The organism is Anatilimnocola floriformis (assembly GCF_024256385.1).
Classification (GTDB): Bacteria; Planctomycetota; Planctomycetia; order Pirellulales; family Pirellulaceae; genus Anatilimnocola; species Anatilimnocola floriformis.
In genome coordinates this window covers 115,343-230,685 of the sequence record NZ_JAMLFW010000003.1, presented here as the reverse complement: position 1 = coordinate 230,685, position 115,343 = coordinate 115,343, and the positions used below count along the sequence as shown (strand labels likewise).

At 59.3% G+C, this 115,343-nt stretch carries 85 protein-coding genes and 1 tRNA gene (2 of these 86 running past the window's edge); 48 read left to right on the top strand and 38 right to left on the bottom strand.

The window, feature by feature from the left end:
- Nucleotides 1-1,485 carry the 3' portion of a RecQ family ATP-dependent DNA helicase gene (locus M9Q49_RS34095; protein WP_254513810.1) on the top strand. Its footprint begins 1,146 nt before the window's first position, so the window shows 1,485 of its 2,631 coding nt (coding positions 1,147-2,631); the start codon falls outside the window, past its left edge; it ends in the stop codon at nucleotides 1,483-1,485.
- An 18-nt stretch (nucleotides 1,486-1,503) separates the two neighbouring features.
- Here M9Q49_RS34095 and M9Q49_RS34090 read toward each other — a convergent pair whose 3' ends face one another.
- The 3 genes from M9Q49_RS34090 to M9Q49_RS34080 form a co-directional block, all read right to left on the bottom strand.
- Nucleotides 1,504-9,810, bottom strand: a complete 8,307-nt coding sequence (locus tag M9Q49_RS34090) for a hypothetical protein (RefSeq protein ID WP_254513809.1) — start codon at nucleotides 9,808-9,810, stop codon at nucleotides 1,504-1,506.
- The gene (locus M9Q49_RS34085) at nucleotides 9,803-13,390 is read right to left on the bottom strand and encodes a hypothetical protein (RefSeq protein WP_254513808.1); all 3,588 of its coding nucleotides are present in this window, start codon (nucleotides 13,388-13,390) and stop codon (nucleotides 9,803-9,805) included. Before M9Q49_RS34085 ends, M9Q49_RS34090 begins: the two co-directional genes overlap by 8 nt.
- A 336-nt stretch (nucleotides 13,391-13,726) precedes the next feature.
- Nucleotides 13,727-14,422: a hypothetical protein gene (locus M9Q49_RS34080; RefSeq protein ID WP_254513807.1), complete on the bottom strand. Its 696-nt coding sequence runs from the start codon at nucleotides 14,420-14,422 to the stop codon at nucleotides 13,727-13,729.
- Between the two features lie 56 nt (nucleotides 14,423-14,478).
- On the opposite strand from M9Q49_RS34080, the gene M9Q49_RS34075 reads away from it, so the two are divergent.
- Both M9Q49_RS34075 and M9Q49_RS34070 read left to right on the top strand, forming a co-directional pair.
- Nucleotides 14,479-15,444 carry a sugar phosphate isomerase/epimerase family protein gene (locus M9Q49_RS34075; protein WP_254513806.1) on the top strand — a complete coding sequence of 322 codons (966 nt, stop codon included), beginning with the start codon at nucleotides 14,479-14,481 and terminating at the stop codon, nucleotides 15,442-15,444.
- An 8-nt stretch (nucleotides 15,445-15,452) separates the two neighbouring features.
- The gene (locus M9Q49_RS34070; protein ID WP_254513805.1) at nucleotides 15,453-16,238 is read left to right on the top strand and encodes a sirohydrochlorin chelatase; all 786 of its coding nucleotides are present in this window, start codon (nucleotides 15,453-15,455) and stop codon (nucleotides 16,236-16,238) included.
- On the opposite strand, the gene M9Q49_RS34065 is transcribed toward M9Q49_RS34070, so the two are convergent.
- The gene (locus M9Q49_RS34065) at nucleotides 16,235-16,765 is read right to left on the bottom strand and encodes a hypothetical protein (protein WP_254513804.1); all 531 of its coding nucleotides are present in this window, start codon (nucleotides 16,763-16,765) and stop codon (nucleotides 16,235-16,237) included. The two genes, M9Q49_RS34070 and M9Q49_RS34065, sit on opposite strands and share 4 nt — an antisense overlap.
- Nucleotides 16,766-16,896: 131 nt before the next feature.
- Between M9Q49_RS34065 and M9Q49_RS34060 the strand changes: the two genes are divergently transcribed.
- Together M9Q49_RS34060 and purL are read left to right on the top strand one after the other, a co-directional pair.
- Nucleotides 16,897-17,754: a prephenate dehydrogenase gene (locus tag M9Q49_RS34060; protein WP_254513803.1), complete on the top strand. Its 858-nt coding sequence runs from the start codon at nucleotides 16,897-16,899 to the stop codon at nucleotides 17,752-17,754.
- On the top strand, nucleotides 17,735-20,701 hold the full coding sequence (gene purL, locus M9Q49_RS34055) for a phosphoribosylformylglycinamidine synthase subunit PurL (RefSeq protein WP_254513802.1): 2,967 nt from the start codon (nucleotides 17,735-17,737) through the stop codon (nucleotides 20,699-20,701). The genes M9Q49_RS34060 and purL overlap by 20 nt, the downstream gene beginning before the upstream one ends.
- Nucleotides 20,702-20,788: 87 nt before the next feature.
- On the opposite strand, the gene M9Q49_RS34050 is transcribed toward purL, so the two are convergent.
- Nucleotides 20,789-21,952 carry an N-acetyltransferase gene (locus M9Q49_RS34050; RefSeq protein ID WP_254513801.1) on the bottom strand — a complete coding sequence of 388 codons (1,164 nt, stop codon included), beginning with the start codon at nucleotides 21,950-21,952 and terminating at the stop codon, nucleotides 20,789-20,791.
- A gap of 188 nt (nucleotides 21,953-22,140) precedes the next feature.
- Between M9Q49_RS34050 and M9Q49_RS34045 the strand changes: the two genes are divergently transcribed.
- The 7 genes from M9Q49_RS34045 (at nucleotide 22,141) to M9Q49_RS34015 (ending at nucleotide 29,818) form a co-directional block, all read left to right on the top strand.
- Nucleotides 22,141-23,157, top strand: coding sequence for an NAD-dependent epimerase/dehydratase family protein (locus M9Q49_RS34045; protein ID WP_254513800.1), 1,017 nt, complete (start codon nucleotides 22,141-22,143; stop codon nucleotides 23,155-23,157).
- Between the two features lie 46 nt (nucleotides 23,158-23,203).
- Complete coding sequence (locus M9Q49_RS34040; RefSeq protein WP_254513799.1) at nucleotides 23,204-24,235, top strand: NAD-dependent epimerase/dehydratase family protein; 1,032 nt, start codon at nucleotides 23,204-23,206, stop codon at nucleotides 24,233-24,235.
- 151 nt (nucleotides 24,236-24,386) lie between these two features.
- Complete coding sequence (locus M9Q49_RS34035; RefSeq protein WP_254513798.1) at nucleotides 24,387-25,808, top strand: undecaprenyl-phosphate glucose phosphotransferase; 1,422 nt, start codon at nucleotides 24,387-24,389, stop codon at nucleotides 25,806-25,808.
- Between the two features lie 68 nt (nucleotides 25,809-25,876).
- The gene (locus M9Q49_RS34030) at nucleotides 25,877-27,328 is read left to right on the top strand and encodes an oxidoreductase (protein ID WP_254513797.1); all 1,452 of its coding nucleotides are present in this window, start codon (nucleotides 25,877-25,879) and stop codon (nucleotides 27,326-27,328) included.
- Nucleotides 27,329-27,405: 77 nt separating this feature from the next.
- Nucleotides 27,406-27,735: a hypothetical protein gene (locus tag M9Q49_RS34025; RefSeq protein ID WP_254513796.1), complete on the top strand. Its 330-nt coding sequence runs from the start codon at nucleotides 27,406-27,408 to the stop codon at nucleotides 27,733-27,735.
- 384 nt (nucleotides 27,736-28,119) lie between these two features.
- Complete coding sequence (locus M9Q49_RS34020) at nucleotides 28,120-29,346, top strand: DUF1559 family PulG-like putative transporter (RefSeq protein WP_254513795.1); 1,227 nt, start codon at nucleotides 28,120-28,122, stop codon at nucleotides 29,344-29,346.
- Between the two features lie 97 nt (nucleotides 29,347-29,443).
- Complete coding sequence (locus M9Q49_RS34015; RefSeq protein ID WP_254513794.1) at nucleotides 29,444-29,818, top strand: HEAT repeat domain-containing protein; 375 nt, start codon at nucleotides 29,444-29,446, stop codon at nucleotides 29,816-29,818.
- 14 nt (nucleotides 29,819-29,832) lie between these two features.
- Here the strand turns inward: M9Q49_RS34015 and M9Q49_RS34010 are convergent, their stop codons facing one another.
- The 11 genes from M9Q49_RS34010 to M9Q49_RS33960 all read right to left on the bottom strand — a co-directional run bounded on the left by M9Q49_RS34010 (nucleotide 29,833) and on the right by M9Q49_RS33960 (nucleotide 43,015).
- Nucleotides 29,833-30,735: a PfkB family carbohydrate kinase gene (locus M9Q49_RS34010; protein ID WP_254513793.1), complete on the bottom strand. Its 903-nt coding sequence runs from the start codon at nucleotides 30,733-30,735 to the stop codon at nucleotides 29,833-29,835.
- Between the two features lie 563 nt (nucleotides 30,736-31,298).
- Nucleotides 31,299-33,110 carry a KGGVGR-motif variant AAA ATPase gene (locus tag M9Q49_RS34005; protein ID WP_254513792.1) on the bottom strand — a complete coding sequence of 604 codons (1,812 nt, stop codon included), beginning with the start codon at nucleotides 33,108-33,110 and terminating at the stop codon, nucleotides 31,299-31,301.
- Nucleotide 33,111: 1 nt separating this feature from the next.
- Nucleotides 33,112-33,651, bottom strand: coding sequence for a type II TA system antitoxin MqsA family protein (locus M9Q49_RS34000; protein WP_254513791.1), 540 nt, complete (start codon nucleotides 33,649-33,651; stop codon nucleotides 33,112-33,114).
- Nucleotides 33,652-34,201: 550 nt separating this feature from the next.
- Complete coding sequence (locus M9Q49_RS33995; protein WP_254513790.1) at nucleotides 34,202-35,173, bottom strand: ABC transporter permease subunit; 972 nt, start codon at nucleotides 35,171-35,173, stop codon at nucleotides 34,202-34,204.
- A complete protein-coding gene (locus M9Q49_RS33990) occupies nucleotides 35,170-36,096 on the bottom strand; it encodes an ABC transporter ATP-binding protein (RefSeq protein WP_254513789.1) in 927 nt (308 codons plus the stop codon). Before M9Q49_RS33990 ends, M9Q49_RS33995 begins: the two co-directional genes overlap by 4 nt.
- A gap of 249 nt (nucleotides 36,097-36,345) precedes the next feature.
- Nucleotides 36,346-37,974 (bottom strand): cyanophycinase, encoded by a 1,629-nt coding sequence (locus tag M9Q49_RS33985; RefSeq protein ID WP_254513788.1) that lies wholly within the window; start codon nucleotides 37,972-37,974, stop codon nucleotides 36,346-36,348.
- Nucleotides 37,975-38,175: 201 nt separating this feature from the next.
- Nucleotides 38,176-39,207, bottom strand: coding sequence for a site-2 protease family protein (locus M9Q49_RS33980; protein WP_254513787.1), 1,032 nt, complete (start codon nucleotides 39,205-39,207; stop codon nucleotides 38,176-38,178).
- A gap of 54 nt (nucleotides 39,208-39,261) precedes the next feature.
- Nucleotides 39,262-40,761, bottom strand: coding sequence for a hypothetical protein (locus M9Q49_RS33975; protein WP_254513786.1), 1,500 nt, complete (start codon nucleotides 40,759-40,761; stop codon nucleotides 39,262-39,264).
- Nucleotides 40,762-40,883: 122 nt separating this feature from the next.
- Entirely contained in the window at nucleotides 40,884-41,408 is a 525-nt protein-coding gene (locus M9Q49_RS33970; RefSeq protein ID WP_254513785.1) for a phosphatidylglycerophosphatase A family protein, read from the bottom strand.
- A gap of 23 nt (nucleotides 41,409-41,431) precedes the next feature.
- Nucleotides 41,432-42,463, bottom strand: coding sequence for a ComEC/Rec2 family competence protein (locus M9Q49_RS33965; protein WP_254513784.1), 1,032 nt, complete (start codon nucleotides 42,461-42,463; stop codon nucleotides 41,432-41,434).
- A gap of 33 nt (nucleotides 42,464-42,496) precedes the next feature.
- Nucleotides 42,497-43,015, bottom strand: coding sequence for a hypothetical protein (locus tag M9Q49_RS33960; protein ID WP_254513783.1), 519 nt, complete (start codon nucleotides 43,013-43,015; stop codon nucleotides 42,497-42,499).
- Between the two features lie 249 nt (nucleotides 43,016-43,264).
- On the opposite strand from M9Q49_RS33960, the gene M9Q49_RS33955 reads away from it, so the two are divergent.
- The 7 genes from M9Q49_RS33955 to M9Q49_RS33925 all read left to right on the top strand — a co-directional run bounded on the left by M9Q49_RS33955 (nucleotide 43,265) and on the right by M9Q49_RS33925 (nucleotide 54,763).
- Entirely contained in the window at nucleotides 43,265-43,747 is a 483-nt protein-coding gene (locus tag M9Q49_RS33955; protein ID WP_254513782.1) for a hypothetical protein, read from the top strand.
- Between the two features lie 133 nt (nucleotides 43,748-43,880).
- On the top strand, nucleotides 43,881-44,831 hold the full coding sequence (locus M9Q49_RS33950) for a DUF1559 domain-containing protein (protein ID WP_254513781.1): 951 nt from the start codon (nucleotides 43,881-43,883) through the stop codon (nucleotides 44,829-44,831).
- Between the two features lie 123 nt (nucleotides 44,832-44,954).
- On the top strand, nucleotides 44,955-45,353 hold the full coding sequence (locus M9Q49_RS33945; RefSeq protein ID WP_254513780.1) for a carboxypeptidase-like regulatory domain-containing protein: 399 nt from the start codon (nucleotides 44,955-44,957) through the stop codon (nucleotides 45,351-45,353).
- A 323-nt stretch (nucleotides 45,354-45,676) separates the two neighbouring features.
- Nucleotides 45,677-46,981 carry a DUF1501 domain-containing protein gene (locus M9Q49_RS33940; RefSeq protein ID WP_254513779.1) on the top strand — a complete coding sequence of 435 codons (1,305 nt, stop codon included), beginning with the start codon at nucleotides 45,677-45,679 and terminating at the stop codon, nucleotides 46,979-46,981.
- Between the two features lie 175 nt (nucleotides 46,982-47,156).
- On the top strand, nucleotides 47,157-49,598 hold the full coding sequence (locus M9Q49_RS33935) for a PPC domain-containing protein (protein WP_254513778.1): 2,442 nt from the start codon (nucleotides 47,157-47,159) through the stop codon (nucleotides 49,596-49,598).
- A 120-nt stretch (nucleotides 49,599-49,718) separates the two neighbouring features.
- On the top strand, nucleotides 49,719-52,139 hold the full coding sequence (locus M9Q49_RS33930; protein WP_254513777.1) for a DUF1549 and DUF1553 domain-containing protein: 2,421 nt from the start codon (nucleotides 49,719-49,721) through the stop codon (nucleotides 52,137-52,139).
- Nucleotides 52,140-52,225: 86 nt separating this feature from the next.
- Nucleotides 52,226-54,763: a c-type cytochrome domain-containing protein gene (locus M9Q49_RS33925; protein WP_254513776.1), complete on the top strand. Its 2,538-nt coding sequence runs from the start codon at nucleotides 52,226-52,228 to the stop codon at nucleotides 54,761-54,763.
- Between the two features lie 3 nt (nucleotides 54,764-54,766).
- On the opposite strand, the gene M9Q49_RS33920 is transcribed toward M9Q49_RS33925, so the two are convergent.
- Entirely contained in the window at nucleotides 54,767-56,644 is a 1,878-nt protein-coding gene (locus tag M9Q49_RS33920) for a UbiD family decarboxylase (RefSeq protein ID WP_254513775.1), read from the bottom strand.
- 289 nt (nucleotides 56,645-56,933) lie between these two features.
- Here M9Q49_RS33920 and M9Q49_RS33915 point away from each other — a divergent pair, with 289 nt between their 5' ends.
- A complete protein-coding gene (locus M9Q49_RS33915; protein ID WP_254513774.1) occupies nucleotides 56,934-59,024 on the top strand; it encodes a prolyl oligopeptidase family serine peptidase in 2,091 nt (696 codons plus the stop codon).
- Between the two features lie 84 nt (nucleotides 59,025-59,108).
- Here M9Q49_RS33915 and M9Q49_RS33910 read toward each other — a convergent pair whose 3' ends face one another.
- The 6 genes from M9Q49_RS33910 to M9Q49_RS33885 all read right to left on the bottom strand — a co-directional run bounded on the left by M9Q49_RS33910 (nucleotide 59,109) and on the right by M9Q49_RS33885 (nucleotide 66,300).
- Nucleotides 59,109-59,690, bottom strand: a complete 582-nt coding sequence (locus M9Q49_RS33910; protein ID WP_254513773.1) for an HYExAFE family protein — start codon at nucleotides 59,688-59,690, stop codon at nucleotides 59,109-59,111.
- Nucleotides 59,691-59,795: 105 nt separating this feature from the next.
- Complete coding sequence (locus tag M9Q49_RS33905) at nucleotides 59,796-60,875, bottom strand: hypothetical protein (RefSeq protein WP_254513772.1); 1,080 nt, start codon at nucleotides 60,873-60,875, stop codon at nucleotides 59,796-59,798.
- An 18-nt stretch (nucleotides 60,876-60,893) separates the two neighbouring features.
- Nucleotides 60,894-62,699, bottom strand: a complete 1,806-nt coding sequence (locus tag M9Q49_RS33900; RefSeq protein WP_254513771.1) for a hypothetical protein — start codon at nucleotides 62,697-62,699, stop codon at nucleotides 60,894-60,896.
- Nucleotides 62,696-63,640: an ABC transporter ATP-binding protein gene (locus tag M9Q49_RS33895; RefSeq protein ID WP_254513770.1), complete on the bottom strand. Its 945-nt coding sequence runs from the start codon at nucleotides 63,638-63,640 to the stop codon at nucleotides 62,696-62,698. Before M9Q49_RS33895 ends, M9Q49_RS33900 begins: the two co-directional genes overlap by 4 nt.
- Before the next feature lie 42 nt (nucleotides 63,641-63,682).
- Nucleotides 63,683-65,950 carry a tripartite tricarboxylate transporter TctB family protein gene (locus M9Q49_RS33890; protein ID WP_254513769.1) on the bottom strand — a complete coding sequence of 756 codons (2,268 nt, stop codon included), beginning with the start codon at nucleotides 65,948-65,950 and terminating at the stop codon, nucleotides 63,683-63,685.
- A 50-nt stretch (nucleotides 65,951-66,000) separates the two neighbouring features.
- Nucleotides 66,001-66,300: a hypothetical protein gene (locus M9Q49_RS33885; RefSeq protein WP_254513768.1), complete on the bottom strand. Its 300-nt coding sequence runs from the start codon at nucleotides 66,298-66,300 to the stop codon at nucleotides 66,001-66,003.
- Nucleotides 66,301-66,506: 206 nt separating this feature from the next.
- Between M9Q49_RS33885 and M9Q49_RS33880 the strand changes: the two genes are divergently transcribed.
- From M9Q49_RS33880 to nadA, 4 genes are all read left to right on the top strand, one after another.
- Nucleotides 66,507-68,165 (top strand): hypothetical protein, encoded by a 1,659-nt coding sequence (locus M9Q49_RS33880; protein WP_254513767.1) that lies wholly within the window; start codon nucleotides 66,507-66,509, stop codon nucleotides 68,163-68,165.
- A gap of 131 nt (nucleotides 68,166-68,296) precedes the next feature.
- Nucleotides 68,297-70,540 (top strand): DUF1549 and DUF1553 domain-containing protein, encoded by a 2,244-nt coding sequence (locus M9Q49_RS33875; protein WP_254513766.1) that lies wholly within the window; start codon nucleotides 68,297-68,299, stop codon nucleotides 70,538-70,540.
- A gap of 455 nt (nucleotides 70,541-70,995) precedes the next feature.
- Nucleotides 70,996-71,373, top strand: coding sequence for a glyoxalase superfamily protein (locus M9Q49_RS33870; RefSeq protein ID WP_254513765.1), 378 nt, complete (start codon nucleotides 70,996-70,998; stop codon nucleotides 71,371-71,373).
- A 95-nt stretch (nucleotides 71,374-71,468) separates the two neighbouring features.
- On the top strand, nucleotides 71,469-72,620 hold the full coding sequence (nadA, locus tag M9Q49_RS33865) for a quinolinate synthase NadA (RefSeq protein ID WP_254513764.1): 1,152 nt from the start codon (nucleotides 71,469-71,471) through the stop codon (nucleotides 72,618-72,620).
- Between the two features lie 15 nt (nucleotides 72,621-72,635).
- Here the strand turns inward: nadA and M9Q49_RS33860 are convergent, their stop codons facing one another.
- The gene (locus M9Q49_RS33860; protein ID WP_254513763.1) at nucleotides 72,636-73,352 is read right to left on the bottom strand and encodes a (Fe-S)-binding protein; all 717 of its coding nucleotides are present in this window, start codon (nucleotides 73,350-73,352) and stop codon (nucleotides 72,636-72,638) included.
- A 306-nt stretch (nucleotides 73,353-73,658) separates the two neighbouring features.
- Here M9Q49_RS33860 and M9Q49_RS33855 point away from each other — a divergent pair, with 306 nt between their 5' ends.
- Together M9Q49_RS33855 and M9Q49_RS33850 are read left to right on the top strand one after the other, a co-directional pair.
- Nucleotides 73,659-75,599 (top strand): hypothetical protein, encoded by a 1,941-nt coding sequence (locus M9Q49_RS33855; protein ID WP_254513762.1) that lies wholly within the window; start codon nucleotides 73,659-73,661, stop codon nucleotides 75,597-75,599.
- 136 nt (nucleotides 75,600-75,735) lie between these two features.
- On the top strand, nucleotides 75,736-75,957 hold the full coding sequence (locus M9Q49_RS33850; RefSeq protein ID WP_254513761.1) for a hypothetical protein: 222 nt from the start codon (nucleotides 75,736-75,738) through the stop codon (nucleotides 75,955-75,957).
- 88 nt (nucleotides 75,958-76,045) lie between these two features.
- Here M9Q49_RS33850 and M9Q49_RS33845 read toward each other — a convergent pair whose 3' ends face one another.
- The 3 genes from M9Q49_RS33845 to ubiE all read right to left on the bottom strand — a co-directional run bounded on the left by M9Q49_RS33845 (nucleotide 76,046) and on the right by ubiE (nucleotide 77,854).
- The gene (locus M9Q49_RS33845; protein WP_254513760.1) at nucleotides 76,046-76,432 is read right to left on the bottom strand and encodes a hypothetical protein; all 387 of its coding nucleotides are present in this window, start codon (nucleotides 76,430-76,432) and stop codon (nucleotides 76,046-76,048) included.
- A gap of 88 nt (nucleotides 76,433-76,520) precedes the next feature.
- The gene (locus M9Q49_RS33840; protein ID WP_254513759.1) at nucleotides 76,521-77,138 is read right to left on the bottom strand and encodes a UbiX family flavin prenyltransferase; all 618 of its coding nucleotides are present in this window, start codon (nucleotides 77,136-77,138) and stop codon (nucleotides 76,521-76,523) included.
- Nucleotides 77,135-77,854: a bifunctional demethylmenaquinone methyltransferase/2-methoxy-6-polyprenyl-1,4-benzoquinol methylase UbiE gene (ubiE, locus tag M9Q49_RS33835; protein ID WP_254513758.1), complete on the bottom strand. Its 720-nt coding sequence runs from the start codon at nucleotides 77,852-77,854 to the stop codon at nucleotides 77,135-77,137. The genes M9Q49_RS33840 and ubiE overlap by 4 nt, the downstream gene beginning before the upstream one ends.
- Nucleotides 77,855-78,239: 385 nt before the next feature.
- On the opposite strand from ubiE, the gene M9Q49_RS33830 reads away from it, so the two are divergent.
- Nucleotides 78,240-79,778: an MFS transporter gene (locus tag M9Q49_RS33830; protein ID WP_254513757.1), complete on the top strand. Its 1,539-nt coding sequence runs from the start codon at nucleotides 78,240-78,242 to the stop codon at nucleotides 79,776-79,778.
- Here the strand turns inward: M9Q49_RS33830 and M9Q49_RS33825 are convergent.
- Both M9Q49_RS33825 and M9Q49_RS33820 read right to left on the bottom strand, forming a co-directional pair.
- Complete coding sequence (locus tag M9Q49_RS33825; protein ID WP_254513756.1) at nucleotides 79,768-80,058, bottom strand: hypothetical protein; 291 nt, start codon at nucleotides 80,056-80,058, stop codon at nucleotides 79,768-79,770. The two genes, M9Q49_RS33830 and M9Q49_RS33825, sit on opposite strands and share 11 nt — an antisense overlap.
- A 33-nt stretch (nucleotides 80,059-80,091) precedes the next feature.
- Nucleotides 80,092-80,841: a sulfite exporter TauE/SafE family protein gene (locus M9Q49_RS33820; RefSeq protein ID WP_254513755.1), complete on the bottom strand. Its 750-nt coding sequence runs from the start codon at nucleotides 80,839-80,841 to the stop codon at nucleotides 80,092-80,094.
- Nucleotides 80,842-80,899: 58 nt separating this feature from the next.
- On the opposite strand from M9Q49_RS33820, the gene M9Q49_RS33815 reads away from it, so the two are divergent.
- From M9Q49_RS33815 to M9Q49_RS33780, 8 genes are all read left to right on the top strand, one after another.
- Nucleotides 80,900-81,040 (top strand): hypothetical protein, encoded by a 141-nt coding sequence (locus M9Q49_RS33815; protein ID WP_254513754.1) that lies wholly within the window; start codon nucleotides 80,900-80,902, stop codon nucleotides 81,038-81,040.
- 26 nt (nucleotides 81,041-81,066) lie between these two features.
- Nucleotides 81,067-81,819, top strand: a complete 753-nt coding sequence (locus tag M9Q49_RS33810) for an ABC transporter ATP-binding protein (protein ID WP_254513753.1) — start codon at nucleotides 81,067-81,069, stop codon at nucleotides 81,817-81,819.
- Nucleotides 81,819-84,065: an ABC transporter permease subunit/CPBP intramembrane protease gene (locus tag M9Q49_RS33805; protein ID WP_254513752.1), complete on the top strand. Its 2,247-nt coding sequence runs from the start codon at nucleotides 81,819-81,821 to the stop codon at nucleotides 84,063-84,065. The genes M9Q49_RS33810 and M9Q49_RS33805 overlap by 1 nt, the downstream gene beginning before the upstream one ends.
- A 168-nt stretch (nucleotides 84,066-84,233) precedes the next feature.
- Complete coding sequence (locus M9Q49_RS33800) at nucleotides 84,234-84,719, top strand: hypothetical protein (RefSeq protein ID WP_254513751.1); 486 nt, start codon at nucleotides 84,234-84,236, stop codon at nucleotides 84,717-84,719.
- Nucleotides 84,720-84,742: 23 nt separating this feature from the next.
- The gene (locus M9Q49_RS33795) at nucleotides 84,743-85,471 is read left to right on the top strand and encodes a HisA/HisF-related TIM barrel protein (RefSeq protein ID WP_254513750.1); all 729 of its coding nucleotides are present in this window, start codon (nucleotides 84,743-84,745) and stop codon (nucleotides 85,469-85,471) included.
- Nucleotides 85,472-85,481: 10 nt separating this feature from the next.
- Nucleotides 85,482-86,852 (top strand): signal peptidase I, encoded by a 1,371-nt coding sequence (gene lepB, locus M9Q49_RS33790; RefSeq protein ID WP_254513749.1) that lies wholly within the window; start codon nucleotides 85,482-85,484, stop codon nucleotides 86,850-86,852.
- A 109-nt stretch (nucleotides 86,853-86,961) separates the two neighbouring features.
- Nucleotides 86,962-89,196, top strand: coding sequence for a spermidine synthase (locus tag M9Q49_RS33785; protein WP_254513748.1), 2,235 nt, complete (start codon nucleotides 86,962-86,964; stop codon nucleotides 89,194-89,196).
- Between the two features lie 93 nt (nucleotides 89,197-89,289).
- Nucleotides 89,290-90,084, top strand: coding sequence for a class I SAM-dependent methyltransferase (locus tag M9Q49_RS33780; protein WP_254513747.1), 795 nt, complete (start codon nucleotides 89,290-89,292; stop codon nucleotides 90,082-90,084).
- Nucleotides 90,085-90,166: 82 nt separating this feature from the next.
- On the opposite strand, the gene M9Q49_RS33775 is transcribed toward M9Q49_RS33780, so the two are convergent.
- Nucleotides 90,167-90,463: a hypothetical protein gene (locus M9Q49_RS33775; protein WP_254513746.1), complete on the bottom strand. Its 297-nt coding sequence runs from the start codon at nucleotides 90,461-90,463 to the stop codon at nucleotides 90,167-90,169.
- A gap of 1,086 nt (nucleotides 90,464-91,549) precedes the next feature.
- Here M9Q49_RS33775 and M9Q49_RS33770 point away from each other — a divergent pair.
- The gene (locus tag M9Q49_RS33770) at nucleotides 91,550-92,581 is read left to right on the top strand and encodes a hypothetical protein (RefSeq protein WP_254513745.1); all 1,032 of its coding nucleotides are present in this window, start codon (nucleotides 91,550-91,552) and stop codon (nucleotides 92,579-92,581) included.
- A 45-nt stretch (nucleotides 92,582-92,626) separates the two neighbouring features.
- On the opposite strand, the gene M9Q49_RS33765 is transcribed toward M9Q49_RS33770, so the two are convergent.
- Nucleotides 92,627-93,019 (bottom strand): hypothetical protein, encoded by a 393-nt coding sequence (locus tag M9Q49_RS33765; protein WP_254513744.1) that lies wholly within the window; start codon nucleotides 93,017-93,019, stop codon nucleotides 92,627-92,629.
- A gap of 195 nt (nucleotides 93,020-93,214) precedes the next feature.
- On the opposite strand from M9Q49_RS33765, the gene M9Q49_RS33760 reads away from it, so the two are divergent.
- From M9Q49_RS33760 to M9Q49_RS33750, 3 genes are all read left to right on the top strand, one after another.
- Nucleotides 93,215-93,364, top strand: a complete 150-nt coding sequence (locus M9Q49_RS33760; RefSeq protein ID WP_254513743.1) for a hypothetical protein — start codon at nucleotides 93,215-93,217, stop codon at nucleotides 93,362-93,364.
- A gap of 300 nt (nucleotides 93,365-93,664) precedes the next feature.
- On the top strand, nucleotides 93,665-94,237 hold the full coding sequence (locus M9Q49_RS33755) for a hypothetical protein (RefSeq protein WP_254513742.1): 573 nt from the start codon (nucleotides 93,665-93,667) through the stop codon (nucleotides 94,235-94,237).
- Nucleotides 94,234-94,986, top strand: a complete 753-nt coding sequence (locus tag M9Q49_RS33750) for a hypothetical protein (RefSeq protein ID WP_254513741.1) — start codon at nucleotides 94,234-94,236, stop codon at nucleotides 94,984-94,986. Before M9Q49_RS33755 ends, M9Q49_RS33750 begins: the two co-directional genes overlap by 4 nt.
- 116 nt (nucleotides 94,987-95,102) lie before the next feature.
- On the opposite strand, the gene M9Q49_RS33745 is transcribed toward M9Q49_RS33750, so the two are convergent.
- Both M9Q49_RS33745 and thiC read right to left on the bottom strand, forming a co-directional pair.
- The gene (locus M9Q49_RS33745) at nucleotides 95,103-96,065 is read right to left on the bottom strand and encodes a restriction endonuclease (protein WP_254513740.1); all 963 of its coding nucleotides are present in this window, start codon (nucleotides 96,063-96,065) and stop codon (nucleotides 95,103-95,105) included.
- 40 nt (nucleotides 96,066-96,105) lie between these two features.
- Nucleotides 96,106-97,470: a phosphomethylpyrimidine synthase ThiC gene (gene thiC, locus M9Q49_RS33740; protein ID WP_315861227.1), complete on the bottom strand. Its 1,365-nt coding sequence runs from the start codon at nucleotides 97,468-97,470 to the stop codon at nucleotides 96,106-96,108.
- 144 nt (nucleotides 97,471-97,614) lie between these two features.
- Here thiC and M9Q49_RS33735 point away from each other — a divergent pair, with 144 nt between their 5' ends.
- Together M9Q49_RS33735 and M9Q49_RS33730 are read left to right on the top strand one after the other, a co-directional pair.
- A complete protein-coding gene (locus M9Q49_RS33735) occupies nucleotides 97,615-99,762 on the top strand; it encodes a hypothetical protein (protein ID WP_254513739.1) in 2,148 nt (715 codons plus the stop codon).
- A 284-nt stretch (nucleotides 99,763-100,046) separates the two neighbouring features.
- The gene (locus M9Q49_RS33730; protein ID WP_254513738.1) at nucleotides 100,047-100,502 is read left to right on the top strand and encodes a DUF5684 domain-containing protein; all 456 of its coding nucleotides are present in this window, start codon (nucleotides 100,047-100,049) and stop codon (nucleotides 100,500-100,502) included.
- A gap of 85 nt (nucleotides 100,503-100,587) precedes the next feature.
- Here M9Q49_RS33730 and M9Q49_RS33725 read toward each other — a convergent pair whose 3' ends face one another.
- Nucleotides 100,588-101,316: a class I SAM-dependent methyltransferase gene (locus M9Q49_RS33725; protein ID WP_254513737.1), complete on the bottom strand. Its 729-nt coding sequence runs from the start codon at nucleotides 101,314-101,316 to the stop codon at nucleotides 100,588-100,590.
- Between the two features lie 252 nt (nucleotides 101,317-101,568).
- On the opposite strand from M9Q49_RS33725, the gene M9Q49_RS33720 reads away from it, so the two are divergent.
- Nucleotides 101,569-103,104, top strand: coding sequence for an amino acid permease (locus M9Q49_RS33720; protein ID WP_254513736.1), 1,536 nt, complete (start codon nucleotides 101,569-101,571; stop codon nucleotides 103,102-103,104).
- Between the two features lie 7 nt (nucleotides 103,105-103,111).
- Here the strand turns inward: M9Q49_RS33720 and M9Q49_RS33715 are convergent, their stop codons facing one another.
- The gene (locus M9Q49_RS33715) at nucleotides 103,112-104,104 is read right to left on the bottom strand and encodes a hypothetical protein (protein WP_254513735.1); all 993 of its coding nucleotides are present in this window, start codon (nucleotides 104,102-104,104) and stop codon (nucleotides 103,112-103,114) included.
- A 212-nt stretch (nucleotides 104,105-104,316) separates the two neighbouring features.
- Between M9Q49_RS33715 and M9Q49_RS33710 the strand changes: the two genes are divergently transcribed.
- The 5 genes from M9Q49_RS33710 (at nucleotide 104,317) to M9Q49_RS33690 (ending at nucleotide 111,157) form a co-directional block, all read left to right on the top strand.
- Entirely contained in the window at nucleotides 104,317-106,944 is a 2,628-nt protein-coding gene (locus M9Q49_RS33710) for a DUF1549 domain-containing protein (RefSeq protein ID WP_254513734.1), read from the top strand.
- Nucleotides 106,945-106,989: 45 nt separating this feature from the next.
- Complete coding sequence (locus M9Q49_RS33705) at nucleotides 106,990-108,318, top strand: DUF1501 domain-containing protein (protein ID WP_254513733.1); 1,329 nt, start codon at nucleotides 106,990-106,992, stop codon at nucleotides 108,316-108,318.
- Nucleotides 108,311-109,078: a PPC domain-containing protein gene (locus M9Q49_RS33700; protein ID WP_254513732.1), complete on the top strand. Its 768-nt coding sequence runs from the start codon at nucleotides 108,311-108,313 to the stop codon at nucleotides 109,076-109,078. The genes M9Q49_RS33705 and M9Q49_RS33700 overlap by 8 nt, the downstream gene beginning before the upstream one ends.
- Before the next feature lie 111 nt (nucleotides 109,079-109,189).
- Nucleotides 109,190-109,897, top strand: coding sequence for a 3-keto-disaccharide hydrolase (locus M9Q49_RS33695; RefSeq protein WP_254513731.1), 708 nt, complete (start codon nucleotides 109,190-109,192; stop codon nucleotides 109,895-109,897).
- A gap of 246 nt (nucleotides 109,898-110,143) precedes the next feature.
- Nucleotides 110,144-111,157: a glycoside hydrolase family 5 protein gene (locus tag M9Q49_RS33690; protein WP_254513730.1), complete on the top strand. Its 1,014-nt coding sequence runs from the start codon at nucleotides 110,144-110,146 to the stop codon at nucleotides 111,155-111,157.
- Between the two features lie 97 nt (nucleotides 111,158-111,254).
- Here the strand turns inward: M9Q49_RS33690 and M9Q49_RS33685 are convergent.
- Nucleotides 111,255-111,328, bottom strand: a tRNA-His gene (locus M9Q49_RS33685).
- Between the two features lie 184 nt (nucleotides 111,329-111,512).
- Between M9Q49_RS33685 and M9Q49_RS33680 the strand changes: the two genes are divergently transcribed.
- Complete coding sequence (locus M9Q49_RS33680) at nucleotides 111,513-113,711, top strand: alpha/beta hydrolase family protein (RefSeq protein ID WP_254513729.1); 2,199 nt, start codon at nucleotides 111,513-111,515, stop codon at nucleotides 113,709-113,711.
- Between the two features lie 24 nt (nucleotides 113,712-113,735).
- Here the strand turns inward: M9Q49_RS33680 and M9Q49_RS33675 are convergent, their stop codons facing one another.
- A complete protein-coding gene (locus M9Q49_RS33675) occupies nucleotides 113,736-114,110 on the bottom strand; it encodes a hypothetical protein (RefSeq protein WP_254513728.1) in 375 nt (124 codons plus the stop codon).
- Between the two features lie 71 nt (nucleotides 114,111-114,181).
- Nucleotides 114,182-115,343: the 3' portion of a S8 family peptidase gene (locus M9Q49_RS33670; protein ID WP_254513727.1), read on the bottom strand. The gene runs 578 nt beyond the window's last position; 1,162 of the gene's 1,740 nt are visible here — the last part of the coding sequence; its start codon lies beyond the right edge, outside the window; its stop codon occupies nucleotides 114,182-114,184.

Below are 115,343 nucleotides of genomic sequence, written 5' to 3'. Positions count from 1 at the left end.
AAGGAAACGCTCAACCTGCCGATCTCCAACGAGGGAGTGAGCGCTTGCGAAAAACTGCTGGAGCAATGCGGCGCGCTCGAACGACTCGACTCGCGGCAGAATATGGGGGCGGTCCGTATCGATAGCGATCTGCCAACGCTTGTCGACCTGCTGCCGCGCGACGCGAAGAACGCCCGCAAGGTGCTGCAAGTCATCGAGCGCCTGATGGGAGAGGTTCGCAACGAGCGAGTCTTCATGCGGGCCGATTACGTGGCCAAGCAAGCCGACATGGAAGTGACGGCTGTCAATCGCGCGCTCAAGGAGCTCAACAAACTGCAAGCCTTCAGCTATGTGCCGCCGTTTCGGGGGCGGGCCATTCACATGCTGGAGCGCGATAAGGATTTCGACGAGCTGGGGATCGATTTTGTCGAAGCCAACCGCCGCAAAGAAGCGGAGTACGCCAAGCTCGACAAGATGATCGACTATGCCGAGACGGGCCGCTGTCGACAGCGGGCCGTGCTCGATTACTTCGGCGATGCGAGCCCCGGCGACTGCGGCCTGTGCGACAACTGCGGCGGCGTGCGCGATGTTTCGCTCGCGGCTGGCAGCAGCGTCGGCAACAACGCCAGCGCCGCGAGCAAGCCAGCGGCGTTGCATCAGCACGTGGTCGAAGCGGTGCGAATCGTGCTCAGCGGCGCAGCCCGCATCAACGGCCGCTTTGGCAAAGGGCTGCTGGTGCGAATGCTCTGCGGTTCGACTTCGAAAGACGTCACCCGTTTCGGCCTGGCAAGGTTGCCCACGTTTGGCATGCTGCAAACGCTTAAGCAACCCGAAGTGACCGCCATTGTCGACGCACTATTGCGCTTGCGACTGCTCAAGCAAGAGGAATACGAGCGCGGCAGGCCGATGATCGAAATCACCGAGCAGGGCGAAGCGGTGATGCGCGGCACGATTCCGCTCACGCAAAGTTTGCCCGTCGAGCGCGAGCTGCTCGATCGTTTGCGAACCGTCGGGCCGTTTGTCAAAACATCGACAGCGCTGGTTGCGAAAGAGTCTGTTCACGAACCGCCGCGCAAAGAGCCACCCCGGCGCGAGCCGCCGCCAATCGATGACGAAGAAGAGTACGCACCGACCTTTGCCGAGCTCGATGCCCTGCGCGAAACAGCGCCGCAGCCAAAATTCGAGATTCCCGTGAAGTTTGGCGGGACGAAGTTCGAGCCGGCGAAAATTCCACCGCCGCCGCAGCCTGAACCAAAGGTCGCTGAACCGAAGCCGTCCGCGCCGAAACTGCCAACTCCGCCAGCCGCGAAACCAGCGGGAACTCTGTTCGCCAAGAACGGCGACGATTCGCTGCCGGAATACTACTGGACCTGGCGGACACTCACGGCGGGCTTCAGCCTAGCCGAAGCCGCTCGCATTCGCGGCTTGAGTCAGTCGCAACTGCAGCAGCACGTGCGCGAAGCGGCCCAGTTTGGTTACCAGGTCGAACCGACCTGGCTGGGCTAACTCTCTGCCCAACAACTCTTAAGCAGTCGCCACCGCCCGCCGCATATCGAGGATGCGGCGGACCAGCAGCACGATGCCGAGCCCGATCAGGATGAAGCCGTAAATCGGCAGGATCGAGAACAACACGCTGAGCATGCCGAGCAGAATCAGCAGGTTGGCGAAGGCAATCGTGCCCGTTGCCTGGCGAACAGGAAGCTGGCGGGCGATGCGATAGATCACCACGCCAACCACGATAATCGCCACAACAATCGCCAGGTTGATAAGCCGAGCTGTCAGATCGCGCGCGATCGGTTGGGCGGTGATCTTGGTTTCGCCGCGCGGAATGGTGAAGAGATAGACTCGGCCGCGCGCCGGCACATCGATGTCGAGACTGGCGAGGCCGGTCGCCGGCTGCGAACCAGGTGCTGCCGCCGATTGTCCGGGGCCCATCCCTCCGCCGCCACCGACAGCCATACCGCCACCACCCACACCGCCTATTTGATTGCCGAGTAAGGAGTGACCTTGCGGCGCACCGTCGCGCGACAAACCAAAGTAGAACCCGAATGTTTGATCATCATTGGGCCGGCCGGGCATTTGTCCTTGGCCCATTTGCCCGTTGCTTTGCTGACCGCCGTTTTGCGGCGCGACGGGCTGATTCGGCAGTTGCAGAGCCTGCTGCTGTTGCGCTTGATCTTCGTTCAATCGTTGCTGATAGCGGAAGGCATTGTCGCGCGCCTTCGATTGCTCGTTGTTATTAAAGGCCTGGCCTTGTCCTTGGCCAGGGTTTTGGTTTTGAACGGCATCGGGCTTGGCGTTCGCTGCGGCGGGGCCGCGCGGCGACAATCCGCGACCGCCGTAGAAGTTGGCCGCTGGGCCTCCCGCATTGTTCTGCGTTCGTTCCTTATCAGCGATCGCTGCCGCACGATCAGTTTCAAATTTCTGATCGAGATCATTGAGCTGCTGATTAAGTCCCGCGCGATCTCCGTTTAGATCCTTGGCTTGTTGTTGCACCTTGCCGCCGCGCGAAACGCGACTCTGGGGAGCCTCGCCCTGTTGCGGTTGTTTGGCGGCAGGCTCGCGCGACTTGGGAAGCAGCTGGTCTTTTGTTGATAACTGCTCGGCAGTCTTCTTCAGCTCTTCCTGAATCACTCGCTTGTTCGACTCTTCCGTGTCGAGCTTGTTTCCCTTGAGGAATTGCGGGTTATAAGCGAGCTCACCTTTTCCCTTCGACTCCTTCGCATCGTCCGGCTTCGCGCCAGCCGCTTCGAAGTTGTTGCCGAGTTGCGTGACGACGTTCTTGCTGCGGGCCACTTTCTGTTCCATCAGCGCGCCATTGAGGCGATAACGGTTGTCGTTCGACTGCAATTCGTCGATCTGCATTTGCACCTGCTCGGCTGCTTCTTGCTGGGCCGATTGCAGCTCGGAGTAGTTGCGCTGAGCGAGCCCCGACTGCTCGAGATTATTGGCCGAACGGCTGGCCGAATTGAATTGCCAGGTCTGCAGCAAGCCCGAGAGATTGGCCTGGGCTCGCAACTTCGTATTCAGGTCTTCGCTCTGCAGCGACTGTTTTGCTTCTTCCACTTTCTTGTTGAAATAGCGTTGAAAGCCTTCCTCTAGTTCGTTCTCGCTCTTCACTTGCGACATCGTGCCGCCGAAGTGCGGCCACTCGAAATCATCAGGCAAGTAGAGTTGCACCTGGCTTTGCTCGACGTTGATGTTTTGCGTGCGGAGCAGCGGGAAGTCGATCGAGCGCAGCGAGCGGAGTCGGCCGACGCTGCCGGCGTAACGGATCGAAACCGAGTAATCGCCGCTGCCGGCTGGTGTCTTGATGAGCGGAATCCGCATCTCGCCGACTACCGCCGGCGTCTTTTCGACGGGCTTCACCGGTTGGCCGCGCACGATGGCGGTCCACAGCTTGGCGCCAGCTGGAATCGCGATGTCGAGATATTGCTCGGTGCTGTTGCTCACCTGGAAGACGACCAGCGCGCGATAGCCGCCGGCTTCGTCGACGATGAGCGTGGTCCGGGCAAACTCGATGCGGGCCTGCGCGGTTTGTACTTGTTGATTCTGCTGCGTCTTGAACGTGAGGCTCGGCGCCTTGTCGCTGTTCACGACGTAGGCCTGCGTCACGATGCTGTCGTCCGCATTCCCCAGCAGGCGAGTCATTTCCTGCCAGGCCTGCTGCTGACGCGAAATCGGTTCGAGGCCGACGCGATTAACTTCCACCACTTCATCGCGGCCGACGTTTTCGATCACGACGAGTCGCTGGGCTGTGGTCCCCGTCAGCGAGCGCGGAATGGCAACGTCCTGCGGCTTGTCGGTGAGGAGTCGATCTTGCTCGACAATCACACCGAGGCGGTCGGTCACATCGTCTTGCAGCGACAACGTTACCAGAATCCAACCGGGCAACGGCTGGCCGTTTTCGGTGGCCGGCGTGATCTTTTTGCGCTGCAGCAACGATTCTTCCTGCGGAATGCGAATGCGCGCGGTGCGGAAACTTTCCGGCAACATGAATTGCAACTCGTGAATGCCGGCATCGGTGATTTGATACTCGAGCAGCATGGTCTCTTCGATCGAACGGCGCGTCACTTTCACGTTGCTCACACTACGAACCGTCACGCGCGGCGTCTTGCGCGTCAGCTTGAATGTCGCCGAGTAGTCGGCAGCGCGATACTTGAGCGCGACGCGGGCCAGCGGTTGTTGTTCCGCCTTCAGCCAGCCGAAGGTTTGCTGCAACAGGCCCGTTTCGGCGTTCTTCAGATTGGTAGCCTGCACATCGGTGTCGGGATCAGAAAGGACGGCGATCTCGCCCTGCTGCCGTTCGACGCCGAGCACGCTGATGACCGGTGCGGCGAGTTCTTCCCACTTCTCCCGCTTGGCAAAGTGGCCGAGCAGCGTGAGGGTGAATTCGCTCTCGCGGCCATCGAGCAGATGGACGCTCAGTTTCTTCCGATTGCTGGCGGCATCGTTCACCACCGACCAGTTAACCTCGGTCGGCTGGAGTTCGTCGATCTCGAAACCGGCTGGTAGCAACACTTCGACGTGATACAGCGGCTGGCCTTGGGGGCGAAAGGTGATCTTTGATTCGAGTGTCGTTTCGCGCTCGGCAACTCGCAGCACTGAACGAACATCGGCTGCCGTGGCCGCGGCCGTTTCGGCGGCGTTCAAGCGGAGCGTGAATTTATTGCCGGCGCCGGAAGTGACGAAGCGATAAACCTGATACGGCCGCAGATTCAGAATCGACGGATCCTCGGCATCGGCAGCGTGCACGACATTATTCAGCTGACCATCGCTATCGGCCCGCGACAGGCCGGTCGCGGCTTCGGTGCGCAGTTCGATGCGCGGGCTGCGGCGAATCATGATCTCGCCTTGTTGCAAGGCAGCGCCGCTGACGAACACGGCTGGGGCGTCGAACGTGGCGAACTCGCCCGTGCCGATGCGGCCCCGTTTGGAGAGGACGAGCGTGATCTTTTCCGAGCCGGTGGCCGGCTTGAGGAGCGTGACGTTGACAATCTGCTGGGCAGCATCGGGCTTGGTTTGCCAGCCGCGGATGTTGTCGCTCACGACTTGTTCGATCGAGTAACCCAGCGGCAGGCTGAATTCGAATTGATCGCGCGTGCCGCGACCGAAGTTCAATTCGCCGATCCAGGTCAAGCGCAGAGCGTCTTCGCGCACGTCGAGCACGCTGGTGCTCTTGGCGGTCAGGCTCTGATCGATTTGCCCGACCGCGACCTTTGGCCGCCATTGCAGGTCCAAGCGGCCGCCGCCGGCGCCGACGAGGGTCGTTTCGATCTTTTCGTTGGCGGCCTTTGTTTCAAAGTTGTCCTTGTCCGGCGTGCCGGCAATGCGGACTTCGGTGGCAGTTTCGGGAATAGTGAGCGCGAGTTGATTGGCGCCGCCGAGCGGCAGCGAAGCCGCTACTTGTCGCCAGCCGCCGCGCCGCGTGAGACCGAGGCGGAACGAAACTTCGGCGGTCTTTCGGCCAGCGCCTTGCGTGTGCAGGATGATCACGCCGCCATTTTCGACGTTCGGCGGGATGGATTTTGAATCTTGTTGTTGCTGCGGTTGTTGCGCGGCGGGGGCTGGTTGCGGCGCGACGACTTGCAGCCGCGCGGGCTGGCCATCGAGCGTTGCTTTCACCAGCACACCGCCCGAGAACGGCAGCGGAATGGCTACGGGCTTGTCGCCCAGGACCTCGATGGTGAGCTTGCCGGTGACGAGCAGATCGTCGGTCGCCGCGAGCGTAGCTTCGTAGTTGGCCGCGAGGATCGCGAAGTCGATCGGCGCCGGCTTGGCTTCCTTCGGCTTGTCGGGATGCGCCCGATTCCAGAGCTCGATGAACTTCGCATACGGAATGAGGACCTTCTTCGCTTGGGCGACGCCATCGGGGTCGTTCGCATCAAAGGGAATGATCACCGCATCGGCAGGGACCGTGACCGGACCGCCCGGTTCGAGCAGCGGCAGCAGATCCTTGAGCTCGACTGCTTTGGCCCCTTCAGGCAACGGATACGCAGGAGCTTGGGCGACTGCGTTCGTCGAGTTACCGAGCAACAGCAGGCAGAGGAGCAGCGGCGCGATGATGGTGCCGGTGTTCGTCGCGAGTGGAATGTTCGTCGCTTCGGTCTGGAACCAATCGGCTGGCAACCGCCGCAGAATGGCTCGCCGGAGCGAGAACAGGACCGACGCGATGAGATAATAGGGCACGAGCGCGCAGGCCGCGTAGAACGCAGCGTCGAAGACCGGCGCGAGATCGTCGAGTTCGCTGGTGAGGAGCAGCGGCAAGGAACTCAACAGCAAAAAGATCACAACGAAACCGGCCTGGTTTTTAGCCGGCCGATAAGTGAGCGCAGTCCCCATCAGAAACACGAGCAAGCCGACGCCCCAGGCAGCCCAGCGAATGCGGGTGCTATCGACGAGGGTCACTTCGAGTCGGGGATCGACACCAAGGCTGCGAAAGGTTTCGATCGTTTCAGCGCGAGCGGGGCGGAAGTCGATCGGCAAGCTGCTGACCCCTTCGAGAGCGGAGAAAATGTCGGCGCGACCAGACACGACCGACATTAGTTCGCGTGGCTCTTCTTGAACAATGATCGGCGGCTTCGCCGGCATCGAGGGCTCGGCCGGTTTGGCCGCGGGAGGTGGCTGCGGTCCGGCCTGCGGGGGCAACGGCGGCGGAGCATTATCCGCAGGTTGGCTGGCCGGTTTCGGGTCGCTCTTGGGCAGGGCTGGCTCAACGGGAAATGCTGCATTCGGCGCGGGTGCACCGAAGGGGTCCATGGCTTGCGGTGCTTCGGCACCAGGAGGTGGCAAGGCTTCGGCGGTAGGAGGCATCGAGCTTGTATCGTCAAGCGGCGTTGCCTTGCTGAGATAGTGACTTAGGTCAGCATCTTCATGCATGTAATGACTAGCGGATGCATAAGGGCCCATGCCACCACCATAGAACTTCAGCAGTTGCCAAACTTTCAGCGCCGCAATTTCGCGCGGCGGTTTGGCAACTGGCGCCACCGAACCGCTGCTGGTCTTCAGCACATAGCCACTCGGCAGAATCAACCGCCATTCGAGATCGGCCTGCGGCACTTCGCGATCGGTTTCGTCGCCGCTGCCGCGCAGCAGCAAGTGGGGCGCTGCGGCAGAGATCGTTGGAGCGAGACTCAGTTCGCGGCCGGTGGTTTCGAAAACAATTTGCACGCGGCGAACCGGCAGGTCTTCGCGCGGCGGTAAGCTGACGAGCAGCGTGTGCTTTTCTTTCTGCGGTTTCGTCGGCTGACCATCGACCAGCATCGTCCACAAGACTGCATCACCGGGGAGCGCGACTTCCAGGATGGTCGCTTTCGTCACGAGGTCATAACGCGCGATCGATTGCGTCAAGCCATTGGCCGAAATGCGGGTGAGCAACTCGGCCCGCTGGGCGATGGCGCTGGGCAGCACGTGTTGCGTACGACGAACGACATCGATCTTCAGCACGCCATCGCGGCCGGTGTAACCATAAGCGCCGATCAGGCGACGGTCGCCGGTTTGGGCAGGATTATCGAGCAAGTAACGAGCCTGATAGAGCTCGGCTTCGTCAACCGTGCGAAGAGTGGTCTTCGGTTGCACCTCGAGCTCGGGCGAACCTTCGAGCGAAATGAACGCCGATTGAAATTCCACGTCCTCGGCTTGCGCGAGCGGCAGCGGATAGTCCTTCAACTGACGTTCGGCCAGCGGTTGCTGAAAATCGACGGTCAGCCGGATTTCGCCGGCCTGCCGATCGGCAAGTTGCACGATCCAGCGGCGGCGGTCACCTTCGTCGGCGCTGCGCTGTTCTTTTACCTGCACGCCGTCGAGACCGATGATGGTGATTTCCTTCGGCGTCGATAGCGGCAACGAAAACGCAAGCTGGCGGGTACGAGCTTCGCGCACTTGATAGATGAGTTCGTAGTGAGCCTTCAGCGCGTCGGGCAACACTTGCACGAAGGAGAAGACCTCTGCGGCCAGCGACGGCTGCTTCCGCTCGACCGTAAACTTGGCCGCGAAAGGACGCGATTCAAAACGATAAGCGGCCGCGGTGGTGACACCGGCCAGGCCTTGTGCTGGCTTTTCATTTTCCAGCAGTGGCACGAGGCCGTTCAGATCCGTTGGTTGAACCGCAAGGTCATCGCCAGTTTGCACGGCAACGGCGCCGGCCTCGCGCGTGGCTCCTTCGATTTCGAGTTGCGGGAAAGTGACGGGCTGTTCTTTCCAATCGGCGAGCCAACCGGCGGGATTGCTCGACGCGCGCACAATAATCTTGCCGCGCTGTCCAGCAGGAATTCTTTTGCGCAGCGTCACCAGCAGCCGAGTGCTGCCGTCGGCCAGTTCGTAGCGTTCGATCGGCAACGGCTGATTGTCGTCGCCGAGAACTTCTTGCACGCGCCAACCGAGGGGCGCTTTCAGGCGAATTTGAAACAAATCTTCGGCGAGCGGCGAGACGATAAATCCACCGCGCAAGTCGTGCCCTTGATCGCTGAGCGACAGGAGGAGACTGGTCGACACCACCAGGCCTGATTCGGGCCGAACGAAGTTGGCTGAGAGATCGTACTGCGTGGCGTCGATATAGGCGGGAACGTAATAGGTCGCGACATGCCGCACGATTGGCGCACCTGGTTCAGCGCGGAAGATGCTTTCGGGCATCGCTTGCGTGAGAATCGGCGAATCGATGGGCAGGAGCTGTTTAGTCGTGAGTTCCTGCGGTTCGAGGCGATCTTCGACCAGCAAACCGACCACGGCGACTTCTCCAGCGACATCGAGCGGCTGCAATCGAGGCAGCTTCCACTTTTGCAAACTGGCGAGCCAATCCTGACCGAGTTCCGGCGAACGATTGGCCGAAATAGCGATCAGCGTGGCGTCGGTCGTCGCTTCACTGAGAACGGCTTCGAGAATTTGCCGGCCTTTGTCGTCCGGCTTGACTTCCCAGCGCGACAGCCGCTGCGAACTGACATTCGTCACTTCAAAACCGGCAGGCACCACGAAGCGAAAACGATCGACTGGGTCATGCAAAATGCGCAGGGCGACATTTACATGCAACCGTTCGTAGCCGAGCGTGATTTCGTCGACTTGAATGGTGCGGGCCACGACCAGCCGTTGCTCGCGCGCTTGCTTGTTGTTGAGCGACATGACAATCGACATCGGGCCGCGTTCGAGGAGCAGCGCGAGATCGGTGCGATTGGCCCCTTCGTTGTACTTGCGGCTAACGACCGAGGCGCCCCCTTTCACTTCGACATTGCCGGCCACCGATAGATCGAACGTCGCCGTCGTCGCCACCGGCAGCGCGATGTGCAGCGTTTGCAACGCAGCAGCGGCGGGAACGGCGGCCGTGAGTTGCAGCTCGAGCTGATGCTTGCCGCGGCCATTGACGAACAGCTTGACCAAGCCACGAGCATCGCGGGCCAGCGAGGCCGACTTGCCGTCGAGCGTGGCGCTCTTGATGCCCACGTGACCGAGCTGCAGCGACACCACTTGCCAGCCGTCCTGCAACACCTCGAGCTCGAGCTTGCCGGTGACTTGCGCCCGGCCGTCGTCGATCTTGCCGGAGTACGCGGCTTGCAGCATGACGACGTTGACGGGCCCTTGCTTCGCGGCTTGGGCCTCGACCACTTTCAGCAGCTCTTCGTATTCCTCGCGGGTGAGGAAGACGCGGTTTTTGTCACTTTCTAGAATGACTTGCAGGTCATCGAAGGGGACGAAGATTTCGCGAATTGTTTTTTTGCCCGCGGGCTTGGCGGGAGCGTTGGCGGCGGGCGCGTTCGCCGGCATGTTAGGTTCTGCGGCGATCGCGTGAAACGCGAGCGACAGGAGCAGGATGATCGCAGACAAAGGATTGAACTTATTCATGACGTTCACCTCCTTCTTTGCTCGGCGGATTGTCCGTCGGCGGCGGAACGGGTGGCGTGGCCGTACCTTCGGGCGTCGAGACCATCGTTCCTGTTCCAGGCCCGCCGGGTCTGAAGGGCGTTTCTCCGGCGTTCGCGACTGGCGAGGTAGCAGCCGCCGCGGCGACGGCAGAAGCGGCTGCTGCGGTGCGTACCGGCCGAGTTGAGATCCAATGCACCACGCCCGGCAAGGCCCAAGCCAGGAACCGCACCAACCAGACGAGCAGCACCAGGCCGATCGCCGCAGTAAGCGAGCCGGTGATCACCGCCTTCGCCAGCGTTGGCAGCAGCACCGCAATCAGGACAACGGCTACTACCACGGCAGCGAGGAACCACAGGCGTTCACCAATGGGCCGCGCTGTAAGTGCGACGCCGATGACAGCGATGATGAGGAACACCAGCACTTGTAGGCCCGTGCGGTTCATCGAGACGAGTCGCAGCGAGTCGGCCGTCGTCGGCCGGAGCGCGGAGAACAAATAGAGCGTGCCATCGGTGCGGAAGTCGTTGCCGAGCGTGTTGCAGCCAGCAACGTTTTCCTTGATCTGATTGAGCAGGTGTTGATCGCTGCTGCTGCCTTGCAGCGTCGGCGGCCAGGCGGCTCGATTCTCAGCCGTCCACGGGCCGGTCATGCCGAGCAGTTGCTGCTCTTCGGGCAAATAGGCCGCGAGATAAACTTGCTGCACGGCAGTTTCAGAATCGAGGAAGGTCGGCACGCGGAGATCGCCTGCATTGCCCTTGTAGAAATAGCGCAACTCCACCACGACCGCAGCATCGGGCGAATGGCCGGCCAGCGGAATGAAGAGGTTGTCCTTATCGTCGCGCTCGAGGCTGACCGTCTGGCCGTTGATGCGGAGGGGTTGCGTATCGAAGGCGGCCCCTTCGGGCAGCATGACTTGAATCCGCTGCTTCGCGCTCAGCAGGCGATACATGGCTTGCACGTTCAACTCACCGCTGCGAATGGCGACGATGCGAACCAAGCCGACCTCGACGCTGGTCTTCTTCACCGATTCGAGTTCATAGCGAGTCGCGAGGAGCGACAGCGACCAATCATCGTGAAATTCAAACGCACGGGCGGCATCGGGCACTCGAATCTTCATATCGACGCGCGGATCGATCGGCCGCAAGCCGGTGGCTTCGCCATCGACGCCGATGTCGATCGTCTCCGCCCGCGTGGCAGCAATTTGTCCCCAGAAGCGATCGACGCCGACAGCTTTCAAGATCGGCAGCGAAATCTGCACGCCCTTGCCAGCCGTCAGCCCTTCGAGCTTTTGTTGCCAGGTAAATTTCACTTGCAATGGGCCGAGTAACTCGGCTTCGCCGGCAAGCTCGAGCGCGGTGTAATCGGGCGAAACTTTCTCTGGCTGCGGTTCCATCGGCCGCTCGCGAATCGTCGGCGTTTGATTGCGGAGTTCGCCGACGAGCGTCTTCGGCACGTCGATTCGCAGCGATTTCACGCCGCTGTATTTCACATCGAAATCAAAAATCGATTCGTACTTCACCACGCCTTGCTCGACGCGTGCGATCAAGGTCTGCTGAACTTCGATATACGGTTTGCGACGTTCGGCTTCCACTTTCAGCCGGGCTGGTTCCTGCGTAAAAGCGAAAGCAAACAGTTCGCGGAGGAGCGGGAAGCGGCCGACGCGAAGCGACTCCATTCCTTGCACCGCTTCGGCAGGCGAGATGGGCCGCAGACCAACTTGTTCGGTCGGATGGACGGCGAGGCTCTCCGGTGTGTAGACCAACAGTCGTCCTTGCGAACGGGCGACACTCGTCGGATTGACGCGCATCACCGGAATATCGAGGGCCGACGACTTGCCGGTCGGCGAGAGGAGATTGGGATCTTCGCTCCGCTTTTGCAGTTCGACCAGCAAGGCGACCCGGCCGAGCGCTTTGCGGCTGAGGTTCACGTTGAGGCGCGATTTCGATTTGCGCGACTCTTCCACGCCGTTGACCGTGACTTTGATATCGCGATCGGCCAGGTGATGCGAATCGACTTGCACACCGGCAGCACCAGCGATGTTGCGACCGGCGACCGAACGAACGTCGTAGCCTTCGGGCACGTCGACTTCGAGTTGAAACACACCAGCCCGCGTGATGTTGTAGATCGCGAGCAGCGTGAGCGTGGTTTGCTGCGGCTCGATAAAAACTTCGGCCAGCTGATCGACTTCGACCTGCGGCTTGACCGATTCGACGGTCAGCGTCAAATCATACGCAGCCCGCGAATAACGAAAGGCATAAGCCCAGGCCTGGCCGGCGAGCGGCTGAGGAAGTTCGGCGGCATCGATCTGCAGCAGATCGAGTCGACTGTCGACTTCGCTGCGGAGCGACTCGGCGAGACGGACGACGAGAATCCCTTGCTGACGCCCGACGTCGATGGCGCGGATGACGGGCGTTTTCACTTGTTGCCGAGCCATTTCGGCGGGCATTTCTTTGTCGCCGATGAATTTTTCGAGTTCGATCACCAGGTTCTGCGTGCCGCGCGCCGGCTGAAAGAGATCGACCGTAATCACCTTGCCAAGGGCATCGGCTTTTTGCGTCCAGCCTTTCACGTTGTCGTCGAACACGTTGACCACGTCGTGATCGCTGGGAACAGCGACTTGCAGTTTGCTGAGATCGGCGCGGCTGATTTCATAGATGAGCGCCGCCCGCGTGCGAACCACGCGTTCGTCGATCGTCACTTCCTGTCGAACCTGCACTGTGGCAAGTGCGGCGAGACCCGCGGCCCCTTCGGCCTTCGGCGTCCAATCGATGCGGACTTGATCGGCAGCGCCGACGAAGGCTTCGACGACGGTTTCCTTTTTGTCTTCGGGCTTTCCTTCGTTCGCCATTTCGGCCGAGGCTTCGGTGGCGGAGAGCTTAGGATGGACATTCACTTTCACGCCCGGCTGCGAGACGCGGATCTCCCAACGATTGACCGGCGCTTGCGGCGCATCGAACTGCACGCTGTTGGCGCCGGGCGATTTGTTGTACGCGCGGGCATAAACGACCTTGAGGGTCAGTTGCTCGGGCTCTTTCCCCTTTTTCTCGAAGAGGAGCTTGTAACCAACGGCAGGATCGTGCAGCAGTCGCGCGGCGTTATCGCCGAGCTTGGCCGAGCGAATCGCAGCGTCCTTCAAACGGAGCGGCACTTCATTCCAACCTTCGCGGAGCACTTCCAGCTTGATCGTCGCGGTCACTTCCACGACGTCGGCTTTGTCGTTGATGACAGCGACGCTATCGATTTCGGAAATGACCGCGCCGACCGGCGGCTTGATTTCTTCGATCCGCTTGCCGGCTGCTTGGGCAGCGTTCCACAGTTGCTGAAACTTGTCGTAAGGCAGGAAGACGCCACGGCCTTCTTTTTCGAACAACGCACGAAGCTTGGCGTAAGGGATATAAATCGTCTGCTCACGCAACGGCGTTTCGGCTTTGCCCTCGGCCTTGGCCACGTCTTCAGGCGTGGGCATGGGAGGCTTCGGATTGTCGCCGGGTTGAGCGAATGCGCTCGGCAGAAAGAGAAGGGCCAGCAAGCAGGCGGTCGCCAATCGGAGAGAGAATCGCATCGTTCAATTCCTGAAAAAGGAGGCGTCAGCTCGCGGCGAGTTCCTGCGCCGGCCGGGCCTGCATTTATTCAATTACTGTTCCGCGGGATGAGATCTGAAAATTCGCTACAGCGCACGGCGGGAGTTCCGTTCCTCGCCCGAATTCTATGCTATGACCTGACAAGTTTACGCCAGCCTGCAGCACTTGTTACACGTTTGCTACAGCGGCCGCGTACCGAGCGCACGGCTGGCTTATCTTAGACGATCTACCTTTACGATTTGTTCTAAGAGGCTGGAATTGGTTGTAACGAATTTGTAAATTGAGCGGATTGTCTCGCTTGAAAGTCGCCTGCCAATTCAGACTTCCACCGGCGCTGCTTGTTGCTCGGTTGGCAGTGCGGGCAGAATGATGAAGCGAGAAACGATCGCGCGCGGAGAGATATGAACAAGAGCCTGAACCGCGGCAAACAAGTACCCCGCGCCTGCGAACGGATACCGCAAAGCAAACGCGCCGATGCTGATCAACAGAGAGATGAATGCCCACGCGTAAACCAAGAGGTAAATCCGCGGCCCCCACCGTAGCTGTGGATTTGGTTTGGGCAGCCAGTTCGGATAGTTCCTCTTGATGAACGCAAATATTCCCAGCAAGCACGCAAGTTCGGTGAGAAGAATCAGCGCCATGTTCAAATCGGCATGTCCAGTTAGCCAGGCACCCTGTCGTTCGTCGGTGGGACGGACATGAAAACTGCGACGGCTCAACGAGAAATCAACCTGTAGAAGCCCGTCCTTGCGCCGCAAGTCAATATCGTCCATCTCCTTAAACTCAGGTTTTAGCCCCGTCTTCTCCTCATAGACCTCGCCTAGGCTGCGGGCCGCCTTCTCCCACCACTCGGCCTTTCCTTGAAATGGTTTCAATGCGCGCACGTCTCGATGCTCGAGCACAATTCCAATCGCAAGGCCGATAACAACCGTTGCCCACAGAAAATCGCGGAGAGTTAGTTGCATCGGCAAAATTCCAAAGCGATGGTTGACAGTAGGCATGCCGCTTGACATCACCCACCGTCAGCCTAATCTGACAAGCTCGCTAACTGAAACCTTGGAGATCTCCCATGCAACTACCCTCGTCGCAAACTTCGCCAACTCAACGACGCGCGTTTCTCGCTGCCGCAGGCGCAACCACCCTTGGCCTGGCAACTTCATCGCCTGCCCAAGCCGAAGAAAAACCTGCCGCGTTCGTCGCGCCGCCGACCGGCAAAAAGATCCTGTTGTCGTGCAAGCTGACGATGATTGCCAAGAAGGTGGATGGCAAGGATCTGACGATTGTCGAGCGACTGAAGCTCGCCCAGGAAGCCGGTTTTGACGGCGTCGATTTCGACGATGCGGCGCCTTACACGCCCGAGCAAGTCCGGGCTGCCGTGCAAGAGTCGGGGGTGTTCGTCCACAATGCGATCAATCACGCTCACTGGGGCAAGCGACTCACCAGCAAGGACGAAGCCGAGCGCGCGCAAGGGGTGAAGAATATCGAGCATTGCTTGCGAGTTGCGCAGGCGGCTGGCGGCAGCGGCGTGCTGATTGTGGTCGGCAGTGGCAACGACGGCACGGAGGAAGAGTGCAATGAACGCGCGCGAACGGAAATCAACAAGCTGATTCCGCTCGCCGCGTCGCTGGGTCAGCCGATCTTGTTCGAGAACGTGTGGAACAAGCTGCACTACGATCACGACAAGCCGCCGGAGCAATCGCCGCAGCGGTTCATCGATTTCGTCGACAGTTTTAATAGCCCGTGGGTGGGCATGTACTACGACATCGGCAACCACTGGAAGTATGGCCAGCCGCGCGAATGGCTGAAGGCTTTTGGCCGCCGCGCCGTGAAGCTCGATGTGAAGGGCTTCAGCCGGGCTAAGAACAAGTTCGTCGACATCACTTCGCCCGAAGACGACCTTCCCTGGGATGAAGTCCGCAAGGGCTTGGAAGAAATCAACTTCACGGGCTGGACCACGGCGGAAGTCGGCGGCGGCGATGCGAAGCGACTGACGATCGTCCGCGAGCAAATGCAAAAGGCGTTCGGCCTGACGTAATTCGCATCATGCAACACGCCATCCTCCTGGTCGGCCACGGCACCCGCAATTCCGTCGGCCAGGAGCAATTTCTGCACCTTGCCGAACAACTGCGGGCCGCAGTTGCGCCCACGCCGGTGGAAGTGGCATATATCGAGTTGCAAGCTCCGTTGATCGCCGATGCGCTGCTGGATCTGCATCGCCAAGGCTGCGCGAAAATCATCCTCGCGCCGGCGCTGCTCTTTGCTGCCGGGCATGCGAAGCAAGATATTCCTGCGGCGGTGGCGGCTGCCCAGAAACTCGCGCCGCAGCTGATCGTGGAAATTGCCGAGCCGCTCGGCTGTCATCCAGCTTTGCTACAACTTGCTGCGTATCGCTACAGCGATGCACGCGATGGGCAAGATGTGGAGACTCCGTTGCCAGGCTCTCCTTCTTCGATAGCCCTCGTCCTCATTGGCCGCGGCAGCAGCGACCCCACCGCCATCGTTCATTGCCAGGAGTTCGCTGGCCTGCTGGCAGAACAAGTGAACTGCCAGAACTTCTTCACCGGCTTCATCGCGATTGCCAAACCATCGCTGGCCGAAGCGCTCGAACAAGCAGCAGCCAGCGGCGCGCAACAGATCATCGTGCAACCGCATCTTCTCTTCAGCGGCGAAATGCTCGACTCCACGGCCGTCGCCGTCGCGCAAGCGCGCCGCAAGCATCCGCAACTCGCTTGGCAACAGAGTGATTCGCTCGGCGCTGATTTGGGCGATCCGCAGGGCATCGCCGCCGACTATCTGGTGCGAGCAATGCTCGATCGAATCAAGACCTAACGCGGTGCGTCTTCAAAAATAACTTTGCGCATGTGATTGAGGCGGCCAATTTCGCCGCGACGAGCCACGACCCACAAGCCGCAGAGAAAGAGGAGCACAAACTGCACGACGAGCAGCTCTTTCAGTGAAAACGTGCGGCTCGGTTTGCCGGGCGGCGTTTGAGTGGTTCGCCACATCATGCGCAGAGCAACGGCGACGCAGAAGATGTATCCCACCAAAAACGGCATCACGATTAGGTCCACCACTGAAGCGGACTGCTCCGTCCCAATCCAGTGCTGCGACTCCGCAAAACCATAGAACTGATAGAGGGCTGCGCAGAGCACGATCGATGAAACAGCCAGGTGCACGCTCCCCACAACCCAGATCAGCATAAACCGCTGGGAAAAGGGCTTCAGATATTTCGAGTGATACTCCGTGCATGCCATCGGAAGTGCGACCAGGGCCACGAGCACCATCGCTACGAAGGTAATTCCCACGCAGACTTGCAGGTCGCGCAGCAGCAGGTATCGGATCGGGTTTTCGTACATGCCGCTGTTGTGCCAGAAGCTCCAGCCAGTTGCAACGGAATCGCCGGCAATGGCCCGTCCGCAACGGCGGTCGGTTTGTTACAATCGCACCTTTCCAGGACGTTATTCGGGATATTGATTCGGGCACCGCTATGACCCGGTGGGAGCAAGCAGCGATTGTCGGCGTGGGGCTGATTGGAGGCTCCATCGGCCTGGCGCTGCGCCGGTCGGGACTCGCCCGCCGCATCATCGGTGTCGGCCGCTCGGCTGCGAACCTGCAAAAAGCCATTGCCCGCGGCGCCATCGATCAACTCGTGCTCGAATCGGCCGGCGAATTGCCCGAGGTCGATCTGGTCATCGTCTGCACCCCGGTCGATCATGTGGCCAAGCATGTGGCCTGGTGGGCCAGTTCTTCGGCCCAGGGGGCGCTGCTGACTGACGCGGGAAGCACCAAGGCCCGCATCGTGAGCGATGTCGACCAGCAACTGCACACCCAAAACCCTCGCCAGACCCGTTTCATCGGCAGCCATCCCCTCGCCGGTAGCGAGAAGACCGGCGTCGAGTTCGCCCGCGAAAATCTGTTCGACGGCCGAGTCGTCGTCATCACTCCTTCCGATCACACCGCTCCCTCGGCCATCGAAGAAGTCGAAGTGCTGTGGAAGTCGCTCGGCGCTGGCGTGATTTCGATGACGCCCACTGCCCACGACGAAGCCGTCGCGGCGACCAGTCACCTGCCGCACGTCATCTCTTCGGCGTTGGCTGCCGTCACGCCGTCCGACTTGTTGAAGTTGGCTGCCGGCGGTTGGCTCGATACCACGCGAATCGCCGCTGGCGATATCGCGCTGTGGCAACAAATTCTGCTCGAGAATCGCGAGCCGGTGCTGGCCGCACTGACGAAGTACGAAACTGAACTCAACTCATGGCGTCGCGCGCTGGAGCAGCGCGATGCCGCCGCTATCGAGACTTTGCTCCAGCAAGGAAAGACGATCCGTGACGCTGTGGGAAATTGACCTGCATCCTGCCGCCGGCGAGCGCGACCTGCTCGCGGGGGCCGCCATTTCGCAAGCTGCTGACCTGGGACTCGGTTCGTTCACCGCCAGCGCGGCCCGTGGCTTTTTGCTCGAAGCCGATTTCAGCCAGGCCGAAGTCGAACGCCTCGCCCGCGAACTGCTGGCCGATCTCGTCGTCGAAAAGCCAATCGTCGCCCGCGTCGGCGATGCGGCCCTCCTCGCGCCTCCCGCCCATGGCGCGGCTGCGAAGCATGGTCAACTCGTTCACGTCTTCCCCAAGCCGGGCGTCACCGATCCGGTGGCTGCGAGCACTCTCACCGCGATCGCAGATTTTGGCTTGAAAGCCGACGCGGTCGTCACGCTGCGGAAGTATTGGCTGAATGATCTGAACGACGGCCAAGTGCAACTGCTCATCAAGAAACTGCTCGCCAACGATTCCATCGAACAAGCCGTGGTCGGGCCGTTGCAGCTGAAGCAACTGCACGTCGGTTCGCCGGCGAAATTCGAGCTGCAAACCGTTGCGCTCCGCGAACTGTCGAACGATCAGCTGGTGGCCCTCAGCAAGGCTCGCACGCTGAGCCTGACGCTGATCGAAATGCAAACCGTGCAGCAGCACTTCCGCGAACTCGGTCGCGAACCGACCGATATTGAGCTTGAGTCGGTCGCGCAAACTTGGAGCGAACACTGCAGCCACAAAACACTCGCCGGCCGCGTGAACTATCGCGACGAAAAAGGCGATCGCAAGTTCAACAACATGCTGAAGGAAACGATCTTTGCCGCGACGCAGCAGATTCGCGCGCAGCTCGGCAGTGACGATTGGTGCGTCAGCGTGTTCAAAGACAACGCTGGCGTGATTCGCTTCAACAATGAGTATCACGTTTGCTTCAAGGTCGAAACGCACAACCGCCCGAGCGCCATCGAGCCTTATGGCGGCGCCAACACCGGCGTTGGCGGCGTGATTCGCGATACGCTCGGCACGGGCCTCGGCGCCAAGCCGATTTGCAATACCGATGTCTTCTGCTTTGCTCCGCCAGACATGCCCGCCGAAGAGCTGCCGCCCGGCGTGCTTCATCCGCGGCGGATCATGCGCGGCGTGGTTAGCGGCGTGCGCGACTACGGCAACCGCATGGGCATTCCAACCGTCAACGGCGCGATTTATTTCGACGAACGCTACGTCGGCAACCCGCTGGTCTTCTGCGGCAACGTTGGTTTGATTCCTGCCGACAAAGCCGAGAAGAAAACCGAGCCCGGCGATTACATCGTGGCCATCGGTGGACGAACCGGTCGCGACGGCATTCACGGCGCGACGTTCAGCTCGGTGGAACTCACCAGCCAGAGTGAAAAAGTTTCTGGCGGCGCAGTGCAGGTTGGCAACGCGATCACCGAGAAGATGGTGCTCGATGTTTTGATCCAAGCTCGCGACGAAGCGTTGTTCACGGCCGTGACCGACTGCGGCGCTGGTGGCTTTTCATCGGCGGTCGGCGAGATGGGTGGCGATCTGGGCGCGGAAGTTTGGCTCGATCGCGCGCCGCTGAAGTACGACGGCCTGACTTACACCGAGATCTGGATCAGTGAAGCGCAAGAGCGGATGGTCTTCAGCGTGCCGGAGAAAAACTGGGCCCGCTTCGAAGCACTCTGCGCTGCCGAGAACGTGGAAGCGGTGATCCTGGGCAAGTTCCTGCCGACGGGAAATCTGACGCTCAAGTATCAAGATCAGGTCGTCGGCGAACTCTCGATGCACTTCCTGCACGAAGGGCGGCCGAAGGTCGAACGCCAGGCCGTTTATTCGCCTCGGCCTCGCAACGCGGGATCGGGCTACGTCGGCGCGAAGCTCGATCACAACGACACTCTGCTGAAGCTCCTCGGCTCGCTCAATATCGCCAGTAAGGAATGGGTGATTCGGCAGTACGATCACGAGGTGCAAGGGGGCAGCGTGATCAAGCCCCTCACCGGTGTGGCCAACGACGGCCCGAGCGATGCCGCCGTGCTGCGGCCAGTGCTGAACTCGCGGCAAGGGATTGTCGTGGCCTGCGGCATGAACCCTCGGCTCGGCGAACTCGATCCGTATCACATGGCCGCGTCGGCAATCGACGAAGCGATGCGGAACTGCGTCGCCGTTGGCGCCGACCCGTCGCGGATCGCGATTCTCGACAACTTCTGTTGGGGTTACACCGATCGGCCTGAGACGCTGGGCGAACTCGTTCGCGCCGCCCTCGCTTGCCACGACGTGGCTCTCGCCCTCGGCACGCCGTTCATCAGCGGCAAGGACAGCTTGAACAACGAGTACAGCTACGACGCGAGCGGCACGCGGAAGACGATCTCGATTCCGCCGACGCTGCTGATCAGCGCGCTCGGTCAGGTCGCCGACGTGCGGCAGTGCGTGACGATGGACCTGAAGCAGCCCGGCAACTTGCTGTATCTCGTCGGCAACACGCGCGACGAACTGGCCGGCTCGCACCTGGAAGCGATTCGCGGCAACGGCTGCCTCACCGACGGTGCTTGTGGCAGCGAAGTTCCCCGCGTCAACACTGCTGTGGCGAAGAAGACCTTCGCGGCCATGCATCAAGCCATCAAGAGCGGCACGGTTCGCGCCTGCCACGATCTGAGCGAAGGGGGCCTCGCCGTCGCCGCTGCAGAGATGGCGTTTGCGGGCGGTTTTGGCGCCCGGATTCGCCTCGCCGAAGTGCCGACCGACATTACCTCTGGCGATCGCAGCGATGCTTTCGAGAGCGTGCTCCTTTATAGCGAATCGAACACGCGGTTCCTCGTTGAAGTTGCGCCATCGCAGCAAGCGGCGTTCACCGCCGCGCTCGCTGGTGTGCCGCATGCTCACGTTGGCGAAGTGACCGAAACCGGTTGCCTGCAAATCGCCGGTGCGAAGGGACTGCTGATCGATGCGGAACTGGCGAAGCTGAAGGAAGCCTGGCAGAAGCCGCTGCGGTGGTAGTTTGTTGATGGCCGAGTCGATCTGCTGATCGGCCCCTCACCCCAACCCTCTCCCCGGAGTACCGGGGCGAGGTAGTAAATGCAGCAGCTACGCTCCTGGGCTTGCTGCTTCCGGAAGCGCTGTCCCCGGTATTGGATAATCAAACAGCCGATACATCTTTACGATCTTCGCCCCGCCACGTTTCAGCGATTTGTAGCTGAGGTGATTGCTTTCCAGCACCCAGCTGAATTCGGCTTCCTTGCCGCCCCAGGCGAGAACGCTGGGGAGGAGGTTGGCGATGACGACCAAGCCGAGGCCCCACTTCTGATACTCCGGGAGCACGTTGGTGCTGATGACGCGGATTCGCTGGATCTGTTTTTTGTTCGTCAGCAGCCGAATGAAGCCGAAGGGGAAGAGCTTGCCGTCGATCTGTTTCACGCGCGGGTTGTAATCGAGCATGGCGAACGACGCGCCGACGACCTGGTCGTCGACTTCGACGATCGAGGTCATCTCGGGAACAATCAGATACTTCAGCGAAGCAGCCATGTGGTCGACTTCCTTGTCCGACATGGGGACGAAGCCCCAAGTGCCGACGAGCGACCGGTTGTAGATATCGAGAAAGATGCGGACGTCGGCGTTGAAGCGCTTGCGGTCAAGCCGGCGCAGTTTGACTTTGAACCGCCGTTCGCATTCCTCACGGATGAGCTTGAGCTTCGGATCGACCTGCGAGAGCATGTCGGTGTGGCCCCAGAAGGCGGCCATGTCTTCGACCTTGGCGAAGCCGTAGCTTTCGATCAGCCGCTGATAATAGGGCGGGTTGTGCGTCATCATGAACGTCGGCGGCGTATCGAAGCCTTCGATCAGCAGACCGCATTCGTGGTTCATCGAAGGATTCATCGGGCCGCGAATCGTGTTCAGGCCGCGGGCTTTCAGCCAATCGCGGGCGGCGTCGAACAAGGCGTGCGCGGCCGGGGTATCATCAATGCATTCAAAGAAGCCGAAGAAACCGACCTTGTCTTTGTGAACGTCGTTGTGGGCCCGATTGTGGATGGCGGCGATGCGGCCGATGGGCTGGTTGCTCTGCCAAGCGATGAAGGTCTGGATCTCGGCGGTATCGTAGAAGGGATTGTGCGAGTAGTTGACCATTTCCTTCTGGTTCATCCGCAACGGCGGAATCCAGTTGGGATAGGCCGCGTTGATGGTCCAGGGAAGATGCAAAAAGATCGAGCGCTCGCTGCTGGTTTCTACGGGTTTGATAACGACGGGAGCCATATTCTTCCAAGCCGAACGGCGAAAAGTATCGATCGCGTAATCTGGGGAGACCGTAACGGGGGGCGGTAGCAATCGCCGTATAAATTCGCGGCAAAACTGCTCTGGCCAAAACCGGGCAGGCTGCAATGATACCGCATAACCGCGGGTCGCAGGGACAGCGATTTTTCGGCAGGATTGCAGGAGAGGGTATGAAGTATCTCGTCACGGGGGCCACGGGCCTGATCGGCAACAACCTGGTGCGGCATCTGCTCGCCGCCGGCGAAGCCGTGCGCGTGCTCACTCGCACCGCGCCGAATGAAGCCCTGATCGGCTTGGATGTCGAACTAGTGCAAGGCGACGTCCGCGATGTGGACAGTGTCGAAGCTGCCGTCCGCGGCACGGATTGCGTCGTCCATGCGGCAGCCCACGTGCAAGTTGGCTGGACCCAATCGGAACTGCATCGCCAGATCAATGTTGAGGGAACCCGCCTGATCGCCGAAGCGGCCCTCCGCCACAATGCGCGACTCGTCCACATTTCCACGATCAATACCTTGGGCCTCGGCCGTTTGGACAATCCCGCCGATGAAGAAACCGGGCTGTCGGGCCTGGTGGCCTGTCATTATGTGACCTCGAAAAAGAACGCCGAACAGGTGGTGACGCTAGCAGCCGCTCGCGGGCTGGACACGGTGATTGTTCATCCTGGTTTTTGCCTGGGGCCCTGGGATTGGAAGCCTTCTTCGGGCCGGATGTTGCTGGCCGTGAACCGTGGTACGCTGGTCGCGCCGTCCGGAGCTTTAAACGTAGGTGACGTTCGTGACGTTTGTGCGGGTGTTGCCGCTGCGGCAAAACTTGCCCCTGCTGGGAGACGATATATCCTCGGCGGACACAACATGACTTACCTCGATGCCTGGCAAATCTTTGCTCGCGTCGGCGGTCACGTGGGGCCGCGGTTTCGGCTGGGGCCCATTGCCCGCTGGCTGGGAAGCGTTGGTTCCGATGTGTGGACCCGCTGCACCGGCGAAGAAGCCGAAATCAACTCCGCCTCGATCGGCATCGGCTCGCAGCAAACCTGCTTTACGAGCGACCGCGCGGCGCGCGAGCTCGGTTACAAGATCCGCCCGCTGGAAGATACCGTTGCTGACGCCTGGGATTGGTTCTGCGAACATGGTTATCTTCGCCGGTCGGGGTCGGCTGCACGTCCCACCGCTTTGAGTTTTCATTCCTAACCGCTGCTCGCAGGAGCGGCCCTGAGTCGCTCCCGAGTCGCTCCACATGGCAACCGTATTGGTCACCGGCGGCAGCGGCTTTATTGGGCGCAATCTCATCGAAGCGCTGCTGATGCGCGGCGATCAAGTCCGCTGCCTGGTTCGCAAACCGGCAGCAAACGTCATTCTCGCCGACCTCGGCGCTGAGCTGATCGCCGGCGATCTGCATGACCACGCCAACCTGCAAACCGCGGTGAAGGGCTGCGACGTGGTCTATCATCTGGCCGGCGCTACGGCGGCCATCAAGGTCGATGAGTTGATGCGGGTCAACCGCGACGGGACGGCCAATCTGGTAAATGCGATGGCCACGCAGCCGAATCCGCCGCTGCTGCTGCTGATCTCGTCGTTAGCCGCCGCCGGTCCTGCCGCCCGCGGGCAGATTCGCATCGAAGCCGATCCGCCGGCGCCGATCTCGAACTACGGCCGCAGCAAACGCGCCGGCGAAGAAGAAGCCATTCAACGCGCGGACCAGGTGCCTCTCACCATCATCCGTCCGGGTTGCGTCTTCGGCCCGCACGACAAAGCCATGCTCACGCTGTTTCAGACGATTCAGCGTTTCCGGTTTCATCCGGTTCCCGGTTGGCGACACCCGCCGTTGTCGTGGATCCACGTGCAAGACCTGATCGACCTGATGGTGCTCGCCGTGGAAAAAGGGGAACGAGTTCCCGCCGCGGCGGCGAGTCATCCGGACGAACATGTAGGCGAAGGCATTTACTTCGCGACAGCTGCCGAACATCTTTCTTATGCCGAGTTCGGCGCATCGACCCGCTCGATCTTGCGCCGCCCCTTCATGCCGGTCCTCGCCATTCCGGCGCCGGTCTCGATGTTCATGGCCAGCGTGAATGAGACGTTCTCCTGGCTCCGCGGCCGGCCCGATGTTTTCAACCGCGACAAGATTCGCGAAGCCCTCATGGAAAGCTGGGCCTGCTCGGAAGAGAAGAGCCATCGCCAACTGGGCTTTGAACCGGCGGCTAACCTCGACCAGCGAATCCGCGATGTGATTGCCTGGTATCAACAGCAAGGCTGGCTCTGGAGCTAATTGGAGCGTCACTTCGCTTTGTGGCCGTACAACCGGCATCTTCGGCACGGTCCGCATCTGTAGTGCGCAACCGCACCACGGTTGCCCGTGACCTAAACTTGCCAGGCGAATCTTCCCTTCGTTTGGCCAGCATTAGTCACGAGTAGCAGTCATGGGTCTTCCTGCCCGTTCGATCCGGCAACCGATTTCCTTTATGGGGTCGCTGTTCCGCCTTGCCGATGCAGCCGCGATCGGCATTGGCCTGACCATTGCCACGACGGTGTTTGGCCGTGTGCCGGAGCACGACATCATGGCCGGCGCGATTGCGATCGCGGGTCATTTGCTGATCGCCGAATTCACCGGCCTGTATCGGAGTTGGCGCGGTGTTTCCAGCGAGCGCGAAGTCTTTTGCACGCTGTTCACCTGGGCTCTGGCGCTGGGTTTTGTTGGCTGCATTGCGCTCACCACGCTCGGCGTCTCGTATGCGGCCTGGCATGGCAAGGCGCGACTCGTCGTGCTGACGTGGGCTTGCTCGTCGGCTGCGATCATGGTGCTTACGCACTCGTTATTGCGCAGCTTCAAGCGAGCGTTTTGGACACGCGGTATGAATCACCGGCCGGTGGCCATCGTCGGCGTGACCGAGCTTGGATTTCAATTGGCTCGCAATCTCGATGCTCAACCAGAACTTGGTTTGAAACTGGTCGGCTATTACGACGATCGTCCGAAGGAACGGAGCCCCGAACCGCCAGCCGGCCTGAAGCGGCAGATCGGCGGCATTGAGGATTTGATCGCCGATGCCAAGGCTGGCTTCATCGAAACGATTTACATCACGTTCCCGATGCGGGCCGAGGATCGAATCCGCGGCGTGCTACGGCAACTGAGCGATACGACGGCTTCGGTTTATATCGTGCCGGATTTTTTCGTCTTTCAGATGCTCCACTCGCGCTGGACCGACATCGGCGGCTTGCCAGCCGTGAGCGTGTTCGAGAACCCGCTCTACGGCGTCGATGGCGTCGTGAAACGGCTGTTCGATTTGGTCGCTGGCTCGATCATTTTGACGCTGCTGGCGATTCCGATGTTGATCACTGCCATCGCCGTGAAGCTGACTTCGCGTGGGCCGATTTTCTTTCGGCAACGGCGGTATGGCCTCGACGGGAATGAGATTCTCGTTTGGAAGTTCCGCAGCATGCGGGTTTGCGAAGACGGCCACAAAGTAACGCAAGCGACGAAGGGGGATTCGCGGCTCACGCCGATCGGCGGGTTCCTGCGGAAGAGTTCGCTCGATGAACTGCCGCAGCTGTTCAACGTCATCGGCGGCAGCATGAGCCTCGTTGGTCCGCGGCCGCATGCGACCGCGCACAACGAGCAATATCGGCAGATGATCGAAGGCTACATGCTGCGGCACAAGATCAAGCCGGGTATCACCGGCCTGGCGCAAGTCCGCGGCTGGCGGGGCGAAACCGACACGCTCGAAAAAATGCAAAAGCGAGTCGAGTGCGACCACGAATACATCCGCGAATGGACGCTGATGCTCGATGTCTCGATTCTGCTCCGCACCGTGCTCGTAGTGCTGAAGCGGCAGAACGCGTACTAGGAAGCCCGCAGCGGATATGATGACGGACGGCGATCTCGCGCAGTCCGAAATCATTCCACCGGCATCCTATGAACTCCTACACAAAAGTCGCTCAGCTCAAGTCCACAGCCGCCCTGCGCGAGCGGCTGACCGAACTGGGTTTGGAGTTGCCGGTCGAGGAGCAAATTGAAACGGCAGCCGCAGGTTCGCCGCTGGCCAAGCCCTTGACGATGGGGCCGCTCGTGGCGGGAAATCGCTGGTGCATTCATCCGATGGAAGGTTGGGACGCCAACCGCGATGGCAGTCCTAGCGAACACACCTTGCGACGGTGGCGACACTTCGGCTTGAGTGGCGCCGGGCTTATCTGGGGCGGCGAAGCAGCCGCCGTGCAGCCCGACGGCAGGGCAAATCCCAATCAGACAATGGCGATCGAATCGAATCGCGCCGGCCTGCGGGCACTGTGGGATGAATTGCAAAAAGGCCACGCTGCGCTCGGCGACGATGCGCCGCAAATGGTCGCCGGTTTGCAGCTGACACACTCAGGCCGTTTCTGCCGGCCAAACGACAAACGGCTCGAGCCGCGAATTGCCTACCATCATCCGCTGCTCGATGCCAAATTCGGCATTGATCCCGCCAACCAAGCCGTCGTCTGGACCGACGATGATCTGGAGCGGCTCATCGATCGCTACGTCGTCGCCGCGCATCTCGCGCGCGATGCCGGCTTTCAATTCGTCGACGTGAAGGCCTGCCACGGTTATCTGTTGCACGAGTTCCTCAGCGCTCGCACTCGGCCGGGCCGTTTTGGTGGCGATCTCGCCGGCCGCGCGCGCGTGCTGCTGACGATCATCGGCCGAATTCGCGCAGAGCTGCCCGATCTACCCGTCGTGGTGCGGTTGAGCGCGTTCGATAGCTTGCCGTATCAAACGAGTCGCGAAATCGGCCAGCCGATGAATTATCAACAGCTGCTGCCTTACGGCTTTGGCTTTGGCGTGAGTGAACATGATCCACTGCAATACGATTTGCGTGAGCCGATCGAACTGCTGCAGATGTTGCACGCAGCTGGTGTGTGCGCGGTGAACCTGAGTTGCGGCAGTCCTTATTACAACCCACACATTCAGCGGCCCGCGATCTTTCCGCCAAGCGATGGTTACTTGCCACCCGAAGATCCACTCGTCGGCTGCGTGCGACAAATCCAAGCCCACCGCCAATTGAAAGCCGCCGTGCAGGCGCTGCCGATGGTTGGTACGGCGTATTCGTATTTGCAGGACTACTTACCTCACGTCGCGCAAGCCGTGGTGCGGGCCGGCTGGATCGACGCCGTCGGCCTGGGGCGCGTGGTCCTCTCCTATCCACAGTTGCCGCACGATGTGCTGACCAAAGGCAAGCTCGAGCGCAAAAAGATCTGCCGCACGTTCAGCGATTGCACCACCGCCCCTCGCCATGGCCTGGTGAGCGGCTGCTATCCGCTCGATCCCTATTACAAGGCGCTGCCCGAATTCGCTCAGGTGCAGGAGTTAAAGAAGGCGATTGCCGGCGGATGAGTCGCCCTGGCGGAATAGTCTGCGCATAGCGCTGCGAATAAAGTGCAATGGCTGAGACGCTGCTAATATTGATGGTGTTGCTGATCATCGCCTTGGGGCCAGCTTTGCTTGGTCTGCTGGCGACCGCAGCTTGGTCACGTCACGCACGCAAAATCCTGCCACAACTGCTGCGGTTCGATCTCACGGCAGTGATGCTGCTGTTTACGGGGTTCAGCTGTCTCCTCGCTATTTCACGTGAGTTGCGCTCGGCCGATTTTGCGGAGTCGATCCTGCTTCTCTTCGGTGACATGCTGATCGTCCCTGGTCTGCTTTCGATTCGAATGTGGCTCGACGGCCGGCGCGACCAACGAATTCTGCTCGGCGCACGTCAGCGTTATCGAGATGCACAGCAACTCAAAGAGCTGTAGTTACTGCCCGCTCCGCAATCCTCTTTTATTCGACCACGTACTACTGCGGTACGGCGTTTTGCCGCCTGAGAGCTAGATTCGGGCCCGATTCGATCAAGCGAGATTTATGCGGGCGAACGGTTCTGGAGCAGCAAACATCTAACTGGCTTTTCTGCCTAGGTTTAGGAGAAATATCCGTTTATCGGAATTTTCAGGAATTTATTGACATGCGGGTAACCGAAGTGGTATTTTAAGCGCCGCTTTCTCTGAATGGGTGATTCAAGCCCCTCTCCATGGACTTGAGTTTCTCGAATATCGCGTTCGCGGTGTGTTCAATTATCTTGTTTTGCTGATTGCGTTCGTCGGTTCCACACGCACCAATCAGCGGTTGCGAAGGGGACGAAAATGGTTGCCGTCTCGCGACGATTCCGCCAGGCATTCACGCTCGTAGAACTCCTGGTAGTGATCGCCATTATCGGTGTCTTGGTGGCCTTGATGCTGCCGGCGGTCCAAACCGCCCGAGAGTCTGCCCGGCGAACCCAGTGCTTCAATAACCTGCGCCAGTACGGGATTGCCATCCACAATTTCCACCAGGAATACAACCGGCTCCCGCCGTACTGGTCGGAAAACAAGCTCGACAAGTTCCCCGACGGCGGTTGGATGCTGCACCTTTTGCCATACCTGGAACAGAAGAACGCCTACGATCTGGCCGTCTCGCAAAAACGCGGTCAGATGACTCGCAATCCTACGCTGACTGTGCCGGCTTCGACCGACCCGCCTTACTCGCCACCCGGCTCGACCAGCAACGGTGGCTATTGGCAGAACACGGGCACCATGGACCAACCGCCAACCGATCACATGGGGCACACCTTCCCGCACGCTCCCACCTCCACCGGGGTTTGGGTCGGCCCGCCAAATACACCCACGCCAGGCCAAGGAACGCCGGCCGAATATCAGTACTCGTACACCGGTATCTATGCCATTTCCGATGTCACGTTCCCGGCCTTGTTCTGCTTGTCCGATCCCAGCGGCATGAATAAGAATTTCCGCGTCACTTACAACTACGTTCAATGGACCACGACCAACTACCAAGCCAATTTCCTGGGCTGGGTAAAGAATGCTGATCAGCGCCGCGTGGGCGTGCAATATGATGTCGGCGGACCCGTGCTGGCCGCTGCAGATTTGCCTCAGTTAGATGCGGTGATGAACTTCCGCGATCTGACCGATGGCACATCAAACGTCATCGCTATTGCGGAAGGAATGCGGCTGTGCGACCACGACTACCGCCTCGCTCTTTGGAACAAGTACAGCGAGACCTCCAATTCGCACAACTTCGGTGTGGACTGGAACGGCAAGGGGAACACCTTCATGTTCCAGTCGCTCCCCAACCGCAACAAGTGCAATAACTGGCGCGTCCAAGGTCTCCACTTCGGCACTCTGGGCGTCACCATGTTCGACGGCAGCGTCAAATCGTTGCACAAAGAACTGACTCGCCGCGAAACCAGCAATCCTGACTTCCCCGCCTTGGGTGTCGATGCGACGTTCGCCAGCAACAATCCCAGCGCTGATTTTGATGGAGTGTGGGATCGTCTGATGATTCCCACCGATGGTGCTGTGTTGGGTAATTACTAAACCGGATCGGCAGCTTCATCCAGCAAAAACTTGTGCAGAGGGCCGCTGTTAGAGCGGTCCTCTGTTTTGCTGAATAGCCAGATTTTTTGGACAGCTCATGTCATTTGGCCGCTTCCTTCTTTTGCTGCTCACGCTGGGCGTCGTCCCTCTCAGTGGCTGCGGCAAGCAGATCGATCCTGAGCAAGAACTAATTGCCGATTTGAAGAGCACAGATGTCGCGCCACGCCGTTCTGCTGTTCGCAATATGTGCGACATGCGCCCCGTACCGGCGAAGTTCATCCCGCCGCTGATCGCTGCCCTGAATGACAACGATCCGCAGGTGCGGCAGCGAGCCGCCGAAGCGCTGGGAGAGACCGGCATCGCAGGCCGGCCGTTTGCAGAACAACTCAACAAGACCTCGACGGATCACTTCGACCCGCAGGTCCGCTTCGCCCTCGAACGGGCAGTGAGAAAAATCACCGCCCCCCAATAACAGCCGCCGTTCCTTTAGAACGACAGCATCTTCCGATACTTCTCCATCCGCAGATCCAAATCGCTCCGGTCGATCTGCTTGAGTCGATCGAGGCTGAAGTCTTCCACGTTGAAGCTCGCCACCAAAATGCCATACGCCATGGCTTCCTTCAGCACCTTCGGCTCGAAGCTGTTCTTCGCGGCCAGGTAGCCCATCATGCCGCCGGCAAAGCTGTCGCCAGCGCCGGTCGGATCGACAACGCGGTCGGTCGGGAACGCCGGCAGCACGTACGTCTCATGCTTCGAGAAGAACATCGCGCCGTGCTCGCCCTTTTTGATCACGACAAACTTTGGCCCCAGCTCCAGCACCTTGTGCCCCGCGGCCACCAGGTTTTCTTCGCCGGTCAGCAGCTTGGCTTCGCTGTCGTTCATCACCAGGCCATCCACTCGCCGCATCAGCTCCATCAGGCCGGCGTGCTGCTCGCGAATCCACAGGTCCATCGTATCGGCGACCACCAGCTTCGGCTGTTGCACCTGCTCCAGCGTCTTCAGCTGCGTCACCGGCGAGCCGTTGGCCAGAAACACGAAATCGGACCGGCGAAAATGCTCCGGCAGCGTCGGCTTGAAGTCGCCGAAAACATTCAGCTGCACCTCGAGCGTCTCGCGGTCGTTCATATTCGGCAGGTACTTCCCCTTCCAGAAGAAGGTCTTGCCGCCCTGCACCACGTGCAGCCCCGCCGTGTCGATATTCCGCTTCTGCAGCAGTTCGCTGTGCTCGCTGGGCCAATCTTCGCCGACCACGCCCACCAGCCGAACCGGGGCAAAGTAGCTCGCCGAGTACGAAAAGAAAACCGCCGAGCCCCCCAGCACGCGCTCGCGCGTCGCCGCGGGAGTTTGAATGCTATCGAACGCGACGGAACCAACAACCAGCAGCGGCATCGGAAGACCTGCTTGGAGAGAAATGTACGGTGAAAACGCCACACTTTATCATCCAACCCAAAACCGAACAACGACCGCCAGGCCCTCGACCGCTGCTCCTCATTCAGCACCGGCCGACTTGCCGATCCCCAGCCTCCAGGGAGGGTCTCGTACAACAGTTGTTTCACTTTTCACGCCAGACACAGGCCCACGCCCGCACGAAAATGCCCAGCGAAGCTACGAGGCTTTGTTCGAAAGGCTTATTCATCCCAGGCTCGCTCGCCATTGCCGCCATCGAAGAATTCTGCCACACCGGCTAACTCACCACCGCTATCGAGTGGATCACCCCTGACCAGTTTCCCCTCGCAGCCGATGGTCAGCGAATCACTGAACCGCGGGTGACAGGCGCGTACTCACCCGAGCAGCCTGCCCCGGCCTATGAGGTAAGACTCTTCTATTAAGCCCGGCGAACTCAATTCGATTTCACCACCCACTGCGGCACGAAGTTAGCTCAGGGTAGGGCCGCCAACCGACCGCACCGTCGCCCTAGAACGGCCAACAAACACTAGGACAGTCTCGCTTTCTTACGCAAAAGGTGGCAGCGCATCACCCAACTTAAACATCTTGGAGATCGCTGCGCAGTCGGCTAGAAACTCCTCTTTGTTTACAGGCTTGTATCGCCAGCAACTAAACTCCCTCGTTGCGATCTCGTTACTCTTGCGAATGGCATCCTCAAGACGTTTTTTCGCTTCCTCCTGCCTCCCAACTGCCCAGTTCGCAATCGCCATGCACTGCTGAAAGTTCGCAGCTCGAGTTCGACCAGACACAGTTTCGAGATCCACTACCCTTCCAAACATATCGACCGGGAGCACTTTCGTGAGCCCCCACTCTGCCATTGCGTAATTGAATGCGTCTTCAATTGCCAATTGGGCTGGATCCGGGCGAATGTCACCAAATGCAGCCATTGCCAAGTCAAGGTGCCCATTGCCTATCGCCGCCAGAACGAGTTCATTACGATCTGCCCGGAACGATGGACTGCGAAAATCCTTCTCATTCACGAGCTTCCTGAAATCTCCAGTTACTAGTACTTCCGCCCCTCTGCCTAGCAAGCTTCTGGCAACAAACATCCTATTTCCAAGGTCAAGCGATTTGTATGCTGGACTGGCCAGAACGAGGGACACGACATCAGGATCGCCTCTCCGAAGCAATTGAACAGCCCTATACAGCTCCATCGTATCTAGATCACGATATTGAAACAGCTTCTGCAGGTCATTTTGGGATTCTGCTAAGTTGCGTTGCATTGCATAAACTGTCGCACGCTCGAGCAGGGCTTGCTTTGGCTCAAATCCCAATTCAATTGATCTGCTAAGCATTATTACAGCTTCGGCAAGATTGCCCTCACGCTTCCGAATCAATCCAAGAAGGAACATCGCTTCGCGATTGTTCGCTTGCATGGTTTCAATCGATTGCAGACGCACGTCGATTTTACTAGCATTCAGCGAATGACGCTTCGCAACACCAGCCTCGACCCGCCGAAGAAACCGCAAGACGCCCTCTACATCCTCGTCGTTTTGATCAGCAATATTATCTTTAAGATTGCGGTACTCCTTTGCCAAACGACTATTGGTCCGATCCTTGGTAAAGATCATTTGATCCATCAACGCAAGGCTTGGATAGTAGTGAATCCGAATCAGTTCCTCAAATCCCAGCGCTGCATGTGCTTTCTCCACGCGTGACTGAAGTATTCCGTCCTCGTCATCGAGATCGGGAACATTTGACATTACGAAATGAAGGCAGATTTTCCTTTCGGTGTCGTTGGCAATATCAGATTCAGCACGTATATCGCGTGCCACCTGTTGCAGCCCATTGAGATTCTGTTCGTTTGGATAAAAGTGCAAAACTACTGCATCTGGCAGTTGTCGAGTACAGATGCCCTCAATATCTGAGTGCCCTGTTCTCGAATCGATTAATACATAATCGGGCTTGAAATGGCACTTCCACTGAGCCTTGATATCTTCGAAAAGCAAAAAGCCTTCATTGTCTGCGTAGAGCTTTGGCCAATTAATCTCAGAAAGCTGACGGCGATAGTCCGGCCCTCCCTTTCCGGCGGGCATGACCCAAAGCTTTCCCTTGTCGTCGAGCCCTGTAGCTTCATAGGTAAAATCTTCGATGTCAGGAGAAACACCAGATTGCGTATATTCCGTTACAAGCTCGACAATTCCTTTGCAGGGCAGCGGAGGGCGAAGCGCCTCGAATGTGTGAACACCAGGGGCCTCAAGGTCAAAATCGACTATTAAGACACTATGACCGGATCTTACAAGATCAAACGCAACATTTACGAGCGACATCGTCCGGCCGACACCGCCTTTAAACGAATAAAACGTCACTACATACATGCTATGCCGCCGCCTCGGCTTTAACCAGCCTAAAGCTATTTGCCCGCGCTGAAATTGCAACACTAGGTGCTATCGACCGGAATTTATTAACAGGAGCAATTGCGCCCCTATCACCGGCTGTCGCTTGACTATGACGCTGCCGAAGTCGTCGAAAATTCTCGGACACCGTCAATAGGCGAAGGAACTCATCGTAAGCTGCATTTTGTATCAACTGCCCACGTTCCCACCGGCCAATTGTTGCTTCACCAAGCTGCGTAATCGCAGCAAAATCAGCCCTGCTGAGCTTGTATTGTTCGCGCAGTGCGGTGATCTCACGAGGCGTGAGTACGTTCAAATGCCTGCAGACCGAATCGTGAATCCCTTCTTCAGCTTCGTGGCCAAGAAACTCAGTCCCGCAACTTAGGCACGTCGTGATAGGGACCATCGCCGTAAGTCTTACGGCAGATTCCTCGGCTCCATATTTAAACACATAAGGACCAACTGCGGTTTTAAGCCGATCGCTTTCACATGCAGGGCACAGCATATTTTGAAATCCTGTCATCGGCGAGAGCTAGATGCCCCCTCAGAGTTGCAGGGAAGGGACTCCCGGTAGCTATAATGGAAGCTGCGACCGAAAATTGTACCGCTACCAATCTGGATCTTTAAATAGATCGTTTTTTCTCCACTTAAAATCGTCATGCATATTGCGCGCTTGCCTGCTGGATGAGTCAGCTCTACCCAAGTTGCTTGTATAGCAATCGTATCTAGGCAACTGGCGATAAATTCCCAAGCGGCGTCGGACGTGAACGGTTCATTGTTCTCGGGGTTTAGGACTGAGTGCGGGGACCAGTCGATCGGCGCGCTGCGACTAAACACGGCGGATCGCGCGCTTCGCCTGCGTGCTAGCATCGCAGCTTGTCGGCGAATGTCGGCAGATACTTCATCCATGCGTGTGGGAATCCGGCACGTGCCCAGCTACAGTCGATCATATGACATGAAGCCGTCGATGTCAATCGCCATGACCGCAGAAAAAGATCAAATGATCCCTTGGGGCGACATGTTTGAATCGTACCACGAGTAAATAAATCGTCCAGTATGGCGGCTGAGATAGCTCACATCGGTGCCGGCAAATCCCGCCGTTGAAAGATCACGCCCGCGGCTGCATAGCTGCCGCAGCCAATGCTGAGGAGGAGGACGTAGTAGAGGAGCGGGCCGGCCATCGAGGGGTGGCGGTCGCCGGCGGGGACCCACCAGGACCAGTTGAGGGTGGGGACGTCGTGGGCGATGTAGATCAGACGCTGCGGTTCGTAGGCCGAGAGGATGGTCAGGTATTGCAGCCAGCCGGTGCTGTCGAAGGCGCGGCTGAGGACCTTGAAGATCATTTGCAGGACGAAGAACGTCGAGAGGATGCCGATCGTCCGCCAGCGGTAGCGGTCGCAGGCCGAGGCCAGCGTGGCCAGACCGGCCATGCACACGCCGAAGCAGAAGAGATTCAGGGCGCCCGGCAGAAAGTGCTTCGGCTCGACGCGGTCGCGCATCGGTACGCGGATCTTTTCATTCGTGCCGAACGAGAGCGGGATTTGCCATTCGAGCACGGGCACGCGCAGCGAGCGGGCGGGTTTCACCTCGGTGGCGCGGGCTGTTTGAATGCCGCTGTACGTGCCGCACCAGGTGAGGCAGCAGAGAAGCGCGAGGCAAACGACCGTGACGGCGGCTTGCGAATAGAGCGCCTGCATGCGACTGATCGGTTGGGCGAGCAACATTTCCATCGTGCCGCGACTCAGTTCGCCGCTGACGGCAGCCGAGCCGCGAGCGATGGCAAAGATCGCGATGCAAAACACCACCATTGGTTCGTCGTAGCCGATGGCAATGCGGCCGGTGTAGGTAAGGAGCTGGCCGAACGGCACGGGGGACAGCCGGCCGTAGTTATCCCACAGCTTGTCGACGATGGTGGCGAACGAGCCGGTGTCGATGCTGGCCACGATGAAGATGCGAACCCAGCAGAACGAAAACAGGAGCAAGCCGCTCGCGAGGAACAGCAGCAGCACTTCGTTGACGCACTTTTTGAGTAACACGCGATTCATCGCAACACCTCGGCTGCGACGCGCGCTGAGCCAGTAGCAGTTCCAGATTCGGCCCGATGATAACGATCGTAAATCGAGCGCAAGCCGACCGGCTCGATACGAATATCACGCAGCGGCAAACTCGCCAGCCAGCCGAGCAGCGGCGCGAGATCGCCGGGGGAATCGATCGTGGCGAGATCGCCTTCTTGCACCACACGCCCTTCCTCGCCCAATAGCTCGCGCGGCAGATCGGGCAACGGACCTTTGAGCCAGGCCAGAATGCGATGCTGTGATCGGAGCTCGGCCATCACTTGGGTGTGCACCAGTCGACCTGCACGGAGAATGACGACGCGCTGACAAACTTCTTCGACCTCGGCGAGCACGTGCGACGAGAACATGACTGTAGCGCCGCGAGCGCGGGCCTCGGCGACGAGCTCGAGCACGGTGCTGCGGACCGAAGGATCGAGATTGGCCGTCGGCTCGTCGAGGATATAGAGGGGCACATCGGCCCCCATCGTCGCGGCGAGGGCCAGCTTTTGTTTCATGCCGGTCGACATAAAGCCGACGCTGCGCGTGAGATCGAGCTCGAGGCGTTCGGCGATGGCGAGCGACCGCTCGGGGGTGTTATTGCGAATCTCGGCAAAAAAGCGGAGGACTTCACGGCCGCGCATCTGCGGAAAGAGAGCGGCTTCTGCCGGGAGGTAAGCCACGTTTCGCCGCACTTCGACTGACTGCCGGTGGCAATCGAGATCGGCGATCGAGGCGTGGCCGGAGCTGGGCTGGAGGAAGCCGAGCAGCAGGCGGATGAGCGTGGTTTTTCCCGCGCCGTTGGGGCCGAGCAGGCCGAAGACCTCGCCGGCCGCGACCTGCACCGTGCAATCGTCGAGCGCTCGCAACGGACCATAGATCTTGGTCAGCGATTGCGTAGCGACAATAGACTTCACTGCAAGCATCCCAGGGCAAACGGACGAACGGCCAGCCCCTCATTGTTGGCGTGGGCTGGAGTTCTGGCAATTGGGTGAAGTAGCTAGCGACGTAGGCCGGAACTGCTACATGTCTCCAATCAGCCGCCGGGCGCTAGCCCCCGGCTTGGTCACTTGCGATCGTCGATAAGCCGGGGGCTAGCGCCCGGCGGCTGATTTTGACAATCCGCAAAACTAGGTGCAGCAGTAACCGCAACGGCGCGGGATTGTTCACTCTAGAATCTTACGGCCGACCAGATCGAACTTTTGGCCGGCCTTGAGCGATTGATAATCTTTTTCGCCGGTCGGTTTGCCGCTGCGGTAGTCGTAGAAATGGGCCTGGCTCGCGCCGAGGACCTCGGCGGTGCTGCCGCGGACGACGATGGCCGTGGCTTCGTCGAGGCCGATGCCGAGCAGTTGCGGGCGAAACTTCATCAGCTGAGTCATGTCGGCGAACCGCTTGCGCTGCGCGAAGTGCTGATCGATGGCGACACCGGGGAGCAGGCCAAGGCCGCGCTCGTAACCCTCGGCCATCATTTCGAGATTGCCGAGGGGGCTGCCGCGACAGAGATACTCGCCCTGGATCGTCGCGCCGGCGCTGCTGCCGCCGATGACGCCGCCGTGAGCCACGACATCGCGAATCAGCGGTTCGGCTTTGGTGCCGATATACGCGTCGACAAACCGCCACTGCCGGCCGCCGCCAAACCACACGCCCTTGGCTTTCGACAGGGCTTCGAGGACGGCGGGAGACTCGACGTCGTCGCGTTTGGTCTGCGGCAGGACGATGACGTTTTTGGCCCCGAGCCGTTTGAGGAACAGGCCTTCTTTTTCGAGATCGGGCGTTTCGATCGCCGTCGGCAACACCACAATCGGCGCATCGGGACCGCCAGCGAGCTCGAGAAACTTTTTCTGAATGTCGACAGGGAGTCCGCCGCCGCCGACGATGACGAGCGAACCTTCTTTCACTTCGGGCGTGGCCCATTTCGTGGGCGGGTAGGCTTCGACGGTGCGGGCTTTCGCAGCCCGCTGGAGCGAGACGAGATCGTAGCTGTCGCCGGGCTTGAGCGTGATCGTGCGCAGTTCGCGGCCGTTGCCTGGCGGCAGCAGGATAGTCGCGGCCGATTCGCCGATGGTTTCGAGCTTGCGACCGCGGACGATGAGGGCGGTTCGCTCGTCGACGCCGAGGCCCCACAGACCAGGGCGTTGTTCGAGTGCTTTTAGCAAGCGACCTTGGCGGCCGCGGGCGAGGAAATGTTGATCGACGATCGCGCCGGGCAACAGATCGAGGCCGGTGGTGAGAACCGGTTCGTCTTTGCCGCCGCCGATCATCACGCGACTTTGAATGGCAGCGCCGGCGCTCGTGCCGCCGACCACGCCGCCGCGCTTCAGCACGTTGTAGATTTCAGTTTCGACTTTGGTATTGAGATAAGCGGCGGCGTGCAGATTTTGATTCGCACCCATCAACCACACGGCCGTTGCTTCGCGGAGCGGTTTTACAAACTCATCGCTGTTGGCTTCTTCGGGATCGCGCGTGTGGAGCACCGTGATGCTCACCGGTTCGTAATCGCGATAAGGGGCGAGATAGCGCGTGTCGAATTCCTCTGTGTCGTGCTCGGCTTCGTAGCGCGAACGCGAACTGGGAATGATCACCAGTTTGGCCTTTTTGCCGCCGCCGAGGGCCATGAACTTCGCGCGGATCGAATCATCGGTCGGCAGTCCGCCGCCGCTGATCACTAGCGAACCAGCGATGCCGGCGGGATCGATGTACGGCTGCGCTGTTGTCGGCAGGCTGTCGGCAGCGTGGCTTTGTGCTGCGAGCAGGACGAGGCACAAGCCAAGAGCGAAACGGCGAAAGAGCATGAACCAGCGCTCCGGTTCAGGATCGGGCGGGGGAAGTTGGTGGGTGAAATGAGTTTCCAATGCGGGGGAGGGAAAATCAAGAGTTAGCGCGCACTCGCCGAAAGCCGGAATATCGCTGGCGCTTATTCCTGGGTGCGTGGCGGGGTTGAACTCCATTTACCTTTCGCGGAGCGAAAGGCGACTATGGGAGCCGACGCTGCCTTATGGAAGAACCAGCGCTTCGGGGCGCAGGCAGAGGATCGGCAGGATGAGCGATAGCCAGCCGAGCACCGTGCGGAAGGGGCCGAGCGGCACGCTGTCGTCGGCGGTGGGTGGGTGGTCGGTGCCCATGAGCGTGACGAGCACGGCCATGAGGAGTAGCAGCGTGTTGCCGGTGTAGGTCATGTAGGCGAAGGCAAGGACCATCAAGCCGCGCGAGAGCCAATGAGCGCCGCGGCCGAGTAGCGTGTAGGTTATGTGGCCACCGTCGAGTTGGCCGACGGGGAACATATTGAGGCCGGTGAAAAACAGGCCCATCCAACCGCTGAAGAGAAAGGCGTTGCACTGGCTCATCCAGATCTCACCGTTGGCGGCGGGCCAGGTGGTGGGATGTTGCCACTGCAACCACCAGTCGAGCAGCAGCGGCGGCTTGATGGCGAGCTGACCAGATGGCGGCGGCGAGAGATCGAGCTGCATGACGCCGACCCACAGCACTGGAATGGCTACGGCTAGTCCCGCGAGCGGCCCCGCGATGCCAATGTCAAAAATCTGCTTGCGATTGGCTTTGCCACCCTCCATGGCGATGACCGCGCCGAGCGTGCCGAGGGGCGAAAGCGGAAACGGAATCACCAGCGGCAACGTCGCGCGCACGCGATAGATGACAGTCATGAAAAAATGGCCGAACTCATGCGCGAGCAAAATCGCCAACAGGCTGAACATGAACGCCAGCCCGGTTTGCCATTCGGCGAGGATCGCGCGGCGGAGCGGCGTGAAATCGAGCCCCCCCAAACATTCCATCAGGACCGACGACGGCATCCAGCGACAACAACCGGTAATGAAAATGCTCACGCAACTGAGCGTCAGCAGAATCAACGGCAGGCGCACGTTGTAGGTCAGGGGCTGCTGAGGATCGCCCATCACCGGCTCGGCCGCCACCGCTACGTTTTCTTCGTATTGAACGGCCTGCTCTTCGAGCGCAGCAAGATCCGCGGCCGGCGAAGTGGGAATTGGGTCGAGAGGCGGAACGGCATCCATGGCTTCAGAATAGCATGTCGGCGGTTGCAGCGCGAGGGAGGGAGGCCCGCGTCGTTATCGGCCTAACTTTTCCAGATCGAGCTTGTACATCACGTTGTTGTAGTCATAGCGTGGGGTTGGGCGCGGGTTGCCGGCGAAGGTCGCGGTGTAAGTCCCCTCGAAGAAAATGATCTTGCCGTTTTCCTTTTGGAAAATCGGATGTTGCCGCGGATTATAGAAGTCGTATTTCTCGTGCGTGACAATTTTCGTCGCGTGCTGCCACGGCCCCAGCAGATTGTCTGCCTCTGCGTACCAGATTTCGCCGATCAGGCTGCTGCTGCCGTTCAGCTGGCCGAAGAGGAAGGTCCATTTGCCGCGATACTCGTTCCAGGCCACATTGCCGCGATGTGGCGTGATCGATTTGCCATCGGCGGTTGCGATTTGCAGCCGAACTTCATCGGCTTTCAGCACGCCGTTCTTCAACCAACGAGCTTCGCTGTTCGGATCAAGCTGCGGAGCGTTCTTCTTCCAGGACCACACGACCTTGCCATCGGCATCGCGCTCGATGTCTTCTCGCTGCGGAGATTTTTTGAACGGCCCGGGCTTGAGGCAGGTGAACGCTTCGTACTGCTGCACATCGGCGACGCTCTCTGCCGTGGCTGGCACGCGCACGGTCGGCAGCGGATCGCAGTAATAGATCCACTCACGGTCGGCTTCTTTCACGGTCAGCGCATGGCCTGTCGGATAGAGCGGTGACTCTTCAGGCACAGTGCCCAGATCGTCGAAGACATTCTTTTCATCATTCCAACGACACAAGCCGCGGCGATAGATTTCGAGGCCGCCCCGAATTTTGTTGTAGCCCGCAATCATTTGCTCTTGGCCGTTTTTGTCGCGGACAACAGTCAGTCCAAAAAACCACGTCGGGCCGTCGCCGGGCATGGTGGCGGTATTGCGGGCCTTGCCTTTCTCGTCTTGAAAGTACGTGTAGTTGATCCCCTGCTCGATATCGAGTTGGCTCTCTTTCGGCAGCGGCGACGTCGCGCCCGACATGCCGAACAGGCCCAGCGGATAACCGGGCAAATTCGTATCGCCCCAGAACCAACGGAGCTGGCCGCGATACTCGGCGAACTGCACGCTGTCGCTCCCTTGCACGAGCGCGTTCGCCAGCGGCTCTTTGATCGGCGTCGGTTGGCTGAGGAGCAGGCTGTCGCGATAAATGCCGCTGCCCGTGGTGCGATAAAGTCGCTCGGCGAGGTTCTTTCGCGGCAACTTCACCTCCGCCGTTTTGCCGGCAGTGATCTCGAACGCTTTGCCGCGAAAGCCGAAGCCATCCTTCGGATATTCGTAGCCATGGCTGCTGATGTGGAAGTAAATCGAACGGCCGAGCATGTCGGGTTCGTTGATCGCGACCCAGCCAGCGCTATCGGTGAAGAACGACACACCGCTGACGGTTTTCAATTCCACCAGCGGCACACCGCGCGCGGTCTCGGCATCGACGACGCGAACGCCGAAGTAGTCAGCAGCCTGCGCGACGTGGGTGATGAGGAGAGCGAGGAGGGCTAGAAGGCGTGTCATTTGTTTATTTCGTTCCTGAGTCGGAGTGATTGGGTGATAGGGAGTTGGGGTGATGGGGAGAAAAGACAAATCGAAACTTCTCCTCCGCTCCCCATCACCCCATCACCCGACCACCCCACACCTCACCTCGGCCCAAACCACCCCAGCTGCAGCCACCAAATCAACCACAGCAGCGCCACGCCATACAGCGCAGACCACAGATCATCGACGAGCACGCCCCAACCGCGCGGCAGTTTCTCGAGCTTTCGCACCGGCGGCAGTTTCACGATGTCGAAGAAGCGTGTGATGGGAAAGACCCAGGCGAGCGTGAGCCAAGGCATGCCGGGAATGCGAAACAGCAGCAGCGTGAGGAGCATGCCGGCGACTTCGTCGGTGCAGATGGCGCTGCTGTCCTTCTTGCCGAAGAAACCTTCGGCCCAGCGGCCTGCGGCGACGGTCAACACGCACGTGGCCATGATGCAGATGGCAAGGAGCCACGATTGCATCGGCTCATCGGGGAACATCCGATCAACGGCCAAGTAATACAAGACGGCAGGAAGCGAACCGCACGTGCCCGGCAGGATCGGCGAATAGCCGAGGCCGAAGCTCGTGAGCAGCGTCTCGAGCAGGCGGTCGGTCCAAGTAATTTCCGCGGCGGGTTTTCTCATGAATCGGCAGGTCTGCAAGCACGTTAGTCGCGCGTGGCGTAGGTCTTCTCATGCTTGTTGGCCGGAATCGCCACGGTGTAGCTCTTCGTATCCGCAGCTACCGACAGCTGAATGTGATTGCCGCTGCAGTTCTTCTCTTGATTGGCGATGAACTCGGCGGCGACGTTGTTCTTCTCACCGTCCGGCCGCAGATTTTTGTGAATCTGATAAAAGCCCTGCAGCGATTTCGTTTCCTGCAGATTGGCAAAGACCTCGGGAGCACAACCCTTTGTCGTGCCGTTGTTCATGATGGCGACGCGGGGCTCGATGGTTTGCAGCACGAGCGGATTATTACTCGCATCCAAGCCGTGATGTGTCACTTGATAGACATCGACCTTGCCGACCAGGTTTTGCGGGCAGACGAGTTTCTTTTCCATGTTCCAGGTCAGATCGCCCGCGTCGTAGAACTTGAAACCGCCGAAGGTGATCAACAGCACGACGCTGTTGGCGTTGTCGCTCCCATCGCGATCCTTATCGCGGGCCGTCGCACACACGCTGCTGTTTTCGGCCGTGCCTTCCTTGGCCATGACGAACTGCTGCCGAGCGCCGAGGCAGCGAATGCTCAGTTCGGGCGAACCGGTCGGGAGTTGCTTGAGCGGAATCTTGTCGCCGGGCTGCACGACATGCTTTTGCTCGGCCTTCATCGCGAAGTAGGCTTTGCCGGGATGATCCTTGAGTCCTTCGAACTCGCCGTTGTCCCAGAGATTCTTGACGGGAATCGCTTGCGACAACTCAAGCATGCCGCCGAAGTGATCGCTGTGATAGTGCGTCGTCACCAAGTGATCGATCTGCTTGCGGCCGGCGATTTCGGTGATGGTCTTCACGATGCGGTCGAGATCACGGCGGCCCGGATTGCCGGCGTCGATCAGCACGGTCTCGCCCATCGGCGTGACGAGCAGCGTGGCCGCGCCGCCCTCGGTGTCGATCCAATAAATGTCGAGCCGCTTGTCGGCTTCGCCAGCAAGGGCGGGGACAATGGCAACGAGGAGAGCGACCAGCGTGAGGAGAGTTTTCATGAACAGAATCATAAAAAGAAAATTGGTCCGCCGTTAGTTGGCAGCGGGCCATTTTCCTGCCGGGCACTTTTCGTGCGGCACCCAAGTCTTCGCGGCGATGAAGCAGCCGCATTGAATGCACCGAGTGCCATCGTATTGTGGGCACATCTTGCATAGAGCCAGGCGCTCTTCGCGAACCTCGCGACTGACGGTCTTGCCGCCACTGGCGACAAACTGCGCGGCCGAGGCAGTGAAGGTCTGCGCCATCGTCCACACGCCCGGATACTGCGTGGCTCCTTGCTGCGGAGACGCCTGTTGAGCCGGCGCCTTTTGAACTGGCGTTTGTTGCACCGCAACTGCGGCGGCCTTCGGCTGTGGAACTACTTGTTGTTGTGGCACGACAGCCGCTGGGCGGGCTACGACTTTAGCCGGAGCCACGGGAGCCACCGGAGTTGCGGTCGGCGTCGCTGGCTGCACGGGGAGTTGCGGCGAAGAAATGATTCGGCCCGTCCCGCGAATGCCATTCGCAGAGACATCGATGGTCCCAAACAAAGCTCGCCAATCTTGGGACATCGGAGCACCCGCGGTGAGGAGAAGATACACCTCACTATAGTAGCCAAGCCGACCACCGGTCAAATTCCCGCCTCGTAGAGTCACTCCGTGACTCGAAACTGTAGTTCGGCGAGGTCAAGTCGATTCGACAAAAGAGTGTTGCGAGTCACGGAGTGACTCGCCTACGTTTCATGTGGGAGGACGAATTTCTGGCCTGAGCTTCGGCCGCCAACTAGCATGAAAGTGAAATGACCTCGGCGGAGAACACCTATGATTCGTTTGTTGGCTGTCCTCTTATTTGTGGCAATCCCCTTTTCTGCCGTATTGGCTCAACCAGGAATCCGCCCGTTCGGAACGCCCGCTCCTGCTCCGTCTGCCGCTGCGCCGTCTGCCACTGTGCCGGCCGTAGTCCAAAATCAACCTGCCGATCCAGTTGTCGTCGGCCAACTCGAGCATCTAGGCTGGAGCCTGACGGGGCCGAGCGCGAAGCACTATATCTTTGGCGGCCTGGCCGTCGCCGATTATGTGTGGCAGGGGAAGCGGCGGATCGTCACGCTGCAGGAACACACCGACCTACCGAAGCCCGATGAGAATTATCTGTATTACCACGAGCTGCGCGACGGCAACTGGTGGGCGTTTCGAAAACACCCTTGGCCCGATCGAACCTATTCGGTTTGGTTTCGTCCGGGCGACGTGCCGGGCGCCAAATGGCAACGGCTACAAATGGCGCGAATACAGGTCTCTGGCCCGTAGGCGGGTTGCGGCGTGACTCACTTCGCAAGCTAACTACCACGGCTGCGAAGAAAATTTGCAAGTTTGGAGAATTTTCGACTAGAATCGCCCCCGGTGGATTCTGGAGCCCCTCTCACTCTTGTTGCAATCTCCCATGCCTCGCTCATCTCGTTTGCGTGTCGGCTTTACGCTGGTGGAATTGCTCGTGGTGATCGCCATCATTGGCGTGCTGGTGGCGCTCTTGTTGCCGGCGGTGCAGTCGGCTCGCGAAGCGGCACGGCGCATCCAGTGCAGCAACAATCTCAAGCAGCTCGGCTTGGGCATTCATAATTTTCACGATACGACGCTCAAATTTCCGCCGTCGCATTTGGGAGGCGAAGCGGGCACCAGCTACAGCTCGGGAACGTTCTTCTGCATCATCCTTCCCTTCATCGAGCAAACGGCGCTCGGAGAAAAGTTTGATAACACTACGTCTTATAATTTGAGTACCAATCCAACGGCAGGCGCTCTGCCGGGAGCCAGCCTGAAGACTTTTCAATGTCCGACGCGCGGCCGTAGTGGCGGAAAGATGTCGGACGCGAATCCGCAGGTGGGAGCGACCGGCGATTATGCGATCTGCAGCATTGGCATATCCGACTTTCAGTGGCAGCATCAATCGGCAGAAGACAAGCTGTATGGCATGATCATTGGAGCGGCGAGCAAGACCAATGGCATGAACTATCAGCCGCGGCTTGCCATGCGAGATGTGACCGACGGATTGAGCAACACGGCCTGCATCGGCGAAAAGCATGTCTATAAGCTAGATATGTATAAAGGCGGTGACGCGGGCGGGAGCGCCGACGGCAGCATCTACCTCACTCAGCAGGTGGCCTGGTATGAATGCCACACCGTGCGAAACATGGCTCATCCAGCCGGGCTGTCGCGCGGCTCGCAGGACAATTTTTCCAGCGAACGCCACAAGATGTTTGGCTCTTGGCATCCGGCGACGGTGCTGTTCTTAATGGGTGATGGCGCGGTGCGAAACATTCGGCAAACGATCAGCCTGACCACGCTGCGGCAATTGGGCGATCGACGTGACGGCGAAGTCATTACCGAAGACTATTAATCGCTTCGTCAATGCTTGGCTTAGCAGTAGCCGCCGTCGCCAGACGGTGGGCCATAGAATCCGCTATCTCGAGTCCCCCGCGCTCTGGCGAGCGTGGCTGCTCTCTTTGGCTGTGGAGGTTGGATGTTTGTTCGCAGGGTTCTTGGATTGGCGTTGCTGTTGTGTGCGTTCGCAGTCACGGGCTGCGGCTCGGGCTTGGGTGATGTGACTGGTACCGTCACACTCGAGGGGCAACCGCTGCCGAACGTCAATGTGATGTTCGAAAACACGCAAAAGAACACCCGCGCGACAGGTACCACCGACGCGGCTGGCAAGTATCGCTTGTCAACCAATGCCAAGGACGATGGGGCCACGCTGGGTGACTGCAAGATCGCCGTCAATCAGCCTGGGCCTGCCGACAGCAGCAAGGGAGAAGGGCCGCGGATCTTTCCTGTTCGGTACGAACGGGCCGATTCGTCAGGTTTTACCTACACGGTCAAAGCGGGCAAAAACACATACGACATGGATCTGAAGAAGCAATGACCGCATTACCTCGGCTGCCGAGTCGGCGAGCAGCCTGAACAATCTGGCCAAAACAAGTTTGACAACGCTTTCGCCGGCGGGTATTTTCACCCATTGGATAAGGTCGATGGGTTAGCTCCCGCGACTGCATCCCCCGCCCAACCGTTAGCTCTTGCCACCTGGGCACGAGCAACCTGCCTGATTTTTCCCTCCACCTGAAACGATCCCGGGCCGCTGGCCATAATCAACTAGCACCCGCTTGATGTTTGCTTGGCCGCAATTTTGCTCCGCTGTTTTTGCTCCCACCTTACCTCCGCTAGCAATTCCTTCCTTGGAGAACCGTTATGAAGTGTGAAGGCAATCGAATGAGCCGCCGCGCGATGTTGACCGTCGGCGCGATCGGCGGTTTGGGCCTGACCCTGACCGATTTCTTCCGGATGAAATCTGCTCAGGCCGATCAAAAGCACTACGACTTTCTCCAAGCCAAGGCCCAGAGCGTCATTCATATCTACCTGCCGGGCGGCATGGCCCATCAGGAATCTTTCGACCCCAAGCCTTACTCGCCGCTCGAATATCGCGGTGAACTGAACCCGATCAAGACGAACACCGGCGAACAGTTCTGCGAAACCCTGCCGCAGCTGGCCACCATCGCCGACAAGTTCGCCGTCATCCGCTCGATGACCCACGGCGAAGCGGCCCACGAACGTGGCACGCACAACATGTTCACCGGCTATCGCCCCAGCCCGGCACTGAACTATCCGAGCATGGGCAGCGTCGTCAGCCATGAATATGGCCCGCGCAACAACCTGCCTCCTTATGTCTGCATTCCCAGCGTGCCGAACGAGTTTGCCAGCAATGGCTACCTCAGCTCGTCGTATGCTCCGTTCAGCCTCGGCGCCGATCCAGCCAACGGCGGCTTCAAGGTGCAAGACCTGAACATGCCGAATGGTGTGACCGAAGAGCGGTTCACTCGTCGTCGCACCGCGCTCGAAGCCGTGAACGATCACTTCTCGAAGTACGACAAGAGCGACAACGTCGGCGCGATGAACACGTTCTATGAACGCGCTTACAGCTTGATCAGCAGCAAGCAAGCTCGCGACGCGTTCAATATCGATGCCGAAGACGCCAAGCTCCGTGATGAATACGGTCGCAACACGGCTGGTCAACGCTTGCTGATGGCTCGTCGCTTGGTGGGCGCTGGTGCCCGCTTTGTGACGCTGACCTACGGTGGCTGGGACATGCACGCCGGCATCACCAAGGGAATGAAGAGCTCGCTGCCGGCTCTCGATCAGGGTTTGACTGCCCTCATCAAGGATCTGGATCGCAGCGGCCAACTGGCCACGACGCTGATCATGGTCAGCAGCGAATTCGGCCGCACGCCGAAGATCAACAAGGACGCCGGCCGCGATCACTGGCCGAAGGTGTTCAGCGTGATGCTCGCTGGCGGCGGCATCAAGGGCGGCACGATCTATGGCACGAGCAACGCCACGGCATCGGAACCCGAAAGCGACGCCGTCGGTCCGGAAGATCTGGCCACGACCATTTATCATCAGCTCGGCATTGTTGCTGACAAAGAACTGATGAGCCCCGGCGATCGCCCGATTGAAATTGTCGACGGCGGCAAGGTGATTAAGGGCTTGCTCGCTTAGTTTTTCGATTACAACGATCGGGGCGGCAAAATCGTTAGGTTTTGCTGCCCCGCGTTTGTTTTGTCCCTTCAGTCCTGCCTTGGTCTTTGTCGTCAGGCAAATCCTTCCTGCGACCCCCGCCTGACCACTGCTTCGGTCTCCCAAGCTAGCTTTCCCTCCGCAAGCGAGAACCGGTATGAACTTCTTCCGTTTTGGGCTGCGTGCATTCCTGTTCTGCTGCTTGGTCTCCACAGTCGCTTTCGCCGTGGAACCGAACCTCGGCCAGATCTCGCCCATCGGTGTGCAACGCGGCACGGAAGTGGAAATGACTTTCCCCGGCCAACGCCTCGCCGATGCCAAGCAGTTGCTGTTCTATTCACCCGGTTTCGAGGTGAAGGAACTGACCGCCGCCGACAACGGTGTGAAGGCCAAGGTCGCCGTCGCTGCCGATTGCCGGCTCGGCATTCATGCGGTCCGCCTGGCCGCGGCTTCCGGCATCAGCAATCTGCGGACGTTCACGGTCGGCCCGCTGCCGGAAGTGAAGGAAGTCGAGCCGAACAACTTGTTCACCGAGCCGCAACAAGTGGCCATGAACGTGACGATCAGCGGCACTTGCGCGAACGAAGATCTCGACCACTATGTGGTTGAACTCAAGAAGGGCCAACGCCTGAATGCGGAAGTCGAAGGTCTGCGCCTTGGCAACGTGATGTTCGACCCCTACGTGGCGATCTTGAATTCGGACCGGTTCGAACTTGCTCGCAGCGACGATGCTTCGCTCCTTTATCAAGACTCGATCTGCTCGATCGTCGCGCCCGAAGATGGCAAGTACATCGTGCAGGTGCGCGAAAGCTCGTTCGCTGGCGGCGGCGCTGCGTATCGCTTGCACATCGGTTCGTTCCCGCGGCCGTTGGCGGTTTATCCTGCCGGCGGAAAGCCGGGCGAAACCCTCCAAGCCCGTTGGCTCGGCGATGCTGCCGGTGAGTTCACCACTAGCGTGACGATGCCCACGAGCACCGACGACAAGCCGGGCGTTTACGCTCAAGACCCGAACGGCATTTCGCCGTCGCCCAATCCGGTGCGCGTGGTCGATCTCAACAACGCCCTCGAAGTCGAACCAAATAACGACGTCGCCTCGGCTTCGCCGGGTGGCGAAGCGCCAATCGCCCTCAACGGCATCATCGAAACCGCAGGCGACATCGACTTTCATAAGTTCACGGCGAAGAAGGGGCAGCAGTTTGACGTGCGCGTCTACGCTCGCAAGCCACTCCGTTCGCCGCTCGATTCCGTCCTTGTGATTTACAACGAGAAGGGAAATCAGATCACGAACAACGACGACAGTGGCGGCCCCGATAGCTACGCCCGTTTCAATTGCCCCGCCGATGGCACGTATCTGGTTTCGGTCCGCGATCACTTGAATAGCGGCGGCCCGACCTATGTCTATCGCGTCGAGATCAGCGAAGTCAAACCATCGATCGTCATCGGCCTGCCGGAAAAAGTGCAATACATTCCGACGACGCTGACTGTTCACCGCGGCAACCGCATGGCCCTGATGGTGAATACCCAGCGAGTGAACTTCGGCGGCGATGTGATTCTCGAAGCTGCCAACCTGCCACCGGGTATGACGATGGAAGCCCTGCCGTTCTCGGGCGGGAAAACCGAAGTGCCGGTCCTCTTCACGGTGGCCGCCGACGCAAATCCGAGCGGCGCGCTGACGAACATGAGCGGCAAGCCGACCGATCCGATGCAAGCGGTTCCTGGCAGCTTCTTTCAGCGGACGATGTTGATTCGCGGCAATCAGAACAATGACGTGTGGGGCCACGACGCCGATCGGATGGCTGTCTCGCTGGCTGACGACGCGCCTTTCAAGCTCGAAGTCATTCAGCCGAAAGTGCCGCTCGTCCGCAACGGCAGCATGGACCTGAAAGTGGTCGCCACCCGGGCCATGGGTTACACCGCGGCGATCAGCGTCAAGTTGCTCTACAACCCGAACGGCGTGGGTTCGTCGGTCAGCGCGGTCATTCCAGAAAATCAAAACGAAACGCTGATTCCCCTCACCGCCAACGGCAATGCCGCCCTCGGCGTCTCGAAGATCATCGTCCTCGGCACGGGCCCGCACGCCGGCGGCAAGGTCGAGACGGCGACCGGCTTCATCGATCTGAATGTCGCCGAGCAGTTCTTCCGCCTCACGCTCGACAAGGGCGTGTGCGAGCAAGGAAAGGATGCCGACTACGTCGTGAAGATCGAAAAGCTGGCCGATTTCCCTGGCGAAGCAACTTGCGAACTGGTCGGTCTGCCGAACGGCGCTACTTCGATGCCGGTGAAGTTCACCAAGGACGCCGAAGACGTCGAGTTCAAAGTGACGGTCGCCAAGGATGCTCGCCCCGGCAAGTTCACCACGCTGATGACTATCACCAAGTTTCAGCAGGACGGCGAGACCGTCACGCACACGCTGGGACCTGGCGAACTCCGCATCGACGCGCCGCTGCCACCAAAGGTCGACGCGCCAAAGCCCGCCACTCCTTCGCCGATGGCGCAACCGATGCCGATGGCCACCAAGCCGCCGGAAAAGAAACGCCTCTCTCGGCTCGAGCAATTGCGACTCGAAAAAGAAGAAGCGGAAAAAGCAGAAAAGAAGTAAGCGAATCGCCAGGCGTCGCTTTAGCGACAGTCACCTCCCTCGCCCCGCTTCGGGGAGAGGGCCGAGCAGCAAACGAATCCAACCACGCATAACCAAGTTAGATATTTCGCGGAGCGAACCATGTCCAAAAACCTAGCTCTCTCGCTGCTGGCTTTGTCATTACTGGCAACCTCCGCCTCCGCGCAGCAGAAGTTCACAGCTCTGCAGGTCTATCCGCCCGACGTGCATCTGAGCACCAAGCAAGACCTGCAACGCTTCGTGGTCGTCGCCACGCGCGAAGACGGCGTGACGCTCGAAGTGACGAACCAATCGTCGATCAAGCTGGCCGACGACAAGCTCTGCCGGATGGATAAGAACACGCTTTATCCGGTCGCTGACGGCAACACGATGCTCAATGTCGAGTATCAAGGGCTGAGTACTTCGGCCACGGTCGAAGTGAAGAACGCCACTGCCGATCGGGGCATCAGCTTTCAACTCGACGTGATGCCGGTCTTCATGCGTGGCGGTTGCAACACCGGCAGTTGCCACGGCGCGGCCCGCGGCAAGGACGGTTTTCGGCTGTCGCTGTTCGGCTTCGACCCGCAAGGCGATTACTACCGCATCACGCGCGAAATGACTACGCGCCGCATCAACCTGGCTTCGCCTGCTGATAGCTTGCTCGTGGAAAAGTCGATCGGCAGCGTCCCCCACACCGGCGGCAAGCGGTTCGCCGGCGACTCAGAACACAACCTTACGCTCCTCCGCTGGCTCGAAGCCGGTGCTCCAAACGACGCTGCTCCCACCCCCGCAGTCCTCGGCGTTGATCTCTATCCACCGAGCGCTGTGCTCGAAGGCGAAGGCGCCACGCAGCAGTTCATCGCTCGCGCTCGCTACGCCGACGGAACCGATCGCGATATCACTTCGCTCGCGACGTTCATGACGAACAACGACAACAGTGCCCCGATCACGCCGGACGGCTTGGTGACTGCTTCCAACCGCGGCGAAGCGTTCATCATGGTCCGCTTCGAAACGCACACCGTCGGCAATCAGGTGCTCGTCCTGCCGAAGGATTTGAAGTACACCGCGCCTGCCGTCGAAGGAAACTACGTCGATCAACTCGTCGGCGAAAAGCTGAAGAAGGTCCGCATTCTCCCTAGCGGCGTGTGCACCGATGAACAGTTCATTCGCCGCGTGTCGCTCGACATCACCGGATCGTTGCCGAAGGAAGAAGACTTCCTGGCCTTCATGGCCGACGGCGATCCGGGCAAGCGGGCCAAGCTGATCGACAAGCTGCTCGACCGCAAAGAGTTTTCAGAAATCTGGGCCATGAAGTGGTCCGAGTTGCTCATGATCAAGAGCAGCAACCAGGTCAGCTACAAGTCGATGTTCCTCTATTCGAACTGGCTCACCGACCAGGTGGCCAATGACGTTCCGCTCGACAAGATGGTGCAGGACCTCCTCAGCGCCTCGGGCGGAACTTTCAAAAGCCCGGGAACCAACTTCTATCAAATCGAACGCGACACGCTGAAGACGGCTGAAAATGTCGCGCAAGTTTTCTTCGGCATTCGCACCCAATGTGCCCAGTGCCACAACCATCCGTTCGATCGCTGGACGATGGATGATTACTACAGCTTTGCGGCGTTCTTTGCTCAGATCGGCCGCAAGCAGAGCGAGGATTATCGCGAGATCATCGTCTTCAACAGTGGCGGCGGCGAAGTGAAGCATCCGGTCAACGGCAAGAACATGGCCCCGAAGTTCCTCGGCGGCATCGAAGCCGATGTGAAGGGCAAGGACCGCCGGGCCGTGCTCGCCCAGTGGATGACCTCGCCCGAGAATCCCTTCTTCGCCACCAGCGTGGCCAACCGCGTGTGGTCGCACTTCTTCGGCAAGGGCATTGTCGAACCCGTCGATGACATCCGCGTCAGCAACCCGGCCAGCAACCCCGAACTGTTTCAGCAGCTCGGCAAGAAGCTGATCGAGTACAAGTACGACTTCAAGCAACTCGTCCGCGACATTTGCAACTCGCAAGCTTATCAGCGGTCGGTGGAGCGGAACGAATCGAACATGGCCGACCTGCGGAACTTTGCCCACGGCAACGTCCGCCGCATCCCTGCCGAAATGCTGCTCGACTGCATCAGCCAGGTGACCGACGCTAAGGACAAGTTCCAAGGCCTGCCGCTGGGTGCTCGCGCCACGCAGATCGCCGACGGTAAGACGAGCAATTACTTCCTCACCACGTTCGGCCGCTCGCCGCGCGAAACGGTGTGTGCTGGCGATGCCAAGACGGACCCGACCTTGTCACAAGCGCTGCACATGATCAACGGCCAGACGATCCAAGGCAAAATCGCCGCCGGTGGCCTCACGCGAAAGATGCTCGCCGAAAAGAAGACGCCGGAGCAGATCATCGAATCGCTCTACATCCGCTGTCTGTCGCGCAAGCCGACGCCAGAGGAATCGCAACGGCTGCTGACCACTGTGTCGCAGTCGGAAAATCCCCAAGCCGGTCTCGATGACGTCTTCTGGGCGATCATGAACAGCCGCGAGTTTTTGTTCAACCACTAAGCAGTACATAAGCCTGAAGCGCAAGCGAAGGGATCACCGCAATCCTTCGCTGGCGCGTCAGGCTCGTAAGTTGTCGGAGTTTGGTTATGGTTCGCAGCTTCAGCTTCATCGTTGTCTTCAGCTTGTCTGCTTCTGCTGTTTTCGCGCAAGCTCCTGCCAAGCCGGCTGATCCGGCCATGCCGAAGATCACGTACGACGATCACGTCCGCCAGATCTTCAAGGATCACTGCTTTGCCTGCCATGCGCAAGATCGGGCGAAGGGCGGCTTGGTGCTCGATAGCTACGCCAAGGCGATGGAAGGTGGCAGTAGCGGTGAAGTAGTGATCGCTGGCGACACCGACAGCAGCCGCTTGTACGCGCTGGTCAGCCACAAAGAAAAACCCGAAATGCCGCCGATGACCGAGAAGCTCGCGGCCGCCAAGCTCGACACGATCATGAAGTGGATCGAGCAAGGAGCGCTCGAAAACAGCGGCTCGAAGGCGAATATCAAAAAGAAGAACAACCTCGCCCTCGCCAGCGTGAGTGCCAGCGGCAAGCCGACCGGCCCGGTCGCGATGCCGGAAGGTCTGCTCAAGCAGCCCGTGCAATACACGCAAAAGCCGGGCGGCATTACGGCTCTCGCGGCCAGCCCTTGGGCGCCGCTCGTCGCTGTTGCTGGTCAAAAGCAAGTCTCGCTCTACAACACCGACAACGGTCAGTTGCTCGGCGTGCTGCCGTTCCCGGAAGGCATTCCGCATGTGCTGCAGTTCAGCCGCAACGGCAGCGTGCTGCTCGTCGGTGGTGGTCGCGGCGGTCACTCGGGTCTCGTCGTTCTGTACGACGTGAAGACTGGCAAGCGGATCGCGAAGGTCGGTGAAGAGCTCGATTCGGTCCTCGCTGCCGACATCAACAACACGCATTCGCTTGTGGCCCTCGGCGGTCCGAGCAAAATCGTGCGCATCTATTCGACCGAGTCGGGTCAGCTGCTGCATGAAGTGAAGAAGCACACCGATTGGGTGACTGCCGTGCAGTTCAGCCCCGATGGCGTATTGCTGGCGACCGGCGATCGCGCTGGCGGCCTGTTTGTGTGGGAAGGCGAAACCGCCCGCGAATACCTGGGCATGCGCGGCCACACCGGCTCGATCAGCGGCGTTGCCTGGCGGCCTGATTCCAACGTGCTCTGCAGTGGCAGTGAAGACGGCAGCGTTCGCCTGTGGGAAATGAACGACGGCAATCAAATCAAAACCTGGCCCGGCCACGCGGGCGGCGTGTTCAGCGTGCATTACGCGCAGGACGGCCGCATCGCCACGGCAGGACGCGACAACACGGTCAAGCTCTGGGCCGGCGACGGTGCTGCGATCAAGACCTATCCGAACTTCCCCGAACCAGCCCTCCGCGCTGTCGTCGTCCACGATGGTAAACGGGTGATCGGCGGCGATTGGCTCGGCAATCTCAAAGCGTGGGATGCGACCGAAGCCAAGGAGCTCTTCGTCCTCGCGCCGAATCCGCTGCCGCTCGAACAAGCTCTCGCTGCCGCGCAAGCAGCCGTTGCGCCGAAGCAAGCTGCGGCGACGCAGGCTCAAGGCGAGCTCGATGCAGCCGCCAAAGCGGTCGCCGAAAAAGAAGCCGCACTGCAGGCTGTGATCCAGAAAGACGCGGCTCAGGTCGCGCTGATCGCTAAGCTCGATGGGGACAAAGTCGCTGCTGCCAAGATTGTCGAAACCACAACTGCAGCGGTGACCGCGCAGACGCAAAAGCAGACTGCTGCCCTCGCCGCGCAGAAAACTGCTGGCGATGAAAAGGCTGCGGCGGAGAAGCTCGCTGCGGAAAAAACAGTCGCTGCCAAGACCGCCGCCGATGCTGCCGCTGCCGACAAGGCTGCTGCGGATAAAGCAACTGCTGAGAGCGCTGCCGATGCTCCGGCGCTGGCTGAAAAAGCGAAGGCCTCGGCGGAAGCTGCAGCCAAGGTCGAAGCCGAACGGGCCGCTGCCGCTGCGGTGGTTCCGGCGAAAGTCGAAACGCTCACCAAGGCCGATGCTGCTGTCGTTGCTGAAAACGCCGCGCTCGAGCAAGTCAAACAGCAACTGACTGCCGCCAATGCTCAGGTCGCGAAGCTCACCGCCGATCACAAGACAGCCGGCGATCAGCTACCTGCCATCAAGGCTGAAGTTGCCAAGCTCACCACCGAAAAGGCTCCTCTCGAAGCTGCCGTCGCGCCGAAGAAGGCCGCAGCCGAAGCTGCTCAAGTAGCCCTCGTCGCTGCTCAGGCTGCGGTGACCACTGCCCAGGCCGATCGCGAGGCTTTTGCGAATATGACGGCCAAGCTGGAGGCAGCCATTCAACAAGCTTCGCAAGGGATCGCCGCCAAGCAGACCATGGCAACGCAACTTGAAACTGAGAAGAACGCAGTCGCCACGCAAGCGGCCGAAAAAGCTGCAGCCACCAAGGCCATGGCAGACAAGGTCGCCGCATTGCAGGCCGAACTGGCCAAGGCCCAAGCCGATCAGAAGGTGGCTGATGATGCTCTGGCCGCCAAGGCGAAAGCGGCAGCCGATGCCCAAGCCGCCCTGGCCGAAGCTCAGGACCTGGTCGATAAGGCCGCCGCCGACAAGAAGGCCTTCACCGATGCCTACGGCCCGAAGTAGGGCTTAGAGCCATTTCGCCAACGGCCCACCTCGAGCCGCCAAGGCATCGACCTTGGCGGTGACAACCGGATCCTCGACAAGCGCCGGCGCGTGATGGGGCTTGATGCGGGCATCGATCACGAGTGGTCCGCTGCAGCCCCAGTGTTTTTGCTGCGTCGTCGCTTCCACTCCGTAGATGTCCGCGGCGGGATTGCTGCGGGTGAACGTCACCCAGAGAAAGTTCTTTAGCGTCGCCGCCGAAAACTGGCTGTCGTCGACGATGACGAGGAGGGGCAGCGAGGCGAGAGGCGGGAGGCGGGAGGCGAGGGAGGCAGTGAAGGCTTCGATATCGGCCTGGTAATTGGCTGGTTGCGAAGTCGTCCGAGTTTCGAAAGAGGGCTGCGGTTCAATCTTCGGGCCGTTGATCACGAGCACGCCGGGGAGTGCGAGCTTGGGCTCGGAGAATCCCGGCGGCAACGACAAACCGGCGGGGACTTCGCGGGCCAGCGTGCGGCGCGGCGGACCGACGGCGGCGATCACGACTTTGGAACCGCGATTGAGCCCGTCGCCTGAGTAGTCGAGCGTGTCGATCGTCGTGCAGGTTTGAAAATGCAGATCCCGCCGCCAATCAACGCGAGCCAGCACGTGCTGCAGGAAAGCGGCTTCGTTGTCGGCATCGAGTTGCGGATCGTCACCAGCATTGGCAATGAGCAGGTACTTCGCCAATGACATTTGCCCCTGACCGAGGATTGCACTGGCCTGCGTCAGCAATTCCTGCGGCTGCGATTGCGAATGAAACGGCATGTACCGTTCGTTGCCGATGGCGAGGAGCAGCGGATGCACGCCGGCCGCGTCGACCGCGTGGACTTGCTTCACGCCGGCGATGACCGTGGGAATAACCGGGCCGGTCAGCTCGTGAATGAGCTGACCGAAGGTCGTGTCTTCCTGCGGTGGCCGACCGACGACGGTGAAGGGCCAGACGGCATCGCTGCGGGCCCAGACCTCTTCAACTTCGAGCACCGGAAAATCGTGGGCCAGGCTGTAGTAACCCAAGTGATCGCCAAAGGGTCCTTCGGATAACGTGCGGCCGGGCCGAATGACGCCGCGCAAACAGAAGTCCGCATCGGCGTAGACGGGGAGGTTGTTGCCGGATGGCGTTGCGCGGCGCGCGAGAGGGATGCGCTGACCAGCCAGTGCGCCGGCGAAACCGAGTTCGCTCATTCCTTCCGGCAACGGCATGACGGCGGCGAGCGACATGGCAGGATGACCACCGACGAAGACATTCACCTTGAGCGGTTCACCCTTGGCGAGGGCCGCCGTGTGGTGCACGCCGATGCCGCGATGAATCTGATAATGCAGGCCGGCTTCGCTCGCGGAATATTGACTCCCCGCGAGCTGAACGCGGTACATCCCCAGGTTGGAATGCTGCCAGCCGGCTTGGTTGGGGTCTTCGGAATAGACCTGCGGCAAGGTGATGAACGGCCCGCCGTCGCGCGGCCAGGATTTCAGCTGCGGCAGGTCGCTCAGTTTGATCTGCTGGCCAAAGATCGCGCCGCCGCGCACATACTTCGGCTGCATCCGCCAGCCAGTCAGAGGCGCACTCCAGTAGCGACCGGGATTGCGAAAGAACGCCCCGGCGTCGATCTTCAGCTCGATTGCCCGGCGGACGTTTTCGTACGTGTGACGAAAAAGATAGCGGGCCCGCTCGATCGTGCCGAACAGATTCGAGACCATGCCAAACCGGCAATCCTTGACGCGTGTGAACCAGACGGCAGGCCCGCCGCTGGCATACACCCGCCGCTGAATTTCGGCGGCCTCGAGGTGCGCATCAATTTCGTCTTCAAGCCGAACCAGATGGCCGGCCCGCTCGAGATCGATCAAAGTGCGTTGAAGAGAGAACATGAATGGCGAATGCTCACGACTTAGCCACCGGCTTTAGCCGGTGGTCACGAATTCAAAAACAACCGGCTTTAGCCATTCGGCACGTGGTGTTCGACCGCAGGAATGGCTAAAGCCGGGGCATTTTCGGCAAGATAACCACCGTCTAAAGCCGGTGGCTAAGCAGTACGACAACTGCGCATGGTACCGAAAATCAGCGAGCTATCTTAACGGCAGGCGGCTATCGTTTGTCAGAGTAGTTTGGATTACAGTAGCGAGCTGAGCTTGCTACCCGCACCCTGGATTCTCTCCCATGCGTTTTTCACGGCTATTCCTTTTGGCTGGATGTCTGTCGCTGGCACTGTTTTCTCAGACGGTATGTCGCGCCGATGGCCCTGCCGACAACAATCCCGACACTGTTCGCCGTGTTCCCAAGCTGGGCGTCGAGCCCACGGCGGAGCAGACCAGCAAGTTGCAAGAGGGGCTGAAGAAGCTGCGCAGCGAAATCGACGGCCTGCGGAAACTCAATCGGCCGCGCGTCAATGAGCTGCTGCCGGACATCGAGATCTTTCACCGCGCCGTGAACGACGCACTGGTCTATCAGGAATTTTTCGACGCCAAGGAAATCGACGGCGCCGATCGCTTGCTCGACGAAGGAATGTTGCGGGCCACGTCGCTCGCCAAAGCGCCGAACGACGAACCGTACTGGACGAACCGGCCTGGCCTGACCGTGCGCGGCTTTGTCTCGAAGCTCGACGGCAGCGTGCAGCCGTACGGCCTGGTGATTCCCGATAGTTATGATCCCAAGCGGGCCGAGGCTTTTCGCTGCGACATCTGGCTGCATGGCCGGGGCGAAAATCTGAGCGAAGGAAACTTTCTCCGCGACCGGCTCAACAGCGTCGGCTCGATTTCGCCGCGCGATACCATCGTGCTGCATCCCTACGGCCGGTATAGCAACGCCTTCAAATTCGCTGGCGAAATCGATGTGCTCGAGGCGCTGGCCAGCGTGCAGAAAAGATATCGCGTCGATGATAATCGCGTCGCGATGCGGGGCTTTAGCATGGGTGGCGCAGGGGCCTGGCAGATGGCCGTACACTTTCCCGATCGTTGGTTCGCGGCCAATCCGGGCGCGGGGTTCTGTGAAACGCCGGAGTTTCTCCGCGTCTTTCAGAAGCAAGAGCTCAAGCCCAAGTGGTGGGAAAAAACGCTCTGGCAATGGTACGACTGCCCGGTTTGGGTCGACAACCTGAAGGGATTGCCGACGATTGCTTATAGCGGCGAGCTCGATACGCAAAAGCAGGCGGCCGATGTGATGGCCGCCGCGATGGAGGCCCGCGGCATGCAGCTGCGGCACATCATCGCCCCCGATACCAAGCATGCGATCACCCCCGAAGCCCGCGACGAAATGGAACGCCGGCTGCGCGGGCTCGACCAATATGTGGGTGCAAGCCTGGGCGATTCCGTCGATTTCACCACCTGCTCGCTGCGGTACGCCAAGAGCTCGTTCGTGACGGTCGATGAACTCGAGGAACACTGGAAGCCGGGGCAGATCCGCGTGCAGCTCAACGGCGAGGTCCGCTTCCGCGCGAAGGGGATCACGGCGTTCACGGTCGATTCGCTGCCGACCTATGTCGTCGAGCACGAGGGGATCGAAGTCATTGTCGAAGAAGGTTTGCCCGGCGCCGCCGCCGACGACCCGAACGCCGAAGAATATTCGCTCGGCACGATCGGCGTGCAGAGCGACAAGTCGTACAAGTTCTCGGCCCACAAGATCGGCGACCGCTGGCACCTGGGACCGCGCACCAACGAAATCGGCCTCCGGAAAAAGCCGGGGCTGACCGGGCCGATCGATGATGCGTTTCTCGATTCCTTCCTGTTCGTCGCCCCGACCGGCCAGGCCTGGAACGAACAGCCCGCGGCCTGGAGCGCCAGCGAACTGACCCGCACCAAGGAACATTGGCGTCGGCACTTCCGCGGCGTGGCGCGCGTGAAGAACGACAAGGACGTCACTCCCGATGACATCGCCCGCCACAACCTCATCCTCTGGGGCGATCCGGCCAGCAACACGGTACTCGCGCAGCTCGCCGGCAAGTTGCCGATCAAATGGACGGCAGAAGAGATCAAGGTCGGTGGCAGTTCGTTCGCCGCGAAGCAGCACGCGCTGGTGGCGATCTATCCCAATCCGCTGAACCCGAAGAAGTATGTCGTCCTCAACAGCGGATTCACGTTCCGCGAATTCGCTTACCTGAACAATGCCCGCCAGGTGCCGATGTTGCCCGACTGGGCGGTCGTCGATCTGACCACGCCGGCGAACAGCGTTTGGCCGGGGAAGATCGTCGCGGCAGACTTCTTTGATGAGCGCTGGCAGCTGAAGCCGCTGCGGAGTGTGGATTCGCGGCCGTGAGGAAGTGCGGAGTTAGGGAGATAAGGAGATCGGGATGTGGGGAGATAGGGATGCATTTTTTCGCGCTATCACCCGATCGCCACGTCACCCTACCTGCCTACGGTAGCTACTGATTCCAAACAGCTCGTCACAAGGCCGGGCCAGCGCCCGGAACTGCTTGGCCGGGATCGTCACGGTCTGCCACTTTGGCGAGAGGACGCGCGACCAGCCGGCGTAGTGATCGAGACGAATGCCGAGGAAGCCATACAAGCTGCCGCGAAACTCAAACAGCTGCTCGGCGGGGAGCGGCGCCTGATCGCCCACCACGTTGAAAGCGAAGACCAGCAGGGCTTGAAATTGCCCGGCGAAGAGCGTTTCCCAGTGGGCGAGGCTGCGGAGCTCGTCGGCCGTCGACCAGTTCTTCCAGTATTGCTTGGCACGGCCGCTGGGAAATCGCCGCCCCTTGATATCGACCAGCCAGCTGCCGAGTCGTTCGCCGCGGCGTGACAACGGCGAGACGATGAAATCGAGACTCTTCAGCGACGATCGCTCGGCGTCATCGTCATCTTCTCGCTGCGGCGGCAAGGTCAAGCTCCGCCGAGTTTCATCCACGGCCACGTACGGAATGGTGCGTGCGCGGAGATACGCCTCGAAAGCGGCTTCGTAGTGATTGTCTCGCTTCGTCATGGAGGAAAGGCAGAAGTGAGAACGCAGAATGCAGAAGTGAATGCAGCAGTTCCGATACTACAAAATCAGAGTGACAACCCTGTGTCACTGTCTCATCTTCTGCCTTCACTTCACCCGCCGCACCCGGTGGTTCAGCGTATCGCCGATGTAGACAGCACCGTCGGGACCGACGCAGATGCCGTGGGGGCGGTCCATGGTGGCCGAGGTGGCAGGCCCGCCGTCGCCGGAGGCCCCTTTGTGTTTCGGGCCCTGACCAGCATAGGTGCTGATTTTGCCGGTTTGAGTATCGACCAGACGGATAGCGTGGTTTTCGGTATCAACGACGTACAGGTTTTTGTCGGGCCCGAGTGCGATGCCCTTCGGCCCATCAAAGGTCGCTTCCATCGCCGGGCCGCCGTCGCCTGAAAAGCCCTTCTTGCCGGTGCCAGCCACGTGCTGCCAGGTTCCTACGCCGAGTTTGATCTTCCACAGGCTGTGCCCTTCGCGGAGCGCGATCCAGAGCACGTCATCGGCAATCACCAGCGCCCGCGGCCCGAGAACGGGATTCCCTTCGGCCTTTTCTCCGGCAACGGGCAACTTCTTTTCGTCATTGCCGGCAATTGAAGTGATCAGCCCCGTCTTGGCTTCGATCTTGCGGATGCGGTGGTTGCCGATGTCGGCGATGTAGATGTTGTCGTGCTGATCGAGGGCGATGCTGTGAGGCTGTTTAAACTGGGCCTTCGTGGCTGGTCCACCGTCGCCGGCGTAGCCTGGTTTGCCGGTGCCGGCAATCGTGCTGATGACGCCCGTCTTGGCATCGACGCGGCGGATGAGGTGGTTCTGCATCTCCACAAACAGCATGTTCCCGGCCGAATCGAAGCGGACTTCGTACGGCTCGTTGAGCTGGGCCGCGGTGGCCGCTCCGCCGTCGCCGGCGTAACCCTTCGTGCCGTTGCCGGCCACGGTGGTCAGGCGGCCGGTATCGAGCTCGAGTCGCAAGACGCGATGGTTGCGCACTTCGGTAATGTAGAGAGCGCCACCCGGTCCGATCTCCACGCCGAAGGGATCGCCGATGTTGAACTTCACTCCCTCCCCGCTATTGCCGCTGTTCTCCGGCTTGCCTGTGCCGGCAATCGTGGTGATCTCGGCAGCAGCCGACAATCCTGCCCAGAGAAACAGCAACAAGCCCGCGCGCAAGACCAGCATGGTGTAGAGCCTTCGTAATCAAGAGTTCGATTTAAACGGCGAATCGCCCTGCGGTCCCGCAGGGGGTGGTTCATCCCAGGGGCTGCGCTTGACCGGTTTGGCCGGCGGCGGATGAAGCGCCAGTTCGTCTTCGATGACTCGCGTAGGCGCTGCTAGTCGCGTCTGCTCAACATCCTTGGCGGCCAGGATAAAGTTCAGCAAAAAGACCGCCGCGGCAACGACTATCAGCAGCCAGATAGTGCCATCGTTCACTGTCCCTCGCCACAGGCCGATTTCAATCAGCGTCCACCACCAGTTGGAAATCTGCAGGGGCGAGTACTCGAGCGCACTATAGCCATATCGAAACATCGCTTGCATCACGCCCTGCAACGCGAAAGGCAAAGCGACTCCCCCAACCACCAGCAGCAGGTAAAAAATGAAGACGCTGAGCATGCCGCCACCCATCCGTCCCCAGCGGAGGAGCACGCCAAACAGTCGAGCCAGACCAAGATAGATCGTCAGATAGCACAAGAGCGCGAGCCACCAGGCCGTCCACTTCGCGAACGGTGGAATGCCCAGCTGAAAGGTAACGAGCGCATAACACCAACCGAGAAACTCATACCAGAACGCCGGTTGCAAAATGTTCGGCCCGCCGGAATTGGCCGAGGCGTGGGCGTAGCCGGTGATCGCCATGATTCCCAACCCGCCCAGCACGTTGAGAATCGCGAAGACATAGCCCGTTCCCGAGCCCGGATTGAACCACGTGAAAGCCATGCGGCCAACCAGACTCTGCGGCAGTTCGCGCCGAGCCCGCGGCGACAGTTGGGCCATCTCGCCGATCAAAAACGCCCCGGCTACTGCCCAGAAGAGAGCCAGCCAGATCGCCCCGATCATCAAGATCGGTTCTTCGCCGTACACGAGAAATGGATAGATCGTCCAGCCGAAGATCAGCGATTGCAGCACCAGCAGCATGATCCGAATGCTGGTGCTCCGGTTCTCGCTGGCAAAGCTGATCTGCCCAGCCGCGATGAAGACAAACAGAATCACCAGGGCAATTTCAAACATGAAAATGGCGACATTGATCATCCACCATTCCGGTTCGTCATAGGGCATCGACGATCCCGCCGAGAGGATCGCTGACATGCCCATGCACCAGAAGAACGCAAACAGGACGAGCGCCACGACCAGCAGCACGGATAACAACACCTGCCACTGCCGTGAACGAGTGACGGTGGCCAGCGCGAGCGACACCACGCTGAGGAGCAGCGTGGCATAGAACGAATAGAGCAGAATGAAAAAGATCGTCATCACGTCGACGCCGCGTAGCAGATACGTGAAGGCGATGCACGGCGCGAGGGCTGAATAATAAACGAGCATCTGCAGCACGCTGCTGCCGAGCTTGCCGAGAATGATTTGCCGCGAATGGAGCGCGGTGATCGAGAGCAATTCGAAAGTGCCGTCCTCGAGCTCCGACGCGAGCGAACGAAACGCGCCGTAGGGAACAACGATCAGCAGCGGTACCGCCAGGATCAGGTAATAGCCGAACAGCATGAACCGACCAAGCGGCGAATAGAACACGCCCGGCAAATTGACGAGCACGAACAGGAGCGTGTAAACCCAACCAACAATCAGCAGCAGCGTGAAAGTGATGGTGAACTGCCGGCTTTTCATCGCCTGCCGCGATTCCTTCACCAGAATCGGATTCAACCGATCGCTGAGGCCGTCGAGCAGCAAGTCGAACCGTTGCCAAAACGTATTCGTTGCCGCTGCCAATTCGGCCACGATCGGCGTGGGGCCGCTCGGATTGGGCGGCATGGGTTGCAGTGGGTCGCTGGCGGTGGTCATTGCACAAGTCCTTTGGTCACGGCCAGGAAGACATCTTCGAGTGACTGTGTATGGCTGCTGAATTCACAAATCGGAAACCCGGCTTGCACCAACTCACGCAGCAGCGCCACTTCCGAATCTTGCTCTCCTTGATGAGCAAAGCGAACTTGCTGGCCGGTGACTTTTACATCAGCCAGGTCGCTGCGGGCCCGCAGCCAGTTCACCAGCGGCGTGAGATCACCGATCAAGCCAACGTTTACTTCACGGCGGGGCTGCTGTTCTTTTTGAATCTCCGCGACGGTCCCCATCGCCAGGAGCTGCCCCCGCTCCAGAATCGCGACCCGATCGCACATTTCGGCGAGCTCGGTGAGAATATGCGAACTCACCAGCACCGTCGTTCCGCGCGCGGCTAGCTCGCGGATCATTTCACGCAGCTCGATGCGGGCCCGCGGATCGAGGCCGTTCGCCGGTTCGTCCAGAATCAGCACAGCTGGATCATGCACCATCGCGCGGCCCAGACACAGCCGCTGCTTCATCCCTTTCGACAAAGCCCGGATCGGCTTTTCCTTCAGAACGTCCAAGCCCGTGAAGTGCATCACGTATTGCAACCGCTGGTGCCGTTCGCGCCCCACCAGGCCATACGATCGCGCAAAAAAGTCGAGATACTCCTCGACGTTCACATCGGCATAGGTGCCGAAGTAATCGGGCATGAAACCGAGTCGCCGGCGCACGCGATCGGGATCGTTGATCACCGAAAAACCATCGACAAAGGCATCGCCGTACGTGGGGAGCTCGAGCGACGCGAGAATCCGCATGCTCGTCGTCTTTCCCGCGCCGTTGGGTCCGATGTAGCCGAAGACCGTGCCGCGCGGCACTTCGAACGAAACGTCATTCACCGCCTTCGTCCGGCCAAAATACCGGTGCAGGCGGCGAAGTTCGATCATGGGGTGGGAGGCGACCATGCAGGGAGTGGTTCTGGGTTTTGAGTTCTGAGACAAGACCGGTTAGTAGTTGCCTTCGATGACGTGCAGGCTGCCGTATTGCCGTGTCGTGGTGCCCATCGGCACGAAGGGATTCGTGGCGGCGAGGGCGACGTAGCTCTTGGGCTCCAGTGGCTGCCTGCTGAGATTGGCGAACCGCACCAGATTCCGCTCGAGCAGGCTCTGGGCCTGGCTCGTTTGCGAATTACCCCAGCGGTTGTAATAGCGGGAGCCGAATGAAAATAAATCGATGTTCGTATCGTGCAGATTTTCGTCGTACCCGTCGGGAAACGCCGGGCGGAATTCATTCAAGCGCCGGCCGAGCTCGGTGCTGGCGGCATCGGGGTCGATTTTTGTTAGTTCAGCCTCACCGGGCTTCACGTTCTTTCCCACGAAGTACGTTCCATCTTCGTCCTTCACGAGCAAATAATCGACCTTCGTCTCCAGGTTGTTGGTCACCGTCAGCTTGTCACCTTTGGCGACGCCGATCTTCAGCGCGGCGGTCGTCGCTGCCGACTTGGTGACTAGCAGCTGGCTGAGCGTACGCGATGACAAATAGCCCGACCGCAACTGCTGCTCGTGTTCGCTCCAACTCACCGCGCGATGCATCGACCGCTGACCATTACGGAATGTCGGTTCATGCAGAAAGGGAAGCACGACCGTGTCGTCCTGAAACATCAAGCCGCGCGAAGGCGCCATCGAAGCGTAGTAGGCCTGCCGCGAAGTCGTGGCGGCGACGCCAGCACGTTGATCGAGGGCGGTGTAGCTGCGGACTCGCGATTTTACTCCGAGGCCATCGGTGAACATCGCATAGACAAACAGCCCCAGAGTAACCAGAAACGCGCCGACGGGAACGGTGACGAGCAGCATGTACAACCGGCGCCGCGCTTGCAGCACGTAGTAATTGACCGGGCCGATGATCACGACAAACAGCGTGATGAACACCAGAAACGACAACACCGGCGCCTGGCCGATGCCGGGAATCAGGAAATTCCAGAAGTCTTCGTTCCGCTGTTGCTGCGAAGAACCGGTTCGCTGCGTGGGATTCCAGCTATCGCCCGGCAGAGAATTAAGTGCCCAGTTCCAATCGCGTTTGTTGCCGGGAAAGGGATCGTCGGCAAAGGCCATCACGTTTCCCAGGCCGGCTGGGCGGATGACAAACGCCCAGTTCTTGTCGACACTGCCGCCTGGTTCTTCGGTCGTCGCGCCTTGAGTAGCCACTGGCGTTGGCATCGTATACGCCCGGCGATTGTAGCGGCCATCGCTCATCAAGGTGCGAAGTTCGTCACCACGATTTCTCTTGTGCGGCTCCCGCCAGCCGCGGAACTTGGCTGTTTCCGCGCTGGGCCGCGGCGGCAGCTGCAATACTTCTTCCAACTGCGCGAGGTCTTTGAACTCTTTGCCCGTGTTGTAGACAATCAGCGTTTGCCCCGCCCGCACCCAATCGGCAATCGCCCGCAGGGTCTTTGGCCGTTGCTTCGCCAGATCGGTCAGATCTTGCAGCGAAAAGATGATCAAGTCGAACGAAGACAACTCGATCCAACGCTCGGGCAACTCAGCGGGATGCAGGTAGTCAGATTTAACCGTGTCCTTTAGTTCGTCGAAAATCTTCAGGACGTATGTCTTGCGCGATTCTTCTTCGGGGACGAATTGCCCGGTGAATTGGTTGTCTGGAAATCGCCGGATCAAGTTGCGAATGTCGGGGAGTTTTTCGTCGTAAAGTTTTTTCGCCGCGCTCTCACTTTGCCCCTGATACACCTGCAGCAGACTTTCGCGCTCTCCCAGCTTTGGCGCGCGCGAATCGACGGCCAGGATGCAGGGGGTCGCTTCGTTCCAATTCCAATAGTTGCCCCGCGGCCAATTCAAAGGATCGCCCGACAGGTCGTCGTGCAGTTGGCCATCCTCATATACTTCGATAATGATCGAATGCCAGGGAAGATCCTGCGGCACGGGAATGCTGGCTTTTGCGCTCAAGGCGCCTTGCTCAAGCTCCACGATCTGCGAAACAGCGTCGCGTGAGCTTCCCATATAACTCTGTGGCTTGACCACGACGCGAAACTGCCGATCGGCCGGTGCGGGCGATTTGAGCGGAAAAATCTCCACGCGAACCGGCCGGTAGCCGTTGGCATCGACCCAGCGCGAATCGACCAGCATTTGCACGCCGCTGGTATTGAGAGTGCCCGGCGGCGGCAACCGGCTGAGACTGCCGCTGCCGGCGCTGGCGAGCGACGACATCAGCCACACCAGGCACGGGACCAGGCAGCAAGGCATCAGCCACGGCGGGTTTCGCATCGATCACTCCAAGTTAAGACCAGCACTCCAGCCGCGCAAAAGAATCTCGTTCAGGCATCCATATGATTCGGCGGAATCACCTGCCGCGGCAGCCCCGCCGAAGCGAAAGGATTTCCACCCGTGGGAGGCGGCGGACGAAACGCCTGCCCCAACGTTTGATCCCAGCCCCAGGCCAGGCCCCAAAACACGACGAACAGAAAGAACACCAGCAGCACGCCGCCCAGCAGCGTGCACAGGGCAATCGCCCAGGGCTGCTGCCAAACCACGGCCGAGCGCAGCACAAGCGCCAAGACGGCTGCGATGGCGGTGGCTAGCAACAGGAGCTTGATCGTAAAACGAGGAATAATCATCGCTGGATTGTCGCACAGGAGAACCGAGTTGCAAGTTGCCGCCGCGGGGCGAGCGCCGGGGAAAATGGCGCCGGATAATTCCAATAAACCGTACCACTTGCCTGCCGAGCTTGACTGTGTCCCCGCACCTCATTAGCATCGCTTGTGTAGGTGTTCGTTTCGCCAGATTTCATCTTGTCCCCAATTTCTGTGTTGGGGGCGACATTATGACGAGTTGCCGTATGCCGCGGTTGCATGCCCCGCTGCAGATTGTCGCGCCGCTATTGATTGCGCTATTCTGCGCATCGATTGTTCCATCGGCGGCAGCAGTTACGCCCGAAAGCCCAGAAGTGAAGGCGCTGATCGAAAAGGCGTTGTCGTTTCTGGCAAAAGAAACGCACGAAAAGGTCGGCGGCAAGTGCCTGATTGCGTTGGCGTTCAAGAAGAATGGACGGGACGCCAACTTCGGCAAGATCAAGGAAGCCGTGGCGGCCTGTCAGGCCCATCCCTTTGCCGCCCCTGTCCAATGCGACAACTATAACCTGGCCCTGATGATCATCTTTCTGTGCGAAACCGAAGATGAAGCGCATCGACCACAGATCCAGCGGATGTTGGCCGAACTGCTGAAGCGGCAGCTGCCAATTGGGGCCTGGACCTATGACGGCAGCCCCTTGGGCGATACCTCTCAAACGCAATACGGCGTGCTGGCAATGTGGATCGCTGATCGACATGGTTATGACGTTCCGCTGCCGCACATCACCAATGCCATGAACTGGTTGATTCGTACGCAGGACCCAACCGGCGCCTGGGGTTATCACGCTAACTTACCCACGGGAAGTCAGCGCGCGGCGCAGTTACCACTGACGCTGTCGCTAAGCTCCGCGGCTGCCGGTTCGCTGTACATTCTGAAGGAGCTGGTCCTGCTACCCGGTGAAAATCCAAAGGGCACCGCGGGTGGCGCTAAAGATCCCCCGCCGAAGAAAACGCCCGGCGCACTGCAAGCCGTCGGGGGCGAAAAGAAAACAGGCCCGTCAGTCACGCGGCGGCGTCCCATTCAAGGCGTGGATACTGCCGCCTTGAATAACGTGCTGCGCGACGGCAACGGGTGGATAGAAAAGAACTTCACGGTCGAGCCTCCTGCGGAATGGAAACATTACGCGTTCTACGCCTACGAGCGCTATGCCAGCTTCCGCGAAGTTCTCGAAGACAACGCCGTCGAAGAACCCAAGTGGTTCAACGATATCTTCGAGAATCTCAAGAAGACAGTTAAGCCCGACGGTTCCTGGGACGGTGGCGACACCCCCGTCGCCGCAACCGCGTTTTCCGTCCTCGTTCTTTCGCGCAGCACGAAGAAAGCCATCAAGCGCGCCGAGGCGCTCGGCGAAGGCATTCTTCTCGGCGGCATGGGTTTACCACCAGACGTCAAAGATCTGAAAGAACGGAACGGCAAGCTCGTTAGCGCGCCGCTGACCGGCAATATCGATGACTTGCTCAGCATTCTCGATGACCCAGACAATGCCGATGTGCGCGCAATGGCTGACGACAAAAGCGTCATCGCGCTCGACGCCGACCTTTCCCGCCGCACGGGACAGATCACCAAGCTGCGAGCGATGGTCTCGCACGAGTCGTACGAAACACGAATCGTCGCTGTACGATCGATCGCTAAGGTTCGCGATCTTGATAACGTTCCGGTGCTGCTCTACGCGCTGAGCGATCCCGATGTCCGCGTCATTCGCGAAGCCGATCGTGGCCTGCGGTTCATCAGCCGAAAACTGCAAGGCGTGGTGGAACTCGATACGCCCACCAAGGAAAAGCTCGCCACCCTCCGCAGCCGTTGGCGCGAGTGGTATGTAGCCATCAAGCCCGACGCCGAACTGCTGGACTAGAATCAACTTTGCGTAGGCCGGAGCTGGTCCGGCCCAGCAGCGCGTACCACGAAGAGTTTGCAATCTCGCCCTCTTTGGCCGATACTGCAAAGGCTGTAGGCCCACCCTCTTTCCCTCCCCGCCGGCCAACCATGGACGCTCTGTTCGCCAGCTTGCTTCGCGCGCGCTCCTGCCTGCTGGTAGCGCTGCTGTGCACACTGACTTGGTCGTCCGGCCAGGCCGACGAGAGCGTTCCCTCATTTCGCCGCGACGTGATGGCGGTCCTGTCGCGCGCCGGCTGCAATCTGGGCGCGTGCCACGGCAACCTCAATGGCAAAGGTGGCTTGAAACTTTCGCTCCGCGGCGAAGATCCGGCCGCCGATTATCAAACGCTGGTCCGTCAGCTCGAACAACGGCGCGTCAATCTGCAGGATCCAGCGGCCAGTTTGATTCTGCAAAAGCCCGTCGGCCAATTGGCTCACCAAGGGGGCGTCCGTTTTCATCGCGACTCGAACGAGTATCGCGTGCTACACGATTGGATTGCCGCCGGCGCGCCCGCTCCGATCCGCAAAGAACCCAAGCTCGTTCGCCTGGAAGTTACTCCCAGCGAAACGGTCGTTGTCGCTCCCGCTGATTCACAAGCGCTCGAAGTACACGCCGTCTTCGCCGATGGCAGCCGGCGCGATGTTCGCCAGTTGGCGGTGTTCGAACTGACCGACAACCTGGCCAAGGTTGATCCGTTGGGCGTCGTCAAGAAGCTCGCCCTCGGCGAAACAACCATTCTGGTCCGCTATCTCCAGCAGCAAGTTCCCGTCCGGATTGCCTTTCTCCCTTCTTCGCCTGCCATCACCTGGCAAGCGACGCCCGCAGCCAACCGGTTGGATGAACTGATCTACCAACGGCTGCAAACGTTGCAACTCACTCCCTCCGAGCCCTGCGACGATGCCACTTATCTGCGCCGTGCCCACCTCGATTTGCTCGGCGTGCTGCCGACGCCCGACGAGGCGCAGACGTTTTTCAGCGACGCCGCGCCGGACAAGCGAGAGCAACTCATCGACCGCCTGCTCACACGGCCTGAGTTTGCCGAACAATGGGCGCTGAAATGGTCCGATCTGCTCCGCAATGAAGAGAAGGTGCTCGATACCCGCGGCGTCGACGTTTTCTACGCCTGGCTAAAGAAGAATTTCTCCCGCAATACGCCGCTGAGTCAGGTCGTGCGCGAGCTCGTCACGGCCACGGGCGGCACGTACGAAAATCCGCCGGCCAATTATTATCGCGCGATGCGCGATCCCTTCACTCGCGGCGAAACCACGGCGCGGCTGTTTCTCGGTGTGCGGTTGCAGTGCGCTCGCTGCCACAATCATCCGTTCGATGCCTGGACGCAGGACGACTACTACAACTGGTCCGGCGTGTTTGCTCGTATCGATTACGAAGTTCAAGACAACAAGCGGAAGGACAAGTTCGACAAGAACGAGTTCGTCGGTCAGCAGATCGTGAAGCTTAAAGACGACGGCGAAGTGAAGAATGCTCGCACCGGCAAAGACGCCCAGCCGAAGTTACTCGGCGCGAAGCAACCGCTGAACAGCGAAGACGAACGTCTCGCCGCGCTGGGTGACTGGCTGACCTCGGCCGATAACAAACGCTTTGCCGAAAATCAGGCCAATCTCATTTGGTATCACCTGCTGGGCCGCGGCCTGGTCGAGCCGATCGATGACTTCCGCAGCACCAACCCCGCCGTTCATCCACAGTTGCTCGCGCAACTGACCGACGATTTGATCGCTTCCGAGTTCGATCTGCGAGCGCTGATTCGCGAAATCATTACCAGCCAGGTCTATCAATTCTCGAGTTCACCCAACCTGAGCAACGGCCAGGATGCCCGCAACTTTTCCCGCACACTGCCGCAACGGCTGTCGGCCGAGAAACTGCTCGACGCTCAGTGCCAGGTCTTGGGTGTTGCCGCCGATTTCAATGGTTACCCGCTCGGTACGCGAGCGGGTCAGCTGCGCGGCGTCGAACGGGAGCGCGCCCGCGACAAAAAGCCCTCGACGGCAGATCGCTTCTTAAAAACCTTCGGCAAGCCCGATCGCTTGCTGGCCTGCGAATGCGAACGGAGCGGCGAAACGACCCTCAAGCAAGCCTTCGTGCTGCTCGGCGATCAGGGCCTCGAAGAACGCTTGGCCGATCAAAACAACCGACTCGCCAAACTCGCCAACTCCGAAAAGTCGACCGACGAAATTGTCGCCGAGCTCTACTTCGTCGCGCTGCTCCGTCAGCCAACATCGGCTGAACTCGCCGCTGCCAAAACGCTGCTCGCTCAGCGCGAGAACCGCTTCGCTGGTCTGCAAGACCTCGCCTGGGCGCTGTTGAACAGCAAAGAATTCATCTTCCGGCATTGAGCATTGATGAACGTCGAATTCTGGCTACTGCGCACCCTGATTAGCCATCGCGGATGGCGGATTTATGCCGGACCTAAGTTGTCCGCGCTGGTGTGTCTTTGTGGTGCTGGGTGGTAGGTCCACGTTTACGCTAGTTAGTCGACGGACGGATGTGGAAGTGAAACGAGCAGGCATAATCTGGACCTGTTCAAACTCAGTGCGACCGCGCCGTTTGATGGTGATAAAGTGTGATATTCGAGACCCGATATTGCGGCCGACTTTTGCTCTTAAGTCTGGCCTGGAAACGACTTGTGGATGAAATAACTTTTCGCATCACCTGTTATATTCTGGGGGTATGAAAGGGGGGTGTTCACGTTGTTCCAGAAATTGTTGGCCGCTCCACCGCGCGGCGGAAGCCTCGCCATTCCGTCGCTCGCCGCGTTAGCGTCGCTGGCGTGAATGGTTACGATTAGCTGATGAGAAAGAACTCCATGCACATCAACAGCTTTGCTGCCGTCGTGACCGTCAGCAATCTCGAGGCAGCACTTCGCTACTATGTCGACGTCCTGGGCTTTCGCGAGGACTTCCGTTTCGGCAATTACGCGGGGATCGAACGCGACGTCTGCCGGATTCATTTGTCGCAGCAGGGGAATCCCAACGCTGGAACTCCTGGCTCCGGCGCGGTCTACATTTTTTGCGACGAGGTTGACGCTTACTTCGCCGAAATCACCAGCCGCGGCGCGCGGGTCGATGCCGAGCCGAAGGACTATCCCTACGGGCTCCGCGATTTTGTCGTCCGCGATCCCGACGGCAACATGGTGACCTTCGGTGCGCCAGTCGCGACCAAACCGTAGGAAAAGAGCTACGCACGCAGTACGTGAAATGGACGCGACACCGGCGCCTGCTGCGCAGACTTCGTGCGCGGCGAGTTCGGCGTTATAATGAACCGATGGAAACACTCATCCAAGCCCGGCTCGATAAGCTTTCGCCGGCATCGCTCAAGCCGTACAAGTCCCTCTCCAACGAAGAGCTCTCCGCGCGCATCGAAGCCGTGCGGAAGGAGTTTGGCCCGCGGCTGCTGATTCTCGGCCATCACTATCAGCAGGATGAGGTGATCGCTCACTCCGATCTGCGCGGCGATTCGTACCAGCTCAGCCAACTCGCCGCGGCCAGCAGCGACTGTCGCTACATCGTCTTCTGCGGTGTGCACTTTATGGCCGAGACGGCTGACATACTCGCCAATCGGCCCGAAAAGGTCGCTGAGCGCAAGGGCGAACGGGTGAAGGTGGTCCTCCCCGATCTTGGCGCCGGCTGCTCGATGGCAGACATGGCCGCCATCGATCAGGTCGAAGCGGCTTGGAAAGATCTGGGCGAAGTGATCGATACCAACGACATCACGCCGGTTACTTACATCAACAGCGCCGCCAGCCTCAAAGCCTTCTGCGGTCGTCATGGCGGCATCGTATGCACCAGCAGCAACGCCCGCGCAGTGCTCGAATGGGCTTACAAGCGAACCAGCCGCGTTTTCTTCTTTCCCGATCAGCATCTCGGGCGCAATACCGCGCTGCAAATGGGCATCACCAACGATCAGATGCCGGTCTGGGATCCGTATGAGCCCGAACTCGGCGGCAACAGCGAAGACGCCATCCGCCGCAGCAAAGTCGTCCTCTGGAAGGGGCACTGCAGTGTCCATCAGATGTTCAAAGCCGAGCACGTGGCGCTATTTCGCAAGCATCATCCAGGTATCAAGATTCTCGTCCATCCTGAATGCCCCCAGGAAGTGAACGATATCGCCGATATCAGCGGCAGCACTAGCAAGATCATCGACGTCGTCGAAAAAGCAGCCCCGGGAACGAAGTGGGCCATCGGCACCGAGCTCCACTTGGTGAACCGCCTCAAGCACGAACATCCTGAGCAGGAGATTCACTTTCTCTCGCCGGTGGTCTGTATGTGCGCGACGATGTACCGCATCGACCTCGCTCATCTTTGCTGGAGCCTCGAACGGCTCGCCGCCGGCGAACCGGTCAACATCATCGAGGTTGACGAGCAAACGAAAACGGAAAGCCTGGTCGCCTTGGCGCGAATGCTGGAAGTGAAATAGCGAGCCTGGCTCGCCTTATCGCCGTTCGAGCAATTCGGCCAAGTGCAGCACTTCGATCGTTTTCCCTTCGCGATGCAACCGTCCGCCGATATTCATCAGGCAGCCGGCATCGGTCGAAACGAGGCAATCGGCGCCGGTGGCGAGGACGCATTTCATTTTGTCGTCGACCATGTTGCCGCTCACGCCCGGATAGCGGACGGCGAAAGAACCACCAAAGCCGCAGCATTGGTCCTGATGGTGGAGCGGCATGAGTTCCGCGCCTTGCACGTTTTGAATCAATGTTTCGACCTCGGTCGTTTGCTTCAGCATTCGCAAGTGACAGGCGAAGTGATAGGCGACCTTGCCGGTGTACTTCGCGCCAACGTCGGTCACCTTCAGCTGATTCACCAGGAAGTCGCTGAGTTCAAACGTGCGGGCCGCAAGTTGCTGAGCCGCGGCGTGCCATTTTTCGTCGTGCTCGAGCAGGTGCGGATACTCGACCTTGACCATCGCGGCGCAACTGCCGCTCGGCACGACGACCACGTCGTCGCCTTGGAAAACTTCGATCGTGTGCTTCGCCTGCTCCCGCGCCAGATCAGCAAAGCCGCTGTTGTACATCGGCTGACCACAGCAGGTTTGCGCGCTGCGAAACTCCACTTCATGCCCCAGACGTCGCAGCAGTCTGACAGTTGCCATGCCTGCCGCAGGCCGCACGACGTCGCCCAGGCAGGTGATCATCAGCAGGATTTTCATGACGAGTAATCGGTTAGGGCGGCTGTGCGGAATTTGCAGAATCAGAGTGTAACCGACCGCGTGCAGGCTGTCCGTTCCTTGGCCAACGGGTAGCGGTCGCGCAGCAGCCGATGTGGATGACCGCCGCACGTCCGGCCTGCAATCTGCGTATTGCGAGATTTTCGGCTCAAGATACAAGCCCATGGCAGTTCACGGCTTGCGGTGACGTGCAAGATCGTCGCTCGGCTGCGGCATATCACTTGCTTTCTCAGAGGCGGGGGATGTTCTATGCGTGACGTCCCGTGAATTTTATTGAGGGAGGTCCCGATGAAACGATTCCTATTTTCCGCCGCCGCCATCGGCTTGAGCAGCTGGCTGTCAAACAGCTTGCTGGCTCAGGAAGAGTTGCCGCGCGAGCCCGTTCCAGCCGCAGCCGCCGACAAAGCGCCGCGCCTTGGCGATGAAGCCGAACCGCTCACTCGCGGGCCGGTGCACGAAGCGTTCGCGCAAGCAGTGACGCCCGCCGCTGAGAACGGCTTGACCATCAAAAAAGAACCGCCAGCCGCGATCGACGAGATCCCGCCGGCTCAGCGGCCCTCGGGCGACGACGTCGCCTGGATCCCTGGATACTGGGGCTGGGATGATGACCGTCAGGATTTCATTTGGATCAGCGGCATTTGGCGTGCAATGCCGCCAGGCCGCGAATGGGTGCCGGGCTACTGGGCCAAGGTAACCGACGGTTACCAATGGGTCTCCGGCTACTGGGCCGACCTGCGAACGGAAGAGGTCGAATACTTGCCGGCGCCTCCCGACACCGTCGACGCTGGGCCGAGCTCACCCGCACCGACCGGCAACGAAATCTGGATCCCTGGTACGTGGGTCTGGCAGCAAAACAAGTATTCCTGGCGGGCCGGCTATTGGTCGCAGGGTAATTCGCGCTGGTTGTGGACGAACGCTCATTACGTCTACACGCCGCGTGGATATCTGTACGTCAGCGGTTACTGGGACTTCCTGCCGCCGCAACGCGGTGTGTTGTTCACGCCCGTTTATTTCCGCAACGTGCCAGGCAACTATGTTTACACGCCGCGCATGATCGTGAACTCGGCCGGCCTGCTCGATAACTTGTTCCTCCGCCCGAACTATCGCCACTACTACTACGGCGATTACTATGCCTCGAGCTATCGTGGCCATGGCATCCTGCCGTACTTCGCCTTCAACGACAGCCGGCATGGCTTCGACTCGATCTACTCGTTCTATCGCTGGCAGAACCGCAACGACCGCAACTGGGATCGCCAGGTGCAGGATCGTTATCACGACCTGCGCGACAACGAAAAGGGTCGGCCGCCGCGCGACTTCGCCGCCTGGCGAGATTACCGCGATGGCAATGGCAAGACCAACAACAATCCGTTCCTGGTGAACTCGCTGCAAGACTACAGCAAGCTCAAGGGGCACGACCTGAAGTTCCGCGATATCGACGACAAGACCCGTCAATCGGCTGGTCAGCAGCTGAAGGACCTCGATTCCTATCGTCAGAACCGGATGAAGCAAGAAGCCGAAAAGGTTGCTCGTGGCGATGATAATCGCGGTGGCGATCGCGTCCGCTTGCTCAAGCCGCCGATTGGCGACGATCAGCCCAATGACAAGGCTAGCGATAAGCCGGCCGACAAGGCCAACGATAAGCCCACTCGCGAAGAGCGGACGGGGCGCGATGACCGACCGAATCGTGAAGATCGACCCGCCACGCCCCGTGCCGAGAACAAGGGCCCAGCCGGTGCTCGTGAATCCGATGGCACGGTGCCGCCGCGTGAAGCGCCGAAGGACAGCCGCGACCGTCCTGGCCCGCTGAACGACATCCGCGATAAGAAGGATCCCAAAGACGCAGCCGACCGCCCGAAGCCGGATCGCGATCGCACGGGGCCGTTGAACGACCTGCGCGACCAACCGAAGGATGCGCCGCGAGGTTCTGCGACTGGCGACCGTCCGAAGGCCGAAGCTCCGCGTCCTCGTGAAGTGCCAAAGGCGACGCCCGCTCCGCGCGATATTCCAAATGCCGCGCCGCCGCGTGACGTGCCGAAGGCTGCTCCTCCGCGGGAAGCCCCGAAGAGTGTCGCCCCTCCGCGCGAAGCTCCCAAAACGGCTCCGCCTCGGGAAGCGCCGCGGGCCAACCCCCAACCGCCCCGTGCCGAAGCTCCGCGTGGGAATCCCGGTGGTGGTAATCCAGGCGGTGGCAACCCCGGAGGTGGCGGTGGCAAAGGAAAACGCGATTAACTGAACTCAGCCGAGTTCAGCGACTGAGCCACGTAGACTGCGGACGACCAAGGCTCGATGGCCATGGAGGTTGCCCGCAGTTTTTTATTGAATATCGATCAAACGGAACAAACATCCTGTCAGAAAGAGGTGCCTTATGCGTCGCGGTGGAGTTCTTTTCCTATTGCTGATCATCGGCTTGATTGCCTTCAGCTTTTATCGGGGGTACCTGACCCTGAGCAGCCAGCAACAGCCGACCAACAACAACACCGAGATCAAACTGATCGTCGATCAAAACAAAGCCAAAGCCGACGTGCAACACGCTGGTGAAGAAGTGCGCAAGGCGACGGAAAAGATCGACCTCAAGCCGGGCGACTAATGTCAGCGTCGCCATAATGCTCCGCATGATGACAAGTGCAGCCCGCGCTCGGCTGATCGTCGACAAAACCACACAACCCCGTCATCAACTACTTCTCCCGGTAAGCATCCGGAGGAAAGGTGTAACGGGGGCGATTGTAGGGAGCGTTATCTTGCATGAACTGCACGATCGCTGCCGCCTCTTCTTCGGTCGGTTGACTGCGATCATCTTTCCACAGCGGGATCCGCTGCTCGCGATCGTAAATCTCGATGGGTGAAAACAAGAGCTGGCAGAGCTGCGGATTGGACGTGTAGTGATCGAGTCGACAACGGCAAGTCACTTCCCATCCCTGGCTGGCAGCGTGCACTGTGATGGGGCCGGAAAAATCCGCAACGAGTCGTCCTTCCGGTATCACTAACGCATAGTACGAGCGGATGTACACCCAGCTCAGCCAGCAAAGGGCAGCCAGGATCGCAATGCCGATAGCGATCCGCACGACTTTCTTTTGCGTTTTGACAACGGAAGACGATGAGACTGCGGGCGTCTTCTGAAAAACAGCAGGTGGTTCGTTCCGCTCTGGCACCTTAGTCGCCCCAACGTTTCATCAGCTGGTGTTCGATGCCGAGCTGATCGAGAATCCGCGCGACGATGAAATCAATCAAATCGTCGAGCGATCGCACACCGTGATACCAACCCGGCATGGCGGGGAGGATCACGGCGCCGGCCTCGGCGACTTTTTTCATGTTGTCGAGATAGACGAGCGACAACGGCGTTTCGCGCGGAACGAGAATGAGCTTCCGCTTTTCTTTTAAGTGCACATCGGCAGCGCGTTGAATGAGATTCTGACTGCTGCCGTGGGCGATGCCGCTGAGCGTTGAACCCGAGCAGGGGCACACCACCATTCCGCGAGTCAGAAACGAACCGCTCGCCACTGGTGCGAAGTAATCGCCGTGTTGATGGAAGTGCAACTTCCCTTTTAATTCACTGGCCGCGATATCAGGGAGTAACTGCGGCAGCGCGAAGGTATTTAGATCGACTTCGCGGTTGAGTTCCTGCCGAATGACCGCTTGGCCGCTGGGGCTGATCAGCAGATGAACCTCGTAACCGTCGCGAAGTAGCACTTCGAGCAACCGCGTCGCGTAGGGAGCACCACTCGCGCCGGTCATCGCAAGAACCAGCGGTGCGTCAACGGCAGCGCTCATTTCCGCCCCACATAGAGCGTGGCAATGCCGAAGGTCAGCGTGTAGTACCGCACATCCGAAAGTCCCGCCGCTTCCATCTTCGCCGCGAGTTCTTTCCCTTGCGGAAAAAGACCGACGCTCTGCGGCAGATATTCATAAGCGGCCGAGCTGTTTCGCGCGAGCATCTGGCCGATCCGTGGCAGCACGTTGCGGAAGTAGAAACCGTAAAAAGCTTTGAACGGCTGCCACGTCGGGGTGGAAAACTCGAGCACAGCGACTTGGCCGCCCGGTTTGCAGACGCGGGTCAGTTCTCGCAGGCCTTGATCAGTATCGGCGACATTTCGCAAGCCAAAGGCCACCGAGACCACGCTGAAGCGATCGCTCTCGAACGGCAGGTTCTGGGCATCGGCTTCGATAAACTCCAGCCGCTCCGGCGGGATCTTGGCACGGTCCCGCTTCTTCTCACCGATCTCCAGCATCTCGCCGCAGAAGTCCGACGCCACAATCGCCGACTCCCCCTTGGTGTAGCGATAAAAGGCGAGGGCCAGATCGCCGGTGCCGGTGCAAACATCGAGAATCGGCTCGCCGGGCGTCGGCTTGAGTTTGCGGACGGTAAACCATCGCCAGTACTTGTCGACGTTCATCGACAGCAGGTGGTTCATCCGGTCGTAATGCGGCGCGATCTCGCCAAACATGCGGCGAACGCGGGAACCGGATTTGTCGAGAGCTACGGACATGGTCGGGATAGTCGAGTTTGAAGTTGGCAGTTTGAAGTTCGAAGCTGCAGATGCGGGCATGCGTATTCTACATCGCTTCGGCGTAACGTCTCAGGGGTTGCTGTCGATACAGATAAAGGGGCTCACCTGCCGTTCCGTTCCCGCCGGAGCCGCGATGTAGAGTCGCGGACTGCCCGGCGGGACCACGTTTCGTGCGATGAATTGTGCTGAAATGCGGCGATTACTGAGGTTGCCGCCCCGAACATTTCTCAGTAATTGTGTCTCTCCTCTCCAGTCTCCTTACCGTTTGAATTAGAATCAATTAACCGCTAGCTCACCCCGGAACATGTCCCTCGCTCCGCCCCGCCGGTCCTTTGTCAGGTCGCTTACCCCGCCTGTTTCCGCAATGCCTGCCGCTCTCGCGCTCCCGTCGGCGAAGTCCGACGAGGCCGTGCGATCATCGCCACGCGCTGATATTTACGCCAGCATTGCTGACGCGGGCGGCTACTCGGTCATGGTCGGCATCGGCGAGACCTACATCGTCCCTTTTGCCCTCGCTGTCGGTGCTGGCAAAACGGCCGGCGGCCTGGCCGCAACCCTGCCGATGCTGGCAGGAGCGACGCTGCAACTGCTGTCGCCCATGCTAGTTCGGCGACTTGGTTCGCACCGCCTGTGGGTCGCGGGCTGCGTCTTTTTGCAAGCCATTGCGCTGCTGTTGTTGCCGATGGCGATCTGGCTCGCGCCGGAATCGCGTAACTCAAATGTTAGCGGCTTTCCGGCGTCGGTCTGCTGGATTTATCTCGCCGCGACGCTGTATTGGTTCTCCGGTTTGTCCGGCGGACCGGCTTGGAATACCTGGATCGAAACGATCATCCCCAAGCGCGTGCGGACGAAATTCTTTTCGTGTCGCACCCGTACCGGCCAAGCCTTCACGCTGCTCGGTTTTGCCAGCGGCGGACTTGCGCTACACTGGGCCAAGGGAAATGATTTGTTGCTGCCGGCATTTTGCGCGATCTTACTGACGGCAGCTGCAGCGCGAATCATCTCGGGCATCGCCTTGCTCTGGCAGAGCGAACCGCAGCGCGGCCGCATCAACGATCGCCCGGTGCCGATCCGGCAACTCTTTGCCTCGACCGCAAAAAACGGTGGCACGCTCGTGTGGTATCTGCTCGCCATGCAGGTAGCCGTGCAAATCAGCGGGCCGTACTTCAATCCCTATTTGATCCGCGACCAGGGCATTTCGTATTTCGATTACATGTTGATGATCGGCCTGGCCTTTGTCGGCAAGGTGCTGGCCACGCCCTTTTGGGGCCGCGTTGCTCAGCGGGCGGGGGCCAAGCGACTGCTGTGGATCGGCGGCATCGCGATCATTCCGGTCGCCAGCTTTTGGGTAATCAGCGATTGGTTTTCGGCCTGGCAATGGACCATGCCGTTCACACTGCCGGGCTCGACCGAGAATTGGGTCGTCAGCGGTGAGTTTCTTTACATCTGTGTCGTGCAATTGATTTCGGGCATCACCTGGGCCGCGTACGAGCTGGCCATGCTGCTGATGTTTTTCGAAGCCATTCCGCGGCAAGACCGCACCAGCATGCTCACGTTCTACAACTGGGGCAATGCAGCTGCGATGGTTATCGGCAGTTTTATCGGCGCCGGCGTTCTCGCGCTGATGCACGAGTCGCACACGGCGTTTCTCACCGTCTTCGGTTTGTCGTCGGTCTTCCGACTGATGACCGTGGGCATACTCTTCTGGGCGCCCGACTTGCGGCTGCAAAAAGTTCCACCCGTCACCACGCCGCTGGGAATCGGTCCCACTCCGGCTCAACTCAATCAGCCTGTTATGGTGACAATCGCTGACGTGCCGGAAGAAAAAGTGCTCACCGCTGATCGCGCTTTGCGCTTGGGCGTGAGAACTGGGACTCGCGAGAAATCCAAAGTCACTTCGTGATCGCAGCTCGTTCCCGAGAGTTTGGTTGGCTTTCGGGAAAGCTCTCCCAGGAGATGTTGTCGCGCTGCTCGTTCCAGATTTCATCCGCAGCGGGAGATTTCTTGGTATTGGACGCCAGTCCGCCGCCTTGCCAGTACACTGCGCTTCGGAGCTTCGCTATTGCGAGCGTTCTTTCGAGGATTACACGTGCCCGATACGCCCGCCATTGCTTCCACCCAAACGCCCCCAGCGGCCCGGCAATGAGCATTACGATCAGCAGTGTTCGCAGTGAGAATCGCATCGCTTCATCTTAACTGCGCCGCTGTGGTGATTGCTACGTTTTGAAGTACGGCGCCACGATCGCACTGACGGCGATCAAAATCAGCACCGCAACCGTCAGACGGCGGATGACGTGATCGGGCAGGTAGCTCGCGATTTTCAAACCGAGCAGCATGCCGAGGACGAGCGCGGGAATGGCGATCACGCCGAGCCAAAAGGCAATGACCACCGATTGGCCGATGAAGAGCCAGAGAAAAATTGCCTGCGGAATCATCCCCGTGGCGAAGAGGTAATATAGAAACGCCTTGGCCCGCTTGATCGGCCAACGATGGGCCATCACCCACAGCACCATCACCGGCCCGCCCATGCCGCAAAGGCCGAGCAAATATCCGCCGCCGAGAAAGGCCGCGATCTCCCAGCCCCAGTGCAGTTTGTCCTGCGGCGGCACGCTGAAGATCCACTGAATCGCCAGGATGGCGAGAATGATGCCGCCGACAACTTGTGAGGCCAGGCTTTCGCTCGCGCTGCCGACGCAGCGCAGCGTCCACACACCCAGCGGCAACGCCATGAAGCGCAGGATCGTCGGCATGACCGCGGCGCGATAGTCGATATCGCGCCGCAATCGCCACGCGCCGAGAAAGTTCTGCACGGTCGAGGCAATCATATTGATCGACACGGCTTCGGCCAGCGAAAAACCGGCGAGAATCAACAGCGGAATGGCAAACAGTCCGCCCGCAAAGCCTACGGCCCCCTGCACCACGCTGCTGGCGAGCAGGATCGCGAAGACCGTAAGATATTGAGCCACTTGGGAAATGCAGAAATAGGAAACCGAACGCAGAATGACGAAGTCAGGATACTCGACGATGGCTGCGCGACCAATCGGGATGATCGGCTTGCTGCCTGCCACGCCCGAAGAAATCCTGCAACGGGCCATCGCCCTGGGGTGGGGTGACGCGGATAATAGCGTGATCCTGTGTGCCTGCCAGTATCGGCCTGCCCCGTAAATTTATTGCTGCGAGTACGCAGTTTGATGATTACTGTTCACGAACTTACCAAGCGTTTTCCCAATCCGGGGCGCGATGTCCTGGCCGTCGATCGCCTCAGCCTCGCCGTCGCCCGCGGCGAAGTGTATGGCCTGCTCGGCGAGAACGGCGCTGGCAAAACGACCACGTTGCGGATCATCCTCGGTCTGCTCCTGCCGACCACTGGCTATACCGAGGTCGATGGCTTTCGCTCGGTCGAAGCCCCCGACGCCGTGAAGGCCCGCATTGGCCTGGTGAGCACCAGCGCCGGTTTATATCAATGGCTCACGCCGCGCGAGCTGTTGCTATTCTTTGCCGATCTCTATGGCGTGCCCGATGCCGAAGCAGCTCGCAATCTGGCCACGCTCACCGACCTGTTTGATCTCAGTAGCTTTTTGGATCGACGCAGTTCGACGCTCAGCACGGGGCAGAAGCAACGCGTGAATCTGGCTCGCGCCTTGATGCATGATCCGCCCGTGCTGTTGCTCGATGAACCAACACGCGGCCTCGATGTCCTTGGCAGCAAGGTTATTTTTGATTTCATCGCCGCGGCCCGCGGCCTCGGCAAAGCGGTGATCGTGAGCACGCACCGGCTCGACGAAGCCGAGCGCCTCTGCGATCGTTTTGGCTTGTTGCACAAAGGAAAGCTGATGCACGAAGGGACTCTCGCCGAACTGCGGGCCCGCACGGGCTGCGAGACGCTGACGGACATGTTCCTCAAGGGACTCTCTGCCGCCGAATTGCAGGGAGCGGCCAGCTGATGCCCGATTCTCCACCGGAAAAATCAACGACCAACTTCGGCCCGCGCCAATCGTGGGTCACGCGCGTCGTGCGACTCACGCGCAAAGAGCTGCGCGAAACTTTGCGCGATCGGCGGACCATTGTCACGCTGATCCTCATGCCGTTGATGCTCTATCCGCTGATCAGTATTGTCTTCATGCAGTTCATGTTTTTGAACGCAGGGCAAGCCGGCCCGAAAGAGATGCAGTGGAATATCGCGGTCCGCCGCGCGCAGGATTTCGATCGGCTGATGGAAGCTCTGCAAATCGGCGAAGCCTGGATGCGGAAGCGCGGCGAGTTGGCCGCCGCCACGCCGCCAGCCGACAGCGAGTCGGGCACCGCCGTTGCCTCGCCCTCGTTGACGCAAGCCGCCATCCGCGAGCCGAAGCTGAAAGAGCTGGCCGGGCAATTCGACGACAACATCAACAATCTCCATCAGATGCTGCGCGGGCCGGAGTCCTATGTCGATGCGGTTGTCTTGGTAACCGAGCCGACGGAAGGTGAAGGTAGCCGCGCCAACTTCGAAGTGATGTTTCGCCCGGCGAGCGCCTATGGCCGGGAGCTATCGAGATTCATCGAACGCCGGCTGCGCGCGGCCAATGAAGCGCTGCTCTATGCCGACCTGAAAGAACGTGGCGGCAGCGATCTGCCGCGCGTCACGGCCAAGCTCAAAGCCGTCGAAACTACCGACGAAACCATCCAAATCGCGACGCTCATTCCGCTGATCTTGATCCTGATGACGATGACCGGCGCGGTTTATCCAGCCATCGACTTGACGGCCGGTGAGCGCGAGCGCGGCACGCTCGAAGCGCTGATGGCCGCACCCGTGCCGCGGCTGGGATTGCTGATTGCCAAATATCTGGCTGTGCTGTGCGTCGCGCTGATGACAGCGGTCGTCAATCTCACGGCGATGACCATCACGCTGCAAGCGAGCAAGCTCGGTCAGGTGCTGCTCGGCCCGCAAGGCTTGCCGCTGAGCACTGTGTTTGCCGTCTTCGGCCTGCTGCTACTCTTCGCTGCGTTTTTCTCGGCGGTGATGCTGACCATCACCAGTTTTGCCCGCAGCTTTAAAGAGGCGCAAGCGTATTTGATTCCGCTGGTGCTCCTCTCGCTCGCGCCGGGATTCTTGAGCTTGCTGCCGGGACTCAAGCTCGATGGTTTTCTAGCCATCACACCGTTGGCCAATATCGTGCTGCTGTCGCGCGACTTGCTGCAAAGTAAAGCCGATCCCATCGCAGCTGCGACGGCGGTGATTACAACCGCTCTCTACGCGCTGGCTGCCCTCGCGCTGGCTGCAAAGATTTTCGGTAGCGACGCTGTCCTCTACGGCAGCGAAGGAAGTTGGACGGAACTTGTTCGCCGCCCAGCCGATTCCGAACCCACACCGACACTGGCTCAGGGAGCAACGGCCGTCGCCATTTTGTATCCCTGTTACTTTCTGGTCTCGGGTTTCATTGGGAACCTGCAAGAGAGTTCGTTGCAAACACAGCTGCTCGCGGCGGCGGCGGGAACGGCGGCGGTCTTTTTGCTCGTGCCGCTGCTGCTAACCTATTGGACAAACCGCCAGTTCCGCCCCACGTTGCAGCTGCGCGTGCCCTCGCCACTGGCGATCCTCGGCGGCTTGTTGCTGGGCCTCAGCCTGTGGCCGTTTGCGCACGAGCTGATTGTGATTTCGCAACAGATTGGGCTCTCGACGCTATCGCCTGAGCAACTCGCCGAACTCGTCTCGCGATTCGCCGAGCGGAGCGACCAGATGATGCACGTTCCCTTCGGTGTGATCTTGCTGTCGATGGCCGTCGCGCCGGCAGTTTGCGAGGAACTCTTTTTCCGCGGCTATTTCCAAACGGCGTTGCTCAACAAGCTTCCCTGGTGGGGCGCGATCTTGATTTCGGCCGCGGTCTTCGGCGTCTTTCACATCAGCGTCGGCGGCTTGGTGATTCTCGAACGAGTACTGTCGTCAGCCATGCTCGGCCTGTTGCTCGGCTGGGTCTGTTATCGCACTGGCAGCGTTTGGCCGGGAATGATCTTGCACGTCATCCACAACGGCCTAGTAGTTTCGCTGGCTCGCTACAAGGACGAAATCCAACAGCTCACCCTCGTGAAGCAACTCGGCTGGAACCCCGAGAACGCCACGCATCTGCCGGCAGGCCTGCTGATCCTCGCCGCCATCACGGCCGGCGCGGGCCTGACCTTTCTCGCCATCTCAAGCCGGCGGCGGTCGCAGTAGCTAGCAGCTCGCCAGGGACTTTACCGCCCGAATTCGGGGAAAAAAGAGTTGCAATCGCGGATTGGGGGGATACATTAATCCCTGCCAAGGACCAGTGCTGCACAAACGTGCAAGATCGGCATGGGATGCCAGAAACAATTCCCTGTCCTGTTTTGAGAAGGTACTGGAATGAATCTGTCGATGAAGTTGCTCGTGGCTGGATGTTTGTCGGTCGCCTGTGCGGTTGCTGTTCCGACGCTGCAGGCCCAAAAGGTGGATGGTAAAGCCGAAGCCAAGACCGAGGCAAAAGCTGGTGAGAAGAAAGCGTCACGCCGCCTGCCGAATTTTTACGGCGATTTGGTCGATGGAACCCAGAAGCAGAAGATCTACGACATCCAAGATAAGTACACTCCGCAAATCGACGCGTTGGCCGAGCAGATCAAGACGCTGCAACAAAAGCGCGATAGCGAAATCGAAGGTGTGTTGACGCCCGAGCAAAAGGTGAAGTTCGACAAGGCCAAGGCCGAGTCGAAGACCAAGGCTGCCGAACGGGCCGCGGCGAAAAAGGCCACGGATAAGGCAGTTGTCGAAGTCAAGGCAACGACGCCAGCAATCACGCCCACAACAGCTCCGGCTGCGATCGCTCCTGCGGCGGTAACCAAGCCCATTAAGTAACGCTCGAAGTGCCGAATAACTCGATGCGTGTTGTCCCAGTGATCGATTTGCTCGGCGGAATGGTGGTCCGTGGCGTTGGTGGCCGGCGTGATGAATACCGGCCGATTGTCAGCTCGCTCGTCGATTCCGCCGAGCCTCAGGCAGTTGCTGCCGCGCTGCGGCAACACTTTGGTTTGCCGCGCGTCTATGTCGCCGATCTCGATGCGATCATGCGCGGGGAGCGCGATGTAAAATCCTGGCGGGCGATCGCTGACGCCGGCCTGCAGCTATCGATCGACGCCGGTTTGAAGAGTGCCGACGAGGCCAATGAGCTGGAAGATTTTCTAGCTCGCGATTTTGCTGAGGCCGAGTACGTCATCGGCCTCGAGTCTTGGCAAGACCTTGCCGAGTTGGCGAAACTCTCGCGTCCCGAGGTCGCCGTCTTTAGCCTCGATCTGAAGCAAGGCCGACCGCTGACGAAAGACCTCGCGTGGCAAGCAGCGACGCCGCAGGAAATTGTCGCCGAAGTCTATCGCCACGGCCTGCGACGGCTAATCGTGCTCGACCTTGCCGATGTCGGCAGCGGTCAGGGAACATCGACGTTGTCGCTCATCCGGCAATTTCTTGCCCGTTGGCCCGATTTGCAAATCGTCGCGGGGGGAGGCATTCGAGGGCCAGCCGATCTGCGAGAATTACAGGCGGCAGGCATCCGCGGGGCGCTGGTGGCCTCGGCGCTGCATGACGGCAGGCTTACTGCGCAAGACATCATCTGACAGATTTAAAATGAGCATCGGCAGCAACAGTTCCAGCCACCTGAGCACCCCCGAATTGCGGCGGATCAAGCAATCGATTGCTGGGATCATGCTGCTGCTGACTCTGTTGATTGGCTTTCGATTATGGTGCCTCGAAGGGCTGCTCTTTCCCGTATCGATTGCCGGCGCGTCGATGGCCAATACGCTTGTCGGGCCGCACTTTCGCGTGACCTGTCAAGATTGTGGTCATGCTTTTCGCTGCGATGCCACGTCGACGCCGGGCACGCTGGAAGTTGAGTGCCCTAACTGCGGCTATGCCCACAACAAACTTCGCCCCGCCGATTTTCAAGCTGGTGAGCAGGTCCTCGTCGATCATTGGGTCTATTTACTAGGGCGGCCGCAGCGGGGCGATATCGTCGCCTTCACGCATCCCGATGACGACGCGCCGCGCGTGGTCAAGCGGATCGTAGGTTTGCCCGGCGAACAAATCGCCATTCGCCGCGGCGACATCATTGTCGACGGCAAATCGGCGACTAAGAATCTGGCTCAATTGCGAGCGCAGGCGATTCTGGTGCATGACAGCGCGCAGACGCCGCAAAAATCCGAGGATCTGCCGAAGCGTTGGGAAGCGCGAGCCGACAACAGCTATTGGACCGAGCGCGAGGGGAGTTATTTTTATCGGGCTCACACGCCCGGCGGCAATAAATCGAGCGAACAGGGCATCGTTCCGCAGACCGACTACGACTGGCTGTCATTTCGCTACTTTCGCCGCAGCGATGCGCCAGAGCCGCACAGCATAGTTTCGCCGATTCTCGATTTCGACGAATTCAATCAGGCCGTGAATCGGTCGCTCAATCCTGCTTCGGATCTTCTGCTCACCTGCCGAGCCAGCATTGCCCGCTACGGCTGCCTGGTCTTCGCCGCCGTCGACGGCGACGACCGTTTGGAGGTGCATCTTTGCCATGACGAGCGAAAGTTGAAGGTTTTTCAAAACGGCAAGCTCCTCGCAGTTGAATTGCTGCCGCATCGCAATCACGATGAGCCGATCGATATTCAGTTTGCCCTCTGCGATCAGCGTGTGCTGTTTGGCATGGACGGCCGGCAGGTGCTGGCCCAGCCGTACGAGCGAATCAATTCCGAAGCGCCGCCGACAGATCCACAACTGCAGATCGGCGCCGCGGGAGCACGCATCCGCATCAGCCACGCCAAGGTTTATCGAGACATTTACTACCTCGAGCCGCAGAGCACACCCCGCCCCTGGCATGCCGAGCAGCGGATTCCGCCAAACCATTATCTGGTGCTTGGCGACAACCCGCCGGTCTCGACCGACAGCCGCCAATGGCCCCATGCCGAAGTGCCGTCGACGGCCATCCGCGGCCGGGTCATCCGGCCTTGGTGGTAGCTACTTCATCACACCCACCGTTCCGCATGACCACTAGGCGCGCAGTTTGCTGCGACTGGTCATTTTGCGCCCAACCCACCTGCCTGTATCCGCCGGAGTCCTCTGCTCGATGAACACTATTTCGCCGAATCTAACGACGCGCGCGGTCCAGCGCGAATCGACGGGCGTGATTGTCGGGTTTGCTACCACGATCTTTCTCAGTGCTTTTCTGCTGTTTCAAGTTCAACCAATGTTGAGCAAAGTGCTGCTGCCGTGGTTTGGCGGCAGTCCCGCTGTTTGGACAGCGGCCATGCTCTTCTTTCAATTGGTGCTGCTGGGCGGCTATTACTATGCCCACTTCCTGAGCACCCACTGCACGAACAACCAGCGCCTGGTGATCCACTTGAGCGTGCTGGCCCTCGCCGCCATCAACGTCGGCTGGAACCGCCTGACCCCACCGCAATTTTTGCGGCCAACGAGCGGCGCTGACGATCCATTGCTGCAAACGCTGCTGCTGCTGGGAGTGACGGTCGGCTTGCCGTACTTCGCTCTTTCCTCAACCGGCCCGTTGCTGCAGAAGTGGTTTCACGATGTGCTGCCGGGGAGTTCGCCCTATCGCTTGTTCGCGCTGTCGAACTTCGGTTCGCTCGTGGCGTTATTGAGCTATCCCTTCTTCTTCGAGATTCGCTGGGGGGTGACTGGCCAGGCCTGGTATTGGTCGCTGGCTTACATGGTGTTCGTTGGCTGCTGTGCGTTGTGCGCAGTAGGCAGTTGGCGAGCACGGCGAGAGATGGCAGAAGCGAAAAAAGATGCCGGGCCGAGGGCCGAGATCGATGTAAGTGCCGCCGCGCCGCCATCGTGGCAACAGCTTGGCTATTGGTTGGGCTTGTCGACGCTGGCTTCGATCATGTTCCTCGCCGTGACAAATGAGGTCTGCCAGAACGTCGCACCCGTGCCACTTTTGTGGGTCGTGCCGCTGTCGCTTTATCTCTGCTCGTTCATCGTGGCCTTTGATCACAGCCGTTGGTATTCGCGGTGGGGATTCGGCTTCGGTGTGCTCGTGCTGCTCGCGCTCGTCGTCAACTATGAACCCACGCTGGAACGTTTCGACTCACTGCTGAATCGACTGCTCGGCCGCGTCGGCGACGACAAGATTGCCCTGGTCGAACTGTGGTCGCTCGCGGCCGCCTGCTATTTCTTCGCCCTGTTTTTGATCGCGACGCTCTGCCATGGCGAACTGGCCCGCTCGCGGCCGGCGCCGGAACATCTGACGAAGTTCTATCTGACCATGTCGCTCGGCGGCGCTGCCGGTGGACTCTTCGTCAATCTCGCGGCTCCCTATTTGTTCGATACGTTCTTCGAATTTCCGCTGGGGATCGTCATCACGACGGTCACCGCTAGTGGTCTGCTGTTTGCCGCAGGGACGCAGCTCGCGTCGCACTCCATTCGTCGCTATTGCAATGTAGCCGTCATTGCCATCGCCAGTATTCCCCTCGTCAGTGTCGCGCTGCAGCAGATCGAACGGGAAAATCCAAAGTACCGCACGCTCCATGAATCGCGCAACTTCTACGGCGTGGTCACCGTCATGCACCGCGCCATCGGCGATCCGAAAGGGGACGAGAACTACACGTTCTTCAGTGGCAACATTCAACACGGCAAACAGTTGGCCGATCCCGCGCGGCGGAAGATTCCGCTCACCTACTACGGCGAGGGTTCCGGCTGCGAAACGGCCGTCAAGCTAGTGCAGTCCCGCTCGCCGGAATGCCACATCGGTGTCGTCGGCCTCGGCGTTGGCACGATCGCCGCTTACGCCCGTGAAAAAGACACGCTGCGGTTTTACGAGATCAATCCCGAAGTGATTCGGATCGCTCAAGACGAGCGCTGGTTTCATTTTCTCAGCGATTGCCCCCAACGACCCGAAGTGGTTCTGGGCGATGCTCGGTTGCAACTCGAACTAGAACTGAAGAAGAGTGGCAGTCAGGAATTTGATGTCCTCGTGATCGACGCGTTCTCGGGCGATGCTGTGCCGACGCACTTGCTCACGCGCGAAGCCTTCGACGTTTATCTGCAGCACCTCAAACCGGGCGGTGTGCTGGCCATGCACATCACCAATACGCATCTCGATCTTTATCCCGTCGTCACCCAGCTGGCAAAGAACGCCCAGTGCGCTCAGCGGCGGATTTACAAACCGGGCAACAGCGAAAAACTGCTGCAGCGGTCGTATTACTTCCTGGTGGCTCGCGACGAACAAACGCTCGCTAGCGTGACCGACGAAATCAGCGAGCTCCCCGACTATCTCCGCCGCCCGCGTCAGGTGCCGATGTGGACCGATGACTACACCAACCTGACGAGCCTGCTGCGATAAGTCGGTGCTGGCGATCCGATTGATCTTGACCCCCCCGGGCAGGATCGCAATAGTACGCCGGATCGAACTCCGGAAATTATCAGGATTGCAGCCATGTCTATTACACGTAACGCCAAGACCAAGGCTTTTGGCGTCGAAGAAGGTTATCCCACTTACCGCCTCCGCCAGGCCCGCTATTACGACCTCGGGCTCGATTGCTCGCGCTGGGCCGAAGAGCACTATGTCACGACCGGCCGCAAGTGCGAACTGCTCGACATCGGTACCTACGACGGCGTGACCCGCCGCTACTGCGAAATCCATCCCGGCAACGAACACCTCAGCTACCACGGCGTCGACATCTTTCCGAAGGGGAAAGAGTTCGTCTACAAGTCGGCCGACTGGAAGCTGCACCACATCGATCTTTCGACGGGTCTGCCCGAGTTGAAGACCGCCGCCTATGACATCGTCGTTTGCGAACAAGTCCTCGAACACCTGCACGATCCGCAGCTCGCCCTCCGTGAGATCGAACGAGTCCTCAAGCCCGGTGGCCGCATGGTCGTCGGCGTGCCGATCTTTCTCGAAGGCTTGCATCTCATCCGCAAACATCTCGTCCCCGTCTACGATCGCGTCGTAAAAACGCCGCCCCGCGGCCACGTGCAAGCCTGGTCGAAGCGGACCTTCATGCGGATGGTTCGCCAGACCTGTCCGCACATCAAAGTCGAAACGACTCGCGGCTTCCGGATTCTCTCCGGTGGCGTCCTTCGCCCGCTGGAATATCAGCGTTGGTGGTGGCAACTCAACCGCCGCGTTGGCGCGATGGTTCCCGGTCTCTGCACCGAGATCCAAATGATCGCCCAAAAGCCCGGCGTCGTTGCGAAGGAAACTTTGCCGATGAAGCGCGCTGCTTAGCTTTGCTCCTCTTCGTACCCGTCGTAGGTCAGCTTTCGTAGGTCAGGTCGGTACTCCGCCCTGACCGATGAGCAACATCTCATTACTCGCCAATCGCTGCCGCGTGACCTTCGCCGCACGAAAATGGCCAGCGAACACCGGGTGAGTACTCCTGTGCCACCCCGCCGAGTTCAATTCTTGCCCCGTTCGATCCACACCATAAAGCCTGCCCGGGCACATCCGCTGGATCGTCCATCGTCGGCCGCGGTTTGTCGCGCATCCGCAGCAGCACCACAGGTTGATCGGCTGCAAACGACTCCCGTTTGCCATCGCCGGCCGCTGACCAGACATAAACCTTGTCCGTCAGGTCCACGCAACTAATACTGTCGGCTGAACTCATCGGGGACTCTCCAGAAAACCTAGGTCCGCCTGTCGCATTCCTTCGTCACAAAAGCGAAAGACATTGCAACCAGCTCTACGACAATCATCCATCCATTAGATGCTGAGTGTTTGACAACTCCGGTCCACTTTCTGTGCTCTGTCTGAAATATGTCCGACAATTGCAGACTGAGATACATACTTCCCCGACCCGGCGCCCCCCAGCTGAACACCCCTCTTTCGGACCCCCGAAATATAACAGGTGATACGAAATGCAGAATCCGCCTCAACCCCTTACTTTGGAATTAGTTAAGGCAGTTATCGAGTGCAATATCACGCCCGGAGTATTGCACTTTATTGCCACTAGATCGGGTGGCCACCAGAGGCCTTGAACAGGGCCAGAAACTCCTCCCAAAACGCTGGCAGCAGCCGCACGCGGTAAACAGTGAACCGACCATCCGGCAAACGAAGAGACACGCCCAGATTGCCAACTTAGGTCTGACGCAAATCGGCAATCAGAAGGAGGCGATTGCCGATCAGGCGGAAGGCTCCGGGCAACGTCGGCCAGAGCTCCATTCGGTTTTCGCCTGCGCCGCAGCGCGGCCTTACCTCAGAACGGCCTGAGGTCCGCTGTGCGTTGCCAAACAAGCCCGCACCAGAGTGGCCAGCGAACACGGGTGGGTACACCCGTGCCACTCGCCGATTTTCAGAAACTGCCAAGCAGCAGGCTCAGGCCTTACTTCGCTGGCTTCTTCTTGTCGTCCTTTGGCTTCTTCTTAGTCTTCTTGTCGTTCTTCTGGCTGTTGTTGCCTTTGCCCATGATCGTGCATGCTTCCATGAAAAGTGTGTGCGAAAAATCGTGCGCTCGCTTTATAGCATATCCATCGACGGGCACCGCACGGGCAGATAGCGCCGTCGCGACCTGACCACCATCGACAGGACGTGTAACAAAGTCTGGAGTTCTACGCCTCGGATTGTATGCGGTTGAGTTAACTGCCTCTCCGAGGCCGCTGCACCCCATCCGCGCCAGAGTGGCCAATCGATGCTCTTGGCCCCTTTCGTTCCTGCCTGAATCTATCCCACCCGTTGAACTAATAGGATCTTTGCCATGGTTTGGCTTATCGACCCCGTACATGCAACACAGCCCAAGATCGACGCGTACCTTGGGGCAGGTTCCTACCAAGAATGGGTCACGAGAACGCGCGAAGCAAACGAAGCGCTCGCAGACTGGGACCGTTTCAAGAACATGGTTCCGGTTCGTGCTCAGCCCTATATCACCGGACTCGGAGGTCTAGACGCTGACACTCTTCTCAAGGCGGGCCAGGACTACTCGTGGGGCATCGAGCAGATCGAGAAGGGCAAGAAAATCAACCAGGACCAGTTGCAGGATATTCAAGCCATTCGCGATATGGCCGAGGAAGCGCTGAGAATCGAAACGGGCATCCTCAAGGGTGCGATGATCGTCGCGGGCTTGAACGCCTACCTCACCGGCATGTTTCGCAACGCCCAGCAAATGGCAGCCGAAGCGATTCCGAAGATTCAAAAACTGGAATCGGCATTGAAGAAGGCCAAACAAAATGCCACGGAAGCGCGGGCTCAGCAAGTGATCAACATCGGCATTACGATCGTGACCGAGGTCTTTCTGCCCGAACTGACCGTCATCAAGCGTGTGGGCGTGGCCGTGGGAACCTGGGCGCTCGACAAGGCGCTGGGCACCGACAAAACCACGCCGCTGCGCGACACCGTTTCCGACGGCGCCGATTACGGCGAAATCCTCGCGGCCGGTATCGAAGATTGGAAGTGGCTCGCGCCTGCGGAAAAGAGCGCCGTCAAATCTGCCAGCAAGGGACTGAGCGTCGTTGGTATGTACTTCGATCAAGACGAAGTCAACAACGCGCTTAAGCAAGTGGAAATCGTGCAGGCCATCCTCACCGAAGCCGTCGCCTCCCTCAAACGCGTCAAAGCCCTGATCGAGCGCCTGCGGCCTGGCATGGTCACATGGCGCAACCAACTTATCGCCTCCGCCAAGGCCGTCAAAGAAGCCCAAGCCGACGCCGAAGCGGTTCGCGACAACTATCGACAGTTAAGCACAACAGCGAAATGGTATTACAGCTCTCCCGTCGTGTGGCGCGCCGCGTAACGGCCGTGCCACCCCGCCGCTGTTGACAGCAATTGTCGAGTTGCGTTACTGCGCCTCCAGCCTCAGAAACCGTAGTTCAAATCTACCGCCGATGAACTCAAATTCGTAAAGCACGCCATGCTCCATGAGCTTAATAACGACCCAATGCTCACGAGAATACTTGGGATAAACCTCCCAATGCATGTTCTTGTCCGTTAGATTTTCCAGAGTCTGTTCCAGGCCATCTCCAATGGGAAACTCAAATCCTGGAATTCGATTGACCGCTGAAAAATCTGAGACTTCGACCGAAAACAGGCGATCATCGCTAAACAGGAACTCATTGCCATCGACGAAAATCGAGTAGCTGCCTGTATCTTGGACGGAATGCAAGTGTTTTTCCGGCTTCACTCGCAATTGGCTGGTGAGTTGAGCGTATGTCTTGCCCAAAAGCGACTTCATATTTAGTCCAAGTGACCGTCCAACAATCGCAATAGCGGTAGGGCAGGCTCCCGCCTGCCAAAAGGACTCAGACCACCAAATCCGTGCTCATCATCCGTTCCACACTTGGCCCAATCAACTGAATTCTCATCGCCACATCCAACCGGCAGGCGGCAGCATGCCCTACGTAACTTGATCGAGCGCCTGCGACCTGGAATGCTCACCTGGCGTAACCGGCTTCTCGCCTCCGCCCGTGCCGTCAAAGAATCCAAGGCCGATGCCGAAGCGATTCGCGACAACTATCGCCAGTTAAGCACTGCAGCGAAATGGTATTACAGTTCGCCCGTCGTGTGGCTCGCCGCGTAACGGGCCACTAAAACCCAGCGGGCTGGCACACATCCACCCGCCGCAATGTGGCAGGCGGAATTCCGACCTGACCTACTTGGCTTCAACCAAAACTGGCACGCGACGCCACACGAGAATTGCCCTCAGGCATAGGTAGAACCCATGCCACCCAGGAAAGAGCAGCAACCCGGGCGTGCCACCCCGCCATCTCTATGCCAATCCAGCACTGACCAGGACACCAGCGCCACTCCGCAGGATATGGACATTGTACATTTCAATCCATATGATGATCCATACCATAATCATTCGGAGAATAGGAATATGTCGAAGGGTATCGCAACTGTGGTTACTAAGATTGTCGCTGAGCTAGAAAGCCTGAACAACGACGACGAGCGCGAGCGTGCAATCGCTGGGGCTCGCGCGATATTGGGAATGAATCCTGGTAATAGTCCAGGTGCTCCAAGAGACTCGAGCGCTACCGCATCTGGCGACAATGCGGAATCATTAGAGGGTATTTCAAGCGCCGGACTTGCGTGGATAAAGCGAAACCACATCACAGGCGATTCGCTCCAACAGCATTTTCATGTCGAAGATGGTAAAGCTACGCTTATCGGCTCGCCTATTGGGGCCACAAAGCGCGAGCAATCTATTAATGCATATCTGTTTACTGGAATAGCTATGCTGTTAGCAACCGGCAAGCCTGATTTTACGGACAAAGCGGCGCGGGATCATTGCACAGCATTGGGGTGCTATGATTCTGCAAATCACTCTGCTACGACAACCCAGTTTGGCAATAAGATCACCGGAACAAAGAAGACGGGCTGGAAACTAACTGCACCCGGCCTAACGGCAGCCGCAGCATTGTTGAAATCGCAAAAGGAGGAAAGTAATTGATCCTTCCTTCCCAAGCATTTGCTGCACTTCCGGCTGGACTTCGCGATCCGCTACTCGAAGAATACCGACTCATCGCGCAGAACTATGTGGAAGGCAAGTGGCTGCCTTCAGAACTTAGCGGTGGGCGGTTTTCCGAGATTGTCTACACAATTCTTGATGGCCATGCTAAGGGAGTTTACGCAAGCTCGCCGAGCAAGCCACAGAATTTTGTCCAGGCTTGCCGGAATTTGGAGAATAATGCAAATGAACCAAGGAGTTTTCAGATACTGATTCCACGATTGCTTCCAGCGCTCTATGAAATCAGAAATAATCGCAATGTAGGGCACGTCGGCGGCGATGTAGATTCAAATCACATGGATGCCACGGCTGTTTTGTCAAATGCAAGCTGGATAATGGGTGAGCTTATCCGCGTGCTCCACAATCTTGCAATCGCCGACGCTCAGCAAGTCGTGGATCAGTTAGTAGAACGTCGAATTCCGATCGTGTGGCAATCGGTTGATATGAAAAGGGTGCTGAATCCGAAGCTAAAACTCCAAGACCAAGTATTGCTCCTAATCGCCTCATGTGCATCGCAATGCAACGTTGACGATTTGCAAAAATGGCTAGACTACGAAAATAAGGCCTATTTCAGTAAGATTCTGAAGGAACTCCACTCGCAACGGTTAATCGAATACTCTGAGCAACACCGAACTGTCCATATTCTGCCGCCAGGTAGTAAATATGTCGAAGGCTTGCCCAAAGAGATCTGAGTGCGTTTCGGGACAACTACAAATCTAGTCCCATATTTCAAGTGGCATATCTGGCTATCGCCGGGCTAATGCTCCGCCAGCTCAACGCGGACTGACCTGACCTACTTGGGCCTCGGCTAATCCCAGCGATTTCCGTATTCTGCAAGCTCTCCTATTGTGTATGAATTACGACTAATTCCGGTTTCAAAATTCCCTCGGACAGGGTTGTAGTAGTCATAGTGGTCACGATCAAAATGGTCGCTATACGGTAAAATTCGCCGGAGCTTGATGTCCCAGTACGTTATGTACCACATGCCGGTGCCATCACTGTGTAATCCATAGCCATCGTGCAATGCCGACTCAAATGCGTCGGGCAGCAGAGATGGCATCGTGTCCCGCGGAACCAAGTAGTCCGCAAACACTTTGAATTGGTCATGTTTATCATCGAAGTAGATCGCGCGAGGGCGAATCACTTCGTGTTCTGCCTTTGGCTTGATGCTTTCAAGTCGTGAGATTATATACTCACACTCGCTAAGATTTGGGTATTTTCCAGCGATACGACTGCTGAGGTGAAGAAAGTACGTCTTATAGTGTGCTGTCCATTTGTTCGGCGCACCGGCGTTATACAGCTTCCATGGTGTAGCGGCGAAACTACGAGGGAAAAACAAGTGCCCCAGTGAAAAGCAGCGAGGTTCGGCGAGCCGCTTTTCAAGGTCCACTCCATCCCATATCGCTGTAACCAGCCGATTTTCTGGCTTTTCGGCCAATTCTCTCAACTTAATGACTAGCGCGGAACTGGGCTGCGTTGAACATGCTAGTAGAAATCCCTCCGCTCCAGCTTGCCGGCAATCATCTATGATCGAACCCAAATCCTCTCGGCCAACGGATTTCCCCGAATGAGCGTAGTGCTTGCATTGAATTAGCCATCGCCTCGCAAAGTCACCAACCACACCATGAGCTTTCTCCGTTGCGAGAATATCGCGGCCATGATCAGGCCCCTTACCTGTCCATTGGGGATGAAGATCATAGATCAAACAGATTTCCCGAACAAATTGTTCAAAAGAAGTGCCGTCGGCGGGTAGTTCCTTAAAGTCAATCATCTTTAACGACAACTTTTTCCCACGAGGAATCTTTCGGCGATTACGACCCCGCATTCAGCGTCAACAAATTCTCCCCCGCAGCGTCTTCCTTCACGCTCAGGTCGCCGGCGACCGCCATCTTTCGAATATCTTCCGTGATCTTCATCGAGCAGTACTTCGGGCCGCACATGCTGCAGAAGTGGGCGGATTTGAACGTGTCTTGCGGGAGGGTTTCGTCGTGGTAGGCGCGGGCCGTTTCGGGGTCGAGGGACAACCGGAATTGTTCGTTCCAGTCGAAGGCGAAGCGGGCTCGGCTGAGGGCGTCGTCGCGGTCGCGGGCGCCGGGGCGGTGGCGGGCGACGTCGGCGGCGTGGGCCGCGATCTTGTAGGCAATCACGCCTTGCTTGACGTCTTCGCGGTTCGGGAGGCCCAGGTGTTCTTTCGGCGTGACGTAGCAGAGCATGGCTGCTCCGCTCCAGCCGGCGAGGGCGGCGCCGATGGCGGACGTGATGTGGTCGTAGCCGGGGGCGATGTCGGTGACGAGTGGTCCGAGGACGTAGAACGGGGCGCCCTTGCAGACTTCGATCTGCTTTTTGATGTTCATGTCGATTTGGTCCATCGGCACGTGGCCGGGGCCTTCGACCATGACTTGCGTTCCCTTTTCCCAGCCCATTTCGGTGCAACGGCCCAGGACTTCGAGCTCGGCGAATTGGGCTTTGTCGCTGGCGTCGGCGACACTGCCGGGCCGCAAGCCATCGCCGAGGCTCCAGGTGACGTCGTATTCGCGCATGATGTCGCACAGGTCGCCGAAGTGTTCGTACAGCGGGTTCTGTTTGCGGTGGGCCATCATCCACTTGGCGATGAGCGAACCGCCGCGGCTGACGATGCCGGTGACGCGGCCCATGGTCAGCGGCAGGTGCTCCATCAGCACGCCGCAGTGGACGGTCATGTAGTCGACGCCCTGCTTGGCTTGGTGTTCGACCATGTCGAGGAAGTGCTGCGGCCGCATGTCCTCGATGTTGCCGCCGAGCTCTTCGAGCATTTGATAAATCGGCACGGTGCCGATTGGCACCGTGCTGTGCTTGATGATCTCGGCGCGGATGTTGTCGATGTCCTTGCCGGTGGAAAGATCCATCACGGTGTCGGCGCCGAAGTGGACGGCCGTGTGGAGCTTTTCGAGCTCGTCGTTCACTCGGCTGGTGACCGCGCTGTTGCCGATGTTGGCGTTGATCTTGCAGCGGGCGGCGATGCCGATGGCCATCGGTTCGAGGCGGCCTTCGAGGTGAACGCGGTTGGCGGGAATAACCATGCGGCCGGCGGCGACTTCCTCGCGGACCTTTTCGGGTGTGAGTTGCTCGCGCTCGGCAACGAATTGCATCTGAGGAGTGATTTCACCAGCACGGGCAGCTTGGATTTGAGTGGCCATGGTTTCTTGCGGATGTTTTTATGAAACGGATCGGGATGAGTACCGGGCATTATAGCGGGAGTTGTGCGAGTGGGGTCAGGGATGGCCAGCAGGAGTCGAGATCTGGCGGAGCAGGCATTTGGGCTGAGTTCGTGGAATAATGTGGTGTATGCCGCCCGAATGGGTTGCGGGGCTAAGCTCATCTGCGGCAGGGAGATCGATATGCGGGCAACGAAGTGCGTGCTGGCGATCGCGTTGGTGGGAGGGTTGCTGGCGGTCGGCGCTGCTCATGGCGACGAACAGGGCTTTGTCGTCAAGCCGCCGGTGGTCACTGAGATGTCGCCAGCCGATCGGCAAGCGCGCGACGCCGTGGTGAAACTGATTGCGGAGAAGCAAAAGAAATTACCCACAGAGTGGGCTCTGACCGTGCCGGAGCGGGCCAGCGGCTTGCCGGCGAAGTACGACTTGCTGTTGCATCGCGGAAGCGGTTGCTTCATGGATACGGACGCTCGGCTCGAGATTCAGGTTCGCGACCAACAGGCGAAGTGGGAACTGACCGATAAGACGGGCATCTTTCGAGTCACACGGCCGGCGGCGGAAATCGATTCGCTTGTGCGGCAACTGGCCTATGCATTTCATGCCGTGGAGAAGCCTCGCGAGAGATACGGTTTTTCGAGTATTACGATCGGCCCCGCCCCTTTGTATGTGGAAGTGGTTTCGCGCGACGATAAATTTCCGTTTCACTTGCATCCCGCACACTTGCAGGCAGAAGAATCTGGAGACGAACCTCTGGAGAAAATTCGGAGTTACGCCTTTGCCCAACTGGCCGACTTTGCGTTTCCTGTTGCGGAGAAACAGGGCCAGGCAATTGCCGCAGCCGAGCAGTCTGCAGAAATTCTCCGCCGGCTGAAGGAGATTCCGCTAATCGCCGAATTCCGCGAGCAAACCGAGCTGCGGAAGAATCCATTTGAGACGCCTGAACAACAAGTGGCCGAGGCGAAGATGGCCGCGGGTAGAAGCCCCGAGGCCGTGCGGCAAGTAACTTCCGCGCATCGACACCAGCTTTGGGTAGAGCGGCATCTATACGGCAAGCTCGCCGTGAAGGTCGGCTTGGCAGAGGCGATGCCCGAGCTGAAGCGGCTGGAACTTGCCGATGAAACTCGGATGCTGGAGATCGCGACTTCGGCTGATCTGCAGGTCGCAATCAAGCGGGCGATTGCCTATCGATCGACCGAAAATCAAATGATCTCGCAATGGGCCGTGACGTTCACTCTCGATAAACAGCATCCGGAACGACTGATCTGGCTGATCGAAGTTCTGCCCGATTTGATCAAGCCGGAAACCCAAGAGCGGGCCGATCGCATTTGCTTCGTGCTGGCTCGGACCAAGCTGACCAAGGAGCACGTCGATCTGCTCACACAGCAGTATCGCGACACCAAACATCCGTTCCTGAAAATCTCGCTCGCGCACACCTTGCTGCGGCATACTCACGATGCCAGCTACTTCGACTTTCTCGCGCAGCAGGTGAGGACCTTAAAGCCGGAGAAAGAAACGTATCCCAAAGGCCCGCGCACGACGGCTGCTGATTACCTCTTCAGGTACGCAGCCGATACGGGCAAGTTCCGCAAAGAAGCTTATGAACTGCTCCAGGTGATCCTGGCTGAGTCTCGCCAGACCGAGACTCCGGACTCCTTTCACATGTTCGAGTTGGTGAAATTGCTGGGCAAACTCGGCAGCGAAAAGGACGTGAAATACCTAACAGGACTCTCCGAAAGTAAGTCCGTCTACCTGGCCAGTGAGGCGATCAAGGCGCTAGATGAGATTTCGCCACCGGTTGCCCTGCAGCAACTGCACCGCCGGATGGAGGAACTCATCAAGCAACCGGGAACCAAAGAGCAATTCACTCACGACTATTCGCATCTGGTGTATGGGAACTTTTCGGTGATCATCTTCAATCGCGACGTGGCAGCCGTGCCGTTGCTCAAGCGAGCCTGGGAGCGCCTGAATGCCAAAGAAAAACCTAAGCCGGTAACGAAGCCCGCAACTGGAGATGAATGGCTTGACTTGGGGTCGACGCCTGAACAGCCTGATAACGTCTCCGCCGGCTATGAACCGCAACATCTCATCGCCTTTCTGGAAGCCAAAAATGGCGTCGCTCGGGCCGAAGCGGCCATCGCGCACTTCGGAGACCGGGCCTCTCTCGAAGACAAGCCGCGGATGCAAAAGCTCGTCAAGCAACTCATCGCCGAAGGGGCGGATCCGAAACGTTGCGAAGAACTGCTGCGGGATCCGTATGAAGAGGAGAGGGAATGAAAGGAAGGAAGGGATGAAGAGGTTAGGGGAAGACGGAGGAGAGCCAGAATTGCCGAGAGCTGCTTCGGCTCTTCGTCCCCTCCGCTCTTCATCTCTCCCTCATCCTCTGCCCGCCGCTTGGTGGAAAATTTTGCGGCTAGTAGCAACTGTAGCGACGATGAGTACAATACCCCTCGCGAGGGCCGGCTAGCAAAAACAGCGCCGCCTTTCCGTTAGCGCTGCTCGCGTTGTGTACGTCTACCTACAGTTCATGGGCGAGTCTCTATTCACGAGGGAACGCGGATATGTTGTCAAGTTTGATGCTGCTGGCTTTTCAAGTGCCGGACGACCTCAATTTCGATCCCAATAACGCGCCCGGCGGTGGCGGCGGCGGGATCATGGGTGCCCTGTGCGGCGGCGTCGGTTCGCTGTTTTGCTTCGCCATCATCTTCGCCATCGCGCTAATCCCGCTCATTGGCATGTGGAAGCTGTTTGAAAAAGCCGGCAAGCCTGGTTGGGCGGCAATCGTCCCGATCTATAACGCCTACGTGCTGACCGAAATCGCCGGCATGGACATCATGTGGTTCTTTTTCACGTTTGTTCCCTGCTTGAACATCGTGGCCGCGGTCATGATCTGGATCAACGTCGCCAAGAACTTCGGCAAGGACACCGGTTATGCGATTGGTATCATTCTGTTGCCGATCGTGTTCATCCCGCTGCTGGGCTTCAGCGATGCTCGCTACACGCCCATGAAGCACTAGAAGAATTGCAGATTGAAAATGGCAGATTGCAGATTGGGGACAGGTCTCCCTAATCTGCAATCTCAAATCTGCCATCTGCAATTCCTTACTCCTTCGTCGGCTTCCAGCTTTCATCACGGCCGAAGAACATCAGGTGTTGCCACGGCAGCTTGTCGAACTCTTTCACAAGCTTCAGGCCGTTGGCGGGGTATTCTTTCAGGATCTGTTCCTTCGTCATTTTGTGCTCGGGTTTAATCGGCACTTCGGGGTCTTCGGCCCGGTATTCGACCAGCGCGATCAGGCCGTCAGGCGATAGCGACTCGCGCATCGCGCTGAGCATTTGCTTGGGGTGCGAGAACTCGTGGTAGACGTCGACGCAGAGAATGAGGTCGATCTTGCCGGCCGGCAGTCGCGGGTTGGTGAACGTGCCGAGGATCGGCGAGACGTTTTTCACCCCCTGCTTGTCGGCCCGGTCGTTGAGGAACTTCAGCATCTCGGGCTGAATGTCGACAGCGTAGAGGTGCCCTTTCTCGCCGACCATCTTAGCTAGTTGCAGCGTGTAAAAGCCGTTGCCGCAACCCATGTCGCAGATGTTCATGCCCCGCTTCACGCCCAGGTTGGTAAGGAGCAGTGAGCAGCGCTCCTCTTGTTCGCGGTTCTCGCGGATCAGCCATTCGGCGCCGAGAAAGTGCATCGTCTGTGCGATCTTGCGCCCCTTATATTCGGTGAGGGCCGGCGGCTGAACCACGTCGGCAGGCTTGGCTGGCGGGCGTTCCTGGGCAAAGGCCACGGCCGACGAGAGAACAAGGCAACAACCGACGAATCGCAGGAACATCGCAGGCAACTCCGCGTGCTGGGTTTCTTCAGAAGGAGAGTTTGCAGATTAAGCGCCGGCTGCGGAGCAAACAACTACCGGCCGAACGCCGGGCGGTGCGTTCGGCCAGAACTTTCGAGACTGTGCGCTGATTATTGGAAACGACATTGTTTCTGGCACAGCCGAGGATTACGCTAATCCCAACTTTCGGCTGCCGATCGCCACCTCTCGTCCAATTTCGGAATCTCTGCCCAACAAGGCCTCCGTTCTGCAATGAGCAAGAATCAACTCTTCGCCACCAAATCGCTCAAAGTCCTGCTCGACGACATGGCCGGCGACCACAGCCTGAAGCGAGCGCTCGGCCCTGTCTCGCTCACCGCCCTCGGCGTGGGAGCCATCATCGGCGCGGGAATCTTTGTCGCGACCGGCGAAGCAGCTCGCAATGTGGCCGGTCCGGCGCTGATGATTTCGTATGTCGTCGCCGGCCTGACGTGTGTCTTTGCGGCGCTCTGCTATGCGGAGTTTGCTTCGATGGCGCCGGTGGCCGGTTCGGCCTATACCTATGCCTATGCGACGTTGGGCGAACTTTTTGCCTGGATCATCGGCTGGGATCTGGTGCTGGAATATGCCGTGGGGGCGGCGACGGTCGCGAACGGTTGGTCCGGATACTTTCAAAGCGTGCTGACGAAAATCGGCGTGCATATACCCGATGTTTTAAGCAAATCGCCCATCGTCTATGAGAATGGTCACTATGTGATGACCGGGGCCTTTGTCAATTTGCCCGCGGTCATCATCGTGGCGATCATGACGGTGATTCTGGTGCGCGGCATTCAAGAGAGCGCCAGCTTTAACGCCCTGATGGTGTTCATCAAGTTGGCCGCGGTGCTGTTCGTCATCATCGTCGGCGCTTTTTACATCAATCCTAAAAACTGGACACCTTTCGCTCCTTACGGCTGGACAGGTGTGGGCTTTTTCGGCATTCCGCTGGCCGGAACCGTGGGCGACGATCACAAGCCGCTGGGCATGCTCGCCGGATCGGCGATCATCTTCTTTGCGTACATCGGCTTCGACTCGGTTTCGACACACGCCGAAGAAGCGAAGAACCCCAAGCGCGACGTGCCGATCGGCATTATTCTGTCGCTGCTGATTTGCACGGTGCTGTACGTCGCCGTGGTCGCCGTGCTGACCGGCATGGTTCCTTATCAAAACCTGGATCCCAAAGCGGGTGTTTCGAGTGCGTTTAAAGGGGCGGGGCTGCCCTGGGCCGAATTCATTATCGCTGCGGCCGGCGTGGCGGGGATCACCTCGGTGCTGCTAGTGATGATGCTCAGCGCCCCACGCGTCTTCATGGCCATGGCCCGCGACGGCCTGGTGCCAAAGCGGTTCTTTGCCGACGTCCATCCGACTTACAAAACGCCGTGGAAGAGCACGATCTTGATTGGCCTCTTTGTGGCGTTTCTCTCGGGCCTGTTGCCGCTCGACGCGCTGCTGCACCTGACCAACATCGGCACGTTGTTCGCCTTTGTGATCGTGTGCGCCGCGGTGCTCATTATGCGACGGACCAACCCTGAAGCCGAACGGCCATTCCGTTGCCCGCTAGTGCCGGTGATTCCGGTGCTGGGCATTTTGTTTTGCCTGTTGTTGATGCTCTCGCTCCCTTGGGAAAACTGGCTACGGCTGATTATCTGGCTAGCGCTCGGTATGGTCATCTATTGGTTCTACGGCCGCCATCACAGCATCCTGGGCATGGAACTGCGGGGGGAACTAGCCAAGCGTGGCGCGAGCCCGGCAGGGGCGATAAAGCACTAAAGCCAACTTAGGGCGTGGTGGTTGTGATCGTCACTTTCACGCCAGGCTTGGTCTGGCGGTAGGAGTTGATGGCAGCTTCGGTTCCCATGGGAAGTGTCAGATGCACTTCTTTCAACTTGGGGATCTGCTGCAATTGCTGAAACACCTCGTCGGTCAAGTTGTTGCTATCAACTCTTAGCGCGAGGAGCGACGGGTGCCCCGCAAAAGCGGCGAAGCAACTGTCTGAGATGCTGTCTGACTTCAAGGTCAAGAATTTCAAGTCGCGATGCTCGGCAAGTTTGCTGACGCCGAGATCAGTGAGTTGATCGCTGCGCACCTCGATCAGGGAGAGACCGTCTTCGCGGGTAATTCGATCGAGTGTTTGCTCAGAAAAACCGGGGAGATCGCTCCCTTGCGTGAATAGTTGCAAACGACGTGGATTCGAACTGACCACCGCATGCCAACCAGGTTGCTGCAAACGTTGCATGACCTGGGCCTCCATTCTTTGTTCGTCAATCTGATGCTGTTGCGCCAGTTGCTGCATCTTCAACACATGGAAGGGGTGGCGATTCGCAACCCAGAGGCCAATTGCGACGATGATCGCGACCTGCACTAAGATCAACGTACGAAGTGAAAATGCAAACCGCCGCGAATCCTTCTCCGGCTCGGCTATTGTCGCTAGATGTCGAACCGTGCGCCGATAGGCGACCCCAAACGCCAACAGATAACCGAGTAAACAAATGGTGGTGACCGATTGCATGTCCAGCGGTTGGTAGCCGGCGATCAGGTTACTCAACAACTGAACGATGCCAACACCGAACAAGGTACTGGCAACGCAAACGACAACTCCCGTTCGCCAGGCAACCCACGCGCTGCTCCGCCATGTCCGCCATTGAAACGGAGGCCGCCGCAGACAGGCGAAGGTAGCTATTGCCGGGCCGACGACAGACATCACGAGCATCGCACCAAACGTGAGTTCCCACGCTGCATACAAGTCGCGGCGAATGAGATAGTTGAGCATCTCCAATTTCTGGCATTCTCCTGCGAGTTTTGCAATCAGCCTGCAGGCCGCAGCGACTACGACCTGGCGCAAAGCCAAACCATCCGCCGCACAACCCACTGGAGATTTCAATTCGCTTTACGCCGCCTGCGCGGGTGGATTAAGATAGGCGTGGTTGCCGACCGAATCGGCAACTCCCCGCCTACCTCCCCACCTGCGAACGGAACACATCCTTGCGTCCACTCTTGGTATGCCTCGCCTGGCTGTGCTGCGCCGTTCCGACGTTGGCCGCGGAACCCACGCTGAAAGTTTTTCCCGCGACGATCACGCTCGATGGTGCGAATGACCGGGCCGGCATCGTGGCACTCCTGAAGACCGATAGTAAGACCGTCGATGTTACCGGTCAGGTGAAGATCAACTCGTCGAAGGCAGACCTCGTCGCTATCGAAGGTCGTGAAGTCATCGCCCGCGCCGACGGCGAAGCGGAACTGACGATCGAACACTCCGGCCAGACCGCCAAGATTCCGCTCGTCGTGAAAAACGCCGATGCGCAAACGCCGCCGTCGTTTCGTCACGACGTGCTGCCGGTCCTCACTCGCTACGGCTGTAATCAAGGCGCCTGCCACGGCAAGCTGGCCGGCCAGAACGGTTTCAAACTTTCGCTCCGCGGTTACGCTCCCGAGTGGGACCACGGTTGGCTGACGCGCGAGTTCTTTGGCCGACGTGTGAGCACGGCAGCACCGGACCAAAGCCTGCTCATCAAGAAGCCAAACGGCCGCGAGCCGCATGGCGGCGGTCGGTTGTTTGAAACCGGCAGCCGCGCCGAGAAGACACTGCTCGCATGGATCACCGCCGGCACGCCGAACTTGATTGCGACAGAACCTGCTGTCACGAAGATCGAAATCCTTCCCGGCGATCGCACGCTTGCAGCCGGTGACACCCAGCAACTGTCGGTATACGCCACCTACGACGACGGCCGTGTCCGCGATGTCACTTGGCTCGCGCAGTTCTTCACCAACGATGCCAGCGTCGTCGAAGTTTCATCGGCTGGTCTCGTGAAATGTCTGCGGGCTGGCGAAACCGTCGTTCGCGTTCATTTTCAAGGCGAAGTAGTTGTCGCCCAGCTCACGATTCCATTCGCCGAACCGGTTCCTGCCGAGCAACTAGCCGAACGCCGCAACGTCGTCGATCAGCATGTGTTTGAAAAGCTCGCTGCGCTGCGCATTCCTCCGTCGCAAGCCGCCGATGACGCGACCTTTCTCCGCCGTGTATACCTCGACACCATCGGCACGCTTCCAACCGAAGCCGAAGCAGAAAAGTTTCTCGCTGATTCGTCGCCGAACAAACGGCAACAGTTGATCGAAGAACTCCTCGCTCGGCCCGAGTGGATCGACTTTTGGACACTGCAACTCTGCGATCAACTGCAGAACCGCAAAGAACGCGACCACGATGTGCGCGGCACGAAAGGTGTGCGATCCTTCCAAGCCTGGATGCGCAAGCAATTGCAAGCCAACCGCAGCTGGGATCAGATCGCCGCCGATGTCCTCACTGCCCAAGGCAACGTCGGCGAACATCCCGAGCTGGGCTACTTCATCGTCACTTTGGGTGAACAGCGCCGGGTCGAAGAGTCCGAAGTGGTTTCTTCCGTTGCCCAGTCGTTTCTCGGCACTCGCATCGGTTGTGCGAAGTGCCACAACCATCCGCTCGAGCGCTACACGCAAGACGATTACTATCGCTTCGCCGCCTTCTTTGCTCGCGTGCAATTGAAACGCAAGAATCCGAACGAAGGTTTGACACAACTCGTCATCGGCACCGAAGACGAAGAGCGCGATCAGAAGAATCTCGACGAGCGGCAGAAGAAAGTCGACGAAGCCCGCAAGAATCTCGAAGGCAAAGAAGGCAAAGAGCTTGAGAAGGCTCAGCAGGAAGCGGATCGTCGGCAAAAGGAGTTCGACGAGCAGAAAAACCGCCTCGCCGAAAATAAGCGGAACCCGAAAGTTCGCCAGCCGCGCACCGGCCAGATGATGCCGCCTTTGCCGCTCGACCGGAGCGAAGTGAACACCGAAGATGGCGAGGACCCGCGGTCGTCGCTCGTCCGCTGGATGCATCAGCCGAGCAACAACGCGTTCGCCGGCAACATGGTCAACCGCCAGTGGAAGCACTTCTTCAGCGTCGGTCTCGTCGAGCCCGTCGATGATCTGCGTGCCAGCAATCCGCCGTCGAATCGCGAACTCTGGAACGCGCTCGTGCAGGAATTTGTCGCGCACAAGTACGATTTGAAGCACTTGCAGCGGCTGTTCCTCAACTCGCGGGCCTATCAGCTGAGCAGCGGCACCGTCGCAGCCAACGAGCAAGACAATCGCCACTACTCGCACTATTACGCTCGTCGTTTGCCCGCCGAAGTGCTGCTCGACGCGTTGAGCCAGGTCACGAACATCCCTGATCAATTTCAAGGTTATCCGGTCGGCCTGCGAGCGATTCAGATTCCCGATCCGGGCGTCAGTTCATCCTTCCTGTCGATGTTCGGCCGTAGCGATCGCGTCACCGCCTGTGCTTGCGAGCGGAGTGGCGAAGTCACGTTGCCACAGTTGCTCCATTTGCAATGTGGCGATGGTTTGTCACAAAAACTGAGTCAGCCGGAAAGTCACCTCAAGCAACTTCTTGCTGACAAGATGGACGATGAAAAGTTGATCCGTTCGATCTTTGTAGCGGCCCTCTCGCGTCAACCGAAGCCGAGCGAGCTCCAAGCCGTGCAGTCCGCACTCGATGGCACGAAACTCGACGACGGCTCGCGCGAAGAAGCGATCAAGGATTTGTATTGGGCGGTGCTGAATACCAAGGAATTTGCGTTCAATCATTAAGGCGGGGCTGGGAACTAGGAGCTGGGGCTAAGGCAAGGGAAACACATGCTCGACATCAATTTAAATAGTGCGAAGAAGCAATTTTGCAACGGCTGGCAGCGGCGTGACTTTCTGCGCGTGGGCGCCATCGCTCCGCTGGGGTTTTCGCTGGCGAATCTGCTGGCCGCTCAATCGGCGAGCGGTGCGCCCGAAATGAAGAAGCGGGCCAAGTCGATCGTGCTCGTTTATCTCGGCGGTGGCTTGAGCCATCACGATAGTTTCGATCCCAAGCCGAACGCCTCGGCCGAGATCAAAGGGAAGTACAGCACGATTCAGACGAAGTTGCCGGGCATCAGCTACGGCGAGCTCGTGCCGCTCCTCGCGCAGCAGAATGACCTTTACACGCTGATCCGCAGCGGCGCGCACAACAACGATCATCACGAAACGGCGACCAACTGGGTGATGAGTGGCCGCTTCGGCTCGGCTTTTGGCGACTATCCTGCCATCGGCGCGGTTGTCGCGCACGAGACGGGCTTTCGCTCACAAGTGCCGCCGTATGTGTCGGTTCCCAACAACCCATCGTTCACTTGGGAGCTCGGCCGCAGTGCTTTCCTCGGCGGTCGATTTGAATCGTTCAAGGCTGGTGATCCGAACTCGGGCGGTTACAAAGTTCGCGACCTCGCTCGTTCGCAGCCGCTGAGCGATACTTCGCTCAATCGCCGTAAAAACCTGCTGCAAGCCGTCGATTCGCTCGGTGAGCAAGTTCGCGGCAACGATCAGGTAGCGACGTACGACGAATTCCAGAAGCGGGCCGCAGAGATGATTCTCTCGCCGCAAGCGCAGGCGGCGTTCGACATCGAAAAGGAATCGGCCGAAACGCGCGATCGGTACGGCCGGAGCACGTTTGGTCAAAGCTGCCTTCTCGCGCGGCGGCTAGTCGAAGGGGGCGTCACGTTCGTCACCGTGAACTACGGCGGCTGGGATCATCACGGCAAGATTTTTCCTGCGCTCGATAAGAAACTGCCCGAGTTCGACAAAGGCTTTTCGGCCTTCCTCGCCGATATGAAGGAGCGCGGCTTGCTCGACGAGACCCTCGTCGTGTGCATGGGAGAATTCGGCCGCACGCCGAAGATCAACAAGGACGAAGGCCGCGACCACTGGGGCCCCGCCGCCTCGCTGATCATGGCCGGCGCCGGCGTGAAGGGTGGCCAGGTGATCGGTGCAACCGACGAGATCGGCGCGCACGCGACGAAGCAACCGGTCAAGCCGGCCGATGTGGCGTACACCATGCTCTCGGCCCTCGGCATTCATCCGCGCAAGCACATCCACACGCCCGACGGTCGGCCGCTGGAAATTCTAGACGAAGGCTCGCTGATCGCGGATCTGTATGGTTAAGCATTTTTTCATCGTCGTCGCCAGCCTGTTGATTGCTAGCGCCAGTGCACAGGACAAACCGCCAGAGAAAAAGGATGGTCCCAAGATCATCCTCGCGGCTCCGCTTGTTGTTTCGCCGAATGTCGCTGCCAAGATCACACTGCGCGGAATGAAGCTCGACACCGCCAGTGAAGTGGCGATCACCGGCGTCGAAAATCCGCCAAAGATCGAACTGAAAAAGAAAGAGAAATCGAATCCGCCGAACGGCATCAACGCCAACGAAATTGGCGATTCCTTTGTCGAGATCGAGTTCACCCTGCCGGAAAATTTCGCCGCTGCCGATGTGCAGCTGGCGGTCACAAACCCGGATGGGACTTCGCAGCCTTACAACCTCGCGGTGAAACCAGCAGACAAACTGCAAGCAGAATCGGAACCCAACGAAGCCTTTCGCAAATGCAACAAGCTCGCTGTGGGCCAGACGATCGTCGGCAGCGTTCATCAGCAGCGCGACGTCGATGTGTTCGAAATCGAAGCTCAGGCGGGCCAGGCACTCGTGGCGGAAACCTTCGCCGCGCGGCGTGGTTCGGCGCTCGATCCGCTGTTGATTCTTTACGATGCTGCCGGCCAGGTTCTTGCGCAGAGCGACGATCAGCCGGAGCATCGCGACGCGTTGCTCAAGTACAAGACGACCTCGGCCGGCAAGTTTTATCTCGGTTTGCTAGATGCCCACGACCGCGGCTCGGGCGGCCACCCCTATCTGCTCGAACTGCGGGCAGAGTAATATCACAGTCGCCTTCCTCAGGTAGCCCGTAGCGTTAGCGAGGGTGTGTTCCCTGCAATGCACTCCCTCGCTAACGCTACGGGCTACCTATCTCACCTCAGGAGTAAATCCATGAAACTGCTCTCCCGTCTCTTCGCGTTCGCCTTCGTTATCACCATCGCCGCGCCGCTCTTCGCCGAAGACGCCGCGCCGAACACGCTCACCGACAAGGAAAAGTCCGCCGGTTGGAAGTTGCTGTTCGACGGCAAGACCACCGACGGCTGGAAGAATTTCAAGAAGGATAGCGTCTCGCCCGGCTGGCAAGTGAAGAACGGCGAACTGACCCGCGCTGGCAACAACGCCGGCGACATTGTGACTGCCGACAAATACACCGCATTCGAACTCGTCCTCGAATACAAGATTTCGAAGGGTGGCAACAGCGGCTTGATGTTCCACGTCACCGACGAAGGCGGCACGCCCTGGATGACCGGCCCGGAAATCCAAGTGCAAGACAACAAAGATGGCCACGATCCGCAGAAGGCCGGTTGGTTGTATCAGCTCTACAAGCCAGCCGACGGCGTCGATGCGACGAAGCCCGCTGGTGAATGGAACGAGCTCCGCGTGCTGATCTCGCCCGAGAAGTCGACCGTGTGGATGAACGGCACGAAGTATTACGACTTCGTGAAGGGAAGCAAGGATTGGGATGAGAAGGTCGCCGCCAGCAAGTTCAAGGCGATGCCTCTCTTCGGCAAACCGACCAGCGGCATGATCAGCTTGCAAGACCACGGCAACGAAGTGGCCTATCGCAACATCAAGATCCGCGTGATCGACGCGAAGTAAGTTTCGTTTCGAAAGCGTCTGCGCATACGCGACCGCTGGGCTTGTCCCAGCGGGGCGCTCACTGGCCTGCTACAAAATTCTGCAGAACTAGATACGGCGACCATGGGCCTTGTGCCCGTGGGGCCATCACTGGCTAGCTGAATAGTGATCACTCCACCGGCACAAGGCGCACAAGGCCGGTGGTCGCGGAAGCAAGCTGAAAGTCACGCGTCGTTGATGTCATCCTCTCTCTCTTTGGTGAACACCATGAATTCTCTCTTCGCCAAATCCCTTCTCGCGATGTGCTTGGTTGCCACCTGCGGACTGCATGTCGCAAGCGCCGAGGACATCTTCGCCGCCAACAAAGCGCTCGGCCGGGGCGTGAACCTGGGCAATGCTCTCGAAGCGCCGAAGGAAGGCGAGTGGGGGATGAAGATCGAGGCGGAATATTTTCCGCTCATCAAGCAAGCCGGCTTCGATCACGTCCGTTTGCCGGTGAAGTGGACTTCGCATGCGAGCAAGACGGAGCCATTCGTTGTGGAGCCGGCGTTTTTCGAGCGCATCGATCAACTGCTGAAGCAAGCCGAGGATGCCAAGCTCAAAGTCGTGCTCAACCATCATCACTTCGAAGAGCTCGATAAAAATCCTAAGGGCGAACTGCCGCGGGCCATTGCGATTTGGAAGCAGATCGCCACCCGCTATAAGGATCGTGGCTCGTTTTTGGTTTTCGAGCTGATGAACGAACCGCATGAAGAGCTCAACAAAGACAACGCCTGGACCGAAATCATCCCGCCGCTCCTCGCCGCCGTCCGCGAGAGCAACCCGACGCGGCCCGTGATCATCGGCCCGCCCTTCTGGAACGGCATGTGGGCCCTCAGCAAGTTCAAGCTGCCGGACGACCCGAACCTGATCGTCACGGTTCATTACTACAACCCGTTCAAATTCACCCACCAAGGCGCGCACTGGGTGAAGGACTCGGCGCCGTGGATCGGCACGAAGTGGACCGGCGACGAAAAGGAACTCGGCGAGATCACGAAGGAATTCGACGCCACGGCGAAATGGGCCAAGGAAAACAACCGCCCGATCTACCTCGGCGAATTCGGCGCGTTCAGCAAAGCCGACGATGAAAGTCGCGCGCGTTGGACGAAGGCCATCACCGGCGAAGCCGAGAAACGCGGCTGGAGCTGGGCCTACTGGGAATTCGGCGCCGGCTTTGGCGTGTACGACCGCGAGAAGAAGGCTTGGCACGAAAGCTTGAAGGATGGACTGCTGAAGCACTAAAGCAGCGGCCATTGCGATGACAGAGGGCTATTGCTGAAAACCGCCCGATCCACCAACGAAAACGGCCCCGCTAAAGTGCGGGGCCGTATTGCTTTAGGGTGGCTGACGGGACTTGAACCCGCGACTTCCAGATCCACAATCTGGCGCTCTAACCAACTGAGCTACAGCCACCGCGAGTCGTGTTAGTTTACCAGCGACGGCCAGACGTGGCAACGGTCTGACGGGCCGCGCAACCGCCGGAAAAAGCTGGCTCCGCCGCCAGGGCAGCGTTACACTATCCGCCGCTCGCTGGATAAGACGCCACGCGGAGCTTGACCGCTACTGATCCCACCGCCTTGCTCTCGGAAAGTCGACGATGAACGTGCTCCGCTGGCTCTTCGTTTTCACTTGCTTCATTACGACGAGCAGCCTGCGAGCCGCCGAGGCACCGCGGGCCCTGCCCGACGGCAAGCGGCCCGACGATGTGCGACTGCTCGATCCCAAGGATCTCGACGGTTATTTTCCCTTCACGCCGCCGGCTAGTCGCGAGGCTTGGGCCCCGCGGCAAGCCGCCGTGAAGCGGCAGATTCTGGCGTCGCAGGGTCTCTGGCCAATGCCGACCAAGACGCCGCTGAATGCCAAGATCCACGGCCTGGTCGATCAGGGTGACTACACGGTCGAGCGGGTTTATTTCGAGAGCTTTCCGGGCTTCTACGTCACCGGCAGCCTCTACAAGCCGAAGGGAAAAACCGGGCCGCTGCCGGTGATGCTTTATGCCCAGGGGCATTGGTCGAACGGTCGTTTTCATGACGCTGGTTTGCAAACGACGCGACAGCAGATCGTCATCGGCGCCGAGCGGTTCGAAGATGCCGGCCGCAATCCGTTGCAGTCGTGCTGCGTCGGTCTCGCGCGCATGGGCTGCGTCGTGTTTCAATACGACATGATCGGTTACGCCGACAGCCAGCAGCTGTCGTTCGAGTTGGCCCATCGCTTCGCCAAGCAGCGGCCCGAAATGAACAAGCCTGAGAACTGGGGACTCTACAGCCCGCAAGCCGAAGCTCGGCTGCAATCGATCATGGGTTTGCAAACGTGGAGCTCGGTGCGGTCGCTCGATTTTGTGCTCGACCTGCCGAACATCGATAAAACGCCGATCGACAGAACGCGCGTCGGCATCACCGGCGCGAGCGGCGGCGGCACGCAAACGTTTCTGCTCGCCGGCATCGACGATCGCGTGACGTTGTCGTTCCCCGCCGTGATGGTTTCGACTTCGATGCAAGGCGGCTGCACGTGCGAGAACGCCAGCTGCCTGCGCGTGAACACCGGTAACATCGAGTTCGCCGCCCTCTTTGCCCCGAAGCCGCAAGGAATGACCGGCGCCAACGACTGGACGAAGGAAATGTCGACCAAGGGCTTTCCGGAAATCCTCAAGCATTACGAAATGATGGGCGCGCCGAAGAACGTGATGCTCCTGCCGAACTATCACTTCCAGCACAACTACAACTATCCAAGTCGCAGCGCGATGTATGGTTGGGTCAACAAGTTTTTCAAGCTCGGCATTCCCGAGCCGGTCGTCGAAGAAGATTTTAAACGCCTCGAGCAAAAAGATCTGACTGTTTGGAACGAGCAACATCCGCAGCCGAAGGGTGGCGATGACGTAGAGCGACAAGTTTGCAAAACCTGGCACGAGGATGCCGAAGCGCAGCTGAAAAAGCTCACGCCGACCGACAAGGAATCGCTGACCAAGTGGCGAGAAGTGGTTGGCGGCGGTTGGCAGGCCGTGCTGCAGCGCGAGTTGCCGGCCGCGAGCGATCTCGATTACCTGCAGGTCAGCGAAAGCAACAAAGGTGACATGACACAGTACCTGGGCATCGTGAAAAACAAGCGCCACAGCGAACAGCTGCCGGCGATGTTTTTTCTGCCCGAGAACTGGAACAAGCGAGTCGTGATCTGGTTGAGCGAAAAAGGCAAGGCGGGCCTGATCGATAGCGACGGCAAACCGACCGCCGAGATTCGCAAGTTGCTGAAGCAAGGCGTGGCCATCGCTGGTGTCGATCTGTTTTCGCAAGGCGAGTTTCTGTCGGACGGCGAACCAGTGAAGCAAAACCGCGTCGTAAAAAATCCGCGCGAGTTCGCTGGTTACACCTATGGCTACAACCAGGCCCTCATCGCCCAGCGAGCTCACGATGTGCTAACGATGATTTCCTTTGCCAAGAATCATCCCGACAAGCCAGAGCGAATCGATCTGGTCGCGCTCGATGGCACGGCGCCGATTGCCGCGCTCGCTCGTGCAGTCGCCGGCGATGCGGTGCACACGGCAGCGATCAACACGGCTGGCTTTCGCTTTGCCGGCGTCGACGACTATCGCGCACTCAACTTTTTGCCCGGTAGCGCGAAGTACGGCGACATTCCCGCCCTCCTCGCGCTCGGCGCTCCCGGCGCACTCTGGGTCGGCGGAGAAAAACCCGATGCGCTGCAGCTGACAGCGGCTGCCTATCGCGCTGCAGGGGATGATAAGAAGTTGACCGTTGCTGAGAGCAAGGACACCGACGCCGCGCTGCAGTTCCTGCTGAAGTAGCGCACGCGCCGATCGAACGATCGACTAGGTGTGATGCTGGCGATTGGGCCGGATTTTGCCGACGAGGTCGGAACCGGCCAGCTCTTTTAACTGATCAGGATTCACTCGGGCCACAAAAGACTCGGCCGAATCAAGCCGAACCGGGTTCGGCACATTCAGATTTTTGAGGAGAAGTTCCAGCTGATCCATGGGACTGCGTGTCTTGGTCTGCGTGCGCGTGCCTCGCTCTTCGATGGTGGTCCGCTCGTGCTTGGCGACGGGCAGACCTTTACGAACGATGGCGTAGGGAGCATTGGCCGCATCGGCAACGACTTCCACAATGACCGAAATCGGCTCCTGATTCGCAGCATCGGCAAACTGCCGAAGGGAAGGATCGAGTGTCGGAAAAGTGGCGTTCATATCGGAATTCTACGCGGAGACCTGGGAAATGTACAATTTCAATCAGGCTCCCTAAAGATTAGTTTCGGCTGTTACTCGCGGGACGACCCCTTCTTTTTGGTTGATTTCTTTGTGGTTTTCCTGGCTGTCTTTTTCTTCACGGCCTTCTTTTTCGGGGCTTTCTTTTTGACTGCTCGTTTGCGGGGAGGGACGCTGCTAGTTGTGGGCTGGGGTCTTGGCGCTGGATCGGTGACGTAACCCAGTTCGTCGGCATATCCAAAGGCCCGCAGGGTGTCGATTCGGCCATAGCCGAAGCGATGGTTCTGGCCGGCCTCGCCTAATTCGGTCACCGAACTGATCAACAGATTCTGCAACAGTTCGGCCCGTTCCGCGCCTCGCGTGTCCTGCAAAATGGTGCTGCGTCCACTGAGGAGCAAAGCCATCGCGCCGGCAACGTGTGGAGTCGCCATGGAAGAACCGTTAAAGGCCTCCCATTTTCGAGAACGCACTGCGGAGAAAATGTCGACGCCTGGCGCCGAGACATCGGGCTTCGAATAGACCAGCGGCAGGGACTTCTGATTGATGTAGCGCGACTGCTCGACGATTTGAGTTCGCCCACCACTGAAGCCCGCCGCGCGATCGAGATGATCGGTAGCACCGACCGTGAAGGCAAAGTAATCGTTGCCCGGAGCGCCCGTGGTTTGGCTCCCTTCGTTGCCAACCGCAACCACCACGGGAATTCCCACGCTGTTGGCATTGATGATGGCGCGCGTGTAGGTATCGAGCACGCCGGCGGTCATCTGCAAGCCGCCGAGCGACATGCTGATGATGTGCGCTCCACTTTTGATCGCCCAGTCGATGCCGGCCAGAATTTGAGCATCCGTGCCGCTGCCGCCTTGCAGCACGCGACCGGCCAGGATCTTTGCCTGCGGCGCCATGCCGATGTAACGTCCGCTCGCTTTGCCCCCCACGATGGTGCCAGCGCAATGCGTGCCGTGATCGTTGTCATCCTGGGCATGCTCAATCCCCGAATGCAACATGCGCCCTTCTTCATCAAATTCAGCAAAGCCGGCGATCTTACTAGCGCCGATTTCATCCACAAAATCGGGATGCGTAGGATCGATGCCTGTATCGAGAACCGCCACGAGCACAGGTTGGCCATTCACCGCGCCTTCGGCATCGTAGGCGCCCCAGCAAGCCAGTGCGCCAGTTTTAGAAAGCCCCCACGTATAGCCTCGGTAGTCGTTGATGGCC

Coding starts and splice junctions, on each gene's coding strand:
- M9Q49_RS34005 (WP_254513792.1), bottom strand. CDS start 33,110: ATGTATGTAGTGACGTTTTATTCGTTTAAAGGCGGTGTCGGCCGGACG.
- M9Q49_RS34070 (WP_254513805.1), top strand. CDS start 15,453: ATGCAACACGCCATCCTCCTGGTCGGCCACGGCACCCGCAATTCCGTC.
- M9Q49_RS34035 (WP_254513798.1), top strand. CDS start 24,387: ATGGGTCTTCCTGCCCGTTCGATCCGGCAACCGATTTCCTTTATGGGG.
- M9Q49_RS33725 (WP_254513737.1), bottom strand. CDS start 101,316: ATGTTCCTGCGATTCGTCGGTTGTTGCCTTGTTCTCTCGTCGGCCGTG.
- M9Q49_RS33825 (WP_254513756.1), bottom strand. CDS start 80,058: ATGCGATTCTCACTGCGAACACTGCTGATCGTAATGCTCATTGCCGGG.
- M9Q49_RS33755 (WP_254513742.1), top strand. CDS start 93,665: ATGTCGAAGGGTATCGCAACTGTGGTTACTAAGATTGTCGCTGAGCTA.
- M9Q49_RS33915 (WP_254513774.1), top strand. CDS start 56,934: ATGCGTTTTTCACGGCTATTCCTTTTGGCTGGATGTCTGTCGCTGGCA.
- M9Q49_RS33890 (WP_254513769.1), bottom strand. CDS start 65,950: ATGCGAAACCCGCCGTGGCTGATGCCTTGCTGCCTGGTCCCGTGCCTG.
- M9Q49_RS33720 (WP_254513736.1), top strand. CDS start 101,569: ATGAGCAAGAATCAACTCTTCGCCACCAAATCGCTCAAAGTCCTGCTC.
- M9Q49_RS33955 (WP_254513782.1), top strand. CDS start 43,265: ATGATTCGTTTGTTGGCTGTCCTCTTATTTGTGGCAATCCCCTTTTCT.
- M9Q49_RS33840 (WP_254513759.1), bottom strand. CDS start 77,138: ATGAGCGCTGCCGTTGACGCACCGCTGGTTCTTGCGATGACCGGCGCG.
- M9Q49_RS33875 (WP_254513766.1), top strand. CDS start 68,297: ATGGACGCTCTGTTCGCCAGCTTGCTTCGCGCGCGCTCCTGCCTGCTG.
- M9Q49_RS33935 (WP_254513778.1), top strand. CDS start 47,157: ATGAACTTCTTCCGTTTTGGGCTGCGTGCATTCCTGTTCTGCTGCTTG.
- M9Q49_RS33700 (WP_254513732.1), top strand. CDS start 108,311: ATGGTTAAGCATTTTTTCATCGTCGTCGCCAGCCTGTTGATTGCTAGC.
- M9Q49_RS34010 (WP_254513793.1), bottom strand. CDS start 30,735: ATGCCGCTGCTGGTTGTTGGTTCCGTCGCGTTCGATAGCATTCAAACT.
- M9Q49_RS33830 (WP_254513757.1), top strand. CDS start 78,240: ATGCCTGCCGCTCTCGCGCTCCCGTCGGCGAAGTCCGACGAGGCCGTG.
- M9Q49_RS33995 (WP_254513790.1), bottom strand. CDS start 35,173: ATGAATCGCGTGTTACTCAAAAAGTGCGTCAACGAAGTGCTGCTGCTG.
- M9Q49_RS33860 (WP_254513763.1), bottom strand. CDS start 73,352: ATGAAAATCCTGCTGATGATCACCTGCCTGGGCGACGTCGTGCGGCCT.
- M9Q49_RS33985 (WP_254513788.1), bottom strand. CDS start 37,974: ATGCTCTTTCGCCGTTTCGCTCTTGGCTTGTGCCTCGTCCTGCTCGCA.
- M9Q49_RS33815 (WP_254513754.1), top strand. CDS start 80,900: ATGGCTGCGCGACCAATCGGGATGATCGGCTTGCTGCCTGCCACGCCC.
- M9Q49_RS33745 (WP_254513740.1), bottom strand. CDS start 96,065: ATGATTGACTTTAAGGAACTACCCGCCGACGGCACTTCTTTTGAACAA.
- nadA (WP_254513764.1), top strand. CDS start 71,469: ATGGAAACACTCATCCAAGCCCGGCTCGATAAGCTTTCGCCGGCATCG.
- M9Q49_RS34080 (WP_254513807.1), bottom strand. CDS start 14,422: ATGTCAAGCGGCATGCCTACTGTCAACCATCGCTTTGGAATTTTGCCG.
- M9Q49_RS33800 (WP_254513751.1), top strand. CDS start 84,234: ATGAATCTGTCGATGAAGTTGCTCGTGGCTGGATGTTTGTCGGTCGCC.
- M9Q49_RS34020 (WP_254513795.1), top strand. CDS start 28,120: ATGGTTGCCGTCTCGCGACGATTCCGCCAGGCATTCACGCTCGTAGAA.
- M9Q49_RS33920 (WP_254513775.1), bottom strand. CDS start 56,644: ATGTTCTCTCTTCAACGCACTTTGATCGATCTCGAGCGGGCCGGCCAT.
- M9Q49_RS33880 (WP_254513767.1), top strand. CDS start 66,507: ATGACGAGTTGCCGTATGCCGCGGTTGCATGCCCCGCTGCAGATTGTC.
- M9Q49_RS33925 (WP_254513776.1), top strand. CDS start 52,226: ATGGTTCGCAGCTTCAGCTTCATCGTTGTCTTCAGCTTGTCTGCTTCT.
- M9Q49_RS34000 (WP_254513791.1), bottom strand. CDS start 33,651: ATGACAGGATTTCAAAATATGCTGTGCCCTGCATGTGAAAGCGATCGG.
- M9Q49_RS33780 (WP_254513747.1), top strand. CDS start 89,290: ATGTCTATTACACGTAACGCCAAGACCAAGGCTTTTGGCGTCGAAGAA.
- M9Q49_RS33945 (WP_254513780.1), top strand. CDS start 44,955: ATGTTTGTTCGCAGGGTTCTTGGATTGGCGTTGCTGTTGTGTGCGTTC.
- M9Q49_RS33960 (WP_254513783.1), bottom strand. CDS start 43,015: ATGTCCCAAGATTGGCGAGCTTTGTTTGGGACCATCGATGTCTCTGCG.
- M9Q49_RS33870 (WP_254513765.1), top strand. CDS start 70,996: ATGAGAAAGAACTCCATGCACATCAACAGCTTTGCTGCCGTCGTGACC.
- M9Q49_RS33910 (WP_254513773.1), bottom strand. CDS start 59,690: ATGACGAAGCGAGACAATCACTACGAAGCCGCTTTCGAGGCGTATCTC.
- M9Q49_RS33765 (WP_254513744.1), bottom strand. CDS start 93,019: ATGAAGTCGCTTTTGGGCAAGACATACGCTCAACTCACCAGCCAATTG.
- M9Q49_RS33885 (WP_254513768.1), bottom strand. CDS start 66,300: ATGATTATTCCTCGTTTTACGATCAAGCTCCTGTTGCTAGCCACCGCC.
- M9Q49_RS33980 (WP_254513787.1), bottom strand. CDS start 39,207: ATGGATGCCGTTCCGCCTCTCGACCCAATTCCCACTTCGCCGGCCGCG.
- M9Q49_RS33970 (WP_254513785.1), bottom strand. CDS start 41,408: ATGAGAAAACCCGCCGCGGAAATTACTTGGACCGACCGCCTGCTCGAG.
- M9Q49_RS34040 (WP_254513799.1), top strand. CDS start 23,204: ATGGCAACCGTATTGGTCACCGGCGGCAGCGGCTTTATTGGGCGCAAT.
- M9Q49_RS33950 (WP_254513781.1), top strand. CDS start 43,881: ATGCCTCGCTCATCTCGTTTGCGTGTCGGCTTTACGCTGGTGGAATTG.
- M9Q49_RS34090 (WP_254513809.1), bottom strand. CDS start 9,810: ATGAATAAGTTCAATCCTTTGTCTGCGATCATCCTGCTCCTGTCGCTC.
- M9Q49_RS34075 (WP_254513806.1), top strand. CDS start 14,479: ATGCAACTACCCTCGTCGCAAACTTCGCCAACTCAACGACGCGCGTTT.
- M9Q49_RS33965 (WP_254513784.1), bottom strand. CDS start 42,463: ATGAAAACTCTCCTCACGCTGGTCGCTCTCCTCGTTGCCATTGTCCCC.
- M9Q49_RS34065 (WP_254513804.1), bottom strand. CDS start 16,765: ATGTACGAAAACCCGATCCGATACCTGCTGCTGCGCGACCTGCAAGTC.
- M9Q49_RS33905 (WP_254513772.1), bottom strand. CDS start 60,875: ATGCTGGTCTTGCGCGCGGGCTTGTTGCTGTTTCTCTGGGCAGGATTG.
- M9Q49_RS33705 (WP_254513733.1), top strand. CDS start 106,990: ATGCTCGACATCAATTTAAATAGTGCGAAGAAGCAATTTTGCAACGGC.
- M9Q49_RS33775 (WP_254513746.1), bottom strand. CDS start 90,463: ATGAGTTCAGCCGACAGTATTAGTTGCGTGGACCTGACGGACAAGGTT.
- M9Q49_RS33900 (WP_254513771.1), bottom strand. CDS start 62,699: ATGACCACCGCCAGCGACCCACTGCAACCCATGCCGCCCAATCCGAGC.
- M9Q49_RS34085 (WP_254513808.1), bottom strand. CDS start 13,390: ATGCGATTCTCTCTCCGATTGGCGACCGCCTGCTTGCTGGCCCTTCTC.
- M9Q49_RS33975 (WP_254513786.1), bottom strand. CDS start 40,761: ATGACACGCCTTCTAGCCCTCCTCGCTCTCCTCATCACCCACGTCGCG.
- M9Q49_RS33940 (WP_254513779.1), top strand. CDS start 45,677: ATGAAGTGTGAAGGCAATCGAATGAGCCGCCGCGCGATGTTGACCGTC.
- M9Q49_RS33770 (WP_254513745.1), top strand. CDS start 91,550: ATGGTTTGGCTTATCGACCCCGTACATGCAACACAGCCCAAGATCGAC.
- M9Q49_RS34050 (WP_254513801.1), bottom strand. CDS start 21,952: ATGGCTCCCGTCGTTATCAAACCCGTAGAAACCAGCAGCGAGCGCTCG.
- M9Q49_RS33795 (WP_254513750.1), top strand. CDS start 84,743: ATGCGTGTTGTCCCAGTGATCGATTTGCTCGGCGGAATGGTGGTCCGT.
- M9Q49_RS33680 (WP_254513729.1), top strand. CDS start 111,513: ATGAACGTGCTCCGCTGGCTCTTCGTTTTCACTTGCTTCATTACGACG.
- M9Q49_RS33675 (WP_254513728.1), bottom strand. CDS start 114,110: ATGAACGCCACTTTTCCGACACTCGATCCTTCCCTTCGGCAGTTTGCC.
- M9Q49_RS33695 (WP_254513731.1), top strand. CDS start 109,190: ATGAAACTGCTCTCCCGTCTCTTCGCGTTCGCCTTCGTTATCACCATC.
- thiC (WP_315861227.1), bottom strand. CDS start 97,470: ATGGCCACTCAAATCCAAGCTGCCCGTGCTGGTGAAATCACTCCTCAG.
- M9Q49_RS33760 (WP_254513743.1), top strand. CDS start 93,215: ATGCTCACCTGGCGTAACCGGCTTCTCGCCTCCGCCCGTGCCGTCAAA.
- ubiE (WP_254513758.1), bottom strand. CDS start 77,854: ATGTCCGTAGCTCTCGACAAATCCGGTTCCCGCGTTCGCCGCATGTTT.
- M9Q49_RS33850 (WP_254513761.1), top strand. CDS start 75,736: ATGCGTCGCGGTGGAGTTCTTTTCCTATTGCTGATCATCGGCTTGATT.
- M9Q49_RS34060 (WP_254513803.1), top strand. CDS start 16,897: ATGACCCGGTGGGAGCAAGCAGCGATTGTCGGCGTGGGGCTGATTGGA.
- M9Q49_RS33715 (WP_254513735.1), bottom strand. CDS start 104,104: ATGCTCAACTATCTCATTCGCCGCGACTTGTATGCAGCGTGGGAACTC.
- M9Q49_RS33930 (WP_254513777.1), top strand. CDS start 49,719: ATGTCCAAAAACCTAGCTCTCTCGCTGCTGGCTTTGTCATTACTGGCA.
- lepB (WP_254513749.1), top strand. CDS start 85,482: ATGAGCATCGGCAGCAACAGTTCCAGCCACCTGAGCACCCCCGAATTG.
- M9Q49_RS33805 (WP_254513752.1), top strand. CDS start 81,819: ATGCCCGATTCTCCACCGGAAAAATCAACGACCAACTTCGGCCCGCGC.
- M9Q49_RS33855 (WP_254513762.1), top strand. CDS start 73,659: ATGAAACGATTCCTATTTTCCGCCGCCGCCATCGGCTTGAGCAGCTGG.
- M9Q49_RS34030 (WP_254513797.1), top strand. CDS start 25,877: ATGAACTCCTACACAAAAGTCGCTCAGCTCAAGTCCACAGCCGCCCTG.
- M9Q49_RS33690 (WP_254513730.1), top strand. CDS start 110,144: ATGAATTCTCTCTTCGCCAAATCCCTTCTCGCGATGTGCTTGGTTGCC.
- M9Q49_RS33730 (WP_254513738.1), top strand. CDS start 100,047: ATGTTGTCAAGTTTGATGCTGCTGGCTTTTCAAGTGCCGGACGACCTC.
- M9Q49_RS33785 (WP_254513748.1), top strand. CDS start 86,962: ATGAACACTATTTCGCCGAATCTAACGACGCGCGCGGTCCAGCGCGAA.
- M9Q49_RS34015 (WP_254513794.1), top strand. CDS start 29,444: ATGTCATTTGGCCGCTTCCTTCTTTTGCTGCTCACGCTGGGCGTCGTC.
- M9Q49_RS33810 (WP_254513753.1), top strand. CDS start 81,067: ATGATTACTGTTCACGAACTTACCAAGCGTTTTCCCAATCCGGGGCGC.
- M9Q49_RS34045 (WP_254513800.1), top strand. CDS start 22,141: ATGAAGTATCTCGTCACGGGGGCCACGGGCCTGATCGGCAACAACCTG.
- M9Q49_RS33895 (WP_254513770.1), bottom strand. CDS start 63,640: ATGGTCGCCTCCCACCCCATGATCGAACTTCGCCGCCTGCACCGGTAT.